The sequence below is a fragment of the Sporosarcina sp. Y1004 genome, from assembly GCF_057669665.1.
Genome location: NZ_JBYHFQ010000007.1, coordinates 1 through 115343, shown reverse-complemented (window position 1 = coordinate 115343; position 115343 = coordinate 1). Strand labels below are relative to the sequence as shown.

The 115343-nt window shown below is 39.2% G+C and carries 104 protein-coding genes, 3 pseudogenes and 1 riboswitch (1 of these 108 running past the window's edge); of the genes and pseudogenes, 91 read left to right on the top strand and 16 right to left on the bottom strand.

Annotated features, from left to right (window positions below; translation table 11 throughout):
* Nucleotides 1–1399, top strand: partial view of an ATP-dependent Clp protease ATP-binding subunit gene (locus AC25Y6_RS07360; protein ID WP_488142519.1) — the 3' portion only. Its footprint begins 728 nt before the window's first position; the window shows 1399 of its 2127 coding nt (coding positions 729–2127); its start codon lies beyond the left edge, outside the window; it ends in the stop codon at nt 1397–1399.
* Between the two features lie 233 nt (nt 1400–1632).
* Here AC25Y6_RS07360 and AC25Y6_RS07355 read toward each other — a convergent pair whose 3' ends face one another.
* The 4 genes from AC25Y6_RS07355 to AC25Y6_RS07340 form a co-directional block, all read right to left on the bottom strand.
* Nucleotides 1633–2463, bottom strand: a complete 831-nt coding sequence (locus AC25Y6_RS07355; RefSeq protein WP_482102966.1) for a DUF2935 domain-containing protein — start codon at nt 2461–2463, stop codon at nt 1633–1635.
* Nucleotides 2464–2767: 304 nt separating this feature from the next.
* Nucleotides 2768–4198: an MFS transporter gene (locus AC25Y6_RS07350; protein ID WP_488142518.1), complete on the bottom strand. Its 1431-nt coding sequence runs from the start codon at nt 4196–4198 to the stop codon at nt 2768–2770.
* A gap of 340 nt (nt 4199–4538) precedes the next feature.
* Nucleotides 4539–5528, bottom strand: a complete 990-nt coding sequence (gene speB / locus AC25Y6_RS07345; RefSeq protein WP_482102918.1) for an agmatinase — start codon at nt 5526–5528, stop codon at nt 4539–4541.
* 129 nt (nt 5529–5657) lie between these two features.
* On the bottom strand, nt 5658–7019 hold the full coding sequence (locus AC25Y6_RS07340; RefSeq protein WP_488142517.1) for a sigma-54 interaction domain-containing protein: 1362 nt from the start codon (nt 7017–7019) through the stop codon (nt 5658–5660).
* A gap of 420 nt (nt 7020–7439) precedes the next feature.
* Here AC25Y6_RS07340 and AC25Y6_RS07335 point away from each other — a divergent pair, with 420 nt between their 5' ends.
* The 28 genes and pseudogenes from AC25Y6_RS07335 to AC25Y6_RS07200 all read left to right on the top strand — a co-directional run bounded on the left by AC25Y6_RS07335 (nt 7440) and on the right by AC25Y6_RS07200 (nt 39142).
* Nucleotides 7440–8078 carry a 2OG-Fe(II) oxygenase gene (locus AC25Y6_RS07335; protein WP_488142516.1) on the top strand — a complete coding sequence of 213 codons (639 nt, stop codon included), beginning with the start codon at nt 7440–7442 and terminating at the stop codon, nt 8076–8078.
* A gap of 357 nt (nt 8079–8435) precedes the next feature.
* Nucleotides 8436–9041, top strand: a complete 606-nt coding sequence (locus AC25Y6_RS07330) for a YcdB/YcdC domain-containing protein (RefSeq protein ID WP_488142562.1) — start codon at nt 8436–8438, stop codon at nt 9039–9041.
* A gap of 201 nt (nt 9042–9242) precedes the next feature.
* Nucleotides 9243–9875 (top strand): DUF3885 domain-containing protein, encoded by a 633-nt coding sequence (locus AC25Y6_RS07325; protein WP_488142515.1) that lies wholly within the window; start codon nt 9243–9245, stop codon nt 9873–9875.
* A gap of 158 nt (nt 9876–10033) precedes the next feature.
* On the top strand, nt 10034–10186 hold the full coding sequence (fbpA, locus tag AC25Y6_RS07320; RefSeq protein WP_482102923.1) for a Fur-regulated basic protein FbpA: 153 nt from the start codon (nt 10034–10036) through the stop codon (nt 10184–10186).
* A gap of 281 nt (nt 10187–10467) precedes the next feature.
* Nucleotides 10468–11445 (top strand): 2-hydroxyacid dehydrogenase, encoded by a 978-nt coding sequence (locus AC25Y6_RS07315; protein ID WP_488142514.1) that lies wholly within the window; start codon nt 10468–10470, stop codon nt 11443–11445.
* A gap of 166 nt (nt 11446–11611) precedes the next feature.
* Entirely contained in the window at nt 11612–11986 is a 375-nt protein-coding gene (locus AC25Y6_RS07310; protein ID WP_488142513.1) for a DinB family protein, read from the top strand.
* Between the two features lie 235 nt (nt 11987–12221).
* Nucleotides 12222–13658 carry a DHA2 family efflux MFS transporter permease subunit gene (locus AC25Y6_RS07305; protein ID WP_488142512.1) on the top strand — a complete coding sequence of 479 codons (1437 nt, stop codon included), beginning with the start codon at nt 12222–12224 and terminating at the stop codon, nt 13656–13658.
* A gap of 403 nt (nt 13659–14061) precedes the next feature.
* On the top strand, nt 14062–15411 hold the full coding sequence (locus AC25Y6_RS07300) for a cytochrome ubiquinol oxidase subunit I (protein WP_488142511.1): 1350 nt from the start codon (nt 14062–14064) through the stop codon (nt 15409–15411).
* Complete coding sequence (locus AC25Y6_RS07295) at nt 15408–16430, top strand: cytochrome d ubiquinol oxidase subunit II (RefSeq protein ID WP_488142510.1); 1023 nt, start codon at nt 15408–15410, stop codon at nt 16428–16430. Before AC25Y6_RS07300 ends, AC25Y6_RS07295 begins: the two co-directional genes overlap by 4 nt.
* A 5-nt stretch (nt 16431–16435) precedes the next feature.
* Nucleotides 16436–16546 carry a cytochrome bd oxidase small subunit CydS family protein gene (gene cydS / locus AC25Y6_RS07290; protein ID WP_488140281.1) on the top strand — a complete coding sequence of 37 codons (111 nt, stop codon included), beginning with the start codon at nt 16436–16438 and terminating at the stop codon, nt 16544–16546.
* Nucleotides 16547–16637: 91 nt separating this feature from the next.
* Nucleotides 16638–18368 (top strand): thiol reductant ABC exporter subunit CydD, encoded by a 1731-nt coding sequence (cydD, locus tag AC25Y6_RS07285; RefSeq protein WP_488142509.1) that lies wholly within the window; start codon nt 16638–16640, stop codon nt 18366–18368.
* Nucleotides 18365–20092 carry a thiol reductant ABC exporter subunit CydC gene (gene cydC / locus AC25Y6_RS07280; RefSeq protein ID WP_488142508.1) on the top strand — a complete coding sequence of 576 codons (1728 nt, stop codon included), beginning with the start codon at nt 18365–18367 and terminating at the stop codon, nt 20090–20092. Before cydD ends, cydC begins: the two co-directional genes overlap by 4 nt.
* A 133-nt stretch (nt 20093–20225) precedes the next feature.
* Nucleotides 20226–20468, top strand: a complete 243-nt coding sequence (locus AC25Y6_RS07275) for a hypothetical protein (RefSeq protein ID WP_482104583.1) — start codon at nt 20226–20228, stop codon at nt 20466–20468.
* Between the two features lie 1057 nt (nt 20469–21525).
* A complete protein-coding gene (locus tag AC25Y6_RS07270) occupies nt 21526–22320 on the top strand; it encodes an ABC transporter ATP-binding protein (protein ID WP_488142507.1) in 795 nt (264 codons plus the stop codon).
* Between the two features lie 54 nt (nt 22321–22374).
* Nucleotides 22375–23430: a FecCD family ABC transporter permease gene (locus AC25Y6_RS07265; protein ID WP_488142506.1), complete on the top strand. Its 1056-nt coding sequence runs from the start codon at nt 22375–22377 to the stop codon at nt 23428–23430.
* Entirely contained in the window at nt 23427–24464 is a 1038-nt protein-coding gene (locus AC25Y6_RS07260; RefSeq protein WP_488142505.1) for a FecCD family ABC transporter permease, read from the top strand. Before AC25Y6_RS07265 ends, AC25Y6_RS07260 begins: the two co-directional genes overlap by 4 nt.
* Nucleotides 24465–24563: 99 nt before the next feature.
* Nucleotides 24564–25547, top strand: coding sequence for an iron-hydroxamate ABC transporter substrate-binding protein (locus AC25Y6_RS07255; RefSeq protein ID WP_488142504.1), 984 nt, complete (start codon nt 24564–24566; stop codon nt 25545–25547).
* A gap of 97 nt (nt 25548–25644) precedes the next feature.
* On the top strand, nt 25645–26625 hold the full coding sequence (locus AC25Y6_RS07250; RefSeq protein ID WP_488142503.1) for an iron-hydroxamate ABC transporter substrate-binding protein: 981 nt from the start codon (nt 25645–25647) through the stop codon (nt 26623–26625).
* A 20-nt stretch (nt 26626–26645) separates the two neighbouring features.
* Complete coding sequence (locus AC25Y6_RS07245; protein ID WP_488142502.1) at nt 26646–27704, top strand: NAD(P)/FAD-dependent oxidoreductase; 1059 nt, start codon at nt 26646–26648, stop codon at nt 27702–27704.
* A gap of 234 nt (nt 27705–27938) precedes the next feature.
* A complete protein-coding gene (locus AC25Y6_RS07240) occupies nt 27939–29243 on the top strand; it encodes an alkaline phosphatase (RefSeq protein WP_488142501.1) in 1305 nt (434 codons plus the stop codon).
* A gap of 522 nt (nt 29244–29765) precedes the next feature.
* Entirely contained in the window at nt 29766–31745 is a 1980-nt protein-coding gene (locus AC25Y6_RS07235; protein ID WP_488142500.1) for a sigma-54-dependent Fis family transcriptional regulator, read from the top strand.
* Nucleotides 31746–32125: 380 nt separating this feature from the next.
* Entirely contained in the window at nt 32126–33478 is a 1353-nt protein-coding gene (lpdA, locus tag AC25Y6_RS07230; RefSeq protein WP_488142499.1) for a dihydrolipoyl dehydrogenase, read from the top strand.
* Nucleotides 33479–33497: 19 nt separating this feature from the next.
* Nucleotides 33498–34451 (top strand): thiamine pyrophosphate-dependent dehydrogenase E1 component subunit alpha, encoded by a 954-nt coding sequence (locus tag AC25Y6_RS07225; protein ID WP_488142561.1) that lies wholly within the window; start codon nt 33498–33500, stop codon nt 34449–34451.
* 17 nt (nt 34452–34468) lie between these two features.
* Entirely contained in the window at nt 34469–35524 is a 1056-nt protein-coding gene (locus AC25Y6_RS07220) for an alpha-ketoacid dehydrogenase subunit beta (RefSeq protein ID WP_488142498.1), read from the top strand.
* A gap of 15 nt (nt 35525–35539) precedes the next feature.
* Entirely contained in the window at nt 35540–36796 is a 1257-nt protein-coding gene (locus tag AC25Y6_RS07215; RefSeq protein WP_488142497.1) for a dihydrolipoamide acetyltransferase family protein, read from the top strand.
* A 251-nt stretch (nt 36797–37047) separates the two neighbouring features.
* Nucleotides 37048–37269 (top strand): annotated as a pseudogene (locus AC25Y6_RS07210) (aldehyde dehydrogenase family protein); the annotation flags it as partial.
* A gap of 567 nt (nt 37270–37836) precedes the next feature.
* Nucleotides 37837–38892 (top strand): SEC-C metal-binding domain-containing protein, encoded by a 1056-nt coding sequence (locus tag AC25Y6_RS07205; protein WP_488142496.1) that lies wholly within the window; start codon nt 37837–37839, stop codon nt 38890–38892.
* 67 nt (nt 38893–38959) lie between these two features.
* A complete protein-coding gene (locus AC25Y6_RS07200) occupies nt 38960–39142 on the top strand; it encodes a hypothetical protein (RefSeq protein WP_488142495.1) in 183 nt (60 codons plus the stop codon).
* Nucleotides 39143–39303: 161 nt separating this feature from the next.
* Here AC25Y6_RS07200 and AC25Y6_RS07195 read toward each other — a convergent pair whose 3' ends face one another.
* Nucleotides 39304–40110 (bottom strand): IclR family transcriptional regulator domain-containing protein, encoded by an 807-nt coding sequence (locus tag AC25Y6_RS07195; protein WP_488142494.1) that lies wholly within the window; start codon nt 40108–40110, stop codon nt 39304–39306.
* Between the two features lie 208 nt (nt 40111–40318).
* Between AC25Y6_RS07195 and AC25Y6_RS07190 the strand changes: the two genes are divergently transcribed.
* The 14 genes from AC25Y6_RS07190 (at nt 40319) to psiE (ending at nt 54490) form a co-directional block, all read left to right on the top strand.
* Nucleotides 40319–41086, top strand: a complete 768-nt coding sequence (locus tag AC25Y6_RS07190) for a dioxygenase family protein (RefSeq protein ID WP_482104553.1) — start codon at nt 40319–40321, stop codon at nt 41084–41086.
* 137 nt (nt 41087–41223) lie between these two features.
* A complete protein-coding gene (locus AC25Y6_RS07185) occupies nt 41224–42066 on the top strand; it encodes an alpha/beta fold hydrolase (protein ID WP_482104552.1) in 843 nt (280 codons plus the stop codon).
* Nucleotides 42067–42080: 14 nt separating this feature from the next.
* Complete coding sequence (locus tag AC25Y6_RS07180) at nt 42081–42803, top strand: carboxymuconolactone decarboxylase family protein (protein ID WP_488142493.1); 723 nt, start codon at nt 42081–42083, stop codon at nt 42801–42803.
* A gap of 12 nt (nt 42804–42815) precedes the next feature.
* Nucleotides 42816–43502, top strand: coding sequence for a CoA transferase subunit A (locus AC25Y6_RS07175; RefSeq protein ID WP_488142492.1), 687 nt, complete (start codon nt 42816–42818; stop codon nt 43500–43502).
* Nucleotides 43499–44140 carry a 3-oxoacid CoA-transferase subunit B gene (locus AC25Y6_RS07170; protein WP_482102004.1) on the top strand — a complete coding sequence of 214 codons (642 nt, stop codon included), beginning with the start codon at nt 43499–43501 and terminating at the stop codon, nt 44138–44140. The genes AC25Y6_RS07175 and AC25Y6_RS07170 overlap by 4 nt, the downstream gene beginning before the upstream one ends.
* Before the next feature lie 21 nt (nt 44141–44161).
* On the top strand, nt 44162–45277 hold the full coding sequence (locus AC25Y6_RS07165; RefSeq protein ID WP_488142491.1) for a muconate cycloisomerase family protein: 1116 nt from the start codon (nt 44162–44164) through the stop codon (nt 45275–45277).
* A gap of 21 nt (nt 45278–45298) precedes the next feature.
* Nucleotides 45299–46492, top strand: a complete 1194-nt coding sequence (locus AC25Y6_RS07160; protein ID WP_488142490.1) for a thiolase family protein — start codon at nt 45299–45301, stop codon at nt 46490–46492.
* Nucleotides 46493–46967: 475 nt separating this feature from the next.
* Complete coding sequence (locus AC25Y6_RS07155; protein ID WP_488142489.1) at nt 46968–48569, top strand: ATP-binding protein; 1602 nt, start codon at nt 46968–46970, stop codon at nt 48567–48569.
* A gap of 18 nt (nt 48570–48587) precedes the next feature.
* A complete protein-coding gene (locus AC25Y6_RS07150) occupies nt 48588–49262 on the top strand; it encodes a response regulator (RefSeq protein WP_488142488.1) in 675 nt (224 codons plus the stop codon).
* A 140-nt stretch (nt 49263–49402) separates the two neighbouring features.
* A complete protein-coding gene (locus tag AC25Y6_RS07145) occupies nt 49403–50374 on the top strand; it encodes a tripartite tricarboxylate transporter substrate binding protein (protein ID WP_488142487.1) in 972 nt (323 codons plus the stop codon).
* Nucleotides 50375–50554: 180 nt separating this feature from the next.
* On the top strand, nt 50555–50713 hold the full coding sequence (locus tag AC25Y6_RS07140; RefSeq protein ID WP_482104546.1) for a hypothetical protein: 159 nt from the start codon (nt 50555–50557) through the stop codon (nt 50711–50713).
* A 145-nt stretch (nt 50714–50858) separates the two neighbouring features.
* Nucleotides 50859–51983, top strand: a complete 1125-nt coding sequence (locus tag AC25Y6_RS07135) for an AbrB family transcriptional regulator (RefSeq protein ID WP_482104545.1) — start codon at nt 50859–50861, stop codon at nt 51981–51983.
* 340 nt (nt 51984–52323) lie between these two features.
* Nucleotides 52324–53631: a CitMHS family transporter gene (locus tag AC25Y6_RS07130; RefSeq protein ID WP_482104544.1), complete on the top strand. Its 1308-nt coding sequence runs from the start codon at nt 52324–52326 to the stop codon at nt 53629–53631.
* Between the two features lie 406 nt (nt 53632–54037).
* Nucleotides 54038–54490, top strand: a complete 453-nt coding sequence (gene psiE / locus AC25Y6_RS07125) for a phosphate-starvation-inducible protein PsiE (protein WP_488142486.1) — start codon at nt 54038–54040, stop codon at nt 54488–54490.
* Nucleotides 54491–54655: 165 nt separating this feature from the next.
* Here psiE and AC25Y6_RS07120 read toward each other — a convergent pair whose 3' ends face one another.
* Nucleotides 54656–56476 (bottom strand): helix-turn-helix domain-containing protein, encoded by a 1821-nt coding sequence (locus AC25Y6_RS07120; RefSeq protein WP_488142485.1) that lies wholly within the window; start codon nt 56474–56476, stop codon nt 54656–54658.
* A gap of 555 nt (nt 56477–57031) precedes the next feature.
* On the opposite strand from AC25Y6_RS07120, the gene AC25Y6_RS07115 reads away from it, so the two are divergent.
* The 8 genes from AC25Y6_RS07115 (at nt 57032) to AC25Y6_RS07080 (ending at nt 64327) form a co-directional block, all read left to right on the top strand.
* Entirely contained in the window at nt 57032–58243 is a 1212-nt protein-coding gene (locus tag AC25Y6_RS07115) for an acyl-CoA dehydrogenase family protein (protein WP_482104541.1), read from the top strand.
* A gap of 57 nt (nt 58244–58300) precedes the next feature.
* Entirely contained in the window at nt 58301–59275 is a 975-nt protein-coding gene (locus tag AC25Y6_RS07110; RefSeq protein ID WP_482104540.1) for a catechol 2,3-dioxygenase, read from the top strand.
* 180 nt (nt 59276–59455) lie between these two features.
* Nucleotides 59456–60280 carry an alpha/beta fold hydrolase gene (locus AC25Y6_RS07105; protein WP_488142484.1) on the top strand — a complete coding sequence of 275 codons (825 nt, stop codon included), beginning with the start codon at nt 59456–59458 and terminating at the stop codon, nt 60278–60280.
* Nucleotides 60281–60352: 72 nt separating this feature from the next.
* A complete protein-coding gene (locus AC25Y6_RS07100) occupies nt 60353–60826 on the top strand; it encodes a flavin reductase family protein (protein ID WP_482104538.1) in 474 nt (157 codons plus the stop codon).
* 12 nt (nt 60827–60838) lie between these two features.
* Nucleotides 60839–61630, top strand: coding sequence for a 2-keto-4-pentenoate hydratase (locus tag AC25Y6_RS07095; RefSeq protein ID WP_488142483.1), 792 nt, complete (start codon nt 60839–60841; stop codon nt 61628–61630).
* Nucleotides 61627–62508 (top strand): acetaldehyde dehydrogenase (acetylating), encoded by an 882-nt coding sequence (locus AC25Y6_RS07090; protein WP_488142482.1) that lies wholly within the window; start codon nt 61627–61629, stop codon nt 62506–62508. Before AC25Y6_RS07095 ends, AC25Y6_RS07090 begins: the two co-directional genes overlap by 4 nt.
* A gap of 12 nt (nt 62509–62520) precedes the next feature.
* Nucleotides 62521–63528, top strand: coding sequence for a 4-hydroxy-2-oxovalerate aldolase (gene dmpG / locus AC25Y6_RS07085; protein ID WP_488142481.1), 1008 nt, complete (start codon nt 62521–62523; stop codon nt 63526–63528).
* A gap of 16 nt (nt 63529–63544) precedes the next feature.
* Nucleotides 63545–64327 (top strand): adenylyltransferase/cytidyltransferase family protein, encoded by a 783-nt coding sequence (locus AC25Y6_RS07080; RefSeq protein WP_488142480.1) that lies wholly within the window; start codon nt 63545–63547, stop codon nt 64325–64327.
* A 284-nt stretch (nt 64328–64611) separates the two neighbouring features.
* Here the strand turns inward: AC25Y6_RS07080 and AC25Y6_RS07075 are convergent, their stop codons facing one another.
* A complete protein-coding gene (locus AC25Y6_RS07075) occupies nt 64612–65388 on the bottom strand; it encodes a 3-hydroxybutyrate dehydrogenase (protein ID WP_488142479.1) in 777 nt (258 codons plus the stop codon).
* A gap of 273 nt (nt 65389–65661) precedes the next feature.
* Here AC25Y6_RS07075 and AC25Y6_RS07070 point away from each other — a divergent pair, with 273 nt between their 5' ends.
* The 4 genes from AC25Y6_RS07070 (at nt 65662) to AC25Y6_RS07055 (ending at nt 70445) form a co-directional block, all read left to right on the top strand.
* Nucleotides 65662–66156: a 3-hydroxyacyl-CoA dehydrogenase family protein gene (locus AC25Y6_RS07070; RefSeq protein WP_488142478.1), complete on the top strand. Its 495-nt coding sequence runs from the start codon at nt 65662–65664 to the stop codon at nt 66154–66156.
* Nucleotides 66157–66252: 96 nt separating this feature from the next.
* Nucleotides 66253–67677: a sigma-54 interaction domain-containing protein gene (locus tag AC25Y6_RS07065; protein ID WP_488142477.1), complete on the top strand. Its 1425-nt coding sequence runs from the start codon at nt 66253–66255 to the stop codon at nt 67675–67677.
* A gap of 560 nt (nt 67678–68237) precedes the next feature.
* Nucleotides 68238–69623 (top strand): GntP family permease, encoded by a 1386-nt coding sequence (locus tag AC25Y6_RS07060; RefSeq protein WP_488142476.1) that lies wholly within the window; start codon nt 68238–68240, stop codon nt 69621–69623.
* A gap of 501 nt (nt 69624–70124) precedes the next feature.
* Nucleotides 70125–70445, top strand: coding sequence for a DUF7986 domain-containing protein (locus AC25Y6_RS07055; protein WP_488142560.1), 321 nt, complete (start codon nt 70125–70127; stop codon nt 70443–70445).
* A 147-nt stretch (nt 70446–70592) separates the two neighbouring features.
* On the opposite strand, the gene AC25Y6_RS07050 is transcribed toward AC25Y6_RS07055, so the two are convergent.
* Nucleotides 70593–70898 carry a monooxygenase gene (locus AC25Y6_RS07050; RefSeq protein ID WP_482101992.1) on the bottom strand — a complete coding sequence of 102 codons (306 nt, stop codon included), beginning with the start codon at nt 70896–70898 and terminating at the stop codon, nt 70593–70595.
* A gap of 169 nt (nt 70899–71067) precedes the next feature.
* Here AC25Y6_RS07050 and AC25Y6_RS07045 point away from each other — a divergent pair, with 169 nt between their 5' ends.
* From AC25Y6_RS07045 to AC25Y6_RS07030, 4 genes are all read left to right on the top strand, one after another.
* Nucleotides 71068–72078: an AbaSI family restriction endonuclease gene (locus tag AC25Y6_RS07045; RefSeq protein ID WP_488142475.1), complete on the top strand. Its 1011-nt coding sequence runs from the start codon at nt 71068–71070 to the stop codon at nt 72076–72078.
* 166 nt (nt 72079–72244) lie between these two features.
* Nucleotides 72245–73228, top strand: a complete 984-nt coding sequence (locus AC25Y6_RS07040) for an MBL fold metallo-hydrolase (protein ID WP_488142474.1) — start codon at nt 72245–72247, stop codon at nt 73226–73228.
* Nucleotides 73229–73294: 66 nt separating this feature from the next.
* Nucleotides 73295–73678, top strand: coding sequence for a hotdog family protein (locus AC25Y6_RS07035; protein WP_482104530.1), 384 nt, complete (start codon nt 73295–73297; stop codon nt 73676–73678).
* A 22-nt stretch (nt 73679–73700) separates the two neighbouring features.
* Complete coding sequence (locus AC25Y6_RS07030) at nt 73701–74207, top strand: GNAT family N-acetyltransferase (protein WP_488142473.1); 507 nt, start codon at nt 73701–73703, stop codon at nt 74205–74207.
* A gap of 18 nt (nt 74208–74225) precedes the next feature.
* Here the strand turns inward: AC25Y6_RS07030 and AC25Y6_RS07025 are convergent, their stop codons facing one another.
* Nucleotides 74226–74807, bottom strand: coding sequence for a protein-L-isoaspartate(D-aspartate) O-methyltransferase (locus AC25Y6_RS07025; protein ID WP_488142472.1), 582 nt, complete (start codon nt 74805–74807; stop codon nt 74226–74228).
* 182 nt (nt 74808–74989) lie between these two features.
* On the bottom strand, nt 74990–75361 hold the full coding sequence (locus AC25Y6_RS07020; protein ID WP_482104527.1) for a VOC family protein: 372 nt from the start codon (nt 75359–75361) through the stop codon (nt 74990–74992).
* A 242-nt stretch (nt 75362–75603) separates the two neighbouring features.
* On the opposite strand from AC25Y6_RS07020, the gene AC25Y6_RS07015 reads away from it, so the two are divergent.
* The 12 genes from AC25Y6_RS07015 to AC25Y6_RS06960 all read left to right on the top strand — a co-directional run bounded on the left by AC25Y6_RS07015 (nt 75604) and on the right by AC25Y6_RS06960 (nt 90784).
* A complete protein-coding gene (locus AC25Y6_RS07015; RefSeq protein WP_488142471.1) occupies nt 75604–76410 on the top strand; it encodes a SurA N-terminal domain-containing protein in 807 nt (268 codons plus the stop codon).
* A gap of 164 nt (nt 76411–76574) precedes the next feature.
* Complete coding sequence (locus AC25Y6_RS07010) at nt 76575–78113, top strand: DEAD/DEAH box helicase (RefSeq protein ID WP_482104525.1); 1539 nt, start codon at nt 76575–76577, stop codon at nt 78111–78113.
* A gap of 26 nt (nt 78114–78139) precedes the next feature.
* Nucleotides 78140–78922 carry a YqhG family protein gene (locus AC25Y6_RS07005; protein ID WP_488140246.1) on the top strand — a complete coding sequence of 261 codons (783 nt, stop codon included), beginning with the start codon at nt 78140–78142 and terminating at the stop codon, nt 78920–78922.
* Between the two features lie 73 nt (nt 78923–78995).
* The gene (locus AC25Y6_RS07000) at nt 78996–79517 is read left to right on the top strand and encodes a hypothetical protein (RefSeq protein WP_488142470.1); all 522 of its coding nucleotides are present in this window, start codon (nt 78996–78998) and stop codon (nt 79515–79517) included.
* Between the two features lie 335 nt (nt 79518–79852).
* A complete protein-coding gene (locus AC25Y6_RS06995; protein WP_488142469.1) occupies nt 79853–81409 on the top strand; it encodes an ABC-F family ATP-binding cassette domain-containing protein in 1557 nt (518 codons plus the stop codon).
* 432 nt (nt 81410–81841) lie between these two features.
* Nucleotides 81842–83107 carry an allantoate amidohydrolase gene (locus AC25Y6_RS06990; RefSeq protein ID WP_488142468.1) on the top strand — a complete coding sequence of 422 codons (1266 nt, stop codon included), beginning with the start codon at nt 81842–81844 and terminating at the stop codon, nt 83105–83107.
* A 47-nt stretch (nt 83108–83154) separates the two neighbouring features.
* A complete protein-coding gene (gene hydA / locus AC25Y6_RS06985; RefSeq protein ID WP_488142467.1) occupies nt 83155–84558 on the top strand; it encodes a dihydropyrimidinase in 1404 nt (467 codons plus the stop codon).
* Between the two features lie 10 nt (nt 84559–84568).
* Nucleotides 84569–85930, top strand: coding sequence for an NAD(P)-dependent oxidoreductase (locus AC25Y6_RS06980; protein ID WP_488142559.1), 1362 nt, complete (start codon nt 84569–84571; stop codon nt 85928–85930).
* Nucleotides 85931–85942: 12 nt separating this feature from the next.
* Nucleotides 85943–87205 (top strand): NAD-dependent dihydropyrimidine dehydrogenase subunit PreA, encoded by a 1263-nt coding sequence (gene preA / locus AC25Y6_RS06975; protein ID WP_488142466.1) that lies wholly within the window; start codon nt 85943–85945, stop codon nt 87203–87205.
* Nucleotides 87206–87477: 272 nt separating this feature from the next.
* Nucleotides 87478–88935, top strand: coding sequence for an NCS1 family transporter (locus AC25Y6_RS06970; protein ID WP_488142465.1), 1458 nt, complete (start codon nt 87478–87480; stop codon nt 88933–88935).
* Nucleotides 88936–88952: 17 nt separating this feature from the next.
* Nucleotides 88953–89159, top strand: coding sequence for a hypothetical protein (locus tag AC25Y6_RS06965; RefSeq protein ID WP_488142464.1), 207 nt, complete (start codon nt 88953–88955; stop codon nt 89157–89159).
* A gap of 335 nt (nt 89160–89494) precedes the next feature.
* Nucleotides 89495–90784 carry an MFS transporter gene (locus AC25Y6_RS06960; protein ID WP_488142463.1) on the top strand — a complete coding sequence of 430 codons (1290 nt, stop codon included), beginning with the start codon at nt 89495–89497 and terminating at the stop codon, nt 90782–90784.
* 84 nt (nt 90785–90868) lie between these two features.
* Here AC25Y6_RS06960 and AC25Y6_RS06955 read toward each other — a convergent pair whose 3' ends face one another.
* Nucleotides 90869–91468 carry a hypothetical protein gene (locus tag AC25Y6_RS06955; protein ID WP_488142462.1) on the bottom strand — a complete coding sequence of 200 codons (600 nt, stop codon included), beginning with the start codon at nt 91466–91468 and terminating at the stop codon, nt 90869–90871.
* A gap of 184 nt (nt 91469–91652) precedes the next feature.
* On the opposite strand from AC25Y6_RS06955, the gene AC25Y6_RS06950 reads away from it, so the two are divergent.
* Nucleotides 91653–93083: a DEAD/DEAH box helicase gene (locus tag AC25Y6_RS06950; RefSeq protein WP_488142461.1), complete on the top strand. Its 1431-nt coding sequence runs from the start codon at nt 91653–91655 to the stop codon at nt 93081–93083.
* Between the two features lie 267 nt (nt 93084–93350).
* On the opposite strand, the gene AC25Y6_RS06945 is transcribed toward AC25Y6_RS06950, so the two are convergent.
* From AC25Y6_RS06945 to phaQ, 3 genes are all read right to left on the bottom strand, one after another.
* Nucleotides 93351–93755 (bottom strand): MaoC family dehydratase, encoded by a 405-nt coding sequence (locus AC25Y6_RS06945; RefSeq protein WP_488142460.1) that lies wholly within the window; start codon nt 93753–93755, stop codon nt 93351–93353.
* 59 nt (nt 93756–93814) lie between these two features.
* The gene (locus AC25Y6_RS06940) at nt 93815–94357 is read right to left on the bottom strand and encodes a hypothetical protein (protein WP_482104513.1); all 543 of its coding nucleotides are present in this window, start codon (nt 94355–94357) and stop codon (nt 93815–93817) included.
* Between the two features lie 82 nt (nt 94358–94439).
* Nucleotides 94440–94850, bottom strand: coding sequence for a poly-beta-hydroxybutyrate-responsive repressor (phaQ, locus tag AC25Y6_RS06935; RefSeq protein ID WP_482101972.1), 411 nt, complete (start codon nt 94848–94850; stop codon nt 94440–94442).
* A 745-nt stretch (nt 94851–95595) separates the two neighbouring features.
* On the opposite strand from phaQ, the gene AC25Y6_RS06930 reads away from it, so the two are divergent.
* From AC25Y6_RS06930 to AC25Y6_RS06890, 9 genes are all read left to right on the top strand, one after another.
* Complete coding sequence (locus AC25Y6_RS06930) at nt 95596–96036, top strand: polyhydroxyalkanoate biosynthesis repressor PhaR (RefSeq protein WP_482101971.1); 441 nt, start codon at nt 95596–95598, stop codon at nt 96034–96036.
* 58 nt (nt 96037–96094) lie between these two features.
* Nucleotides 96095–96877 carry a 3-oxoacyl-[acyl-carrier-protein] reductase gene (gene fabG, locus AC25Y6_RS06925; RefSeq protein WP_482101970.1) on the top strand — a complete coding sequence of 261 codons (783 nt, stop codon included), beginning with the start codon at nt 96095–96097 and terminating at the stop codon, nt 96875–96877.
* A gap of 82 nt (nt 96878–96959) precedes the next feature.
* Nucleotides 96960–98051 (top strand): class III poly(R)-hydroxyalkanoic acid synthase subunit PhaC, encoded by a 1092-nt coding sequence (gene phaC, locus AC25Y6_RS06920; protein ID WP_482101969.1) that lies wholly within the window; start codon nt 96960–96962, stop codon nt 98049–98051.
* A gap of 178 nt (nt 98052–98229) precedes the next feature.
* Nucleotides 98230–98337, top strand: a riboswitch (SAM riboswitch).
* 72 nt (nt 98338–98409) lie between these two features.
* Complete coding sequence (locus tag AC25Y6_RS06915; RefSeq protein ID WP_488142558.1) at nt 98410–100257, top strand: bifunctional homocysteine S-methyltransferase/methylenetetrahydrofolate reductase; 1848 nt, start codon at nt 98410–98412, stop codon at nt 100255–100257.
* Nucleotides 100250–103687 carry a methionine synthase gene (gene metH / locus AC25Y6_RS06910; RefSeq protein WP_488142459.1) on the top strand — a complete coding sequence of 1146 codons (3438 nt, stop codon included), beginning with the start codon at nt 100250–100252 and terminating at the stop codon, nt 103685–103687. The genes AC25Y6_RS06915 and metH overlap by 8 nt, the downstream gene beginning before the upstream one ends.
* Nucleotides 103688–103906: 219 nt before the next feature.
* Nucleotides 103907–105514: a spore germination protein gene (locus AC25Y6_RS06905; protein ID WP_488142557.1), complete on the top strand. Its 1608-nt coding sequence runs from the start codon at nt 103907–103909 to the stop codon at nt 105512–105514.
* Nucleotides 105515–105529: 15 nt separating this feature from the next.
* The gene (locus AC25Y6_RS06900; protein ID WP_488142458.1) at nt 105530–106717 is read left to right on the top strand and encodes a Ger(x)C family spore germination protein; all 1188 of its coding nucleotides are present in this window, start codon (nt 105530–105532) and stop codon (nt 106715–106717) included.
* 6 nt (nt 106718–106723) lie between these two features.
* Nucleotides 106724–106957 (top strand): hypothetical protein, encoded by a 234-nt coding sequence (locus tag AC25Y6_RS06895; RefSeq protein WP_488140226.1) that lies wholly within the window; start codon nt 106724–106726, stop codon nt 106955–106957.
* A 26-nt stretch (nt 106958–106983) separates the two neighbouring features.
* Nucleotides 106984–108096, top strand: a complete 1113-nt coding sequence (locus tag AC25Y6_RS06890; RefSeq protein WP_488142457.1) for a GerAB/ArcD/ProY family transporter — start codon at nt 106984–106986, stop codon at nt 108094–108096.
* Between the two features lie 139 nt (nt 108097–108235).
* On the opposite strand, the gene AC25Y6_RS06885 is transcribed toward AC25Y6_RS06890, so the two are convergent.
* Nucleotides 108236–108457 carry a small, acid-soluble spore protein tlp gene (locus AC25Y6_RS06885; RefSeq protein ID WP_488142456.1) on the bottom strand — a complete coding sequence of 74 codons (222 nt, stop codon included), beginning with the start codon at nt 108455–108457 and terminating at the stop codon, nt 108236–108238.
* A gap of 370 nt (nt 108458–108827) precedes the next feature.
* Here AC25Y6_RS06885 and yhfH point away from each other — a divergent pair, with 370 nt between their 5' ends.
* The gene (yhfH, locus tag AC25Y6_RS06880; protein WP_488142455.1) at nt 108828–108947 is read left to right on the top strand and encodes a protein YhfH; all 120 of its coding nucleotides are present in this window, start codon (nt 108828–108830) and stop codon (nt 108945–108947) included.
* Between the two features lie 147 nt (nt 108948–109094).
* Here yhfH and AC25Y6_RS06875 read toward each other — a convergent pair whose 3' ends face one another.
* Nucleotides 109095–109754, bottom strand: a complete 660-nt coding sequence (locus AC25Y6_RS06875) for a ribonuclease H family protein (protein ID WP_488142556.1) — start codon at nt 109752–109754, stop codon at nt 109095–109097.
* A gap of 506 nt (nt 109755–110260) precedes the next feature.
* Between AC25Y6_RS06875 and AC25Y6_RS06870 the strand changes: the two genes are divergently transcribed.
* The 9 genes and pseudogenes from AC25Y6_RS06870 to AC25Y6_RS06830 all read left to right on the top strand — a co-directional run.
* Nucleotides 110261–111031 carry a formate/nitrite transporter family protein gene (locus AC25Y6_RS06870; RefSeq protein WP_488142454.1) on the top strand — a complete coding sequence of 257 codons (771 nt, stop codon included), beginning with the start codon at nt 110261–110263 and terminating at the stop codon, nt 111029–111031.
* 196 nt (nt 111032–111227) lie between these two features.
* Nucleotides 111228–111452 (top strand): hypothetical protein, encoded by a 225-nt coding sequence (locus AC25Y6_RS06865; RefSeq protein ID WP_488142555.1) that lies wholly within the window; start codon nt 111228–111230, stop codon nt 111450–111452.
* A 267-nt stretch (nt 111453–111719) separates the two neighbouring features.
* The gene (locus AC25Y6_RS06860) at nt 111720–112154 is read left to right on the top strand and encodes a YugN family protein (protein WP_482101961.1); all 435 of its coding nucleotides are present in this window, start codon (nt 111720–111722) and stop codon (nt 112152–112154) included.
* Nucleotides 112155–112626: 472 nt separating this feature from the next.
* A complete protein-coding gene (gene paaA, locus AC25Y6_RS06855; protein ID WP_488142453.1) occupies nt 112627–113574 on the top strand; it encodes a 1,2-phenylacetyl-CoA epoxidase subunit PaaA in 948 nt (315 codons plus the stop codon).
* A gap of 17 nt (nt 113575–113591) precedes the next feature.
* Nucleotides 113592–113690, top strand: a pseudogene (locus AC25Y6_RS06850) (1,2-phenylacetyl-CoA epoxidase subunit PaaB); the annotation flags it as partial.
* Nucleotides 113691–113707: 17 nt separating this feature from the next.
* Nucleotides 113708–114208, top strand: a complete 501-nt coding sequence (paaD, locus tag AC25Y6_RS06845) for a 1,2-phenylacetyl-CoA epoxidase subunit PaaD (protein ID WP_488142452.1) — start codon at nt 113708–113710, stop codon at nt 114206–114208.
* A gap of 16 nt (nt 114209–114224) precedes the next feature.
* Nucleotides 114225–114525, top strand: a pseudogene (locus AC25Y6_RS06840) (EthD family reductase).
* Nucleotides 114525–114872, top strand: coding sequence for an enoyl-CoA hydratase/isomerase family protein (locus AC25Y6_RS06835; protein WP_488142451.1), 348 nt, complete (start codon nt 114525–114527; stop codon nt 114870–114872). Before AC25Y6_RS06840 ends, AC25Y6_RS06835 begins: the two are co-directional and overlap by 1 nt.
* Before the next feature lie 51 nt (nt 114873–114923).
* The coding region (locus AC25Y6_RS06830; RefSeq protein WP_488142554.1) for an aldehyde dehydrogenase family protein at nt 114924–115343 on the top strand (420 nt) is incomplete at its 3' end.

Here is a 115343-nt window from a genome sequence, read left to right as displayed (position 1 = left end):
AGATGCCGCACTTGAACGTCGGTTCCAACCGATTATCGTCAAGGAACCATCGGCAGAAGATACGATTAAAATCTTAAGTGGAATAAAAGGACGTTACGAAAACTTCCATGAAGTACACTATACAGATGAAGCGATTCAAGCATTTGTCACCTTATCACAACGTTATATTCAAGACCGCTTTTTACCGGACAAAGCGATTGATTTGATGGATGAAGTCGGGTCACGTTTAAACCTTGCACACGTCATCCCTAATTCGGATTCAGATTCACTTGGAGTGCGTCTGGGCGAAATCATTCAAGAAAAAGAACAAGCAGCAGAATTGGAAGACTATGAAAAAGCGGCAAATTTACGTTATGAAGAAATTCAATTACGTAAACAATTGGAAGAAGCGAAACAAAATGGGGAAGCTAAAAAAATAGAAGTTTCTGTTGCAGATATTGAGTTAATTGTCGAAGAGAAAACAGGAATTCCTGTGACAAAACTACAAGCGGCAGAACAGGTGAAAATGAAAGGTCTTCAGGAAAATCTCAATAAAAAAGTCATAGGTCAAGAAGAAGCGGTTGATAAAATTGCAAAAGCAATCCGTCGTAGCCGTGCGGGACTTAAATCGAAAAACCGTCCCATTGGCTCCTTCTTATTTGTCGGTCCAACGGGTGTTGGTAAAACAGAAATCACAAAAGTCCTAGCAGAAGAATTATTTGGTTCACGTGACACGTTAATCCGTCTCGATATGAGTGAATATATGGAGAAACATGCGGTGTCTAAAATTATTGGCTCCCCTCCAGGTTATGTTGGGCATGAAGACGCTGGCCAATTAACAGAACAAATACGCCGGAATCCGTATTCAATTTTACTCCTTGACGAAATTGAAAAAGCGCATCCAGACGTTCAAAATATGTTCCTTCAGATTATGGAGGATGGTCGATTAACAGATTCACATGGTCGGACAGTCAGTTTCAAAGATACGGTTATTATTATGACAAGTAACGCTGGAACAGGCGACAAAAAAGTGAGCGTCGGTTTCAATAAAACGGTACACGAATCCGTTACGATGCTAGAAATGTTAGGCGATTATTTCAAACCTGAATTTCTCAATCGTTTCGATGCAATTGTTTCATTTAACGAATTAACAGAGGAAAATCTACTTGAAATCGTGGAATTAATGCTTGTTGATTTACAAGTAACAATCGAAGAAAATAATATTGATATCACGATTTCCCAAGAAGTAAAACAAGCATTGGTCAAACTAGGCTACGATAAACGATTCGGAGCTCGACCACTTCGCAGAGTCATTCAAGATAAAATCGAGGATCCATTGACAGATATTATTTTGGAAGAGCATGTTGAAAAAGTCCGTGTCGATCTCGTGGAGGAAGAAATTGTCGTCAACATAGTGTAACTATATTTAATGAAAAACTGTCAACCGAACGAATTTGGTTGACAGTTTTTTTGTTTAAGATAAATTACTCAACTATTCGACTAAGGAAGGAATAACTTAGTATGCCATTAATTGCTGGCTATTCATTGGAACGATAACTACCCCCACCTATACAGAAGTCATCGGTGGGGGTAGTTGAATTGAAGTCGATTGTTAGATTGTGTAACAAGCATTATTTAATACATAGTAAGGCGTTAAGCTTGTTGTGTCGTAAGATGCTCATCGAATGCATCAATAATTTGAAGGAAGTGATCCGCTTCACGGTATACATGGTCGGCGAGAAGGGCGGGTATATTGCTTTTTATTTTGCAGGCTTCAATTAAATCACGTGCTGTTTTTTTGAAATCGCGTAACGATACGACAGAAACACGATTTTGGTCTAAAAATTGTTCTAAAAGTGGTTGTGTTTCTGACTGAGGGCGCATGTGATCTAAATCCTGTGCTTGGTAAAGAAGTTGGTCGAAATCATGACTGAACCCTCGTGCTTGATCGACAAGTTTTCTTTCCGAAGGATCTAGCAGGTGTCCGATGAATTTTGAATGATCCGCCATTATTTTTAAGAAAAACACATTCTCTTTAATAATTGCCTCTGGTAAAGGTTTCAGCTTACCTTCGTTTAATTCCTTCAATCGTTTAGCGAAATAGGCAGCTTCTCGGCTCGTATGGTCAACAAGTAAAGGGAAATTGTTGGAGATAATTTGGCAACTTAATATCAATCCAAGTACTTTTCGTTTATAAGCCCAAATAGAAGCTGCCGCTTGGTAGACTTGAATGTTTAGTTGTCTAATGACATCAGGATCTGTTGTTTCATTGTAATCGCTGATCTGCTCTTCGATGCGTTCAAACAGTACAATGTATTGCTTTGCTTCTTGAATGAGTTGTGTATCACTTGCATTAAATCCAAGACTTAAAAAGAAAGCATGTTCTTTCATAATCCGTGACCAAAATCGAATCTCATCCAATGATTGCGTTACAAATGTCGGAATCGGCCATTCACTCCCCTTATAGTTATCACCATAATCAATGTATTCGAGATCAGTTGAAATGATGCAGTTTGGCTACTTGAAAAGTTTGACACGTGTTATAACTGACTAACAGTTGGCTTCAATACAGTAAGTGTAGGTAACTATTTTTATATATTTATACACTGAAAGCTACCCGAAATTACATCTCCGGGCATTTAATCACAACAGAATTAACGAAAAGAGTGTGGCTAGAAGTGACGAAGTCACATCTAGCCACACTCTAACCTTAGTAAATTCGTCGTGATTAATCCGCCGAAAGCGGGCTGAAAGTAGTCCAGTGAAAAGAGAGATTTTCAAGCCTACCTCAATTCAGAACAGATATTTCTTTAGTCTCAACTTTCTCCGCTGCAAGCTTGGTTACCTTTTTTCCCTCGTTGTGCGGAATTGTTAACATTATAGAGATTAAGGATGGGATAGCAAAAGCCATATTTACCATGGTCCCGGCAGCTGCTGCTAACTCTATGCTTCCGGTGAGCAAGATTGCACCATAAACTGCTGTTGAAATCGCTATACCAAATGAAAAGCCCAGTGAGCTGGACATTTTATAAATACCTGAAGCAACCCCAACTTTATCTTCTGGGATATTTACCACAGCGGTTTCAATAGAAGGCGTTGCGTACAATCCAAGCCCTATACCTGAAAGCATGAAACCGAGGAAGACGGTGATGATGTAAGCTAAGTCAGGCAAAAATGTTAACGCTGTTAAACTGATTCCAAGGGGAGTAATGATTGCTGCTGCAATCATTGGTTTTCTTGCGCCCACTTTTTGCATCATTTTCTCACCCACGCGAATCATTATGAGCACAGCAACTAAATTACCAATCGTTAGTAAACCTGTTTGAAAGGCTGTAAATCCTCGTGCTAATTGCACATACGTATTCGCAACCACAACTGTTCCGGCAATTCCATTTTGTAAAAAGTTAGAGGTGACAGCTCCTGTATATGCTTTAGACTTGAATAAAGAAAACTCAATGAACTTACTCTTTTTCTTTATTTCAACTAAAAAGAATAGGGCGGTTCCAATTAACGTTGCAACTATTAAAGTGATTGTAAGTGGACTCGTCCAACCAAACTCATGCCCACGTGTAATTGTTAAATTCAATGCAAGCATTACGAAAATGAAAATGAGTAAACCCGTATAATCAAATTTCGATTTGATAGACTGGACAGCCTTGCTTTCTGGTATATCTTTTAGTAAGTACATCGCTAGTAAAGAGATAACAATTGAAAGGACAAAAATCCATCTCCATCCCATATACGTTGCAATGGCTCCACCTACTAAAGCACAAGCGCCGGCTCCACCCCATGAACCGAATGACCAATAACTAAGTGCACGCTGCCTGTCTGCTCCATCAAAGTAGGCTTTAACTAAAGCAATGGTTGCCGGCATAATACATGCTGCAGAAATACCTTGGATGATTCGCCCAGCGATTAAAAGTGGAGCATCTTGTGCTAGAACAAGGCACAAAGAGCCAATAACACTTAAACTTAATCCTAAAAAAGTCAGTTTTTTACGGCCTGCTCTATCTGAGATACCGCCAGCCGCAACAATAAACATACCTGAAAATAAGGAGGTTATACTAATAGCGATATTTAGAGTTCCGAGTGATATACCTAAATCTGCTTGAATTGCTGGAATAATGTTTACCATTGACTGAGCAAACAACCAAAACGTAAGAACGGCTAGCACGATACCAAAAATCAATTTGTTTGAACCTCTATTAGTTGCTTCCATAGTGAACCTCCTCTAATTTTGTATACGTCTTTTTCTGTGTTTGCTAGGGAAAGCGCTTCCAATTCTTATAATGAAGAAATGGTTAAATTCTATGTTTACCCACACGTTTCTTTTAGGCTTTGCTTTTAGGGCTAAGGTCTCTCCTAACTTTTTGGTTTATTGAATCGAGTTGTTAGTTGAGATAAGTATAGTTGGAAATATCCAGGTATTAGGGACGAAAACGAATGTGAAAAAGGTTGACATAGGCAAGGAGATTCTACTTTTGTTTCAAAATCTATGAGTCGATATAACATTATAGAGGAAGGTGCGAACACTCTCCTCTACATGATCAAATTTACATTTACTTATTTGCGTGCATAGCCGAAACTAGCTCCGGACTATTTTCTTGTTCTTTTAAAATGAAACTGATGAAATCTAGAATGAGTCTTGCTCCTACTTGACTGGTAATTCCAGTTGGATCATATGGAGGAGAGACTTCGACTAAATCAAAACCGATGACATTTCCTCTTTTTGCAATACCTTCTAACAATTCATTCACTTCATCATAGTACAATCCTCCGGGAGAAGGAGTGCCTGTTCCGGGTGCCAACGATGGGTCTAATCCGTCGATATCAATTGTTACATAATAATTATCGCCTTCAGGAATTAGGTCTAGTACAGATTCAATGCTCATTTTTCTCATTTCGCGTGGAGATAAAATCACACTGCCATATTCCCGAGCGGCATCTACATCTTCTTTTTTACTACTACTAATTCCACGGATTCCGAATTGGAACATTTTGTCGACGTAGTCCATTTCCGCTAGACGACGGAGAGTGCTACCATGTCCGTATCTTTGTCCCGAGCGATGATCTGCCCAATCCAAATGTGCATCTATTTGAATGACGTGGAACGACCCAATGGAATCCAACGCTCTACCTACAGGAATGGTAATAGAATGGTCTCCACCCATTACGACTGGAATTGCTCCTTTGGAAACAATCTTTCTAATAGATTCTTCAACATTGTCGAAGCTCTGTTCCAAATCACCATGTACGATATCTACATCTCCGCAATCGACTACTTTATAGTCGGGACCTAAGTACATAATATCTTTTTCAATATCATAGGCACCTTCTAATCCGAAACTATATAATGTAGAACCTTCTCGCATTCCACGTGGACCCATTCTAGTTCCTGATTTCCATTGTGTTCCCATATCGTAGGGAACACCGATAACCGCCACATCTGCGTCTAGTTCATCCAGACTTGTACAAATCGGGTATTTCCCAAACGAGCAAATACCTGTAAACGGTAGGTTAAGAAATTGTTTTTCATTTTGATTATTCATCATAGTTCCTCCTCGTGTTCTATAGTATTTTCAAGAAAGAGGGCTATGAAAGCGCTTGTTTCTTGATGCTATACAGTATTGCAAGTTCCATGCCAACACCAAGAGAGTGGGTTCTGCGAGTCGGCCTAGTCAACTCTGACTAAGCTGGCTCGCTATATATTGATTGATTTTTCGATTGGCGGTAGATTGACTAATTCCTAATTTTTTAGCCAACTTAGTGCTGCTTGGGTACCTTTCATACATCCGATTAATATAATCTCCTTCAATCATTCCGATATATTGATCTAACGTCATATCCTCTTGTTGTGCAGAAGCAATGCCAACTTGGTCGACATCAACAATCCTGTCATTTGAAGTAATTAAAATACGTTCTATGAAATTTCGTAGTTCCCTAATGTTACCCGGCCATTCCTGTTTACTTAGCCAAGAGATCATCGTTGTAGAAAGCTCTTTTTGTAGGCTGTGCTTTTCATTGAATTCATGTAACAGTTCTGATGTGAGTATATTTATTTCATCTCTTCGTTCACGCAAAGGTGGAATAGCAATCTTGATGACGTTAATGCGATAATATAAGTCTTCCCTAAATCGTTTTTCCTCAATAAGTTGTTGTAAATCTTGGTTCGTTGCACAGATGATTCGACAGTTTAGATGAATGATTAAATTTCCACCTACCCGTTGTACAGTACGATTTTGAAGTACAGACAAAAGCTTAACTTGGAGATTAAGAGGTAGCTCAGAAATCTCATCAAGTAATATTGTGCCTTTCCCAGCAGCTTCAAAATAACCTTTTTTTCCACCTTTTCTTGCGCCAGTAAAAGCGCCTTCTTCATAGCCAAATAACTCTGATTCAATTAAGGATTCGGGAATGGCACCACAGTTTACTTCAATAAAAGGCTCGGTTTTCCGATTGGATGTTTGATGGATTTTCTGTGCTATGTAGTTTTTTCCAACTCCTGATTCTCCTTGAAGTAAAACGGAAACGTCTAGGTTAGACACCTTTTCGACAATGCTGAAAACATGCCTCATTTTACCGGAGTCACTGTGGGAAAGGGGGGACTGTGAATCTTTTATCTTTTCAATTTCTCTTTCATATAAAACCATTCTTTTAGCAACTTCGTCATTTGTCTTTTTTAGATAATCAAGTTCAGTAATGTCTCTTGAGAAACTAATGGCTCCTTGTAATTGCTGTAGATCATCAAAAATCGGATAAGCGGAGACTACTATTTTTCTTCCCATTGACGTTTCTTGTACCATCGTTTCAACTCTTTTTGTTTTCAGTACTTTTCCCGTAATTGAGGGAGATAAGATCCCTTGTTTTTCTAGCGCAAAGACATTTTGATTTATAATATCTTTAGCATCAATTCCGAAGAAGTTTTTAAAGCTCTCACTTGAAAAAGTAATGGTACCAGCTGCATCGGTTACAAAGATTTCATCGAAAGAATATTTAATAATACTTTCTAAAATCAGGTGGTTTTGTTGTAGTGGAGCCATTCATATTCCCCCTAGTCAATTATGATTACATACTACTCTGAATTGACTAACTATTCAACAAGAATGTAATGGTAGATATGAAAACACTGTTTCATATCTAGGGAAGGTTAGTATGACAAAACACTGGAAATACATCACTGGATTCTCAGTGTTTTTGTTGTTCAATAAGTTCACTGGAGAGGTGCTTAAATGTGAGAATAGCAGTCAAAGAGTTATGGACACAGCCTTATATAAAGCTATTTTTATAAATTTGCGATATGCTAAAATTGTGTGATAAAATAAAGTGTTCGGAGTAGAAGGCATTAAAACACACTCTTGAATATTCAGTACATTAATCGAAAGAAGACCATTAACACGAATAATCATTACTAATAAACGCACTCGTTTTGAAAATCAAATTGTATAAGGGGTCGTTTGAAGATGATTACGGAGAATAAGGAACAATCGATATTTGGTCACGAGGGAAGTAAAATAATAACAGACAGAGAGATTGACATCATCACTAGAATAGAAGAGCCATTGATAGTGATTTTAGGCAATGTATTAAGTAACGAAGAATGCGATGAACTAATCAGATTGTCAAAGGACAAACTGCAACGTTCAAAAATCGGGTCAACACATGACGTAAATGAACTGAGAACCAGTAGTAGTATGTTTTTTCAAGAAAGTGAAAATGAAATTGTAGCTAAGGTTGAAAAAAGAGTCTCTACTATTATGAATATACCTATTGAACACGGAGAAGGTATGCAAATTCTTCAGTATACGCCTGGTCAAGAATATAAAGCGCATCATGATTTTTTTTCATCAACAAGTCAAGCGGCAAAAAACAATAGAATTAGTACGCTCATTATGTACTTAAATGATGTAGAACAAGGTGGAGAAACTACCTTTCCTAAACTGAATCTTTCAGTAACGCCAAAAAAGGGTATGGCAGTTTACTTTGAGTATTTCTATAGTGATGAAGATTTAAACGAGTTAACTTTACATGCTGGAGCACCAGTTATATCTGGTGAAAAGTGGGTTGCAACGCAATGGATGAGGAAACAAAAAATAAGGTGAAAAAGTGAACGGTACGAGTTTCTAACACGATTTTGAATTGTGTTAGAATCTCGTACCGTTTTTATTCCAATTTTGGGAACTTATCAATCTCCTAGTACGTATTAAACATAAGAGATGTTTTAATGAATAGGGAGGTGGATTGTTTGCTTCGAGAAGAATTTAAAAAACGGGCAATGGGGATAGTTGACATACCTACTCATTTTCAACTTGTGATAATATCTCACTTACTCCAACCTCAAGTGAGGTGGTAAGGAAAGAGTTAACTAATGAAGAAATCATAGGGGTCACGGAACGAATGGAAGTAATTCGTGAAGTGGATATGCAGAATGAAACCGGTATTGTCTGGCGAGATCGGAACTGGGAGATGAAAGACAGGATTTATCAATAAACGGATTTTTCATTAGACATACAGAAGATACGGTTAAAGCCTTCATTTCCAAGGAAACAGGCATTGTTAAAAGCTTTATGTGGTTTAATAAAAGACAAGGCGAACTACGACTTAGCCGTGAAGAATGTTTTCAAAAATGCATTGAGTTTTTACAAATGGTAGTTCCAGATTACTATCCCTATATGCAACTGATTGTCCGTGAAGATGAAGATGAAGAAGATCTGGCTTCATCAAGGGAAACATTTACAATTTCTATGCATAACGGTCATGGTATACATATCGAGAGTAGCAGGTTCCTGGTTTCCGTCAGTCGCTCTACAGGGCTCATCGATCATTACAATGGACCGAGTTTTGACTTGGAACAGCTAAAATCAATCCCATCTGAAGCGGCTATATCTAAAGCAAAAGCGCGTGAACTATTTTTAAGCCAATTGGATTTCGAGTTAGCCTGGAAACCCGATTACGATAGCGAAACGGAGTCGTATATTCTAGTTTATCAAGCGTGCCACCGGAATTCCGAAAAAAAGATTCGGTATATTGATGCAGTAACTGGGGAACTTATACTGGCTAAGTAGGTGTATCCGTAGTGTTGACATCGGGGAAAAAGAGTACGGACCCAAGCGCCGAAGGATGTAAAATGGGCATTTATTCTAATTGTATAAGTTGAACTAATATTTCTATATAATCCTCTAGCGCCAAGCGTTGTTGACGGGATTCTTTATCTCTACATATATAATATGTAATAAAGATTACCCATAAGGATAGGAGCAGTGAGTATGGGGTTAACTAAATTTATGAAAACTAATTTTCCGAACTTAGCCCTGACTCCACCTTTGTTTTACAATTGTGATGTTGGTATCCGGTTTGAACTAGGGGTGGACTGGAAGAGCAAGGAAGAAAGTGTTTATCTTCAGGGCGTATATGAAAGAGCTGTAACTTTATTTAGAGCTTTACATAAAGAAGATGACGAAATTATTATCGCCGTATATGTAAATGACTTTGGAGGTAAATGGGCACTCCGTGGAAAATTGAACATTTTCTCACGGTATATACGGGATAAGTCTGTTTTATGTAAATTGCAGCATGAGGTAATCCCTTATATAATTCCTGAAGACAATGAAGACGGCAAATATAAAACACATCGTTTTAGTCTGAAATGTAAAACCTCGGAAATTAATTACGTCTCTCTGTTAAAGGCTATCTGTAATATAGATATGGGAATTAAGCCTAGAGTTAAGGATAGAGTCTACTTTTTAAATATAAAAAATGAAACCATTTTCCATGTGTATGATGACAGAGGCTGTGATTTGGTGGCGACGTCTCCTGTATCAATTCGTGAAATTTATACAGAATACAATGATTGGATATTAGATTATGACAGGAAGGAAATTGATAAAGTATTTAGTTGAGTCAAATTCATCATAGAAGGTTTTGTATTAGAATCTGCACCTGGCGTTCCAATCAACGGAACTCATCCATATTCCTATTTTCACAAAGTAACATGTTTAAAAAATAGTATTTTGTGGTATAGATTACGTGGATTCAACGTCAAGGAGGTAATATCAGCATGAGAATGATAGAGGAAACACAGATGGACCAGAAAAGAGAAGAAATCATCCAGAGACTAGTGGAAAAAGGTGTTTTCAAATTATATGATAAACAATTATATGAACTTCCGCTTTATGCACTTATGAAAGCATATATAATACGCACTGAATGAAAGCAAACCGGCTGGATCGATTCCAATAGCCGGTTTTTTTGTATAGCGTGATTGTCAATTTCATAATAATAGAATGAAGACCGGATAAATTGGTGCATGTCATGTTTTTTGTTTATTCAGGTGTGTCAGTTGATTGTCATTGTGTCTGCCACAGTAGTACCTCATTGTTAAGTCCTCTAAAAAGTGTTTTTTCAATAAACATAATCCTATTTTAAGTGCTAGTATTTGTAAAATATGCCACACTAGAGTTAGAAGATAATGATTAGTAGGAGGAATGTAAAATGAAACCAAAAGTTTATTCAACATATTCTATACCTGAACATGTGAAAGATTTTATGGCTGAGTATTGTGATATTCGACAATGGCAGGGCGATGGGCGAACTCCGAGAGATATTCTGTTAAAGGAAATTGCTGATGTTGAAGGATTATATACTGGAGGTAGCAGTATGGTAGGGAGGATTGATGAGGAGCTGCTGAATCACGCCCCTCATTTAAAAGTCATTAGTAATGTATCCGTAGGTTACAATAATTTTGATGTAGAAGCTATGAATAAACGAAATATAATTGGAACCAATACGCCTCATGTTTTGGATGAGACGGTTGCAGATTTAGCATTTGGCCTTATTTTATCAACTGCTAGACGTATCACTGAATTGGATCGATTCGTCAAAGATGGAAGCTGGAAACCGACGACAAATTATCGCGAAATCTATGGAAAAGATGTACATAGTACCACTTTAGGTATCATTGGAATGGGGCGAATCGGAGAAGCGATTGCGAGAAGAGCAAAATTCGGATTTAATATGGATGTCCTTTATAATAATCGGAACAGAAAACCAGAAGCTGAAGAGAAGTATGGCGCGGAGTATTGTAATTTGACGTCACTTTTAACACGTGCCGATTATATCGTGTTGGTGACACCCCTTACGCCTGAAACTTTCCAAATCATTGGTGAAGAGGAATTTAAATTGATGAAGAAATCAGCATTTTTTATAAATGTATCTCGCGGTCAGACCGTTGATGAACAAGCGCTTATTCATGCTTTGCAAAACGGAGTTATTCATGGAGCCGGATTGGATGTTTTCGAAAAAGAGCCCGTGGATCCACATAACCCATTACTTCAAATGTCGAATGTCGTGACAATCCCTCACATAGGATCTGCTACTGCGAGAACAGAAGAGGCAATGGCGATGCGAGCTGCAGAAAATTTAATAGCTGTTTTAATGGGGAAGGAACCCATAGACCCTGTCGGAAGATAAATTTTACGTACCCTATTAAAGAAATCAATGGAACCATGTTCTAACACAATTCCGAATTGCTTTAGATACTTGTTCCATTTTTAAAAAATAATCCTTTTAGCTGGAGGAGAACGCTAAGACAGCGATATAGCAATACAAAGATCATTAAAAAGGGAGAGGATTTATCTTGGAACAAACCATTTTTAAGCATATGGCAACAGTGCGAGGAATAACCGAGCAAACGATGAAGATAATGCCGGAAGAAATTTCGGATTTGATGCCAAAAGGTTTTAACAACACTATTCGTTGGAACTTTGGGCACATTGCATTTGTACAGGAAAAGCTTGTCTTTGGACTTTTAGGTGAAGAGATGAACATTCCGAAAGATTATGAGAAACTTTTTGGCGCTGGAACGAAACCCGCAGAATGGAAAGAAGCGCCGCCATCATTTACAGAGATTGCCGAAGTTTTAGCGAAACAAAAAACAAAAATTCAGGATTTTCTTCAAGGACGCTTACTTGAAAAGTTGCCAACTAGGTATTACGTTTTACACAGTTGGTGAGGTGTTTTTGTTTAGCTTTTACCACGAAGCCTTACACATTGAGACGATTAAGCGAATACATCAATCTATCCCCTCCAAATAAATCGCCAATAGACAGCGGAAAATGGTAAACTGTTTAAGCAATCATGAGTTTTGAGTTCATAGCAAAGAAGAATTAGCAATTGAGGCGGTTAATCATTCAAAGCAGAATGGAATAAAACAAGGTTGATTTAGTTTTTAATTGGAGGAATATTTTATGTCAACAAATGCACAGCAACAAAATCAAGTTATTAAGTCAACCCCCATTTTGCTATCATTTTTAATTGCTGGGTTTATTGGATTATTTAGTGAAACAGCTCTCAATATGGCACTCGGGGGTTTAATGAAGGAATTTGATGTACCTCCTCCCACCGTTCAATGGCTAACAACGGGTTATCTATTGACCTTAGCGATATTAATTCCTATTTCAGCTCTTTTAATTCAATGGTTTAGTACACGACAATTGTTTATTGCGTCATTGGTATTTTCTATTATTGGAACGATTGTTGCGGGAGCGGCCCCAGTTTTCAGTGTCTTGATTGTAGGGCGTGTGATTCAAGCAATCGGGACGGGTATATTAATACCGCTTATGTTTAATACGATATTGCTGATTTTCCCAATCCATAAAAGGGGAACAATCATGGGTCTAATGGGATTGGTCATGATGGTTGCACCAGCGATTGGGCCAGCACTATCAGGTTTAATCATTGAAAATTTAAGCTGGAATTGGATTTTTTGGGTCACTCTTCCGTTTCTAGCGCTTGCACTACTCGCTGGAATTATTTATATGCAAAATGTTTCTACGCTTACGAAACCTGAAATTGATATTTCATCGATTATTTTATCGACCATTGGTTTTGGAGGCATTGTTTATGGTTTTAGTGCCGCGGGAGATAAAGGGTGGGGAAGTTCCATCGTTGTTGCGACCATTGTGATTGGTATTATAGCGCTTATTTTATTCTCCATTAGACAACTTACAATGAAGACGCCGATGCTAGACCTGCGTGCATTTAAATATCCGATGTTTACTCTGGGTGTCTTGAGTGTCTTTGTTACTTTCATGGTCATTTTGTCTTCAATGATTCTCTTACCTTTATACTTGCAGACGGGCCTTGGGTTAGCTGCGGTTACGGCGGGACTTGTCCTGTTACCGGGGGGGATTATAAATGGAATCATGTCTCCGATAACGGGTCGCCTTTTTGATAAATACGGACCAAGGGGACTCGTTACACCTGGATTTATTATTATGGTAATTATGTTGTGGAGCTTGTCGAACCTAACGACAACAACGTCTATATTACTTGTCATTTTCTTGCATTCATTTTTATTTATAGGTGTTTCTTTGGTAATGATGCCAGCTCAAACAAATGGACTGAACCAACTTCCAAGAGACCTATATCCAGATGGAACTGCTTTGATGAACACATTGCAACAAGTATCGGGTGCAATTGGTACGGCCGTTGCAATTACAATTATGTCAGCTTCACAGACCAACTATTTGAATAAATTAGCAGATCCAGCTAGCTCGTTGGCAATTAGTGAATCTTTAACCGCGGGAGTTCAAACTGCTTTTGTTTTCGGATTGATACTTGCAATTGTGGGGCTGATTATGTCATTCTTTATTAAATCATCACGCGATCTAAAAGATCTATAGAATTGATTATACAAGATGGGTTTTTGGGGAAAGAAGGAAGACGTACTCTAGGTGCTGAAAATTAAACAATCAACCGAATTTCGGACTCTTTGAAAAAAGACCCGAGATTCGGTTTTTTTATATTTAATTACAGTGAGGGTTAACAGTTAGTTGGTTCAGCTAATGATCATTTTACTTCTATATTATCTAACTCAAAATGGCTCTGCCTCCATACACTTAAAAACGTCAGGAAAGATCGCGTTCACATTATCGTCGTTACTGTCACAAGATATACACCTACTAGCATTCAATTGCAGTTAAAATTAGATTACAACATGAAAATGTATTATCGTTACTCAAGTTTTATAATATATACAAAGCAGAGCTTGTGAAAAGATATTGAGTAAAAGGAGGCGGATTGAAATTGTTATTTGATGATCCAGTATTTGGTAGTCGTGTACTAACACTACTTACCCTTTCATTTCACATTATTTACGCAACGATAGGGGTAGGGGTTCCACTCCTGATTATGATTGCACATTGGGTGGGTATTAAGAAAAAAGACGATCATTATATCTTGATGGCTAAACGTTGGGCTCGCGGGTTTGCTGTCACTGTTGCTGTAGGTGTTGTAACCGGAACAGCGATTGGATTACAACTTTCATTACTCTGGCCAAACTTCATGGAACTGGCAGGAAATATTATAGCACTGCCTCTATTTTTAGAAGTATTTGCCTTCTTCTTTGAAGCCATCTTTTTAGGGATTTATGCATACACGGGAGATCGATTTAAAGATAAACGTAAACACTTTATGCTTCTCATTCCCGTTGTTCTTGGTGCGGCCGCTTCAGGGCTATTTATTACCATAGTAAATGCATTTATGAATACTCCACAAGGTTTTGATATTGTGAACGGGCAACTGGTAAATCCAAATCCAATTGCAGCAATGTTTACCCCGTCGATGCCGACGAAAGTGTCCCATGTTCTTGCAACGTCGTATATGACAGCTGCATTTATGCTGGCAGCCATAGCGGCTTACAAATTGATAAAAGGTTCAACACATGTTTATCATAAAAAAGCACTTTATTTGACCATGAAAATAGGACTTGTGTTTTCCATTGCGGCAGCTTTAATCGGTGATTTTTCAGGTAAATATTTAGCAGAGTACCAACCAGAAAAATTAGCTGCAGCCGAATGGCATTTTGACACGGAAGAAGGCGCACCACTCCTAATGTATGGAGTTTTGGATGATGAAGGAAAAGTGAAATATGAGCTCAAGATACCCTATGGACTCAGTATCTTAGCACATGGAAATCCGAATTCAGAAGTAATCGGATTAGACCAATTTCCTAAGGAAGAAACGCCACCACTTATTATCCATTACTTTTTCGATTTAATGGTTACGATTGGGGGATTCATGGTAGTTCTTTCTCTTGTCTATTGGATAGGGATCAAACGGGCATGGTCATTCGTAAAATCTAAATGGTATCGTTGGCTCATTGTTCTTGGAGGTCCTCTTTCCTTCCTTGCAATTGAAGCTGGCTGGTGGATGGCTGAAGTTGGTCGACAACCATGGATTCTACGTGGAATAATGACAATCGAAGAAGCAGCTACGTCTAGTGATTATGTTGGATTAATGGTAATTCTCTTTGGGATATTGTATTTGTTTTTAGGAATTGGAACCATTGTCGTACTTCGTCGGATGTTTAAAAATAATCCAGTTGAGCTAGAACTTGAACAACAAGAAGCTGCACAAGGCGGTGAAACAACATGAGTTTAGAAATAATAGGGATTTCAGTACTTTGGACATTTCTATTTGGTTATGTCATCTTGGGATCAATTGATTTTGGGGCAGGATTTTTTAATGCTTTCAGTATAATCACTGGGAAACAACATGTGGTTTCAAAAATTATCCAGCGATACCTATCTCCAGTTTGGGAGGTTACGAATGTGTTTTTCGTATTCTTCTTTGTTGGGATTGTTGGATTTTTCCCGAAAACAGCTTTCTATTATGGAACGGTCCTTCTTGTTCCAGCGAGTATTGCGTTAATCTTAATGATTATTCGTGGTTCGTATTATGCATTTGAACTGTACGGATCAAAAGGACATAAAGGATATGCCTTCATGTATGGAATTGCAGGCGTATTGGTCCCGGCAGCATTATCCATAGTTCTTACCATTTCTGAAGGTGGATTTATTTCCATGATTGATGGTAATCCTGTTTTAGACTACGGAGCATTGTTTACGAGTCCTTTAACCTGGTCTATTGTCGTTTTATCGATCGTTGCAGTCCTTTATATCTCGGCTGTTTTCCTTACCTGGTATTCAAATAAAGCAGAAGATACAGGAGCAACAAACCTAATGTGCAAATATGCAATGCTCTGGGCTTTCCCTTTAATCATTGCTGCAGTAGGTATCATTTACGAATTAAGTTCTCACAATCCGGACCATTTTGAACGTATTTTAGATTTATGGTGGATGTTTGGATTATCGTTCCTATTATGGATTGGGACAGTATGGCTTACGTGGAAGCGAAAAAACTATGGATTGGCGGTTGGCCTATTAGTAGGGCAGTTTGCTCTAGCCTTTTATGCATATGGAATTTCCCTTTATCCATACTTGCTGTATCCATATTTAACGATTCACGAAGGTTTTACAAATGATGCAATGGCCATTTCACTAATTGTGGTGTTCATTTTAGGATTGATATTGCTAGTACCTTCAATATACCTATTATTAAAACTCTTCTTATTTGATAAAGATTATGTCAAAGGAACGAAGAAAAAGGAGTGAGATGAATGCTAAATGACTTTCTAATCTTTGGCGCTCCATTTATCGTAATTTTCGCGGCGATCGTAGTTGTGTTCTGGGCTGCTCCAAAAGATGGATCTGTTACAAAAGAAAAATAAAGTTAAAGGTTTAGTAGTAGTGGATTCTGATTTCCAGTTTGTCTACTTAGAAACTTCTCTAAATCAGCTCATTTTTCAGGAGGTATAAGCAATGGTTGGACTTAAAGAATTAGCATTAGAACAGAAAAAAAAGCTGGTTCTCTTGGTCATTTTTGCTGTCACAACAAGTGTTGCAATTGTAGGACAGGGTTATTTATTAGTCTCTGTTGTGGATCGTATCTTTTTAAAAGATGCAACATTCTCTGATGTTATACCACTATTGATAGGATTGTTCTTCGCGTTTTTCGCAAGAACAATCCTTCAGTATTTGAGTGGGAGAACTGGAGTGAAAATGGCTACACATGTTAAAGGGAATCTTCGGAAAAACCTTTTAAATAAATTCTCTAATAGTACAGCGCAATCATCACTTCAAGGACAGTCTGGTAAAAAGGTAAGTGTAATGATGGATACTGTGGATGAAATTGATAGTTACTTTAGCGATTATATTCCTCAAGTAATACAAGCTACTATCATTCCACTAATCATTTTAGTGGTCATCTTTACACAACATATTTCCACTGGACTAATTATTATGATTACCGCACCCTTCATTCCGATTTTTATGATGATTATCGGTTTTAAAACAAAGGACAAATCCGAAGAACAATTGGATAAAATGGCTGCTTTTTCGGGAGGGTTTCTCGATACGTTACAGGGATTGACAACCCTTAAATTACTTGGACGTTCCAAAGAACAAAAAGAAACGATTCGAAAAAGTAGTATTGATTTTCGTGATGCTACGATGGAAGTACTTAAAATTGCATTTCAAAATTCGTTAGTATTGGAATTCATTTCGATGCTGAGTATGGGGATCATTGCCCTAGAACTTGCTCTTCGTTTAATCGTTTTTCAGGATTTAGCTTTTTTAACCGCATTTTTTATGTTGGTATTGGCTCCAGAGTTTTACACAAAACTGAAAGACTTAGGCAGTGCTTTTCATACGGGTAGGGGAAGTATGGGGGCTGCTAAAAAGCTAGCTGATGAACTAAATGAAACAGAGAAACCTGTTTTATGGGGAGCGGAAAGCTTGGAAAGAGTAGTACCACTGACAATTGAATTGCGTGGTGCAGGATTTACTTATGGAGAAGATGCATTTACATTAAAAAACATTCAGCTAGAAATTGTTCCAAATGAACAAGTAGCCATTGTCGGTAAAACAGGTGCGGGGAAATCAACCCTATTAAATGTGATTGCTGGACTTGTTTCAGTTTCAGAGGGAGAAATGCTTATTAATGGGAAACCAAGGTCAAACTTTAAAGAGAAAGATTGGTTTGATCGATTAAGTTATATTTCACAAAACCCTTATTTGTTTTCGGGAACAATTGCGGAAAATATTGCGCTAGGCGGACGTTTGGATGCGACTCGAGTAGAAATCGTACAAGCTGCTGAAAAGGCTGGAATTTCCGAGTTGGTGGCTTCACTTGAACAGGGCTATGATACACCTATTGGTGAAGGAGGAAGAGACCTTTCAGGTGGAGAAAAACAACGAATTGCCATCGCTAGAGCCTTCCTAAAAAATCCATCTGTCATTCTGTTTGATGAGCCGACAACTGGACTCGACCTTCAAACTGAGAAGATTTTGCAAGCTTCTATTAAGGAACTTTCTAAAGCTTCAGCTGTCATTACAGTGGCACACAGACTTCATACGATTAAAAATGCCGACAAGATTATTTTCTTGGAAAACGGAGAACTCTTGGCCACTGGCACACATGAGGAACTGCTTGAATCGGTGGACATGTATCGTAATATGGTGTCTGTTCAACAAGGAGGGATGGCAAATTGAATAACTTAGGATTTGTTATCAAGATATTACTCGTAGAAAAAAAGGATATTTTCTATTCTATTATCTGCGGGTTTATATCTGGGATAACAGCTGTTAGTTTATTTGCATCCAGTGGGTATTTGATCTCCAAGGCGGCTTTGACACCGTCAATTTATACGTTAATGATCATCGTTGTGTCTGTTAAGATTTTAGGAATAATATCAGCATTAAGTCGCTACGGAGAACGTTATTTTTCTCATCGAGGGACATTTACGATGTTAAGTAATATGCGTGTTTCCTTTTACGAGCGGTTAGAACCATTAGCACCAACGATATTCCGCAAATATCGAAGTGGAGATCTTCTTGCTAGAGTCGTGGGTGATGTGGAGGCATTACAAAATTTCTTTTTGCGCGTGTTTTACCCACCGGTTGTTTTACTATTAGTATTTTTATGTACAATCTTTTTTACAGGGCTGTTTTCGTTAGAAGTAGCTTTGGTCATATTCATCGGTCTTCTACTAACTACCTTTGTCGTTCCATCAATTTTTGCATTAACGCAACGAAAAGTGGATCGACTGGTGAGACAAAGACGCGGAGAATTGTCTACCAAAGTGACAGAATTTCTTTATGGCTTTCGTGATTTAAAAATACACCAGCAACTAAAAGAAAAAGAAGGCGAACTGCATCAATCTGTACATGCCTACTTAGATGAACAAGAACGTGAAAGTATTCATAACTTGTTCAGCCAGGCTGCTAACAAATTTCTATCGCTCCTCATATCATTGGTTGTTCTAGGTGTTGGCGCATATTTAGTGGCAGATGGTCAACTAAATGGGATTTACCTTGCGATGTTTGTCATGGTTTCATTGACAGTATTTGAGAATACAACTTCCATGGCAGCTTTCCCAAGTTATTTAGAAGAGAGTCGGCAAGCTGCGTCAAGACTTACCGCAGTTGTTGGTAAAGACTTTGTTCAAGAGAAACCACAAGAAGTTTTTGAAAATCGTTCTATTCAAGGGGTTCCTTCGATTGAAGTGAAGGATGTAACTTTTGCTTTTCCAGATGAAACACGTAATACGTTAACAAATGTAACTACAACATTTCCAGCTGGTTCGAAAACAGCCATAGTCGGTCCAAGTGGTTCTGGAAAATCAACGTTATTGCAGTTGCTTTTAAAATTTTATAATGTAGACCAAGGTCAAATTCGTTTTAACAATGATTCGATTGCTCATTTATCACAAGAGTCCATTTGGGAAAATACAAATGTAGTCTTACAAGAAAATCATTTTTTCTATGGAACCATACGAGATAACTTACTGCTTGCCAGTGATGGATTAAGTGACACAGAAATGGAAGACATGTTGGAACAGGTGAAGCTTGGACACTTTTCTTTAGATGATAAAGTCTTAGAAAAAGGAGAGAATCTTTCGGGTGGAGAAAAACAGCGTCTCGCAATTTCCCGAGCTCTGCTCATAAAATCACCTTTATGGCTATTAGATGAGCCAACCTCATCCATTGATGCATTAACTGAGGCACATATCATGGGCTATTTATTTGAAAAAGCAAAAGAGGATACTGTTATTGTCGTTAGCCATCGCTTAACAGGATTAGAGAAGATGGATCAAATCATTGTGATGGACCATGGAACCATAGTCGAGGCTGGAACATTCGAAGAATTGATGGATAAAAAAGGTTACTTCTATGAAATGAAACAAATTGAACAGAGCGTGTTTCTAGTCAACTAAACTTGGCATATTCCAGGTATCATTATTTAGAAATATACTTATTATGACTTAATTTCTAGCGGAGTTCCTTTAGAATTTACTAAAATGGACGTCAGGTATATAGTTAAATAAACAAGACAGTGGGGGTTTTAGTATGTTCAACAATTTTTCCGACAAAGTAAAAGGTGCTGTTAACAAAGCCAAAGATAAAGTCGATACAGCAATGGATAGTGACAAGGTTGACAAGTATAAAGGGCAAGCGCAGGATAAACTTGGTGAAGTGAAAGACAAGATCGGTGCTGCAATGGATAGTGACAAAGTTGACAAGTATAAAGGGCAGGCACGAGATAAGATTGGCGAGTTGAAAGATAAGCTAACTAATAAAAAATCATTATGAGTGCAGTGAATTTTGAAATAAAATTTCCATTTCGCAACATGGCAAAAACAGGTGAAGCTTTTTCATCATAAAATAATCAAACCAAGTAAGATGTGGGGGTAGACTCCCGCCGACACCATCACACATAAGATTTGATATGGAAAAATTATATATTAAATAAGGATATCCTTGCCGATACGGCATAGATATCCTTGTTTTTATTAGAAAAAACACAACACGCTTGTCAAGTGACTAAAAATAACCACTAAGTAACTTGATAACACACTGCGCGCTACGTGTATAGTTGCTTTGAAACGCTTTGAATTGAACAAACTTCTATACCATTATCGAGATGTCTTAATCAGCAGGGATGCGACTTCGTCGCATCCCTGCTGATTTTTTCGGTAATCTAATAGTGTTTGTTCATCCGTCGCTCTCCAAAGGCAGAATTGCAAAAAGTGCCGAAGCTTTTTGGGACGAAAGAATAGATTGGAACTCATATAGAGATAAGCTTCCAAAGATACAATTTTGGCAGCTCAATCCTTCTACTATCGCCTCTCTACATTCTTTCTAGGGAAGAGTCACTTTCTTCTAAAGCATCACATAATCTTTCCTAAAGTATGCTTTGTACAACGTGCTAGAGTGCCCGAAATTTCATCTTCGGGCACTTACAAACTCTATAGAAAGCCATCTATTCTTTTCTCTCAAAGAAACTGCATTTTTCACTTGAAGATTGTAGGTACGCGGCAGGCAATTAATCACAACAAGATAACCGAAAAAGGTGTGGCAAGAAGTGACGGAGTCACTTCTTGCCATACTCCCCCCTCGGTATAACAGTCGTAATTAATTCGCCGAGTGCGGACGGGAAATACTCCAGTTAAAATGGCGATGAAAGATTGTCCAGTAAAAAAATCTCACTTTAACTCCAGCAAACTGTTGACAGTCTTCTAAAAAGAACCTAGTATATAAATGAGATTGATAATCGTTATCAGTTAAAAGTAGATACTAAGAAATATAATAGAAGGAACGAAACCTTAATCAATCGATACGATTATTAGTAGGAGAGGAAGTACAGTACATGTCAGCGATTACAGTAAATCAAGTTGCGATTGGTTACTCAAACACACTAATAATAGATGATTTAAGTGTCTCTATTCCTGAAAAAAAGATAACTACGATTATTGGGCCCAATGGTTGTGGGAAATCTACATTATTAAAAGCTATATCGCGCGTGCTGAAAACAAAAAGCGGTGGCGTCTATCTTGACGGACGTGCAATCCATCAGTTAGAAACGAGAGAAGTTGCTAAGAAGATGGCGATTTTGCCGCAATCGGCGAATGCACCAGGTGGGCTTACTGTATTTGAATTGGTTTCCTACGGCCGTTTCCCACATCAAAATGGATTCGGTTCATTAAAAAAAGAAGATCATGAGTATATTTATTGGGCAATTGAAGTAACCGGGTTAAATGAGTTTAAGGATCGACCTGTTGAAGCATTATCAGGCGGACAAAGGCAACGCGTGTGGATTGCGATGGCGCTTGCGCAGGACACTGAAATTTTAATTCTCGACGAGCCAACTACATATTTAGATTTAGCACATCAACTGGATATTCTACTTCTCTTACAGCGACTTAATAAGGAGGAAGGTCGGACGATTGTCATGGTGCTTCACGATTTGAACCATGCATCCCGTTTTTCTGATTATCTGATTGCCATGAAAGATGGCACATTGATGAAGGAGGGGACACCAGAAGAAGTGATGACTTGCTCTAATTTACAGCTAGTATTTAACATAGACGCTAGGATTACAACTTGTCCATTTAGTGAAAATCCAATTTGTCTATCGTATCAATTGTGTCAGAAGGAACGGTAACCTTTTTTCTCAATAAGGTATACCGTTTGGAAGTTTGTTGTGGGGAGGAAATGTATGTCTACTTCAGCGGAGGCTTCTGCCGAGATAGAAAAATTAATAGAAATCAAGAAACACTCACATCCCGTTGTGGCGGTAGTTGTTTTGTGCGGAGGTATTGTTGCATTACTAATTGCGATTGGCCTTTCCATTTCATTTGGAGCTGCGGACATAAAATTAGCGACTGTTTGGACGGCTGTGTTTCAATTTAACCCTGATTTAACACAGCATCAAATTATCCGAGAAATACGTCTGCCGCGCGTTCTTGGTGCAGCAATCGTTGGATCATGTTTTGCTGTAGCTGGTGCACTAATGCAGGGGATGACTCGAAATCCACTAGCGGATTCCGGTCTTTTGGGCCTGAATGCCGGTGCTGCATTTATGCTCGCACTCTGTTTTGCTTTTGCACCCGGCCTGCCATATCTGTACTTAATCATGTTTTCCTTTTTAGGTGCTGGTGTAGGAGTTGGAATCGTGTACGGAGTCGGTTCGATGTCACGAGGCGGGTTGACTCCGATGCGACTTGTCCTTGCTGGAGCTGCAGTAAGTGCTTTGTTTGGAGCACTCAGCGAAGGCGTTGCACTTTATTTTCGTATTGGGCAAGATTTAGCCTTTTGGTATGCTGGCGGTGTATCGGGTACGAAATGGGTTCATCTTCAAATCATGTCCCCATGGATTATCGTTGCGATGATCGGTGCACTGATTCTTTCACGTTCAATCACACTCTTAAGTCTTGGAGAAGAAGTGGCGATTGGGCTAGGTCAACGAACAAAGACCATTAAACTTGCTGGGATGATTATCGTGCTAATTCTAGCTGGAATTGCTGTTTCTGTAGTAGGAGCCGTTGGTTTTGTTGGTTTAATCGTTCCTCATCTTACTCGTTTTCTAGTTGGTCATGATTATCGTTGGATTATTCCTTGTTCCATTGTGCTTGGTGGTCTTTTAGTTGTTTTAGCTGATCTCGGAGCACGAATGATTAATCCTCCATATGAAACCCCAATTGGCGCATTGATTGCTTTAATTGGAGTACCATTCTTCCTGTATCTTGCACGAAAAGGAGGAAAAGAACTATGAACGAAAAGATTAATAAGGCGAATAATCAAGAAAGGGCCAATACTAAAAATCATATAATCATCGGTGTTCTTGGACTGCTCATTGTTGTTGCGTTCATGATTAGCATGAATACGGGATTTATAAGATTGACACCGCTTGAAGTGATTCGAACGCTATTTGGATTCGGAACGGATAAACAACACCTAATTCTATTTGAGTTTCGATTACCCCGTATAGTTATTGCGGTATTGGTAGGGATGGGGCTGGCGGTATCGGGCTGTGTGTTACAAGGGATATCGCGCAATGCTTTGGCCGATCCAGGCATATTAGGAATCAACGCAGGTGCAGGCCTAGCTGTCATGTTATTTATATCTTTTTATCCATCAACTACTGCAACACCTGTCTTTATACTACCTGTCTTAGCGTTTTTAGGTGCAGGCATAACAGCAGTGATCATTTATTCGTTAGCCTATAAACGACATGAGGGAATTTCACCTATGCGGTTACTGCTCACGGGTGTGGCAGTTGCAGCGGGTATTAGTTCGGTCATGATTGTTTTAACACTACGCTTAGATCCAGAGAATTATCAATTTGTTGCTACTTGGTTGGCGGGCAGTATCTGGGGGTCAAATTGGAAGTTTGTATTGGCTCTGTTGCCATGGATCCTCGTTTTAATTCCATTTGTATTTATGAAAGCACGTGTATTGAACGTGCTGAATTTAGGGGACTTAACAGCTACTGGCTTAGGTGCATCGATTGAGAAGGAGCGGCGTATATTACTGGCTGCAGCAGTCGGCTTAGCGGGAGCTAGCGTGTCAGTTAGTGGTGGTATCGGTTTTGTAGGGCTGATTGGTCCTCACTTGGCCCGTCAACTAGTTGGATCTAGACATCAATATTTAATCCCAGCTTCAGCATTAACTGGGGGGTTGTTGGTCCTTGTTGCGGATACGCTTGGTCGCTTTATACTGCAGCCATCAGAAATTCCAGCTGGGATTGTCGTCGCTGTGATTGGGGCGCCGTACTTCCTTTACCTCCTATCGCGCTTGAAAGATTGATATAACCGAGCCATCATCTGTAATAAAATTTATGAAGTTCTTGTACCCTTTAGGATTATTATTTTTTTGACAAAAAACGAATAATAGGAGAATGAATGGATGTTAACTAATAAAAAAAGAACTGTAATCATGTCTAGTTTTTTAGTACTATCACTGTCTTTGGCAGGGTGTGGCGATGCTAGTGAAAATGGTGTAAAAACCAAAGATAACGAAACAGAACAGGTAACTGAAGAACTTTCATCGGAACGTATACTAACAGATGCAATGGGGCATGAAGTGACGATTCCTGCAAAACCTGAGCGTATTATTGCTTCTTATTTAGAAGATAATTTAGTAGCACTCGGAATAACGCCTCTTGCGCAGTGGACAGTGAATGACGGCGCATCGATTCAAAATTATTTACAAGATTATTTAAAAGACGTACCGACAATTCCGCATGACCTTCCATTTGAAGTCGTGACCAGCTTTTCACCGGATTTACTCGTTATGAGTTCTGCCGAAGCTGTGGAAGGGGGAAAATACGAGCAGTATTCAAAAATTGCGCCTACATATGTGCTTGAAGTAGAGAATAACAGTGATTGGCGCGATAAACTATTAAAAGTAGGCGAGATTTTCGAGAAAACGGATGAGGCAAAACAGGTATTAGAAGAATATGAAAAAAAAGCAACGGATTCAAAAGAAATCATACAGGACTCAATTGGTAAGGAATCAGCTGCTGCCATTTGGCTCGTAAATAATACATTCTTTATAGTTAGCGATAATGTATCCAGTGGAGCTGTTTTATACGGTGATCTTGGACTTTCAACTCCAAATGTAGTCAAAGAAATTTCAAGCAGCGCTACAGGAAATTGGTCGGAGATTTCCTTGGAACGATTAGCTGAATTAGATGCAGATCATATCTTCTTGATCAATAGTGATAAAGGAAATGGCGCAGAAATGTTACAGGATCCAGTATGGAAAAACATACCCGCGGTGAAAAATGACCATATTTATGAATATGACGCTGAGACTAGCTGGTTATATTCAGGACCAATCGCTAATACTCAAATTATTGATGGCGTTGTGGAATCGCTTACTAAATAAAATTCGTTTAGAGGAGAATATAATCATCTAGTTGAATAAATTTTTTTAATTTATCATTGAGAATGAAAATCGTTATCAACAAAGGGGGATGTGAGAAATGCTTCAACAATTAAATGAAATCATGAGAATCACATTATCACTGTGCCTCATTTTGATACTGGGTGCATGCTCTGCTGGAAGTGCCGAACAAGATAAATCGACAGAGAAGGAAATAGAAGAAACAGATGCAGAGCAACAAATCGTGGAGAATCGGACGTTTGACACAGTTAAAGGACCGATTGAAATCCCTGAAAAACCATTACGAATTGTGACTGACTTTTATGGTGGAGAGTTGCTTTCTGTCGGAGGGAATGTAGTAGGTGTCGAGCCAACTGCCTTCGACAATCCATTCATCAAGGATTTACTAAAGGATGCTGTCGAGATTGGTCAGCCGGTAAATGTTGAAAAAGTGTTGGAGCTGGAACCGGATTTAATTGTTGTTATGTATGATGAAAATTACGAACAACTTTCAGAAATTGCACCAACAATTCATATTCCATATGGAACGGCAACTAATATTCAAGAAACGATCAAATTATTTGGAGATATTACGGGTAATCATGAGGAAGCAGAGAACTTCATCACCAAATTTGATCAGAAAGCAAAAGAGGGAAGAGAAAAACTTTCAACGATCATAGATGCGGATGCAACATTTGGTATTTATGAATTAACGGATAAAGGTGAACTATGGATCTTTGGAGATAATGCAGGACGCGGGGGACAAGCCCTATATAATGCGTTAGAACTTAACATGCCACATAAAAATAAAAATGAAGAACAAACACTTCAGCTGTCAATGGAAGTATTACCTGAGTACGCTGCAGACTATATGTTTTTGACGACTTATGATCCTGAGAAAAAAGGAGAGGCCTTAAATAACTTGAAGGACTCGTCTATTTGGCAAGGATTGGACGCAATGAAGAATAATCAAGTGTTTTACAATGATTTTGATACGTATTACCGATATGATCCGATCGCAATTTATGAGCAAATTGATTTGTTTGTAGACATGCTCATTGAACGAAGTAATAAATACTAACTATAAAAGGAGCTTTGATGATGAATTCAGAACAGCTGTATGATGTAACGATTATTGGCGGTGGCCCAGCAGGACTTTATTCCGCTTTTTACAGTGGTTTACGGGAAATGAAAACAAAAATCATCGAATTCCAACCTTATTTAGGCGGAAAAGTGCATGTCTATCCGGAAAAAATGATTTGGGATATAGGAGGGCTTACACCTGTTTCAGGTGAACGTCTAATTGAACAAGTCGTTCAGCAAGGACTGACTTTTGAGCCAGAGCTAGTATTAGGTGAAAAAGTGACGTCGATTAACAAAGATGACAAAGGCAACTTTGTTATTCAGACATCTACGAACCAAAAGCATTTATCTAAAACCGTCATTTTAGCTGTTGGTGGGGGAATCTTGAAACCAACAAAATTGGAAATTGAAGGTGCTGAACGTTTTGAGGTTTCAAATTTGCATTATACAGTAAAATCACTTGCACGTTTTAAAGGGAAAACCGTATTGATATCGGGAGGCGGCAATGCTGCCGTTGACTGGGCGAATGAATTGGAACCGATTGCGAAAAAAGTTTACTTAACTTATCGTAAAGACATGTTGAAAGGGCATGAGGCAGAAGTATCGCGGCTATTTAATAGTTCTGTCGAGTGCTTATTGAATACATCGATCCAAAAACTCATTGCAGCAAGTGACCATGAAACCATTGAAAAGGTAGAGTTAGTTAGTGGAGAAGATGGCAATAAGATTCAGTTGTCTGTTGATGAAGTGATTATTAATCATGGCTATGATCGTGATAAAGACTTGACCTCATCGAGTGGATTAACTATTGAAATGGCAGATGAATACAGTGTTTCAGGTAATCCTATGAGTGAAACATCAGTTTCAGGACTATATGCAGCGGGAGATATATTGAATCACGAAGGAAAGCTTCATTTAATCGCAGGGGCGTTTCAAGATGCGGCAAATGCAGTGAATAAAGCGAAGCAATATATTAATCCAGATGCGTATGGACAGGGAATGGTCTCTTCGCATAATGACATTTTTAAAGCTAAAAACCGTGAATTAGTGAAGCATTTGTATACAGTGAAAATCTAACTTATCGTGCATCCACTAGTTAACGTCATTTTATCGTTCCCTATATAGCAATACAAACGATCAGCCATCTGCGTGAATGGCTGATTTTTTGTTTTAACTTTGTTCATAGATTACACCTAAAGTTTAGCTAGTTCAATACAATGAAGATTAACACTATAGACACACTAGCTTAATACCACGTTAACAAACCAGAGATAAAGTTAAACTGTAAGATACTTCGAAGGAGGAGTTTAATTGAAGAAAACGTTGAAGAAAAAGATGATGATCATTGCGATTGCTGGGAGTTTTACTGTAGGAAGTTTTGCGGGAATCACATCACTGCAACCCGCTGAAGCAAAAATTCCAGAATCGAATAAAAAAGTAGAGAACATCATTTTTATGATTCCAGATGGATACTCCAGTTCGTATGCGACAAATTATCGATTGTATAAAGGGGAAGAATCGGTAATGGATCCACATCTCGTTGGTATGCACAGGACATATTCCGCAAACTCGGCAGTGACAGATTCTGCCGCGGCTGGAACTGCAATGGCAACCGGAGCGAAAACGAACAATGGGGTAATTAGCATGGATCCGGCTGGCAATAAACTCGAAACGATTTTACAAGCTGCTGAAAAGAGCGGGAAATCTTCGGGATTGGTCGCAACTTCAACGATTACTCATGCCACACCTGCAGTGTTTGGTTCACATGTTGAAACACGCGCCAATGAAAAAGACATTGCACCACAACTCCTTCAAAGTGATGTTGATGTTATTCTAGGCGGGGGTAAAAAATATTTTAGTGATGATTTATTAAATAAAGCAAAACAAGATGGTTATAAAATTGTGTCCGAGAAGCAATCCTTAACGAATGTAAAGAAAACGAATAAATTAATCGGTCTTTTTGCGGAGGATAGTTTATCCCCCGAATTGGACCGTGAGACGACTGATGAGCCAAGCTTGCAAGAAATGACATCAGCAGCTATCGACGTTTTAAGTAATGATAAAGATGGTTTCTTTTTAATGGTTGAAGGTAGTCAAATCGATTGGGCTGGTCATGATAATGATGCAGCATGGGCGATGAAAGACACTGAAGCGTTTGAAAATGCAGTAGAAGCTGCACTGGATTTTGCGAAAAAAGATAAGAAAACGTTAGTCGTCATCGCAGGTGACCATGACACTGGTGGTATGTCTGTCGGCGGTTACGGAGGATCAGATGTCAATTTGGAAATCCTTAAAGATGTGACAGCAACAGGCGATTTCATGGCATCACAATTAAATGAAGAAAAAAGTAATATTAAAGAAATCGTATTGGAATATACGGGCATGACATTATCAGAAACTGAAATTAAACAAATCAAACAAGCAAGCAATCCAGCATTCCAGATTAACTCAATCATTTCCAAGCATGCACTAGTTGGTTGGTCGCACACTGGACATACTGGCACAGATATCCCTGTTTACGCTTACGGCCCACAAGCCCATAAATTTGCAGGACTAATCGAAAATACAGATTTCCCAAAACTGATGGCTGAAGCAATGAAAATACCATTTAAATAAGCTCTGATATAACCGCTTATATAATGAGACACAGGACCGTTCCTCTATACAAAGAGGTGCGGTCGCTTTTTTATTTCGGGGTCAGCTAGTATATATTAATACAAATATGAATAAAAATCTGTTCTTAATCAGTTAACCGAGTAATCAAATAACTATTAGTTTTCTAAGCTGTGAGTTGATATAATAGGAGGTATAATCAATACATAAGGACTTCGAGGTAAGGGGGGTATCAGATGAAGAACAGATGAATCCTGCATAGTGGATTTTTTGATTGAGAATAAACAAAAACGCCGTAAACCCATTCGACTATATGTCGATAGGTTTACGGTGTTTTTTAGTGTTGAAGTAATTGTACAGAGGGGTGGGGATTGATTTGGCAACTGTGACCAAGTCAATTTAGACAAAATTCCAAAGCAAAAAAGACGAAAGAGTATGATATTCTTTTATGGTATAATAATCAGAATAGTCACAGTAGTAAATGCGCGAAAGAATAGAAATAAAAATAGTCTTGGAGGGGTAATGATGAATCAGATACTTAGAAGAGCTATCGGTAAATCTCAAGATTTTAACCTTACGACTAAATTTGCATGGAAACGTTATCAGGAAATGGGGCAGTATGCTGAGGGAGGCATGCGAACTGAAATTTTTGATTCATGGACGAGTTCTAAGAAACTGGGTGTCAATCCTTTTCAAAATAAGATTGATGAAATTATCGACCGGAACGATTTGAACAATCGTCTCGAGAGAAACGAACAGTTACTGTCGTTCGCTTCCCCTAAAATAGAAAGTTTGACTGATCTCCTAAATGACTCTAAAACGATGCTTTCGATTACGGATAAACAAGGTACGATCTTATATTCGAAAGGTGAAAAAAACACAATGAAAAAGGCGGAGATATTAAATATTTTCGATGGAGGAACTTGGAGTGAAAAGTCTGCGGGAACAAATGCAGTTGGGGTAGCTCTGAAAACGAAACAGTCTGCCCAAGTATTTTTTTCGGAGCACTTTTGCGAAAAAAATCATGAATGGTATTGCGCAGCTTCCCCTATTTTGGCTCCCTTTACAAATGAACTTCTAGGAATCGTTAATATCGCAGGGTCCAATAATCAGGTGCATCAGCACACGGTCGGGCTTGTTATTTCAGAAGCGCAAAATATTGCCCATTCCATTGTTCGACACTTTTACGAACATACATTGCGTGATAACTTGTATTTGACTACAGCGCTGGAGGGTGTGGAAGATGCTGTCGTTGTAGTGGATGGCGGTAAAAATATTGTGAGAAAAAATGCGACAGCCCAGACGCTTTTAAGTTTATGTGGGATGCAATCCGTGAATAGCCTTTCTGGATTAGAAAAACTCGTGGACTGCGTCTTGCAAAGTGGACAAAAAATTACTAGAGAAGAAGTGAGTGACAATGAGGGAAAAAGGAATTTCCTTTGCTCCATATATCCCGTCACCTTTCAAGATGAGCACTTGGGAGCCGTCATTTATTTGAAGGAAAGTTCAACATCATACTCTCTGAAGATGAAAACCCCCAACACGAAAAACATACCGAAGTCGACATCTACACGTTATGCGTTTGAAGACATGGTCGGATCTTCTCCGGAGTTTTTAGACGTAGTGAAGAAGGCACGGAAAGCATCCATCATCGAGTCCACCCTTTTTCTATCGGGGGAAACAGGTACGGGAAAAGAAGTTTTTGCGCAGGCGATCCATCAGGCCAGTGATCGAAGCGGTAAACCTTTTGTAGCCATCAACTGCGGTGCAATACCGCATGGTTTATTTGAAAGTGAATTATCTGGTTATGAATCAGGTGCTTTCACCGGTGCCAAATCAAAAGGGAGTCCCGGGAAATTTGAAATGGCAAATGGAGGAACGATTTTTCTTGATGAAATCGGGGATATGCCATTAGATTTACAAGTCCATCTGCTCCGTATATTAGAAGAGCGCGTCGTCACACGAATAGGCGGGGACAAAGCGATACCGATTGATGTACGAGTTATCGCGGCTACGCACAAAGATTTAACGGAAGCCGTCGCAAAGGGCGAATTCCGCAATGATTTATTGTATCGATTACGCGTAATCCAATTACGAATTCCAGCTTTGCGCGAAAGAATTGCTGACATTCCTACATTGGCCAATAATTTCATAAAAAAAATGAGTGGTCAGTTCGGCAAATATGACACTTTCATACATCCCGAAACAATGAAATGCCTGACAGACTACACATGGCTGGGAAACATAAGAGAATTAAAAAATGTCATCCAACAAGCACTTTTTAATATGGAAGGAGATTGTTTATATCCCAACGATTTACCTCCAGAACTACTAGAAAAAACTGTCTATCCAATAGAGACAGAAAAAGAGCAGTTGATCGAAGCGATGAAAGCAGAAAATGGAAACGTCACTAGCGCGGCAAAAACACTTGGTGTTTCCCGTGCTACCATGTACCGAAAAATCAAACAGTATCAGCTGACCGATGGACAATGGATGGATAAATAGTAAAGCGATTTTATTTCACGAAAGCCCCAAACAGAAACCTTCTCACCAGAGAGGATTTCAAGTTGGGGCTTTTGTTATGCGGTGAGACAATGAGACACTTATTGTCTCATTGGAACAGTGAAATCTTGCATGAAACAAAACAAATAAATCTATCTTGCTGTCAAATCAACATTCTGACTAATTAAAAAGTTTGGCATGCATCTTGCATTATCTATTCATGTATCAAAGTACAGCTTCCAGCAATAGGGATAGGGAAGATCATTATTGCCTTAGCAAAGGAAGTGAGAGGGGATTTATTCAGACGGATGTTGGTAAGCCAATGGATTTGGAACAAAGAATTAAAATAGTGTGACAAGAAGGAAGCAAGGTGATGAAAACATATGAAGAACTTTGATGTTATCGTAATCGGTGCAGGACCTGGCGGCTATGTGTCCGCTATTCGTGCCGCTCAACAAGGAAAAACAGTCGCAATCGTCGAGAAAGAAAAGATTGGCGGAGCCTGTCTGAATGTCGGTTGCATTCCATCTAAAACGCTACTGAAACATAGTGAGATGGTTGAGGAAATTAAGCGGGCAAATGAGTGGGGAATTAATACCGGAGAACTATCCATTGATTTTCCGAAACTTATGCAGCGGAAGGATCAAGTGGTCAAAACGTTGGCTACTGGTGTGGATTATTTACTGAAGAAAAAAGATATCACGTTGTTTCAGGGAACAGCTTCAATAACTAAAGAATTGGTCGTTTCAATCGGTGATGAAAAAATTAAGGGGCAAGATATTTTATTGGCAACAGGGAGCACGCCTTTCGTCCCGCCCATACAAGGGTTGGATCAGGTCGACTACATGACGACGGATTCATTCTTTGACTTGAAAGAACTACCGGAATCTCTAGTCATTATTGGGGGCGGTGTCATTTCGGTAGAACTGGCTTTTGCGATGGCTCCGTTAGGAACAAAGGTGACAATTATCGAAGTTGCCACTGACATCCTGTTAACCGAAGATCTTGATGCACGAAAAATCATTAAAGATCAGTTGAGAAAGAAAAACATTGAGACCATCACAAACGCCGAAATACAAGAAGTGAAGAAAGGCAAGATAGTCATAGCGAATCGAGAAATAGCATATAACAAGCTGTTGGTTGCAACCGGAAGAAAACCGAATGCGGAGGCGGCTCAGGAGCTGGACCTTCAAATGGATGAGGCTGATCAGTTCGTTGCAGTCAATGAGTTTTATGAAACGAGTCAAAAACACGTGTATGCGATAGGCGACTTGATTGGAGGCTATCAATTGGCCCACGCAGCGAGCGCGGAAGGACTCATTGCAGTACAAGCAATGAGTGGAATGACGCCTAAACCACTGGATCAGACGGAAATTCCCAGATGCGTATATACACATCCGGAAATCGCATCTTTTGGATTAAACGAAGAACAGGCGAAGGACGCAGGCTATGACGTGAAAGTAACTAAATCTCTCCTAGCCGGAAACGGTAAAGCCATTGCCATGGGCGAAACGGAAGGTTTTGTGAAAATTATCTCCGATACGAAATACCAGGAGATGTTAGGGGCTGTTATCGTCGGAACCGGTGCAACCGAATTGATTGGCGAACTATTGGCTGTCAAACACTCGGAAGGAACGATGAATGAGTTGGCTAGTTTAGTACAAGCGCATCCGTCTGTGGCCGAAGCCATCGGGGAAAGCGCAAATGCGTTATTCCAACAAGCCATTCACATGTAGACATCATAAAGAGGAGGAATTGATTATGAATCAGAAAGAAGCACTTTGGGCTTATCAAAAAATGAATGAGATTCGTTTTTTTGAAGATGAAGTACACCGCACTTTCGGTAAAGGGTTAATACCGGGATTTGTCCATCTGTACGCAGGTGAAGAGGCTGTTGCAACCGGGGTTATGGCTTTATTGGATGATGAAGATTATATCACAAGTACGCACCGCGGTCATGGACATGCCATTGCAAAAGGTTGCGATATCAAAGGGATGATGGCTGAAATTATGGGCAAAAAGGATGGACTGGGCGGCGGAAAAGGCGGTTCCATGCACGTTGCCGATGTTGGTAAAGGGATGCTTGGGGCCAACGGGATTGTTGGCGGTGGTTTCGGTATCGCTGCCGGTGCGGCACTTACCATTAAGACGTTGGGACGGGACAATGTAGCGGTTTGTTTCTTTGGAGATGGTGCGTCAAACGAGGGCACATTCCATGAGGGATTGAATCTTGCTTCCATTTTAAAATTACCTGTAATTTTTGTTTGTGAAAACAATCAATTTGGTGAAGGGACACCATTCAGATATGCGAGCGCTTCTGAAACGGTTGCCGAAAGAGCTCCCGCCTATAATATGCCAGGTATACGTGTGGATGGCATGGATATTGAAGCGGTATATAACGCGACAAAAGATGCCATAGAAAGAGCTAAGTCAGGTCAAGGCCCTACGTTGATTGAATGTGATACGTACCGTCAATATGGCCATTTTGAAGGAGATGAACAAAAATACAAAACAGATGAGGATCCAAATCGGGAGCGTGATCCGATTCCGGAGTTCCGTGAAAAAGCGATTGCCAATGGCTGGATGACTGCAGAACAAGCGGATGAGATTGAAGCGGGGGCTGAACAAACCATACAAGAGGCGGCTGCTTTTGCGGAAGCAAGCCCATTACCGGATGAATCCACACTGTATACGGACATATTTGCATAAGAAAAGGAGGAATTTCAATGGCTAAAAGAAAAGTTACGTTTATGACTGCAATTAACGAAGCAATGGCTCAAGCGATGCGAAAAGACGAAACAGTTATTTTAATCGGGACGGACGTTGCCGGCGGTGCTGAAGTAGATCACTTAGTTCAAGATGATGGTCGCCATGATGATGCGTTTGGTGGTGTTTTCGGATTATCTAAAGGCTTGGTGACTGAATTTGGACGGGAACGTGTGATTGATACACCTATCGCAGAGCATGGATATTTCAGTGCCGCGGTTGGTGCAGCTGCAACAGGTCTGCGTCCTATTTCTGAATTGATGTTTAACGACTTTATCGGATTTGCTTTGGATCCGATTTTAAACCAAGGCGCGAAGATGCGCTATATGTTTGGCGGGAAAGCGAAAATCCCTCTTACCGTCCGGACGGTGCATGGCGCTGGAGCGGGTGCGGCTGCACAACATTCCCAAACGTTATATGGAATGTTCGGGTCCATTCCAGGCGTGAAAGTAGTTGTCCCGTCCAATCCGTACGATGCAAAAGGTTTGATGTTGGCGGCGATTGAAGAAGATAATGTCGTCGTCTTCTCGGAAGATAAGATGCTTTATGGTATGAAAGGCGATGTGCCAGAAGGGTATTACACCGTTGAAATCGGTAAAGCCAATGTGACGAGAGAAGGGTCAGAACTGACAATCGTTGCAATTGGAAAAATGGTTCATGTGGCTCATGAAGTTGCCGAAACATTGGAGAAAGATGACATTTCAGTTGAGGTGATTGATCTAAGAACGATATCACCATGGGATCAAGAAACCGTTCTGAAATCCGTGGAAAAAACCGGAAGGCTCATCATCATTGATGAATCGAATCCTCATAACAATACTGCTACGGATATAGCTGCAGTCGTTGCGGATAAAGCATTTGATTATCTGGATGGGCCGATTAAAACTGTATGTGCTCCAAATACACCGGTTCCATTTGCGGCTAACTTGGAAAAAGCCTATATTCCAGATGCGAAAAAAGTGTTGAAAGTAGCGGCAGAATTAATCGAGGACTTGAAAAAGGTTCCAACAATTTAGGGGGTGAATGAGACAATGAGTGAAACGATTGTAATGCCTAAATTAGGGATGACGATGACAGAGGGCACAATTATGGAATGGTATAAAGAGGTTGGGGATCCCGTTGAAAAAGGCGAAGCTATTGTAACGATCAGTTCAGAAAAGCTAAACCAAGATATTGAAGCACCAATAGATGGCGTATTGTTGACCAAGCATGGTGAAGTTGAAGATGAACTAAGCGTAGGCGCTGCCATCGGTGTGATTGGAGTGGAAGGGGAGACTGCTTTCACGGGTGATCAGGAAGCTAATCAACCTGTTGCCATTAAGACTATTGTTTCTGAAAAGCCGGCTAAGATTGCTAGTACAGCGGTAGTGGACAGCACAGAAAGAAAGACTACGACAAGTGAACGGATTTTTATTACTCCATTAGCTAAAAAAATAGCTCAGGGTGAGAATGTCGACATTGGTTCAATTACGGGGACAGGCGGTAACGGCCGAATTACAAAATTGGATATACAACGTGCCGTGGCAAAGGGGCTGAATTACAAATCAGGTACTCCATCAGAAAGTACAACCCAAGCTGTACCAGCTGATTTGACAAGAGTCGGCGAAGGGCTTTCCCCGATGCGAAAAGCGATTGCACGCAATATGCGGGGGAGTTTGGCGCAAACAGCCCAATTAACGCTACATCGAAAAGCTAATGCAGATAACTTAATCGATTTCCAGAGAGTTGTAAGGAAAGAAATAGAGACGAATGATTTAGATATTAAACTTACAGTGACAGTATTGATTGCTAAGGCAACTGTCCTGGCTCTACAAGAGTTGAAGAAAATGAATTCCATCTATCATGATGGTCAATTGACGGAGTTTGATGAGGTCCATCTAGGAATCGCAACGTCATTGGAAGACGGTTTGTTGGTTCCCGTTATTAAGGATGCGCATCAAAAAACAATTGGTAGTCTAGCAAAAGAAATTAAAGAAGTAACAGGGAAAGCTAGAAATGGAGAAGTTGGCGGGGATTTGCTTTCCGGCTCGACATTCACCATCACTAATCTAGGAGCCAGCGGAATCGAATACTTTACGCCAATTTTAAATGCACCTGAAACTGGTATATTAGGTATTGGATCCTTCCAGGATGAATTGGTCTTAACGGACGAGGAGAAAGTGAAATTGGTCAGGAAAATTCCACTTAGCTTAACATTTGACCATCAAATTGTAGATGGTGCAACAGCCGCAAAGTTCTTGGAAATCCTGGTCAGCTACATTGAATCACCTTATTTGTTAGTACTCTAATATGGATATATCATCAATCCCCCTATCGTGAATTGATAGGGGGATTTTAGGCATGGCTGAGTGACGATGGACGAAGGAAGCTACGATGGATTAGCGGAGGAAAAGTCACCAGTACAATTTAACCAAATAGTCACCGCAAAGCGCACTTTCCTCGTCATGGGAGAAGCGCATTTTTAACTAATTCTCACCCTAATTTCCAGAATTGTATCAAAAAAATCTAGTTGTATTATTGTTTATTGCCTCTTTGTAATGGACTTGCTACAAGTATCTGGACAGAAAATATAAAAACGGGACATTACGTCGCGAAAAAGGTATAAGCAGGAATAGTCTAGATCAACGACTTCGGTATCGAGATCGGAACGATGCCGTTCGGTGGCTACTAACAATCCGGTATTGGTCGAGAAATGGGAGAAGAGTACGGCTTGGCGAACTATACAGAAGTGAAAAGTGTATTTGTGAATATTAAACAATAATATTATTATGTGTAAGACAGCATATCAAGCAATACAATTTAAATATATCATGAGAACCCCCAGCTAAATTATTAGACTCGGCTGGGGGGTATATTAAAAACTGGAATGTAATTGAGATATGGATATAGAAAAAATGGTGAAGTTACCTGTAGTAAATACGAGTATTTCTTGATTAAAACCTACTACTAAAACATATAGACAAACGTAAAAAAACACCTCATGTGTACTAACAGTTTAGAAAAGAACTAAACACAATAAAGCGGGGATGTTTTTTGAGAATTGAAAATATCAATTTAGATTTCAACGGAATGGACGGAAATGAGAAGTTGGATAAGAAATTCACAATCGACGGAATTCACTTAAATAGGATATTTAACTAGACAATGATAGATACCCTTTGGAAGAAATGCAGAAAAATTATTAGGGTTCAGCAATCATTTGTAAGTTTTTAAAACAAACAAAACAAACAAGAATGCTAACTTAATGCAGAAAGTACCAAATAGATAATATTTTCTCACATTTCAATTTTTATTTTTGATACAATAGAATAAAAAGGGTGTGTGCCAAATGGTTGGTCGTAACGATCCCTGCCTATGCGGTAGTGGGAAAAAATATAAAAAATGTTGTGCGTTGAAAAATGAACTTTCCAGTGGGGATCTTATCGAAGAAGAGCTTGATCGGATATTAATCACTTTCTTTTCGACCGAACTGGACGACCGAGCGAATAATGTGGAGTTAGAACGGTATGAAAGAAAGTGGATGAGCAAACTTGGAGGTAGGATGGAACCTAGAAAAATCAAGCAATCGGTTATTGAATATTTTCTGTTCGTGATCCGGCGTGATTTGTGGAATAGGTACTTGGTTAAAGTGCTAAACAGTCCGATTCGTTCTGTGACACGTTTGCTGATTGAGTCATGGGAAAAACCATTTGTGCTTTTTGGAAAAGTGATAGACACCCAAGAGGACCATTACCTTGTGGATGAAGTACTTGGGCAGCAGACTTATCGCATTGCACTTACGAATGATATGAAAGTTGAAAAGGATCTACTTGTATTCGGAGTTGTGCTACCAGATAATAGAATGCATGAAAATGGGATCCTAATCTTAGACGGAATGACGTTTATTTATGATAGGAATGGAAGTTTTGCGCAAAGTATTGGATCGATGGCGGAAACGAGCGAAGCCGATAACAGTTACGAATTCTTTAAAATGCATATGCTCGATATTTACAAAGCAATTATAGACCGGGAAGTTTCTAACATGGATGATATTGTGGAGAACGAAATGTTTCCAGAACAGCAGGAAGTAATGGTCATTCTTGTGAGCGAATTAAAACGTCACAATGTACCGAATGAATTCCATGAATTTATCAAACTAATTGCCATTACATACCTGTTAAAAGAGAAGGTGGTTTTTAGGAAGCCTGAAATTATTGCGGCGGCGGTTTTTAAAACTGCTTATGACCATGGAGCGCTTGGAGATACATTTTATACGCAGGCAGATATTGCAAAAATGTTCGATGTTTCCGTCGGTTCAATGAAAAAGCATGCGGAAGCACTTTCCGATGTCTTTGCGGAGCTGTCTGAGAGTATGAATGATCATGGAAACACTTCTGCTACTTAGCCATTTCCAATCTTCAAGCTTCTAAGAGGTAACCGGGAATGATGCACCTAATTTGTTCCTGAAATGGATGGTTGAAAGGGATTCAGCTGAAAAAGTAATTGAATCTGAGACGCTACTTGAAGGAGTCAATGCGAATCCATTTGTTATCCACCTTATGGATGAGGATGTACCGAAGCTGCCGTTCCCAACACGAGATTCTATACTCCCGGGATCGATGGAGGAAGCACAGTATATATGGATGTTGTTGTGAAGAATTCTTTTTAAATGTAAAGTGGATTGGTTAAATAAAATATAAAACACGCTATGTAACCGGGTGTCTGGTTACATAGCGTGTTATTGATTTTAAAATAATGACTTTTAGTCGGAAATACTCTAATGATGCCGTGCGTTTTTGTACAAATATGAGCCGAATTATAAGTTGGACGAACCATTTGTTGCGTTGATGGCAACGCTGATTTTTTCAGCACTTATTTGCAGTAATGGTAAAAATTTTTCTAACTGTACTTCTTGTGTAACTCTTCCTGCATGTGCCGAACAATTAATGGCTGCGATTACTTTGCCATTTGCGTTTCTAATTGGAACAGCAATCGAGCGTAGCCCTTCTTCCAATTGTTGGTCGACCCCACCCCAACCATTTTTATAAACATCTTCTAATATCTCCAATAATTGTTGTTTATTAATTATCGTTTTGTTTGTATACTTATCCAATTCGATTTCCTCTAGATATTCATTCAACTCATCTTTTGGTAAGTTCGCAAGAAGGACGTGACCCATGGATGTCGCATATGCCGGTAACCGAGACCCAACATCCAAGTTTATAGACATAATTCTTTTCGTTGACACACGGGCAACGTAAATAATATGGGTTCCATCTAATATAGAAACAGAGCAAGATTCGCCAGTTAGATTTACAAAGTCTCTCATAAATGGATGCGCAATACTCCAAATGTTATTGGAGGAGAGATATGCATAACCTAGCGAAAGTGTGCGCGCTGTTAGGGAAAACACATTATTATTAGATTCCGCGAAACCCAGATGCTCAAGAGTAAGCAGAATTCTACGTGCTGTAGGTCTACTGAGTCCCGTTATTTTTGAAACGTCACTAATTGTAAGTGATTGGTTGTTCTGTGAAAAAGCCTGTATTACCTGCAATCCTCTATCGAGTGATTGAATGTAGTTACCAGATTGTTTGAACACCTCTAATTCTTCTGTTGACAAACATAATACCCCCTATGTTATGATGTAGTTGTACGAATGAAGAAACACTGTACGTCTAGCGTACAACTTTAGTGGCTGTTCTGCAAGTCCTAAAATGCGATATTGTTTTTTTGTCTCAAGATGAAGGCGTTTACATATCCATTTTAAATCAGTCGTATTATAATCGGTGTAATGAGAAAGACTAACAAAACCTGAGGAGGAAATAAAAATGACAGAAGTATCTAAAAAAAATCCACGAGTATTAGGCGCATATGAAGGTTTCGTTAAACATTTAAAAAACTTTTTAGATGAGCAGCAATTTAATCATGAGGAATATACGAATTTCGTAAAATGGGCAGATCGCCTCGGTAAAAGCGGAGAAATCCCACTATTTCTAGACGTTTTCGTAGAGACGCATGTGTTAGAGGCTAAATACAAGAATTCACCAGGAACTGAGCCTTCCCTATTAGGACCTTACTATGAAGAAGACTCACCAATGCTTGAAGGTTCAAGTGTTGTTATTCCACAAAGAGATGATGAGCCGGGAGATAAACTAACATTTACTGGAAATGTCAGTTCTGTTAATGGACCTATTGGAAGAACAAAGGTAGAGTGGTGGCAAGATGATGCAGATGGATTATATTCAAACTATGATTCAACTGCGCCAGACTTTAACTTGAGAGGGCAATTTTACACGGATGACAATGGGGACTTCGAGGTCAAGGCAATTGTTCCAATCCCTTACCAAATTCCGACGAATGGCCCAACTGGTGAATTTACATTCGCTGCAGGTTACCATGCATACCGTCCGGCACATATCCATATCAAATTCGAACACGAAGGATTTGAAACATTGATCACGCAAGTGTTCTTTGAAGGGGACGAATGGTTGGAAACAGATGTTGCCGGCGGTGTCCGTTCAACACTTACAACAAAACTGATTGATAAAGGCGACCACAAAGAAGCTGCTTTAAACTTTGTAATGCGAACTGAATAAGTTACTAATTCTATAGCTGTCAAGGAAATCTTGACAGCTATTTTATTAGACTTTTACGATAAATCTGGTATGATTAATAACATATATGTACGCAATGCATAACTTTGTACGCATTACGTACAAAAGGAGAGGTTTAGATGATGGAGTTTTACACTGTGAACATTAATGGAAAAGAAATTCAATTAGCTGATTACCCTGGAGAAAAAGGAACGATTATTGCCATTCATGGGTTAACGGGTACGCACAAAAACATGCATTATTATGCAGAAAAGTTTAAAGGCGCGTATCGATTTATAGCAGTGGATTTACGGGGCCGTGGAAATAGTGATGAAATGGATACAGAACCATCAATCTTTAAGCATGCCGAAGATATTTTAGGTTTGATCAAAGAGCTAAAAATCGACAATCCGATTTTAATGGGTTATTCCATGGGCGCTTTTATAGCAGCGATTGTCGCAAGTAAATTAAAATCTACAAGAGCAGTGGTTTTACTAGATGGAGCTGCGAAAGCATCTGAACATCAAAGAGGTATTGTTCAACCTTCTTTAGGCAGACTAAGTAGAGAGTATACGTCGAAAGAACATTACGTAGAGGAAATTCAAAAAATCTACACAAACTTAGGCGTTGTTTGGAATGATGTGTTACAAAGTACCGTTGAATACGAAGTAGGACCTGTCGACGACCACTGGGAGAACAAATCAGAAGAAGCCCGTATTGTTGCTGACTTTGATAGCTTTTATACGTTCGATCCAAAAGAGATTTGTTCACAGATTGAATGTCCAGTATTACTCGTTTATGCAGAAGGTAATATCGGTTCCATGCCGCCCCTGTTTTATTTAACAGACTATGAACAAACTCAGCAATACACGAAAAATATTGAAACGGTTATATCCGATTGTAATCATTACACGATGGTATTTGAAAATCGTGAAGACATCAATGGTCCTATAGAGGGCTTCCTCAACAAACTAGAGAAATAACTGGAGGTATATCGATGAGTAAAGGATTGGCTTATTTTCAACAAGTATACGACGAAGTGCCCGGATGGGTTCAGAAAATGCATGATTATAGCCCGGTAGTACTTGATCATTACACAGGTTTACGCGGTGAAATCATGCAGGATGGTGCGCTATCACGTAAGGAGAAAGATGTATTATTAGCTAGTATGAATGCTGCGAGATTGTATCCACGTTCTATGGGTTACCATACGAAAGGGGCCATCGATTTTGGTTCAACAATCCCTGAGTTGGTTGAATACTTTTTAGTTTCTTACCTATATGGAGGTAGTGATGCTTTAAAAGTGTCACTCGAGGCCCTTTCTTATGCCCTCGACTTAAAAGGACTTACAGTTGAGCAACCAGCAAAAGATCCTGAAACGATTGAAGAAATTTTCCAAACGATGGTTACTTGGTTAGGTGATGAAGACACTAGTTTCTTACTCGATTCTCTTAACGTTATTCAAAGAAACGACCCGAAGGAAATAGAACAAAAACTTCTTGGTGACGGACATGTTTCGACACGTATGAAGCATTTGAATATGGTTGGTAATTATATTACACAGTTGAGAGGCGAAGAGGCAGTCGTGTGGATGGATAAAGCACGAGAAGTTGGCGCCTCTGAAGCAGACTTGGCGGATGTCGGCTACATTTGTATTTTAACGGCTGGTATTCCGTCGTGGTTTGAAATTAGTGATTCATTAAAACTAGCGAAGCAATAAGGGGTGGAATAGATGTCGAAAATTATGGATAATATTCAGGATGCGCTTTCCGTTGTGGAAAGTGGAGATACCGTTTTAGTAGGTGGTTTCGGATTAATAGGAGCACCTCTTTCATTAATAGATGGCTTGACTGAAAAAGATGTTAAAGATCTTACGATTGTGAGTAATAACCTTGGTGAGTCAGGCAAAGGGCTTGGTATTTTATTGAATCAAGACAAGATTAAAAAAGGAATCGGCTCTTATTTTACAAGTAACCGAGATGTGGGTGACAAATACCAAAAAGGGGAGATTGAACTGGAATTACTCCCCCAAGGTACATTAGCAGAGTCTTTACGTGCTGGTGGAGCTGGTCTTGGTGGTTATTATACGACGACTGGCGTTGGAACTGATCTTGCAAAAGGAAAAGAAGAACGCGAAATTGATGGCGTGCAGTATATTCTTGAAAAGGCTATCCGCGCGGACGTAGCACTTATTCGCGCACATAAAGCGGATACTTTAGGGAACCTAGTTTATTATAAAACAGCACGTAATTTTAACCCACTTATGGCAACAGCTGCAAAAAAAGTAATTGTAGAAGTAGATGAAATTGTAGAACTTGGCGAGTTAAACCCAGAAGAAATCGTGACGCCTTTTCTTTACGTCGACGTAATCATCAAAGCACAACAAGTGTTAACGAAGGATGGAGTGGTTAGTAAATGACTACACAAATGAGTAAAGCGGATATGCAACATTTTATCGCAAAGCGAGTAGCACAGGAGCTAGAAGGGCCATGTGTTGTCAACTTAGGCATCGGAATCCCTACGCTAGTAGCAGAGTACATGGAAGCAGAAGATATTTATTTGCATACAGAAAACGGCTTGCTTGGTGTAACGGATGTTGCAGAGGAAGATGTGGATCCGAATCTCGTGAATGCTGGGAAGTTACCCGTCGGAGAAGCGATAGGCGCTTCCTATTTTAACAGTTCGGATTCGTTTGCCATGATTCGTGGTGGCCATGTGGATGTCGCGATTTTAGGTGCACTTCAAGTCGACCAAACCGGGATTATTGCGAACTGGGCTGTCCCTGGTAAGAATATTATGGGTGTCGGTGGCGCAATGGATTTATTGGTTGGGGCGAAAAAGGTATTTGTGACGATGAGCCATACTTCTAAAGATGGTAGTAGCAAACTGGTAAAAGAATGTACTTATCCGATTACTTCGACAAGAAGTGTTGATATGATTTTCACTGAACTAGCCGTGTTTGAAGTCATCAATAAACAATTAAAGCTGGTAGAACTCATGCCGGGTGTGACAATTGAAGATCTAAAAGAGAATACAGAAGCCGATTTCATCGAGTAAAATATAGAAAGTTGGTTCACAATGAAAATACGTTCTTTTGCTGTTTACATTCTAGATTTACCGACAATACGACCACATCAATTGGCCATGCATACGATTGTTTCACAAACGATAGTCGTCGGCTGTGCTACTGATGAAGAAGGACGTGAAGGCTGGTCCGAAGTGGCAACAATCGGAGGGGCTTCTTACGGGGAGTCGACGCCAGAAGCGATTAAAGCTAATATTGACACGTATATTGCGCCATTAGTGATTGGGAAGAATCCCATTCACTTCGACAAAATTATGCATGAAGTATCGCAACAAGTGCGAGGCAATAATTTCGCTAAAACAGTTGTAGAAGCAGCGATTATTGATTTGGCAGCAAGAAGTAAAGGAATTCCCGCATTTGAATTATTCGGGGGTCAAATTCATACCTCATTGCCCATCGCTTGGACACTTGCTAGTGGGAATACAGAACAAGATATTGAAGAAGCGAAGGAATTTTTACATCAAAAACGCCATAATATTTTCAAATTGAAAATTGGAAAAGGCGATCCTTTTAAAAATGTGGAGCATGTTCGTCAAATTAAACAAGCCATTGGAGACGAAGCACGTATCACTGTCGATGTCAATCAGGCATGGGACGAAGATACGGCGAATTATTGCATCGCAGCTTTAGAAGATGGCGGTGTTTCAATGGTAGAACAGCCACTACCAACGTGGAATTATGAAGGTATGTCGAGATTGACTGCTAAATTTAAAGTACCCATTATGGCAGATGAAGCAGCAAATAGCATTCAAGATGTGTTCCAAATATCGAAGCACCGCGCAGGTAATTGTATTGCATTGAAACCTTGTAAAGCAGGTGGATTAACGCAAACGAAGAAAGTTGCGGGAATTGCGGAAGCAGCGGGAATTGGCTTGTATGGTGGAACGATGATTGAGTCGAGCCTTGGTACAGCAATTTGCGCCCAATTATACGCTACTATTCCAGAAATGAAATTCGGTACGGAGATATTTGGTCCTTTATTGTTCAAAGACAATATTACAGTGAATGACATTCAATATGAAAACTTTGAAGTCATTATTCCTACAGGCCCAGGATTTGGTATGGAAATCGATAAAGAAAAAGTGAAACATTATGCGAGAAGCCTTTAAGTAAATTCGGGAGATGATGACATGAAAAATGTAGTAATCGTGGATGCAGTGCGTACAGCTATCGGTAAACTTGGAGGTAGTATCGGCAATGAAACAGTGGACTTCCTCGCTTCCCATGCGATTGAAGAGCTAATTCGTCGAACAGAGTTAGATAAAAGCGCTGTTGGAGAAGTCATTTTAGGGCAAGCAAAACAAAGTTCGGATGCATCGAACTTAGCAAGAGTCGCGATGTTACGTGCTGGCATACCTGTTGAAGTACCAGGCTATACACTTCACCGACAATGCGGTTCTGGTGTACAAGCCGTCAACTCTGCTGCGCAACAAATTCAAACAGGGTTAAGTGACATGATTATTGCCGGTGGAGCGGAATCGATGAGTACTGCTCCGTACTATGTAAATAGTGTGCGATTTGGAACGAAATCAGGAGATGTTTCGTTAAAAGACCCGAATACCGCAAGTCAACCAGGATCTCAGCCAAAAGAAATCTATGGCGATTTAAATATGGGGATTACAGCAGAAAACATCGCAGAGAAATATAACATTTCTAGAGAAGCACAAGATGAATTTGCGTTAAGCAGTCAAGAAAAAACAAAAAATGCAATCGAAAAAGGCCATTTTGAAAAGGAAATTACCCCTTATCCGGTGAAAACCCGCAAAGGCATCATCGAGTTTAAAGTCGACGAGCATCCAAGAGAAACAACTTTGGAAAAGCTAGCCCTTCTTAAACCGGTATTCAAAGAAGGCGGAACAGTTACTGCAGGAAACGCGAGTGGACGTAATGATGGCGCAGCTGCGTTGTTAGTCATGTCCGAAGACGAAGCGTTGAAGCGGGGATACCAACCGAAAGCACGAATCATCGCGCAAGCATCTGCTGGATGTGCACCTGAACTGATGGGCATGGGACCTGTTAATGCAACGTTGAAAGCATTGAAGCAAACCAACTTGTCGATGGCAGATTTGGATGTAGTGGAATTGAACGAAGCCTTTGCTGCCCAAGCTATTGCATGTGTGAATGAGTTGGGACTGGATTACAGCAAAGTGAATCCAAACGGCGGAGCCATTGCAATGGGTCATCCAATTGGCGCGACGGGTGCGATTTTACTGACTAAATTAGTACATGAGCTTGAAAGAACGGGCAAGAAATATGGAGTTGTCACTCTTTGTATCGCAGGCGGAATGGGAATTGCTACAATCGTTGAAAACTTGCGCGTTTGATTTGTGAATTGAAAAAGTGTGGAGTCGCTTTGTGCGGCTCTTAACACTATGAAATCATTTTACACAAATTATACACAAGAATGGATGGACTCACCTCGACGTGAAGCGTATTTTTTAGCTTACATGAGGGATACGATATGAATTCCAGAGATTGCCGGAAGAGTTGGCTATTCTGACCTAGACTATTTCAATAATAAATTTAAAAAGAGTATGGATTTCTCTCAAAAAGAATTCCGTAAATCTGTAGTATAAAAATCATAGGGTTACAAATGAAGGCAGAATATCATTGAGATGTTTTGTCTTTTTACTGTTCCCAGTGTTAATGTGAAATGCTAGTGTAAGGGATAATCGTGAATGATTGTATTGTCTGTTGATCACATAGGCACCTCATTATGAGAGGACGGTGTACGCTATAAATTAGTATGAGAAAATGCTATGATTAAAATGACAGTAATTTAAGAAAAGAGTTAAGACAATGAAAAAACTGAAAAAAATCTCGCTACAAACAAAAATATTAGGGCTAATTAGTACGTTAATCCTTTTACTCATCATTCTTCTCGCAAGCATATTTGCTTACTTGCAATCCGTTGATACAAGGAATCAAGTAAAACAATTAGCTTTGCAATCGGCTAAGACGATTTCTCTCATGCCGGAGCTAAGGGATGCTATTGAAAAAGAGGAAGTAGAAGCCCATTTTCGACCAGTTGCTGAGCAAGTAAAAGATCAGGTGCATGCGGCAAATATTATCATTGAAAATCGTGAGGGAATCATATATTCGCACGTAAATCCAAGCCTAGTTGGTCAGGAGAGTTTAGACCATACAAATTATCATGCGTTAATTTTTGGAGGTTCTAACACTTTTGAGGTGGAACGAGAGCAAGGTTCGGTTTTAGTTGGGAAGGCTCCTATTATTGCGGATTACGGGGCATATACTCGGGTGATTGGAACAGTATCTGTCGAGTTTTTGGAAAGGGATATTTATCAAAGTATATATAATCGAATTAAAACCATTATCATTGCATCATTGATTGTTTTACTTTTAGGAATCATTGGCGGCATTTTTCTAACAAGAAGCATTAGAAAAGATACTTTGGGACTGGAACCGCATGAAATTTCTTCATTGTTCAGGGAAAGGAGTGCAATTCTTTTATCCGTCAAGGAAGGCATTATGGCTATTGATGAAAATGGATTAGTAACTTTAATTAATCATTCCGCAAAGTCCATGTTGAATCTTCAGGAAGAAGATATTATAGGTCAGCATATCCATCATGTCCTCCAAAATATTAGAATAAATGAAGTTTTACAGACAGGAAAAGCGATTCATAATGTTGAGGTCTTGATTAACGAAAAAGTTTTCATCTTCAATTTAATCCCTATCATTGAAAATGAATATGTTGTAAGTGTTGTTACTAGTTTCCGGGATAAAACAGAATTAAAAAAGCTTATGAATACTATATCAGAGGTTCGTGATTATTCAGAGGGACTTCGTTCGCAAACGCATGAGTATGCCAATAAATTATATTTGTTATCAGGATTATTACAATTAGAACGATATCAGGATGCATTTGAATTTATCCAAAAAGAATCTACCATTCATCAGCATCGAAATCGGATATTATTTAACCAAATTCATGATGCAAATGTCCAAGCTATTCTTTTAGGCAAACTTGGAAAGGCATCAGAGAAGAAGATTATCCTTGAAATTGATGCTGATAGTTATGTGGATTCCTTGCCAAGTCACATAGGGGTAACAGATGTCGTTATTATTATCGGAAATCTTATCGATAATGCATTTGATGCAGTCGCACATCTGAAAGAGAAAAAAGTGACTTTTTCAATTACTGGACTTGGAAACGATATTATTATGGAGGTAACAGATAACGGAATAGGGATTCCGGAGGATTTGTTAGATACATTGTTTTCTTCAGGATACTCCTCTAAGGGTGAAGACAGAGGGTATGGCCTATTCAATGTGAAACGCATTGTAGATTCGTTAGGTGGAACAATTGAAGTGAGTATTGAACGAAATGAAAGGTCTATTTTCACAGTTTATCTTCCAAAAAAGGTTTCGGAATAGAGTAAGGAGTAGAACAAAATGATAAAGGTTGTAATAGCGGAGGACGATTTTAGAATTGCACAAGTACAAGAACAGTTTTTACAAAAGGTAACGGGTGTAACATTGGTTGGGAAGGCGCTAAATGCAAAAGAAACAATGGAAATTCTAGGTGAAAATGAAGTGGATTTACTTCTACTAGATGTCTATATGCCTGACGAACTTGGTACAGATTTATTACCGAAAATTAGAGAGTGTTATCCGGCAATCGATATTATCATGGTGACTGCCGCAACTGAAAGAGCGATGCTTGATAGGGCTATCAAATATGGTGTGTGTAACTATTTATTAAAGCCAGTAACAATGGAGAAATTTGTTGAAACGATTGAAAACTATAAAAAGAAGAAAGAATTACTTGGTAATCGAGAAGAAGTGGATCAAACACTGATTGATCGATTCTTTGGAACCTCTACTCAGACAACTATCAGCCAAAAAGATCTCCCTACAGGTGTTGATCGTCATACTTTAAAGAAAGTGAAAGAAGTGGTGGAAGAACTTAGGGGTGTTTCCATTGAAGAAATGGGTGAAAAGTTGGGGGTTTCTCGAACAACTGCAAGAAGGTACTTAGAGTATCTTGTTTTGATAGGTGACTGCACGGCTAAACATGAATATGGAATTGTAGGAAGACCTCAGCGAAAATATTATTTTGTAGATTAACAAAAAGACTGAACTTCATTCAGTAAAAGTCTCCCGGCGCCTGTTGCAGGTTCAATTGGAGAGTTTCTCGAACAAAATTGATGAAAAACGGGAAGTAAATACGCCAATGCGTATTAGATTAAATGAACGAGGTATGAACAATGAGGAAAAAAATAATTGTTGCTTTTGTATTTTTCACCATACTTATCAGCGGATGTTCTCGAGAAAAGGATCAGGAAGCAATTATAGATGAAGTAACGATTATTGCCCCAAGCTCTATTGGTGGAGGCTGGGACATAACAGCGCGGGCGGTACAGGATGTTTTAAAGAGTGAGAACTTATTTGACGGGGATATTCGTGTGCTTAATAAAATAGGAGCAGGTGGAGAGCTAGGTTGGAAATTTACCAAAGAGGAAAAAGATCATGTTTTAGCTATCAATTCCAGCCTGCTTATTACCAATCATTTATTAGGTCAAAGTCAAATAACCTATAAAGATTTCACACCAATTGCTACTTTGGCTACGGAATGGGAAGTTGTGATTGTTTCGAAGGATTCACCTATAAGTAGTGCAAAAAGCCTGATGTATAAACTGAAAGAAACACCTCATGCTTATAAGATTGGTGTCTCTCCAAGACTGGGGAATGACGATCAGCTCTCTTTTGTATTAGCAGGCAAAAAAGTTGGGCTGCATCCTGAAGAACTTGGCTTTTTTGTTTACGAAAACAGTGCTCAAGTAGTGGAGGCATTATTAAAAAAACAAATAGATGTTGCAACAATGACTTTAGCGGAGGCTAAAAAATATTATGATTTAAATCAAGTGAAACTGCTCGTTATCTCTTCCGATGAAAGGTTAAAAGAGATACCTGAAATTCCTACGTGGTCAGAAGAAGGAATTGATTTGGTTTTCCAGCATTGGCGCGGTATTATGGGACCGCCGAATATGACGAAGGATGAAATTCAATACTGGGATACGATGCTTGAAAAAATGGTGAGAACAGAAGAATGGGAACAAATACTAAAGAAGTATATGTGGAAAGGTTTTTATAAGAATAGTAATGAAACCTCTAAATTTCTTGAAGAACAAGTGAAAATGTATGAAACATTAATGAAGGTTCATGGAGATGAAAAGTAGCGCTTGAACACTATAAACAAAATAGTTTAAAAGGTTTCAATGAATTAATTTTTCGTAATATATACTTCCTGCTTTAATAGCTTTATGATTATGGAAAAAGTATACGACAACAACTGTGGATCAAATCTCACTGCTAGTCTACATCGTTACTTTTTAATACACTGATGGGGGAACGGATATATGTGGATTATAACTGTTTATACGGATGAAGGTAGTATTAAAATGTATGAATTCGAAGATGAGCAAGAGGCAAGAGAATTAACTCGAAAAATAAAAGGTAGAAAAATTCTTTCCAATGTTGTCTATTTTAACGATCATTTCTTCGACGCTGCTAGTTAATAGGGACTCTATAATGACGAGGTTGACTCGGAGATTTAAGTGTTAACACCTCCCCCGTTTCATACGAAGGATTAAGAGTGATGACACGACCGGGATCAGCCTCGTTTTGTTCATTTGTAAATGAGTAGTGTAAATGGAGGACATCATGACTTTTACATCAATCACAAAGTTACTTACTAGAAAAAAACCAAGACAACTTCAATTTATAGAAGCTTTATTATGCGGAATAGCAGGTGGGGGTTTATTCACGCTACTAAATTTACCATTGTCATGGATGTTAGGACCATTAACTGCAGTTTTGATGTGGAAGCTCCTCTCAAAACGAGATTTATATTGGCCAGTCAGTTTTAGAAATGGAGGGCAGATGTTATTAGGCTATAGTATGGGCTTATCGTTTACGATTGAAAGTGCTAGACAGATTGTATATCAATTGCCATCAATGACGATTATTACTGTGTTAATGGTGGTTTTCGGACTAGGAATTGCTTTTTTTGTTTCAAGGCTAACCGGCATTAACATACAGAGTGCTGTAATGGGGACGACACCAGGTGGTTTATCCCAAATGGTCGTATTGAGCGAAGAGATTAAGGGAGCGGATTCGACAATAGTTACATTGATGCAAACGATAAGGATGTTAACCGTTATTTTCATTGTACCGACATTATCGATTCATGCATTCTCAAGTGCTGGAACACAAAAGGGTAAACCTACAATCGATACAGTTGCGCAAATCGAATACGGGAGTATTTTTCAGGTTATTACGGTTCTTGCGATTGTTCTAGTCGTCACTGCATGTGCAGTCAACTTCAAATTTCCAACTCCGTGGATTATAGGGCCCTTACTTTCATCGGCTATTTTAATGGTAAGTGGCTTTGAAACACCTCAACTTCCTCCAATTCTTATCGTACTTGCACAACTTTGCTTAGGGATACACTTTGGCCTTGGAATAAAATTAAATATGTTGAAAAACTCGAGAAAGCTACTGCTGTTCTCGTTTATTTGCGGATTATTAATTGTCGGTTTTGCTCTCGTTTTAGCTTATGGCTTACATATGATATATCCGATTACAATGACAACTGCATTTTTATGTATAGCTCCAGGCGGCTTACCGGAAATGGGTGTTACAGCTCATGCGGTTCATGCAGATGTATCTATGGTCGCCGCTTATCAGTTGTTTCGTGTTTTTTTCATATTGTTCATCGTGCCTATTTTTTTGAGATATCTATTTGGAAGACAGGACATTCTCGGGAAATCGGTAAAATCATTATAAATCATTTTGTCGCTTGTCAAATTGGCGTTATCAGGATTAATATCCACCGTAGCGGGTTCAATGGGTTCTTTATTTCAATTTATTTAGTGGCCCTTATCCACAACATAAATTAGTAGAAAAACGCTTGGATTTAACCAAGCGTTTTTCTATGCGGACTAATTCATTATCAGATTATGGACTAAATGAACAAAATAGCTATTAAGAATTTAAATAACAATACTTTGTAAACGTTTACATAGGCATATTACTATTCTATATTAATAGATAATATCCAAAATCTTAAATTGTTTGTCATATTTGATAGACGACTTTTGTGGAAATGCAATATAGGAGGAATAGTATGTTAGCATTTTTAGGTTTTTCAATGATCGTCGTATTTATATTTTTAATCATTACAAAGCGAATGTCCGCGTTGGTTGCGTTAGTTGCGATACCTATTTTGTTCGCATTACTAGGGGGATTTGGACCTGGCATCGGTGAAATGATGTTAGAGGGAATCAAGCAAGTTGCACCGACTGGTGTAATGTTAATGTTCGCTATACTTTATTTTGGAGTGATGATTGATGCGGGCTTATTTGATCCGCTTGTTTCAAAAATTTTATCGATTGTTAAGGGAGATCCACTAAAAATTGTTTTAGGTACGGCTATCCTTTCGATGGCAGTAGCACTTGATGGTGATGGAACGACTACTTATATGATTACGGTATCAGCAATGCTTCCGCTTTATAAGCGTATTGGAATGAATCCGCTCATATTAACATGTATTGCGATGCTTTCATTTGGTATCATGAATATGACACCTTGGGGTGGACCGACGGCAAGAGCGGTAGCTGCACTACAGCTTGATGTGTCAGATGTGTTTATACCTCTTATCCCTGTTATGATTGCGGGAATTATGTGGGTTTTATTTACGGCGTTTATTCTTGGGAAAAGAGAGCGCAATAGATTGGGAGTTGTCGAGATTCAATACTCAAAGGATGAGATGCTTGCTATAAGTCAACTAGCTGCAACTACAACAGTAGAAGACATTAAGCGTCCGAAATTGTTATGGTTTAATCTTGCTTTAACAATTACTCTGATTGTTTGTTTAGTAACCTCTGTATTACCGTTATCTACGTTATTCATGATTGCCTTTGTCATTGCGCTTATGGTTAACTATCCGAATTTAGATGATCAGAAAGAAAGAATATCTAATCATGCAGGAAATGTACTTGCAGTTGTTGGGTTAGTTTTTGCTTCAGGTGTTTTTACAGGGATTTTATCTGGAACAGAAATGGTTGATGCGATGGCCAACAGCTTAGTTGCTGTAATTCCAGAATCTTTAGGTTCGTATTTTGCGGTCATTACAGCTGTAACAAGTATTCCGTTTACTTATTTTATGGCAAATGACCCCTACTATTTTGGAGTATTGCCAATCTTGGCTGAAACTGCGGCAACTTATGGTGTGGATCCAGTAGAGATTGCGCGTGCGTCTATACTAGGTCAACCAGTTCATGCGATGAGCCCTTTAATTGCTTCCGCTTACTTACTTGTTGGTATGGCCGGAGTAGATTTTGGAGACCACCAAAAGTTTATTATTAAGTGGGCATTAGGTTCATGTTTTGTCATGATTATTGCAGCAATTGTCTTTGGAGTTATTACTTTCTAATATCGACCAAGTCTAATTGAATTGCTAATATATATATAATACAAAAAATCACCTCATCTTTCTTGCTGAAGGTGATTTTTTGTGTGTTGATATTGAGCATCAAAAATACGGGCATCAAGTGGTCGTGCCAATTTGGTGTTAGGGGAGTAGGGGTTCACGCATATAAAAATGTATGGTGAAAGCATCTTCCCTAATTGTTTGCGAAAGTGCAATGAGAGGGAAGTGATCTACGCTGTTGGACATTACGGATATACAAAGATTTTTCCATTGTGCCGAAATTAGTGAAATTTACAGAAACTTTAGAATTTATATCGTTATCCTTTGGTAGTATTAGAGGGTGGGTTATATAAATTGTTCGCTGAATTTATTCACGTTAATTTGTATGATACTTCAAACAAGTCGGAGGATGATTTATATAGTTAAGTGGAAAAAAGTGCTCAACTTTGTTTTTCAAATTATCCCCAAAACACTCCAAGTCGTATTGAATATTTCCCTCGTTTTCCTGGCGATAATCTTGTCATTTTTATTAATTAAGGAATTAATCATTTTCTGCCATTTGTTGTTTCATAAAGAAACGAATGATTATAAGGTATTCCTAGCCAACATACTTATATTCTTTTTATATTTTGAGTTTATCACGATGATTGTAAAATATTTTAAAGAGGATTATCATTTTCCAATGAGGTATTTTATTTACATCGGGATTACTGCCATGGTAAGACTCATAATTGTTGACCACAATGAAGCACTAGATACTTTGCTGTATTCGCTTGTTATCTTAGTGCTAATCATCGGATACTTCATTATGAATATAACGCCGCATGATCGACCGGAAAGTGAGTGGATTTTCAAAAAGTAAGTGCTGTTGCAAGTGACAGCCTTTAATAAATTGCCTGGGAAGAAAGCCACAGGTTGGGGAGTATTCATGACACGTTCCACATATGCTCACACTAGTTCAGGAGTTATTTGCTAATTGCTAAATGAAAAAGCCTTGCCACGTTAATAAGTGACAAGACCGTTTAGTTTATATAGAAATTGTGCCCTTTGATTTTAAAATATTAATAGCTAAGTAAATAGAAAATAAAGCTTGTGTATCCGTCAAATCATGATTTAAGATTTCGCTAATTTTAGTGAGTCGATAGCGTAAACCACTAATCGACATCGACATTTTCTTTGCTGTATTGTTAATGCTACTGCCATTATCTATATAAGTGTAAAGCGTCTTGATTAAATCGAAGTCTGTATCTATCGCTAGCAGTTTGCCAATATGCTGATTTACAAAGCGCTCAATTAGCACTTCATCTTGTATTTGGAACAATACACTTTCAATACCGAGTTCTTTAAAATAAGAGATATTTGACTGTTCGTTTATGGCACGTAGGGCAGCTAACGTTTCATTATATAGCACTGAGATATCCATGAACTTTGAAATCACTGTACTTACGCCTACGGAGAATCTATATTTAGAAAATCGCCGCGAGCAATGTTTTAATAATTGATTGATGAATTTTGATTGAGCTATATTCAAATCTTCAAAAGAAGGGTATTCAATTAGAACAATAACTTTATCAAGCTTATGTGAAACGATTGAATTAATATTGCGCTCATTTAAATACAAGTTGATATGTCGAATTAACTCTTCATTAAATACAATTTCGTTTTCGGTTTCCTTCACATTACGGTCGAATGTGAGCATCCAGTAGGTAGTAGAGGAGTTGAAACCCAAATAATAAGAGATTTTATACATTTCATCTTCTGTTAAACGACGCTCTAAAATATCATTTAAAAAACTCCGTTTAATATTCTGCTCTGTATTTATTTTAATATTTTCATTCAGTAAGATAATTGATGATGTCAATCCTGCTTTTTCTATGATCATATAGTCAAGGTCGTTAGGTTCATCTTGTCCGGTATATAGAAATGAGCAATAGCCTTTTATTTGCTGTTCATAGAAAATGGGCGTGCGTAATAATGAGAGTTCATCTGAATAGCGCTTAAAAGTAGTTTGTTTTGATATGAACTTCCGTAAATCAAGCGGTTTATCAAGATGACCTGCTTGAACAAGAATTTGATGGTTTTCATCTTCGATAAAGGTTGTTAAACCCGTTGTTTCATATAAAATGTCGACAACCTTTTGAATCCCTTGTTTTGATAGTAATTCCTCAATTAAACGCTGGTGGATATCATTGGCTTTATTTAAATGGTCGCGTTCGGCTTTTAGCTGCTCTGTAATTTCATCCAGTTCTTTAATGATACTAGTCCCTTGATAATACCCTAACTCACTCGTAATTTCGTCTCCCCACTTATCAATAGGCATAGAAATGCTTTTACAATGTTCGTGCCCCATAGCACGACATTCTATTTCTTTCACCAGGATAGGTTGTTGTAAGACTGTTGATAAGTATCCACTAACATAGCCGCATAATGTATGACAAACCGGTTCGGTGCCCAAATCGTGTGTTTTTAAATGTTGCTCTGCTTCAAATGTATTAATCCATAGTACTTCAGCAAATTCGAGCTGTTCCTCATCGGTACGCATTTCTAAAATTTCTACTTTATCTAGATAACCATGTAACCTGTGAAAATCAGGACCGGCTTTTACTAAATCCCAAACACTATCTGACTCAAATAGCTTTGCTTTTCCCGCATCACTCACACCGCAATGCCAGCCATATCGTGTTAATAGTCCTTTTGTTCGCTCCTCGCCAATTACTGAAACAAGCTCTTTTTTTAATGCAGTTCTAGCATCAATAGGTATCGAAATCACGCGTTCATACAATTCTTTTACAACAGTCTCTCTTGGGAAGTCAAACGCATCCTTCAAGTGCAACGGATAAGGAATCATGGTCATTCACTCCTGCCTCAGATTTTTGACCTTCTATTTCAAAATGCTTTACTAGAATTTAGTGAACTGCTAATTACTTTTTTATAATATTTAATGCTGATAGATGGCGGATCAATAAGAGGATGGAATCTCAGTTTTAATACTAATAAAATAGCCATAGTTTCATAAATAACTAGTATTTTCGAAAGAGTATTTAAACGTTTTACACTAAAATTAATAAATATAGCTTCTTTCCGCTTCTATATAAAACTAATTTAGATATCACTCTATTTTTAGTTGCAATATTTAGAAAGTAAGCGGTTGCATCATTTGTGACTTTACCAACATATCACAATATAAAGGAAAATGTAAAATGGATTCATCAGAAAACCCATTCAATACAGTCTATTTGAATATTAACAAGAATTGATTAGTACATAAAGTTCGAATAGACAATAAACTTCCGTACTTTTGATAGCTATATTAAAGAATATACAGCGAATATAATAATAACTAGATAGACAGAGTCATTTACGAAAATGATTGCGCTTACAACAAACAAAAGGAGGAATTAAATTGTCAATTAGTACTTTAGAGGTTCAGCGAAAAACAGCTAACAGAGAAGAGTTGCTTCAAAAAGCCAAAGAGGTTGGAGAGTTAGCTGAAAAGCATGCATTACAAGCAGATAATGATGCACAATTGCCAGATGTCGTCATTGAAAAAATAAAAGAAGTTGGATTTCAAAATCTTCATAGACCAAAAGAATATGGTGGTCAAGAATTAGACTTTCATACCTTTGGCGATATCATTCGAACAGTAGCCAACTATAATGTTTCGGCTGCATGGATAACTTATTTCTCCATTATTCATGATACTTGGCCAGCATTTTTACCAAAAGAAAGCCGAGACGAATTATACGAAAGTAAAGCTTTACTAGCTGATGTTTTTGCACCAGTTGGAAAAGTTACAGATGACCCTGATGGAGAAGGCTATCGAATCAGTGGTCAATGGAATTTCTGTAGTGGCGTATTGTGGAGTGATTGGATTGGCCTAGGTGCTGTTCATAAAATGAGAGATGGCGAGGAGCCGGAGCTTGGCTTGTATATCGTCCATAAAAAAGATACAGAAATCATTAAAAACTGGGATCCGATCGGATTACGTGGGACAGGCAGTAATGCAGTTAAAGTAGATGATTTATATGTCCCTGCAGATAAAATTTTCCTAGTAAAGAGAGTAGTTGAAGGTGCCACTGCACCGGATGGAAACTACGAAGAGGACTACCAACTTTTCAATGTTCCTTATCTCACATACTTCTTATCTGGATTTTCACAAATTGCAATTGGTGGTTTGGAACGCCTCGTCCGCGACTTTAAAGAAAAGACAGAGGGACGCGTTCGTATTTATAACAATAATGCAAGCGAAAAAGACGGAGGCAGCGCCCAGCGTACACTTGGAGAAATTACCATACAGTTAACGGCCTTAAAAGCTGTAGCTAAGCAATACATGGATCAATTAACTTATTATCAAGAAAATGGTATTCGGACGTTAGAAGAAGAAGATCGTGCACAGCTGTTCGCGATGCGTGCGTATGTTGCAAAAGGATCAACTGAAGCGGCAACCCGAATTTTAACAATACTTGGTGGCAATTCAATCTACAAAGATCAGCATTCAGAAAGATTTGTTCGTGACATACTTGCAGTTGCTGCACATCCATCACATCTGTATGAAGACGCAATGGTAGGGTATGGGAAATCGATTCTAGGATTAAACGGACATCCCTTCTGGTGAACTAGTTATCATATTAAATAAAAAATATAAAAAATAAACTTATTGGAGGAAAATAAAATGACAAAAGAAAATATTTTTGATATTGCACATCTTGCACATGTTGAGCTTTATAGCCCTAAATTAGAGGAGTCTGTTGAATTTTTTAGAGAAATGTTGGGGATGAGTGAGATAGCTCGTCAAGGTAAATCCGTTTATATGCGTGCCTATGAGGATCATTACCATAATACATTAATTCTCACGGAAAATCATGAGGCTGGTTTAGGTCACCTTTCTCTAAGAGCTACATCTCCTCAAGCACTTGAGCGCCGTGTAGCACAGATTGAAAAAATGGGCTACGGCATTGGTTGGATTGATGGAGATGTCGGTCATGGTCGTGCCTATCAGTTCAACTCACCAGATGGTCATTTGATGGAAGTTTTCTGGGATGTTGAATATTATCAAGCAGCTGATGATCAGAAAACGCCATTATTAAATCGTCCGCAAAAACGTCCGAACCGCGGTGTTCCTGTCCGTCGTATCGACCACATTAATTTATTTGCAAGTGAAACAAATAAAAATGTGGAGTTTTTAGAGGAAGCACTTGGATTCAAAGTTCGCGAACGTGTTTTAGCTGATGATAATACGGATGTTGCTGCTTGGTTAAGCGTTAGTAACTTGGTTCATGATATTGCTATTACGGGAGATCAATCAGGAGAACGGGGGCGTCTACACCACCTTTGCTACTGGTATGGCTATCCACAACATTTATCCGATGTTTCAGACCTACTATTGGATAACGGATACGAAATTGAAGTCAGTCCAATTAAACATGGTGTGACTCAGGCAATGTGTATGTATGTTATCGAACCAGGTGGAAACCGTATCGAACTATTTGGTGATTCGGGCTATCTAATCCTTGACCCGGATTGGAAAACAATCGAATGGAATGTTAAAGATATTGATAAGGCTATTCTATGGCATGGCACTAAATTACCTCAGGAGTTTCTCATATATGGAACACCGGTAAAAAGCAAAGAGACTGTGAAAAATTAACGATTTTACAGCAATTAGCAGTATAAATTGAACCTATCGAATTAGTTAATGGAAATCAATACATTTTGCCAACAAGAAAGAGGAGGGACGAGTTGCGTTCCTCTTTCCTACTTTTTTTTAGTAGTTATCAGCTCAAACGTTGTGTATAAAGCCTTGTAAAAGGTAATAGGAGGGTTTTACTTGGAAATTAGTTCAAAACATATGAATGTCAATGGCATTAACACGCATTACCATGAAGAAGGTTCAGAAAACAAAGAAACAATGATATTAATACATGGATCTGGTCCCGGTGTGTCAGCATTTGCAAACTGGAGACTCGTTATTCCACGTTTAAGTGAATCACTACATGTATTTGCACCGGACATCGTTGGGTTTGGCGACACAGATAAAGTTTCTAAAGATGACTACAAACTTGATCTATGGGTAGACCATCTGATTGGTTTTATAGAAGCAGTATCAGATGAGCCTGTATATTTAGTAGGAAATTCATTCGGAGGAGCACTGTCCCTTCATGTAGCACATAGAAGACCCGATTTAGTCAAAAAGTTAATTTTAATGGGTAGCGGTGGGGTAAAGCATAAAGTATCCTACGGTTTAGATCGCGTTTGGGGGTATGAGCCTAGCTTTGAATCGATGCAAGAATTAATTCAACTGTTCTCCTATGATGAAAACGCAGCAAAAAATGAGGAACTTGTCCGTTTACGTTACGAAGCCAGTATTAAACCTGAGACCAAAGAAGCTTTTGCAGCGATGTTCTTTGATTCACGACAAGAAAGATTGGATGAAATTGCATTGTCGGACGAAGAAATTAAAAATATTCAGACAGAAACTTTATTATTCCATGGCTTAAATGACCGAGTTATCCCATTTGAAGAAACGAGTTATAAATTTATCCAGCTACTACCACATGCAGAACTACATTTATTTAATGAGTGTGGTCACTGGACACAAATTGAAAAAACAGAACCGTTTATTGAACACATCCTGGCTTTTCTTAAAAACTGAAACTAGAGTAAGCACAGAGACGGTTCTCGTGCTTACTTTAGCTTAATATTACAATTTAAAGGAGAATTTAAAATGGACGATTTATTATTCAGAAAAGCGATGGGTAAATTTGCAACGGGTGTAACGGTATTAACCACAATTCATGAAGGGGACATACATGGAATGACAGCGAATGCCTTTATGTCTGTTTCGCTAGATCCGAAATTAGTTGTGATTTCCGTTGGAAAGAATGCGCGATTTTTAGATAAAGTAACACAGTCAAAACGATTTGCAGTCAATATTTTAGCTGAAGATCAGCAACAGGTTTCACAGCATTTTGCTGGAAAGCCTCAAGGAGAAGTGCAGTTTGCAACTTTAGATGGTCTACCTGTATTAGATGGTGCAATTGCACAAATAACGTGTGAAGTCGCATCTGTATATGAAGAAGGGGACCATACACTATTTATCGGGAGAGTAACTGATCTTAAGCTAGAAGAAAAAAATCCTCTCCTCTTCTTTGGTGGGCAATACAGCGAAGTAAAAGCACTAGAAACAAATAAATTATAAGTAGGTGAGTTCATGGAAATTCAGGCGATAGCACAAAAGCTACTAAATGCAGAGTTGTCTAAACAGCCCATTGCCCCTTTAACTGAAATAGAACCAAATATTACTGCTGATGATGCCTACAGCATTCAACTGCATCAAATAGGGCGAAAAGTTAGCGAAGGAGCCGTCGTAAAAGGCTTAAAAATTGGTTTAACGAGCAAAGTAATGCAAGAAATGTTAAATGTGCATACACCAGATTACGGATTCATTTTAGATACGATGGTTTTTGATGAACATTTGGCTGTTGATACAGAACAATTCATACAGCCAAAAGTAGAATTTGAAATTGCCTTTGTCTTTAGGGAAGCTCTAAAAGGGCCGAATGTGACGATACAAGATGTGATTGAAGCTACGGACTATGTCGTACCGTCAATTGAAATCATTGATAGTCGAATAGAAGATTGGCGCATTAAGTTTGAAGACACAGTTGCAGATAATGGATCATCAGCTGGCGCGGTATTAGGTGCACGAAAGACGCTATTACCGAATGTTGATATCGCTAAAATAGGCATGACGGTATATAAAAATGATGAATGCATCGACAAAGCGACCAGTGATGCGGTACTAGGAAACCCTTTAAATGCGGTAGTCTGGTTAGCAAATGAAGTGAGTCGTTATGACATTAGCATTCAACCAGGCATGTTTGTCCTGTCAGGAGCATTATCCAAAGCGTTACCATTTACAAATGGTGACCACTTTAAGGCAGATTTCGGTGAGTTAGGCGAAGTAAGCATTTCATTTCAAGCGGCAGAGGTGAAAGTATGAACAAATTAAAAGTAGGAATAATTGGTTCAGGGAACATTGGAACGGATTTAATGTATAAAATTGAACGCTGCGATTCACTCGAAATGAGTGTCATGGTAGGGATTGATCCAGATTCTGAAGGGCTAAAACGCGCGAAAGATGCAGGTTATACAGTTATTTCTACTGGTATTGATGGGTTAATGGAGCGTTTAGATTTAGTCGATATCGTGTTTGATGCGACGAGTGCATATGCACATAAAGCGCATAGTGATTTACTAACGTCAGCTGGAAAGAAAGTAATTGATTTAACGCCTGCAGCAATCGGTCCTTTCACTGTACCACCTGTTAATCTGAAAGCGAATTTCGCATCGTCAAATGTCAACATGGTTACGTGTGGTGGACAAGCAACGATTCCAATTGTCTATGCAATTAGTCGAATTGCACCTGTGGCGTATGCGGAAATTGTGGCAACGGTTGCTAGTAAAAGCGCCGGTCCAGGTACACGTGCCAATATTGACGAGTTTACACATACAACAGCACGTGCAATTGAAGAAGTGGGTGGAGCTGATAAAGGAAAAGCGATTATTATTTTGAATCCTGCAGAGCCACCAGTTATTATGCGTGACACAGTAAATGCATTGATCAAAGATGCGGATTTCGATGAAGCAGAAGTTATTGCTTCTATTAAGAAAATGGTAATAGAAGTTCAAGAGTATGTACCAGGCTATCGTTTACGAGGGGCACCACAATTTGATGGGCAGCGTGTAACGGTCTTTATAGAAGTTGAAGGTGCGGGCGATTTCTTCCCTGCCTATTCAGGTAACTTGGATATTATGACTGCCGCTTCTGCTAAAGTAGCCAATGAAATGGCAAAAGAATTAGCGGCGACTAACGCGTAAGGAGAGGGACAAATGGAAAAAAGATCATTTGAAATATTAGATGTAACACTTCGTGATGGAAGCCATTCGATGTCTCATTCTTTTACTCCGCAACAAGTGCTTGAAACAGCAAGAGGGTTAGATGAAGCAGGCATTCGCTATTTTGAAGTATCTCATGGAGACGGCCTTGGCGGATCATCTTTACAGTACGGTTTGTCTGCACATGACGAGTTAAAGTTAATCGAAATTGCAGCAGATGCTTGTAAGCAAGCGGAAGTCTCTGTGCTGTTAATTCCTGGAATAGGTGTGAAGGGCGATTTGCAAGATGCCGTAAAAGCAGGTGCGAAAATGGTCCGTGTCGCAACGCATGTTACAGAGGCAGACGTTGCCGCTCAGCATATTGCATTAGGGCGTGAGTTAGGACTAAAAACAGTTGGTTTTCTGATGATGTCTCATATGGCGTCAGTAGAGAAAATTGTAGAACAAGCAAAACTCTTCGAAAGCTATGGTGCGGAGATCATTTATGTAACTGATTCTGCAGGATATATGTTACCTCAGGATGTTACTGATCGTATTTCAGCAGTTAAGCAATCGGTCGGCTGCGAAGTCGGTTTCCACGGGCACAATAATTTAGGAATGGCTATGGCGAATACAATTGCAGCAGTTGAAGCGGGTGCTACATATATCGATGGCAGTTTACGTGCTTTAGGCGCTGGAAGTGGGAACACACAAACAGAGGTGATGGTTGCCGTTCTAGATCGTCTCGGGTACCAAACAGGCATTGATTTTTATAAAATCATGGATGTCGCAAATGATGTTGTTGCAAAATATATGCCAAGACCACAAGAAATAACAGGTTCAAGCTTAATCATGGGCTATTCTGGTGTGTATTCAAGTTTCCTCTTGCATACACAGGTTGCCTCCAAACGATTTGGTGTTGACGAACGGGGTATTTTGGTTGAATTAGGTCGCATGAAGGCGGTTGGTGGTCAAGAGGATTTAATCTATGATGTTGCCCAGAGGTTAGCGGTTCAAATTTAATGTGGGAGGGCTTTTTATGCAAACAATTCATTTAACAAGTCAAACGATTAAACAATGGCAAAATCAATTTCAACAGCAAGTGCTTGCAATTGGCTTTTTTGACGGTTTGCATAAAGGCCACTTATCCGTCATTCAAGAAGCTAAACGATTGGCAGAGATTAATAGGGTTCCAGCAGCAGTAATGAGCTTTTTTCCACATCCGAAAACGGTTATAAGCAATCTGCCAAATTCGTTTCAGTATTTAATGCCGCTTGCAGATAAACAAGCAGTACTTGAGGAGCTTGGTATTGATACATTGTTTTTAGTTCATTTTGATCAAGACATCGCAAGCCTTTCATCAGCTGATTTCGTACAAAGCTTTTTGATAGGATTAAATGCGATGCATGTTGTGTGTGGGGTTGACTTTCACTATGGAGCCCGAGGCAGTGGGTGTGCACAGACACTTGAAAAACAAGGAGAAGGACATTTTAAAGTGTCAGCACTAGAGTTGATGGAATATGATGGGGAAAAGATTAGTTCAACACGTATTCGTCAAGCTTTGGAAAAAGGGAATATTCCCATACTCCGGAAATTGCTAGGCAAATTCTATTCAGTGAATTGGTGCCCCGAAAATGGACTATACCCATTTTACTCATTACCAGCACCTGGCCAATATGAAGTGAATTTACATTATAACGACGAAATCGTTTCATGTAATGCTCAAGTGTTAAATGAAAAAGAAGCAAAGTTTACACATGACTTCAATCGATGGGGTCAATCTATTAAGGTAGAGTGGGTTAGAGCAATAGGAACGTTTTAGCTTATGCTTTCAACAGTTGCTAAACGCTTCAACTCCTATGAAAACAGAATGAGTCATCGTCCTTCTATTTGAGCATATGAAGGATGTAGAAAGAATCTGTTTTATCAGTAACAAAAAACGCACATTACTGTGCGTTTCAGACTGTAGACAAACTCCGGAAATTATGGTGTTTGCCTATAGTCTTTTTTCTTTTACAATTGTAGCACTACTAGAAATCCTGAAAAATGAACGAGGTCCCTTCATTAAAAGGTGCAATATACTCCATTATCCAGCGACAAAGATTATTATTGTGCAGTATAACCGCCATCAAGTACAACCGCTTGACCGGTAACGCCTCGTGCTTTTTCACTTGCCAAGAAGATTGCATAATCAGCAATTTCACTTACATCTAGCAAACGATTTTGTGGAACGAGCGGATAGATTACTTCCTCTAACACGCGTTCCAGTGGTACCTTCCTCGTTTTTGCTAAGTCTTCAAGTTGGCCACGAACGAGCGGTGTGTCCACATAACCTGGGCAAAGGGCATTGACTGTTATTCCCGACGAAGCGCTTTCTAAGGCCGCAACCTTTGTAAGACCAATGACCCCGTGCTTTGCACTGTTGTACGCAGCCTTGTTAGCAAAGCCGATTAAGCCATTTATGGATGCAATATTAATAATTCTGCCGAATTTTTGTTCTTTCATAATTGGCAAAACGTGCTTTATTGAAATAAATGGTGCAGTCAACATTATTTTAATCATAAGTTCGAATTTTTCTGTTGGAAATTCCTCAATTGGTGAAACATGTTGTAAGCCGGCATTGTTAATAAATATATCGATACGACCAAATTTTTGTTTCGTTTGTTCAATAAGTTGGACGATTTCATCCTCACTTGTAACGTCTGCTTTCACACCAATCACATCAAATCCTTCGTTTCGAAGGGCAAGTGAAGATTCTTCGACTGCACTTTGATTGACATCAGACAACACAACTTTCGCACCGTTTTCCGCAAAGATCCTGCCAATCTCAAAGCCAATCCCTCTTGCAGAACCGGTAATGATTGCTACTTTATCTTTAACCATCCTACACACCTCCATTAAAATATGTAATGGTTATGTCATCGTGTTTAAGTAAGTAAGGGAATCTATTGCTGTTTCACAAATAACCTTTGGGGAAGGTGGTGAATTTTGTTTAGGGGAATTTTATACATCACAATTGTATCATACTTTTGAAAATAAAAAAGGTGGTTATTCTGTTTCCTTGAATGATGTAAGTGAACAATCTTTAGTAAAAGCAAAGAAAATGCTCCTGGATAATTTAGCATTGCATGTCGAACAAGAGGATTAGTTGAAATCGTGAGGCATCAACAAACTAAAGATGAGGTAGTAAAGAAAACACTCGAACTTATGTATAGCATTGATAAAGAACCTATTGTTCTAAAGAGGGATGTTACGGGATTTATTGCCAATCGTTTACAAACAGCGTTAATGCGGGAAGCTTTCTATCTATTAAATGAAGGAGTGGCTAGCGCCGAAGATATTGATACGGCGATTACAGCGGGTCCAGGTTTCCGCTGGGCATTTACCGGTCCGCTCGAAATTGCAGATTTTGGTGGACTTGATACGTGGCAGCGCGTTTTTGATAATGTTGCACCTGAGTTGGCGGAAAGCAAGGAAGCCCCTGTCATTATACGACAGCAAGTGAAGAAAAATAAATTAGGCACAAAATCAGGTGAAGGGATTTATGCATATGAAGAAGCAGACGTTTTTCGGAAATTACGTGAACGAGATTGCCAATTTATTCAACTTAGGAAAGTGAAGAGGGAAAATAAAAGCAAAAAAAGAGATTAGTTTCAGTGAGAATGATTGGTATTGGGTTACTTCGGCCATTTCTCTGCAATCAAAATCATCTCTTTAGCTAAAGCTAGACGGTTTTCGTATGTTATAATGAAGGTATATAACAGAGGGAAAGTAAGGAGAATGGGAATGGGAATGGGCGACGATGATAAGACTGTTATTATTGATTCCCATGACGAAATTTTGTTCAGGGACATTATAGAATATGCCTATGACGGAATAGTTGCGGTCGATAAAGAAGGATATATCCAAATGCTTAGTCGTCCTTATGCAGATTTTCTTGGTGTAGATCAAGAAAGTTCAATCGGGAAACATGTGACAGAGGTAATTGAAAATACACGCATGCATATCGTAGCGGAGACAGGGAAGCAAGAGACGGCTGAGCTTCAGAAAGTCAATAATAATTATATGATAGCCAGTCGCTCACCGATCCTTAAACAAGGAAAGGTAATTGGGGTAGTTGGAAAGATACTTTTCAAAAATGTTAGCCAGTTCACCTCTCTTTCTAAACGAATCCAATCTATTGAAAACGAACTCAAAGTGTATAAGGGTGTGTTTCGTGAAGGAAACAAAGCCACTTATATGTTTGATCATTTGATTGGGAATAGCACAGCTTTTAAGGACGTGAAAGACCAGGCAAGAAAAATGGCGAAAAGCGATTCCAATGTCTTAATCCTAGGGCAAAGCGGGACTGGGAAGGAATTATTTGCACACTCCATTCATAATGAAAGTCGCCGTGCGATGGGCGTGTTTGTCAAAGTGAACTGCGCAGCCATCCCGTCCGAACTTCTCGAATCCGAACTTTTTGGATATGAAGGGGGCTCGTTTACTGGTGCTAAAAGGGGTGGGAAAACAGGGAAATTTGAAGCAGCTAATGGCGGAACGATTTTTCTTGATGAAATAGGAGAACTCCCACTTCATATGCAAGTAAAACTATTGCGTGTTTTACAAGAAAAAGAAGTGGAACGTATTGGTGCCACTGGTACAATTCCGATAGATGTACGAGTGATTGCTGCGACTAATCGTAATCTTGAAGAAATGGTCGCAATAAGGGAATTCCGGCTCGATCTATATTATCGTTTAAAAGTAATGGAAATAAATGTGCCTTCATTAAAAGGACGGATTGAAGACATTGAAATTCTTGTTACTTATTTTCTTGAAAAATATCGAAACATTATGAAATTACCTGTACTAGGCATCAGTCATCAAGCTTTACACATTTTGCGCGGCTATTCGTGGCCGGGAAACGTTCGTGAACTGGAAAATACAATTGAGCGCGCTGTGAATATGGTAGACAAAGAAGACGTTATTGAATCAAAACATTTACCTGATGCTATTACAGCCAATCATAAGACGACTTCTATTCGGCCTTTGGCTAAGGTTCTAGATGAGGCAGAACGGAATGCAATTATGGAGTGTTTACGCCAAGTGAATGGAAATAAAACCGAAACGGCCAAAAAACTCGGGATTAGCCGTACTGCGCTCTATGAAAAATTAAATAAATATGGCTTATAACGCGGTTACTCTCATTGCCAAGCAGTGGGAGTTTTTTGTTTTCAAAATTCCTCATAAAATTATAAAGTGTACGATTTTCCGTACGATTTTTCCGTGAAAAACAGGTGGCTGTACGGAAATCCTAACAACAATGTGAATGCTTTGAGATTTATTGTCCGGAAAAATTAACACTTTATAAATGTTTTGTGTATTTTCTACTTACTCTCCTACTAATCGTGCTTGTTTAAATGAGTTTTTTCATAAACTGCAGTCTTTTCTAGGAAATATTCAATTTTTTACTGTAATTTCTGGATTTCTTTATAATTGGCATGATAATTGCATGTTGTTTAGATGAGTGGTTTATGTCATTTGTTATAAGTGTTAAAATAAGTTGGGAAAATGAGAATGGAAACAGTACATTATTCATTGTAAACGTTCTCATCAAAAGTTTATGGGGAAAATCATCTAGTCTGACTTGGGGAAGGGAGACTAGATGAAATTGATTGCGAAATATATCGTTAATGAGGCTATAGTTTAGCTTGCTAGATATGTTTCAGACAGTAAAGAAGGGGTGTCATACATTGTTCATTGAAATTTTTGCTATTATTCTAGCACTTGGATTATTAATCTTTTTAGCATACCGGGGATATCCAGTGATCATCATCGCCCCGATTGTAACCTTGCTTGCCGTTGTTATATCTGGCGGCCACTTGCTGCCAAGCTATACAGAGGTTTTTATGCCTTATGCTGCAAACTATATTAAAGCGTTTTTCCCAATCTTTTTATTGGGAGCAGTGTTTGGAAAAGTAATGGAAATGAGTGGTGCAGCCGCATCTATCGCTCGAACGATTGTTAAAACTTTAGGTTCAAAGCGAGCAATTCTAGCTGTTGTATTAGCTTGTTCCGTACTGACATATGGAGGAATTTCATTATTCGTAGTTGCATTTGCGGTTTATCCATTTGCTTCTGCCATATTTAAAGAATCTGATATTCCGAAGCGACTTATTCCCGGAACCATTGCACTTGGAGCTTTTACTTATACAATGGATGCTTTACCTGGAACACCACAAATTCAAAATATTATCCCGACAAACTATTTTGGAACAGATACATATGCTGCCCCAATGGTTGGGATCATCGGTGGAATTATGATCTTCATCGGCGGAATGCTTTGGTTAGAACATCGACGGAAGCAAGCGCAAGCAAATGGAGAGGGCTATGGGGAAAATCATATTAATGAGCCAGAGAATAATGAACATCAAAACTTACCAAACTTTTGGATGTCAATTGTACCACTCGTGATTGTAATAGCGCTTAATTTTACATTTAGTCGTACTGCCATGTCAGTGAAGCATTGGTATGATGCCACAATGTTAAATGAGACATTTAATATTGCCGATGTTAGCACAATCTCATCCTCATGGTCATTAATTGCAGCACTTACGATAGGGACTCTGGTTGCAATGCTCTTAAATATCAAAAGAATTAAATTAAAACTTGCGAGCGGATTGACAGCTGCCGCGGCGGGGGCGTTATTGGCAATTTTCAATACAGCATCTGAGGTCGGTTTTGGAAATGTCATCAAAACACTACCTGGATTTGCGAGCATTCAAAATTGGGTGTTCAACGCAAGTAACAACCCACTCATATCAGAAGCTATTGCTGTTAACGTACTTTCAGGGGTCACAGGTTCCGCATCCGGTGGATTATCAATTGTATTAGAAGTTATGGGAAGCCAATACTTACAAATGGCACAAAATTTAGGGATTAGTCCTGAACTCCTACACCGAATTGCATCAATGGCATCCGGTGGAATGGATACACTTCCACACAATGGAGCTGTCATCACATTACTTGCAATTACGGGACTAACGCATCGTCAATCTTATAAAGATATTTTCATCATCACCATTTTAAAAACAGTTACAGTATTTATACTCGCTTTTACCATTTCGATATTCTTTTAACCTATGCGGAAAATGATTACAGCTTGTGGAAGTTGATTTTAGGTACCTATTCAGTGAATACAAATCAATTGTATAATAATACAAAATATATGCGATGCTTGCATTAGTGTATTCCATGTCAAAAAAGAAATAATCCACCCTTGAGTTTCTCTGCACTCAGGTGGATTTTTTCATCTAGTGACACTGACCGCCATACGGGAATCTGCCTATTATAAGTACGGCACCGATGCTACAACATCGTTGCGGTCTTTTTAATATATCCTATTGCTACCGTATTTATAACAAACCCTTAATTTACTGCCAATCTATCAGAATTAGATTTCCGTTTGGTCTAGGGACTTATTCACTGAGTTCTTGAGACAAAAAATCATACTTGCATAAAGAAAAGAGGAGGGTAATCTTCAGAGTGCTAGATAAAATATATAATGTGTGCGCTAATTGTAGAGCATCCGATAGGGTTTTTTTGTTTGAGCTTTTATAGATAAATTCTATTTTTAGGGGATCATTGAACTAAAGGATGTATTAAGGAACGCAAAGACTGTTCAGATTATAGACAGGGGGCTAAGTGAAAGTTTAAATGAAAATATTTTAATCTACACACGACCCATCCATCTTGATGAATTCAGTATGACATCGGGAGTGGGTTTTGTTTTTTTAAGAAATCACAAACAATACTTAATTCAAAGAAGCCGGAAAATGATGAAGAAAATAAATTGCGGAGATGCGTCGGTGAACCGATTCATTGCATTTTTCAAGCTGAACCGAATGAATGGGCTACCAATGATGTTTGGATTATTAGACTGGAAGTTTGATTTAAGGTGAAGAATCAATTTCGATTAGATTCTTCATCTTTTTTAGTGGAAACAGAGCAACAACAGATGAACGTGGAGAGATAATCGTTGGTAACATAAATTTCAGATGCCTGCGCAAGAAACCATCGTGATTGTTCGTTACGCAGGCACTGATCACTTATTCCAATGGGCCGTGATTGATTGTTGTCAATGCATCATTTGTTTCGAAAATCTTTCCATTGACATTTGTAATGCCAAAGCCATTCAATCGTTTTGTATGTTTGGTTAAATAATTTTCGGCATCTGCTTTGCTTTCAAATAAATAGATACCGCCGGCTTCCTTGGTTTCCTCATTCTCCGTCCAAATCTTCCAGATGAATCCTTTTTCTTCGTTAATACTATTTGCCAAATCTTTAAACGCGCCAACCATCTCTGCGCCAAAAGGTCCTTCTTGATAGAAATCGACTTGTAATACATACGCCATTGAGAAACCTCCTTTTAATTGTTGGGGATAAATTTAGTATAGACGAATCGCGCCCATTTATAAATGTTACTGCATTAAAGTAATTACCATTGATCTAATATATGGTGTTAAACTAATCTAACTTCTAGTGTTAGTCATTACTATAAATAGTCGAAAGTAGGAAGTTATCTTGGATAAGTATCAATTCATAAAAAAACAATTATCAAAAACAAATAAAAAGAATGATGAGAATTATGTTGTTTCTCGTATTTGGCATTTAATAAATAATGTGGATGTAAAAATGATTACGCAGCAGTATATTCTTCGGGATTTGATTACTAAGAGTTATGCACTCGCGGATATCTATTTTCCCCAATTTGATATTATTGTAGAAATCGATGAGCCTTATCATCAGACAGGAGAAATGTTGATAAGGGATAAGATACGTCAGAATGATATTGTACAAGCTTTGGATTGTGAAGTGTTCCGAGTTACTGTATCGAATAATATAGTAGAAGTTAATATGCAAGTAGATTCTATTGTATCAAAGATTCATAGGTTGATTGCGGAAGACGGATTTTCACCTTGGGATCTTCAAGCGGAATATAATCCAATTACTTATATACGAAAAGGCTTTATAGATGCCAATGATCATCCTGTATTTAAAACGGTAAGTGATTGCTGTAATTGTTTTGGTGCTGGTTATAATGGACTTCAACATAGTGGAGCACGTCATAAGTATCAAAGTGAGATTGACATTAAAGGGTTAAAGTTTTATCCGAACGGGGACTGGAATAATCAGTTGGAAGCGGATGACGAGCATTTTACAGAGTTTAACTTTGACCCGGTGAAAAACCAAGAATATTTAGAAAAACGACTTCACAAACTGCGCCATCAATTAGCACTATTTGCACATGTGAAAAGTGAGTCGGGTGGTTTCGAGTACGTGTTTAAAGGATTGTATCGATTAGACGTAGAAGAAACGCAGAGAATAGGGAAATTATTTTACAAACGAGTTTCAAAAATAATGCCGACCTATTTTCCGGATAATGTAGAAACACCAGCTGTACTTGCAAAGGCTTTTAATGAAGAAAGAGAAATAGCTCGATTTTATGATGAAACGGTCCGAGCGTTATTTCAGAAAAAGTATCCTGCGTATCAAATAATTAGTAGTGAGGAGTTAGTCTACAAAAATCATTGAAGAATTCAATGGAAGCCCTTCATGCCACATTAAAATAGCTCAATAGTTCCTTATTTTAAATTAAGAAATCCGGAACTATATATCAACTATTCTTTCAATTTGGTATGATGTGTATGATTGACTATTCTAACACTTTTCCAGTCGATGAATGTAAGGAGGAGCAGCTGTGAAACAATCCGACATTATCTTTATTGAAAGAAGATTTCCAAGTGCAAATATGATCCTTATCAAGGATAAACTACCAATCCTTATTGATAGTGGTTTTGGAAGTGATGTGAATGAAACTGAGCGATTGATTAAAAAAACAGGTGTATCACCGGAAGAATTGCATCTTATTGTAAACACGCACTATCATAGTGACCATGTGGGTGGCAATTTTCATTTTCAAAAAAAATATGGCGTAACGATTGCCGCGCATAAATGGGAAGCCGATTTAATTAATGTTGCTGACCCTGAAGCTTGCAGTGCGGAATGGTTAGACCAGCCTGTGGAACCTTATCAGGTAGATCGAAAGCTGTCAGATAACGATGAAATTGATACAGGGAGCAGAATCTTAAAGGTCCTCCACACACCTGGGCATACTTTGGGACATATTTCTTTATATGACCCTGAAGAGGAGATATTGATAGCAGGAGATCTTTTTCATCAAAAAGATATTGGCTGGTTAAATATCTTTCGGGAGGGTGTTGCATCGATCCACCGGTCTATGGAGAGTTTGGAACGGTTGTCTAAGATCCCGGTTCGACAGGCATATTCTGGACATGGATCTCAAATAGACGATCCTCAAGCTGCCATTGATGCAGCAAGAAAACGGTTTGATAAGTGGCTCGGCGCGCCTGAAAAAGTTTCATGGCATGCCTGCAAACGGATTTTCTCGTTCACTTTAATTATAAAAGACGGATTGGCTGAAGAGGAGCTCGAAAACTACCTGCTGCAATGCGGTTGGTTTCAGGATTTTGCACGTCACGCTTTCCGTGCCCAACCAAAAGAGTTCGTGGGAATTCTGCTGGATGAGATGCTTCGTTCCGGCGCGGCTGAATGGCAGGATGGAAGATTGATGGCTTCCGCTCCATATCAGGCACCCGATAAGGAATGGATGAACCAGAACATCAAGTTGAAGAATTGGGGATTATCAAAACTTCTTACGTAACTGATAGTGAATTGGAACGAAGTCATGCTTTGGAACTATATAAAAGGACAAAAGGGAGGAATGGAGTTGCTTTTACAAGTAGGGGATATCATTTCATTTGAACGGACGTTCACAAAAGAGGACGTGGAATTATTTACGAAGGTTTCCCGTGATGAAGGAGATCACCATCTAACTCCGGAAGAACAAGGAAGACTCGTTGTTCAGGGTTTATTGACAGCAACTTTGCCGACAAAAGTGGGTGGGGACCATAATGTTTTAGCCCGCAAGATGAATTTCGAGTTTCTGAGACCGGTGTTTACGGAAGATACCATCATCTGTGACGTGGAAATTGAACAATACGAAAAACAGGAAAACAACCGAATCGCCATCACGGCTTCCTTCAGCTGCAAGAATCAAGAGAATAAGGTAGTTTTGACAGGGGGATTTGCAGGAGTCATCCTTACTTCGTAAGTTACTCAAGTGGAAATGAGGAATGGATATGCGATTGGTTAGACCTTCCATTGAATGGGAAAACGAGCATGAAGCTTATATGAATGAATGGGATGAACCTCGGATGACTCCTAGTAGTTTCAATCTCACAGGCTACGAGAGCTATGAAGCTTATTTGGAAGCTCTGCAGATCCGGGAGACTGGGGACGGGAAATGGATGCCTAGCACGAATTATTTCTTAGTGAATGAAAATAACAGAGTCCTTGCAATGGTTGATATACGGCACGAGCTGACAGGTTATCTGCAGAATGTCGGTGGACATATCGGGTATGGAGTGCGGCCTGCAGCACGAAGAAAAGGACATGCGACAAGGATTCTTGCTGAGGCATTAAAGAAATGTGATGAGTTGGGAATCCGTCGAGTACTGGTAACTTGTAATTATGATAATATTGGATCTGCTAAGACAATTGTAAAGAATGGTGGAGTTGAGGACAAAAGCTTTATTGAAGATGACGGAACGGTAGTTCGACGGTTTTGGATAGAGAGGTAATTGCATAAATGCTGTAACTTACTCATATTTCCCTTTCAGTGGAACAAACCTCACTTCATCCAAAACTGTCGTCTGGATTCCTCCATCTTTGTCTTTTTCCAAAAGCAAGAGTTCCTGTAGGAGGGGTGTTCCTACGGGGATGATCATTTTTCCTTCGACAGCAAGTTGATCTATTAACTCGCGTGGCACTTGGGCAGCAGCGGCGGTCACCATAATTCGATCATAAGGAGCGTGCTCGTCCCACCCAGTGCTACCGTCATCTAGCTTAAAATGGACGTTGGTGAAATCAGCTTTCTTCAATCTATCTTTTGCTTGTTCATGTAAGGCAGCAATCCGTTCAATTGTATAAACGGAGTTCGAGAAAGCAGCGAGTAGGGCGGTCTGGTAGCCGGATCCCGTTCCAATTTCGAGCACTTTTGAATGAGACTGCAAATCGAGAGCCAATGTCATTTCGAGTACAAGGGAAGGCTGGGAAATCGTTTGTTCATGACCGATTGGGATAGCCTCATCCATATAAGCGAATTCCTTGAGCGCATCCATGAAAAAACCGCGGTCTAGTTTTTGGAAGTAATTAATGATATCTTGTTTTTGATTGGCCATTGTTCATGCTCCTTCGTATAAATGATTAATCTATGCACGTTAATCATTGCCGACAATGGGGGTTTGTAAACTACATAAGAAAAGTGGTAGTTACTGGTGTTTTTGCTTTTTCTGCGAATCCCCCTAAAACAAAACGACCCACCGTGGTCCGCATTGTAAAGAGGCGTGGTGGGTACTGCTATCTATCTGTGTTGGTCTACAAGAATGGGATTACCATCTGGATCTTCAATTGTAAAACTCGCAGGCCCTGAACTTGATTCATCTGCTTCAGTCAGCATTTCAATTCCTTTTGCTTTAAGTTGTTTTTGAAGATCCCGAATGTCCGTAAACGAATCGAGATTGTTGGCATCTTGGTTCCAGCCTGGATTAAAGGTCAGAATATTTTGATCAAACATTCCTTGGAACAGTCCAATTACGCTACTATCATTCTTCAAAATAAGCCAATTTTGGGTAATATCCCCGCCCGAGACTTGGAATCCTAGGTTTTCGTAAAATGATTTTGATTTATGAATGTCTTTTACACTTAGACTTACAGAGAATGCACCTAGTTTCATTTTCCTTCCCCCTACCTAGTAATTGTGGATAATTAATAATTCGAACAAACTCAGTATAATTGATAACATTAAAATAAACAACATTTACCAAATGTAGTAATCCATCAGTTAGTTACTATACATCTAGGTGACAATTTAGTGTCATGGAGGGATATCGGTTTATCTTTCGACCACTTCTCGTGTAAGATGCTATTTAAGCTTTAATAATTAAGAAGCGAAAGATTTGAAAGGGGTTCAACGATATGAAGTACAAAAAAGTCCTACTTCCATTTATAGCAGGTGCTCTTGCAATTAGTTTAGCTGCCTGCGGTGAAGAAGATAAAGCAGCAAAAGAAGAAACGCCTAAAGAAGAAACAAAACAAGAAGCACCTAAAGAACAAGAAGCAACTAAAGAACAACAAGAAGCAACTAAAGAACAAGAAGAAGCTGCGGAAGAGATGCAAGCGAAACTAGCTGAACAGCAAGTTGATAAGAAAACGATTGTGGCTGTTGTAAATGAAGAAGAACTGACAGGTGAGGACTATAATACAGCATTGACGGCAATCCAAGGGCAAATGCAACAAATGGGACAAGACCCGTCAAGCAAAGAAGCCGCTGAACAAGTAAAAGCGCAAGTTCTTGAGTCACTTGTGAACCAGACATTGATTCTTCAAAAAGCGCAAGAAGCAAAATTAAAAGCATCTACATCCGAAATTGACAAAGAGTATTCAGTTTTTGAAAAGCAATTTGGTGGTAAAAAAGAAATGGAGAAAGCCCTCAAAGCACAAAGCATGGATGTAGAAACATTGAAAGCTCAAATCGCTGAATCCATTATATTTGACAAGTACCTGGAAAAAGTAGCTCCAGCTGGAAAAGTGTCAGAAAAGGAAATTAAAGAATACTATGATCAAGCTGCAGCCACTTCAAAAGAAGCTGGACAAGAGATGCCACCGCTTGAAGAAGTGAGTCAGGAAATCGAAGGAATGATTAATCAAGAACAACAGCAAAAACTGCTTGTTGCTCATGTTGAAGAACTAAAAGCAGCTGCCGATATTGAATTAAAATTGTAAAAGAATTACGTGTGAGACATGAAATGCTTGACCTTCAAGGTTAAGTGTTTCATGTCTTTTTTGTTTTTATAAAAATAAGTGGCATCCATTTCACTTGCAATTCCATTATCATAGGAACTTCAATTTTGGACAACCTACGAACAAAGAAAATAAGGATTGAGGTGATGGAAATGATTTTGGAAAAGTCATCTGCGTGGAAAGAAGGATTTATTGAACGTTTGGAAAATCGGGAAACGTGGGACAACTGGAAATTGTATAAAATGAGTTATGAGATCGCAAAAACGAATTTGATCACTGATTTTCATGGACTTCAATCCCCTAACTATTTGCCCAATCTCACGCCACTTACGCATCAATTGGAAGCGGCGGAAACGGTCATTGAAAGGATGAATGGAAAAGCGATTCTTGCGGATGAAGTGGGGCTCGGTAAAACCATTGAAGCGGGTTTGATCCTGAAAGAATATTTAATAAGAGGTCTCGTGAAGAAAGCGCTAATTTTGGTTCCAGCATCACTTGTCGGTCAGTGGATTGAAGAATTGAATCAAAAATTTCATATTCCCGCCATGCAGTATAAAAAAAATTACGACATGACCCATCTGACAATTGTCGTCATGAGTATGGATATGGCAAAAAGAAGTCCGCACAAAGAAACCATCTATGATCAAGATTTTGATTTGATTATAATTGATGAAGCGCATAAATTAAAAAACCATAAAACGAAAAACTACGAGTTCGCGCAGAATTTAAAGAAAAAGTTTTGTTTGTTATTAACTGCCACACCAATTCAGAATGATGTTTTTGAACTGTTTTACCTCATATCATTATTAAAACCAGGGCATCTAGGTAATTATGAGACGTTTCAATCAGCGTTTTCCGCAAGCAAACACAATGTAGAACACGATGAATATTTAAAAAAACTGGTCAATCAAGTGATGGTGAGAAATAGGAGACAGGATACGGGAATCGAATGGACAAACCGTCATGTTCAAATCATACCCATCGATTTTACGACAGAAGAAAAAGAAGTCTACAACCTGATTTCAGAACTGAAAAATGTTTCCCCTGATTTTTCGGATGCTTTCTCCATGCTTACTCTACAAAGAGAAATGTGCAGCAGTAAGGAAGCTACAGCTTTAACCTTAACTAAAATGCTTGAAAAATGCACTCGACCGGAAGATATTTCTTATCTGGAAAGCATTATTCAAAAATTAATGGCACTGGAAATGAACTCAAAAGCGGAAAAGGCTTATGAAATTATTTCAGAGGCAGATGGTAAGGTTATACTCTTTACCGAATATCGCGGTAGTCAAACCTATTTGCAGTGGTATTTACAATCAAAAGGAATCACTAGCGTCCCATTTAACGGAAAGTTCAGCAAGAGTAAACGAGAATGGATGAAACAACTCTTTAAGGAAAAAGCGCAAGTACTGATTGCGACGGAATCGGGTAGTGAAGGGATAAATCTGCAGTTTTGTCACCATGTCATAAACTATGATTTACCTTGGAACCCCATGAAGTTGGAGCAACGAATTGGACGTGTCCATCGGTTGGGGCAAGAGCATGACGTGCATATTTACAATTTAGCCATTCAAAATACAATTGAAGACCATATATTGGACCTGCTTTACGTTAAAATTGGGGTCTTTGAAAAAGTGGTGGGTGAGTTAGATGATATTTTAACTCCTTTCAAAAAGACCATTTGAAATGAAGGCAGAGAGGGAGGAAGGACATGTATCCACAACAAATTCACGGGTATTTGCGACAATTTTTTAGAGAAAACAATTGTCAAATAGTAAGCGACCATGATCACTACATCAGCGTACAATTAACAATTGAAATGGATAAAAAAATTATGAACCGTCCATTTTACTGGAAATACCTAGAAAGTACGGATGGCGTACCAGATCCAGCACGACTAACATTTATTACTGATAGAAATAAAGTTGTTGAAGATGTAAATGGGGAAGTCATCCACTTCGGCTCCCCTCGACTCAATCAATTGTTCCAAGCAACGAAAGAGCTGGGCTCGTTTGTGCAGATGTATGAAAAGGTATCAGAGAATGATGAAGCGCAAACCATATTAACACCATGGTTAGGGGTTAATTATAAAGTATCGTATTACAGTGATCAAACGAAAGAGATTCTTTATTCGTTAGGCATTAACTTAATGACAGGTATCCTTAAAGAAGGTTTTCAGGAATCGTTAAGTGAAGTGGAATTGGATTCAAGCATGTCAGGAAATACATTTAATTTACCGTACATTATAAAGCCGATTCGTGCCCTGGAGCGGTTGGATGCGGTAATTGAAAATGCCATCCAAACAGATGATCACACATGGGCTGAAGAAGCAAAAATGAGATGGCAAAAGGATAGAGAAGTCTTGGAATACTTCTATGAAGGGATAGAAAACAAACCGGATTGTTACGAGACAGAGAAAGAAGCTATGGATCAACAATACGAAGCGAGAATAAAAGTTGAAATTATCAATGGTGGATTATTTTATTTGAAATGAATTTGTAGTAAAATGATGAAGGAAATAAAGGTGGTTCCTGACCTGATAGATAATGTTTTTTGGAGGACTTCATGTGTATGATCCAACAATTTTTGAAAACTTGAAAGTGGCATTTGAAAATCATGTGTATGATTTAGATAATATAGATCAAAAAATAACAATCACAAACCGGGTAGATCGAATGGATTTTTCCGTGCTTGCAAGAGATTTCGCTATTCAATTCACACTAGTCAATCAACCGGCCGTAACAGTGGAGATTGTATTAAAAGCATCAGTAAAAGATTTAGCAGGTGAGATATTAGAACTCCCCGGGGAAAAACTTGGTTGTTCCTTGTCTCTACGATTTAACAAACGCGTACAACATGTATCCTTAGAGTGTAAACAGATTGAGCATGCGCTAAAGACTATTTGGGAAACTGAAATCCAGGTAACTCAAACATTGAGTTTCGTGTTTGAACAAGAAACGGCAAGTTACCTGGACAGTATTGAAGTGAAATTCAAGTCTAAAATGAATGAGGACCATATGGGCGATATTGCAGATTTTTTAAAACATGTTTTGACGTCGTTGGAAGTATTGAACCGTATCTCAGGATAATGTGGAACACCAGCGCATTTGTAAGGAAACGAAGCTAGACTCCCTATAGAGTAGATGATATTGACATGGATGCTTCAAGAGAATGATTTGTCCAATCCGTTATATTTTTACAAAAGTAATATCTGGAAAAATATATGTTTCGGATTTCCAAGTACAGTGTAAAAATCAATCGTGAAATTGTTTCTCTTTCATGGTTATTTATTGTGCCGTTATTCCTATAAACCCTTTCCTCATCGGTGAAATCCCTATATAATGGAGAGAATTCGGCATTTCTTAGTTGAAGAAAGTGTTGGAAAGGTAGAACCATACTTAGTGAAAGAAAAGGTGTAATACATATGAGTTTATTGACTGTAACAAATTTAAGCCATGGCTTCGGGGATCGTGCCATTTTTGAAGACGTCTCTTTTCGTCTATTGCAAGGAGAACATATTGGGTTGATTGGTGCAAATGGTGAAGGGAAGTCCACATTCATGAATATCATCACGCGCAAGCTGGAGCCTGATGCGGGAACGGTGAGTTGGGCGAAACGGGTGCGTGTCGGTTATTTGGATCAGCACGTCGCGTTGAAACAGGGTTTGAGCATCCGCGATGTACTGCGAACCGCCTTTCAATATCTTTATGATCAAGAAACGGAAATGAACGCGCTCTTTACCAAAATGGGCGAGGTCGATGCGGATGAACTGGAAGCGCTTCTGGAAACGACAGGTGAAATACAGGAAGAGCTGTCACACAATGATTTCTACATAATTGATTCTAAAGTGGAAGAAGTGGCGAATGGACTCGGACTGGATGAATTCGGTCTGGATACGGGCGTTCATGATTTGAGCGGGGGGCAGCGGACGAAGGTTCTTCTCGGCAAGTTGTTGCTGGAAAAACCGGACATCCTTCTTTTAGATGAGCCGACAAACTATTTAGACATAGAGCATATCGATTGGCTTCGCAGTTATTTACAGAACTACGCGAATGCGTTCATTTTGATATCCCATGATCTTCCATTTTTGAATAGTGTTATTCAGCTGATTTACCATATGGAAAACCAACAGATCACCCGGTATTCGGGCGATTATGATGAGTTTTTACGTGTGCATGAGATGAAGAAACAGCAAGTGGAATCCGCCTTTAAGAAACAACAGAAGGAAATTGCACATCTCAAGGACTTTGTGGCCCGTAACAAGGCGAATGCGGCGACAAGTAGAATGGCAATGTCGCGCCAGAAGAAATTGGACAAAATGGATGTCATCGAATTGGACGCGGAAAAGCCGAAGCCGCAATTTAGCTTCAAACTAGCACGGACGCCTGGAAGGTTCCTGTTTGAAACAAAGGAACTCGTCATTGGATATGAGGAACCATTGTCGCAGGAACTGAATCTAACGATGGAACGTGGGCAGAAAATTGCTTTGTCCGGTGCAAATGGGATTGGGAAAACAACGTTATTAAAAAGTATTCTTGGAGAAATCCCTGCACTTTCAGGTTTTGTTGAACGTGGAGAGCATTTGGAAATTGGGTATTTTGAACAGGAAGCAAAAGCAGAAAACAACAATACATGCTTGGAAGAGGTATGGGCGGAATTCCCACATTTCACACAATATGAAGTTCGTTCGGCGTTGGCTCGATGCGGATTGACAACGAAACACATTGAAAGCAAGGTGAAAGTGTTAAGCGGCGGAGAGCGTGCGAAAGTACGACTTTGTAAATTAATTAATCGGGAGACGAATTTGCTAGTCCTCGATGAACCGACAAATCACCTTGACCATGAAGCGAAAGAGGAATTGAGACGCGCCCTGAAGGAATACAAAGGTAGCATCCTTCTTATTTCCCACGAACCTGAATTTTATGAGGGCGTTGTGACAGACGTTTGGAATGGTGAAAATTGGACGACCAAAATGTTTTAATGATTCGCTTACTTCTCACGGAGTGAACGTTCCCTGTCAAGTTGATAGGGTAAATAATAAAAGTGATTTAAACGGCTTGAGCCCTGTATTCTTAAGGGCTTAAGCCGTTTTTTCGTTTCTGAAAGTCCACTATTATTTATCATAGTATTACTTACATAATGGACTACTACAAACTTCTTTACCCATAGGCACACCTGTCGGTAAGAAACCTCATACATCTACTAAAGTGAGTGGGAATCCATTCATAACTTCCTTCTATTACGCATATTTATTGATGTGTTATCACATTTGCTATTAAAAAGGCCATATACATATTGCCTGGTTGGTGGCGTCCATATCTTATAGCAATTTCTTTAATCTACCAAATGCCTTCTATTTTATCATTTTCATAAACAACCACTTTTTAATAACTATGAAAGAGAGGACTTGCATATGTATAAATGTAATAGTAATCGATTGCAGGGGTTAATAGAACAGTTCAGTCAATTTGGCGCAACTGCCAATGGGGGCGTAACTCGTTTGTCCCTTTCAAAAGAGGATGTATTAGCAAGAGACTATTTTTGTGAAATTTGCATTGAGTTAGGCATGGATATTCAAGTAGATGATATGGCAAATATCTATGCGATTCTACCAGGAAAAAAAGAATGCCCGCCAATCGTAATGGGATCACATTTAGATTCAGTTGAAAAAGGTGGCAAGTTTGATGGTGTCTTAGGTATTTTAACAGCAATAGAGGCGATACGAACGTTAAAGGAAAACGACATTGTGCTCGAGGCTCCATTAATGCTTGTGAATTTTACGAATGAAGAAGGTGCGCGCTTCGATCCGGCGATGATGAGTTCCGGTGTCATTGCTTCAAAATTCGATAAAGAAAAAATGCTACAGTCTTTTGATAAAAATGGCATTACTTTTCAAGAAGCATTACAGGCAAGTGGTTACGCGGGAGAGACAGGAAATCGCTTAACAGAAGCCCTTGCCTATATTGAACTGCATATTGAACAAGGACCGGTATTGGCAGCAAAGCAATGTGAAATTGGTGTGGTCGAAGGCGTTTTAGGCATGGTGTGCTATGAAATTACCGTAACAGGTGAATCAAATCACGCCGGAACAACGCCGATGTCTATGCGTAAAGATCCGATGATTGTAGCGTCTCGTATAATTTCGTCTTTGCATGAGCAGCTGGGAAAAATCGACGAAGCGCTTGTGTTCACATTTGGGCGTATGCACGTAGCACCTAATATCCATACAGTCATTCCGAACGAAGTAGTGTTTACCCTAGATTCGCGTCATCAAAATCCAGCAGTGATACGCCAAGTGGAGAATCTATTGACAGGCTTAGTTTCAGAGGAAAATGGTTGCCAAATTCGCTCGGTCAAGCTATGGGGGCGAGAGACGGTATTTTTTGATGCAGCAATTTGCAATGAAGTGGAAAAATCATCTCATGACTTTGGTTATTCCTCCCATCGAATGTTCAGCGGTGCGGGACACGATGCACAATATATCGCGAGCTTTATCCCTTCGGCAATGATCTTTGTTCCAAGTATCAAGGGGAAAAGTCATTGTGAGGAGGAAGAAACGACAATTGAAGACTGTGCAAAAGGGGCAGACGTGTTACTGGAAACCGTGTTGACACTACAAAAGAAGTTTAGCATGGGGGAAAATCAGCCTATCCGGCATGGTGATGGCCCAGAATATTAACAGATGATGATAAATTTCACATTCATTAATTGAAAGGTGAGGGTAGTGTGAAAAAAGTGATTACAGGTGGACTCATTGTGACAGCAACAGATATGTATGAGGCAGATATATTAATAGAGAATGGGAAAATTGTGCAAATCGGAAAAAATTTATCATCTGATGAAGCGGAAGTTGTAGATGCAACGGGAAAATACGTGATGCCTGGGGGAATTGATCCGCATACGCATTTGGACATGCCGTTCAACAATACGGTGACAGACGATGATTGGAAGTCAGGTACAATCGCGGCTGCATTCGGTGGGACGACGACTATTTTGGACTTTTGCTTATCTGCGGGTGAAGAAAAACTTGCGACGGCTGTGGAGAAGTGGCATGGAAAAGCAAAGGGGAAATCAGCCATTGACTACGGTTTCCATTTAATGGTTGGTGAATTAACGCCCGAAACAGAGGCCGAATTACCTTTGATACTAGAGCAGGAAGGGATAACGTCTGTCAAGGTGTTCATGGCATACGCGAAAGAATTCCAGGCTTCAGACCGTACGCTGTTCAAAGCCTTTAAAATCGCAAAAGACATGGGCGCAGTTGTCATGGTGCACTGTGAAAATGGCTCGGTCATCGACGAATTAGTAGAGGAGGCGAAGAAAGCTGGACAGACTGCGCCAATTTATCATGCACTGACACGTCCCGCAGAATTAGAGGGTGAGGCGACGAAACGAGCCATTGAACTAGCGCATATCGCAGGAGCCAAGCTTTATGTTGTACATGTGACGTGTAAAGAGGCACTAGATGAAATTATCGCAGCGCGTGAAAAGGGCTATGACGTCTACGGGGAAACATGTCCACCTTATTTAACGCTCGATCAGTCAGCGTTAGCACAGCCAGGCTTTGAGGGAGCAAAATATGTTTGGTCACCACCACTTCGCCCGAAATATCATCAAGAGCATTTGTGGAATGCTTTAAAAGCCAAACAACTGCAAACAATTGGCTCGGACCAATGTTCATTTAGCTTTAACGGGAAGAAGCAATTAGGGTTAAACGACTTTTCTAAAATTCCAAATGGTGGACCGTTTATCGAAGATCGTTTCAGCATTTTGTTTTCTGAAGGTGTGGCGAAAGGACGAATTTCCATCAATGACTTTGTCGATATGATTTCGACAAGTGCCGCAAAAATTTTCGGCTTATATCCACGAAAAGGAACGATTGCTATTGGTTCTGACGCGGATATCGTCATTTTTGATCCGACAGTAAAACGTGAAATTTCGGCGAACACTCACCATATGAATGTCGACTACAACCCATATGAGGGCTGGGAAGTGACAGGAGAGCCTATCAGTGTACTTGTGCGTGGTGAATACGTCATTAAAAACAAACGATTTGTAGGAGCATTCGGCAGTGGCCAATATATTAAGCGTGCACTTCAGCCGACGACTGCACAAACAATCAACAAGTAAACATCAATCCATGAGGGGGAATATTTCAGTGAGTTCGCAACTCGAACGAAATTTTGTGGAAATGAATAGCAGGATGACTAAAAATGAAGCACTAGAAGAAGCTAATCGCTGTCTGTACTGCTATGACGCACCTTGCATTACAGCTTGTCCGACAAGTATTCAAATTCCGAATTTCATTAAAAAAATTGCTTCTAATAATATGAAAGGTTCAGCTATGACGATTATGGAGGCCAATCCGGTTGGTGCAAGTTGTGCGCGAGTATGTCCGACCGAGGAATTATGTGAAGGGGCATGTGTGTTAAATTCCTCAACAAAGCCTATTAAAATCGGGCACTTGCAACGTTATGCAACAGATTGGGCGATGGAATCAGACGTCGAGCTATTTGAGAAAGGTCAAAAAAATGGACAAAAGGTAGCAATTGTTGGCGCTGGTCCAGCTGGCTTATCGGCAGCGCGTGAGCTTAGTCGCTTCGGCTACAGTGTCACAATATTTGAAGCAGAAGCAAAGGCGGGCGGTTTGGGCAGCTACGGCATCGTGTCATTTCGGTTACCGAATGATGTCGTGGATTGGGAAGTGGCGCAAGTTGCAAAGCTTGGTGTGGACATTAAAACAAACACAACAGTAGGCGTGGATATTGCTGCTGAGGAAATTTTAGCGCAATTTGACAGCGTTATTTTAGCGGTTGGTATGGGGGCCGTGCCTAATCTCGGCATTAAAGGTGAGGAACTAGATGGCGTTCATGATGCTATTGACTTTATAAAGTACACGAAAATGGGCGCACTGACAGAAGACTTAGTCGGTAAACGTGTTGCGGTTATTGGTGCTGGTAATACAGCCATCGATGGTGCAACCTGTGCTGTGCGACTAGGTGCGGAGCAAGTGGACATTCTTTATAGAAGAACAGAAAAAGAGATGACTGCCTACCAATTTGAATATGAATTTGCCAAGCAAGATGGCATTGGATTTAAATGGCTGACAGCGCCGCAACAAATTATCGGTGATAAGGCAGGGAAAGTAGTTGGACTTGAATGTGTCAAGATGAAGCTTGGAGTGGCGGATGCAGACGGCAGGCAACGACCTGAAGTCATTAAAGGATCTGAGTTTGTTATAGAGGTGGACGCGGTCATTAAAGCAATTGGACAAACGCGCTTTGTCTCGCTCATTGAAACTTTTGGATTGCAGCATACGAACGGAGTAGTAGATATTGACGAAACAACTATGCAAACATCGAATGACAAAGTGTTTGCCTGTGGAGATGTCGTGTTCGGCAATGGTCAAGGGGAAGCAATGGTGGTAACAGCTGCGCAGCAAGGTAAAGATGCTGCTTACATCATTCATGAGCGTTTAAGAAAACCGAGCGAGATCGCATAGGGGGAATGTAGCATGGCAGACTTACGAATTGACTTTGCGGGGATTAAATCACCGAATCCATTTTGGTTAGCATCGGCACCACCAACTAATTCGGGCTATCAAGTGCAACGTGCATTTGAAGCGGGCTGGGGTGGCGCAGTTTGGAAAACATTGGGCGAACCAATTTTAAATGTTTCATCGCGCTTTGCGGCTGTCAGCTTTAACGGACAGAGAGTAGCGGGCTTTAATAATATTGAGCTCATTACGGATCGTCCGTTAGAGGTTAATCTACAGGAAATTCTTGAAACGAAAAAGAGGTTTCCTAATCATGCCATAATCGCTTCATTAATGGTAGAGCCACAGCAGGAAAAATGGCATGAGATTGTCAAAAAAGTAGAAGCTGTGGGGGTTGATGGTCTTGAGCTTAATTTTGGTTGTCCACATGGAATGGCAGAACGAGGAATGGGGTCTGCCTCTGGTCAAGTCCCTGAATTGGTTGAAAAGCAAACGCACTGGGTGAAGGAAGTTGCACGTACACCAGTTATCGTCAAGCTAACGCCAAATATTACGGATATTACGATGACGGCAGAAGCGGCAGTGCGTGGCGGAGCAGATGCCGTTAGTATGATTAATACAATTAACAGCTTAGCAGGTGTCGATTTAGATTCATGGAATACGGTGCCGCATGTTGGTGGAAAGGGGTCACATGGCGGATATTGTGGGCCTGCTGTCAAGCCAATTGCACTAAATATGGTCGCAGAATGTGCGCGAAATCCTTTCGTTAATGTACCAATTTCAGGCATTGGTGGGATTTCAAACTGGCAGGATGCTGCGGAATTTATGCTGATGGGTGCAACAGGCGTACAAGTTTGTACAGCAGCAATGCACCACGGATTTAGCATTGTCGAAGATATGATTGACGGACTTAATAATTATCTGGATGACAAAGGAATTGCCTCGGTCATGGGTATAGTCGGTCAGTCGGTCCAACGTTATTCTGACTGGGGTGACTTAGATTTAAACTACAAAGTTGTTGCAGAAATTAATAATGATGTTTGTATTAATTGCAATAAATGCCATATTGCGTGTGAAGATACGTCACATCAATGTATTGACCTGTACACAGAGAGTGGTCGTCCGATGCTCAAGGTACGTGAACAAGATTGTGTAGGCTGTAATTTATGTGCGATTGTGTGCCCAGTAGACGGTGCAATTTCGATGGTCGAAAGAAAGTCCTCTATTACGCCAATGACTTGGAACGAACGTCAATCACTTATTAGCAATTTTGCAAGATGAAGAAAGTAGGGTGGATTACCGAGGGTCTCATCTAGGATACTAATCCCAGGAGTATAAAAAGAGGTCAATAGTTTGTTTAAAGATAAGAAAGTAAACACTTTTAGACTTGGGGCAGTGTCTAGACTCCAGGCGCAAGCCGCTCGGGTCATAAGCAATCCAGCTATGTGGCAAAGACCGCCACGTCGCTGAATCGACTTATGCCTGTCGCGTCTTAAACAGCGCCTTCCGCTTTTCTTTGTTAACTGGAAATCTAATATAAGGGAGAGGCATGAATGGCGAATGGTGGGAATTATTTAAAATCACCAGATTTACTTCCAGTGACACATCAAAAAAGAAATATCGGGACGTTTGGTTTTTCAGTGATTTGGGTAGGAATGGCCATCGTTTTAGCCGCCTTTGCAATTGGCGGAACAGGTATAATGAGTTTGTCATTGCCGATGGTAATTTTAGCGACAATGATAGGTTCCGTATTAATCGGCGTATTTATGACGTTAATTGGTGATATTGGTATTGAACATGGCTTGTCCTTCCCGGTTTATATGCGTGCCCCATTCGGTACAATTGGCACGCATTTACCATCGCTCGTTCGTGGGGTGACGGCTGCTTGTTGGTTCGGGATTAACACCTATTTTGGCGCAATGGCCATCAATGGGATTTTGAATTTATTATTCGGCTTTAATAATTGGTTTTTATGTTTCCTTGTTTTTGCGGCATTACAGTTATTTAACACATCGCTCGGCATTAAATCCATTGAGCGCTTTGCGGATTTTGCGGCGCCGATTATTATTTTAATATCGTGCTGGATGTACATTACGCTTGCCGATCACGCAACGGCTTCAGGGAAAGACGTGTGGACTTGGGTGGAATCGCCGACGACAGGGATGGCAGCTTTTACAGCATTCATGGTCTTGATTATGGCGAACATGGGATTCTGGGCAACGTTAGCAGCTGATATGCCATCACTATCACGTTTCTTTAAAGCGCCAAAAAATGAACGCAATTGGTTCAAGCGCAATAAAACACAGTTAGTAGGCTCTTTAATCGTAATGCCGATTACGAATACATTTATCGTAGCCATAGGTGCAGTGTGTTATATGGCCGTGGCATCTGCTGATCCGATAAATGCCTTGCAGCAAAGTGCAAGTGGATTTGTGTTAGGAATTTTATTGCTGATGATTGTGTTAGCGCAATGGTCGACAAATACATCTGCAAACGTTATTCCTGCGGCAACGATTTTCTCGAACATTGGTGGACCAAAAGTGCCGTTCTGGGTCGGGGTTATTGTCACAGGGGTTATTGGGACTTTGGCACAACCTTGGAGCTTATTTGACGTCTTAGTGAATGCGCTATTAATCATTGGCGGTATTTTAACAGCAATAGTGGGGATATTATTCGCCGATTATTATTTAATCCGTAAACGTCGTGTGAACGTAAAAGATCTGTACGAGTTAGACGGTCAATATAAATATATGAATGGCTTTAACTTAGCGGGGTTAATCGCTTGGGTGATTGGTGGTGTCATAGCGAATATCTTCCTAACGTATTCTTCTTTAGTGGGCTTTATCGTGGGGGCACTTGTGTATTATGTCTTGGCGAAATATTGGTGGTTCAAAAAGTACCCGCAAGCCGAACTAGACGATCCTAGTGACGCCAAGTATTTAGGTATTACAGTTGGTCACGATTGGGACGATATCGCCGTGCAAAAAATCGAAGAAAAAAGTGCTAAATAGAAAAGCGAGGTATGTGTATGTCGGATCATTTACTAAGCAAGGATGAAATGAAACAAGTAGATGACTATTTAGACAGGGGCTTTAAAGTCCATTATGTGTATGAAAATTTAAGCGGGATGTTTGTCGAGTTTGAAAGACAGGAAGAAGAAGTCTGTTTGCAGATTCTTACCGCCGAAGCGCGTAAATATCTTTCCTCAAAGCTGCAAGAACAAACGTTGTTGTAAGAAGATTTATCAGTTTAATAAGAAGTGGTGAAAACTCTATTCTATTACAAATTAGAATAGAGTTTTAATGTTGTACTTTTGTCTTTATTAGCAAGGGTTTGAACTATTTAAAAGTATCAATTTTGCAAGAAGTGCAGAGGTTTATTTGTAGGGGAAATCAAGTGTTAGATTCAGTTTTGAAGAATATATGCCTGAACTGTAAATAGGTAATTTGTTAGACAAGTTCCTAACGGGTGTTGGGAGTGTTAAAATATAGGCACGGATAGTATGTTAGTTGACAAGCCTTAAGTTTGGTCGTAATGATTTCTTTGAGTTGGAAGGGGAGGCATTTCCAAATGAGAAAAAAAGACTCGTTAAAGCTAGCAAACTATGTAAAATCAATTGAAGCACAACAAAAGCTCTATAAGCGGTCATTAATCGTTGTCGTGATGTCTCAAATTTTTGGTGGGGCAGGACTTGCAGCTGGTATTACAGTGGGCGCACTCATTGCCAGGGATATGTTAGGCACCGCAAGCTTTGCGGGATTGCCGGCTGCCTTGTTTACGCTTGGTTCAGCGCTTGCTGCATTCTTAGTGGGCAGAATTTCACAGCGATTCGGTCGTCGATACGGATTGTCACTCGGGTTCATCACAGGTGGGATCGGGGCAATGGGTGTCATCCTCGCTACAACAATTGACAATGTGTTATTATTGTTCATTTCGTTGTTCATCTATGGAGCAGGAACATCAACGAATTTACAGGCGCGTTATGCAGGAACAGACTTGGCAAGTGATAAGCAACGTGGGACCGCCATTAGTATCGCAATGGTTTCAACGACTATTGGTGCAGTGGCAGGTCCGAATTTAGTGACACCGATGGGGAACTTTGCAATGACGCTAGGTATACCAGCTTTAGCAGGGCCATTTATATTAGCAGCGGCTGCGTACTGGGTAGCTGGAATAACATTGTTTCTCTATTTGCGGCCTGATCCATTTTTGGTTGCAAGAGCAATTGCTGTAATGCAGGAAAAACAAATTATATCAAACAGCGCAGAAGTAAATAAAACACGACAAAGTGAAATAAACAGAATCGGTATTTTTGTCGGCACAATGGTTCTCGTCTTGTCTCATCTCGTTATGGTTGCGATTATGACAATGACACCCATTCATATGCAAAATCATGGGTCTGGACTGACAGTCGTTGGAATGGTGATTAGTCTACATATTGCCGCGATGTATTTGCCGTCGCTTGGTACAGGTCTATTAGTCGATAAAGCTGGCCGTACGGTTATGGTCATTGCTTCGGGTGTCACGTTATCAATTGCAGGCTTAATAGCAGCCTTTGCTCCTGGCGATTCCCTCGTCTGGTTGACGATTGCATTGATAGTGCTTGGCCTTGGTTGGAATTTTGGCTTAATCAGTGGAACAGCGATCATCATCGATTCTACGGATATGAACACACGTGCAAAAACACAAGGTTCTGTTGATGTATGGGTTGCTTTAGTTGGAACAGCAGGAAGTATAGTGTCAGGAATTATTGTAGCCAACTCAAGCTATGCCGTTTTAGGCTTGCTTGGTATGTATCTCGCATTGTTGTTAATCCCACTTATTGTTTGGAAACGGTTTAAAGATAGACAAGAATTATAGTGAATGGAGAAGATTTCGTTTGTCTAACCTATGTTTGAAGTTGAATGGTACCTTAACTTAATAATAAATAGCAGCTATATTCATTCATCCATTTCCTTCTTCTTTAAATCTTGAATTTCCTCTTTCAACGGTTTCCTGTCTATTTTTCATTTCTATTTGATATTGCTCTTCTACATCACTTGTCGCGGGAATAAAAGGTTCATCATTGTAGTCGGTACGTTTACCATATCGCAGCATTTCATAAATGATCATTCCGTTATTGGGCTTCCCATTTACGGTTATCATGGGAATAATGTCAAATAGTAAATAATAGAAGGCATAGAAAACAAACCGATCCCAAAAAGTTTTGTATTCCTGCAGCATTCCGTTAGCTAGAAGGGCATTGATTGTGACAGCAAGTACGAGGTTGAATATAATCGGACTTGCATAAATACATATATATGCTAATTTACTTTTCTTTTTTAACGAGTCGTAGGAAAACCAACTATACACATGATAATATTTGCGTACGTCGAAAACGCCTAACTTGAAAATCCGAGGGCCAGATCCAATCGTCAGTCTTGGGTTCTTAACCCTGAAAATAGCGCTAACGATAAGGTAACCGAGTTCCCTTAAAAATATAACAACCGGTAAGATTATAAATCCTGATATAATTAGGGACACTAAATCTGCAAGTCCAAACATATTTCTATTTCCCTCCTATTAAACAAACCACATCTTGTAAAATACCCATTGAAGAGGAAATCGAATCCTTTAACTAGTGAATTTGAATTTAGCTACATCATTTCGTGATGTGGTCGGTGGAAATCAGTGGATAAGGACAAACGAATAATAAGGTAAAGTCAAATCATAAAAAGAGGTTATTAACTTGAATGAAATTAGTTTTGAAGATTTTAACTTAAGTGATGAAATAAAAAGAGCACTGACACTATTAAAATACGAAGCCCCCACAGAGGTTCAAAGTGAAGTGATACCAAAAGCATTGAAAAGTCAGGATCTCGTTGTGAAGTCTCAAACGGGTAGTGGCAAGACAGCTTCTTTTGGAATTCCACTTTGTGAAATGATTGAATGGGAAGGAGAAAACCCGCAGGCATTAGTTCTGACACCTACTCGCGAACTTGCTGTTCAAGTTCGCGAGGATTTAGCAGATATCGGACGATTTAAAAGAATTAAATCTTTGGCAGTTTACGGCAAAGATTCATTTACAAGACAGGCTGAAGAGCTAGAACAAACAACACATATCGTCGTCGGTACACCTGGGCGTGTGTTGGATCATATTAATAGAGACACATTAATCTTAAATGATTTAAACTATCTCATTATAGACGAAGCCGATGAGATGCTTTCCATGGGTTTTATCAAATTGGTAGAAACCATATTGAATAGGCTCCCTTCAAATAGAGTAACGATGGTGTTTTCCGCTACATTGCCTAAGGGTGTTGAAAATCTTTGCCATAAATATATGGAAAATCCTAAAACCATTCAAATTGCTTCTGCAGGAACTACAACTAGCACGATTGAACATCATGTTATAGAAGTGAAAGAAGCGGGGAAAATAGCATTGCTTAAAAACGTTACACTTGTTGAAAATCCTGCTAGCTGTATAATCTTTTGCAAAACTAAAAAACATGTCGATGCGGTGTTTGCAGAACTAGAGAAATCCAACTATTCTTGTGAAAAAATACATGGTGGAGTTGTACAAGAAAATCGATTTTCAGTGATGCAAGGCTTCAAAATGGGGAATTTCCGTTATCTTGTGGCGACTGACGTAGCTGCAAGGGGAATCGATGTAGATAATATAACACTTGTGATCAACTACGATGTCCCTTTGGAAAAAGAGAGCTATGTTCACCGAACAGGCAGAACCGGTCGTGCGGGTAAGAAAGGTAAAGCGATTACCTTTGCAACTCCTAATGAAGGTAAACTCCTAACAGTAATTGAACAATATATTGGCTTTGAGATACCACGAATGTTAGTTCCGAAACAACGTGAAGTAGCACCAAGAAAAAATGCTTTATCGTCGAATCACGCAAATCAAAAAACGGTACCAAAAAACAAAAGCATCACGAAACTTCATTTTAGCGGTGGAAAAAAGAAGAAACTTCGAGCTGTGGATTTCGTAGGAACGATCGCGAAAATACCTGGAGTAACAGCGGATGATATTGGTATTATCAGCATTCAGGATAGTTTGACGTATGTCGATATTCATAATGGAAAAGGCTCAATTGTCTTGTTGGCAATGGAAGAGTTAACTATCAAAGGGAAGAAGCTTAAAGTGAGTAAGGCGAAGAATACTTGAAGGTCATGGGGAAAACCTAAAAACTTTCAGGGTAATCAAAATATAGTTAACTAATGGACACTAAACAATCTTCCAAATACATGTAGCAAAACGCGCTTACCAAATAAAAATAGAACGTAAAACATACTTTGGCCAGTATGTTTTACGTTCTACTATCTCTTAGTATTGCTTCGAACCAATAGCTTCAAGTCGAAAAAGTGAGGGAGATTGAACTGCCAGGACGCCATGTTCCTTGAATGGCGTCCTTTTGTTCGACAAAATAGCATATCACTTCATAACGATAGCTTCACCATCAATGACAATTTCATCATGTTGGTTTTTTACAATTGTACGAAGTCTGATAATATTTTTTGCATCTCTCTTCTCTAACACTTCAACTTCTGCATTGACAGTATCACCAATTTTAACGGGAGCTTTGAATTGAAGATTTTGTGATAAGTAAATGGTGTCTGGACCCGGTAATTTCATCGCTAGCACGGATGAAATAAATCCAGCCGTTAAAATGCCGTGCGCGATGCGTTCTTTGAAGACTGTCTTTTTCGCATATTCATCATCAATATGCAAAGGATTGAAGTCTCCTGTAATTCCGGCAAATTGGTAAATATCAGATTCAGAAATGGTTTTGGAGAAGTTTGCCTTATCACCGATTTTTAATTCATCATAGGTTGGCATTACCTAACTCCTCCTAGTAAACCTGAATTTCAGTTGCAGGTAGTTCAAATTTTTGGATATTAAATAGATGGTAGGAGTCCTTTTTGCGATTCTTTTATTTGCTCAGTTAATTTCTCAACTGTTTTCAATGCTTCAGAACGCACTTGTTGTTGTTGCTTCAATGCTTCTTTCACATTAGATTCCAACTGGTCTTGAGATTTCGAAACAAAGTCCAACATGATCTTGCTAGGGTTCCAAGAAAGAGCTTGAACCGAATTGTTAATCTCCTCAATTTGGTTTATCCAAGTGGAAACAGGTGATCCGACTTGATTTATCTCAATCGTTTTTAAAGTATTTTGCAAACTTTCTTTTACTTCTGCAGTTATCTTATTAGCCTCTTCTTCTAGCTTGCTCAGTGTTCCGCGTGTAGAATTTAACACTTCTTTTTGACTATCGATTGCCTGTAATGACTTTTCATCAATTTCAGTTTGGAATCCTTGAAGTGTTTTAAAACTATTCAACCAGCCATTCCAGATAGAATCGATAGCATTAGGTGATTGTACCTCGTTAAGTGAATTTACCGCAACAAGTGAATTTTGAGCTTCTGTTAATTTCTTCGTCATAAATAATTCCCCCTTTTTAGTATAAACGTGAAACATAGAACCCTATATGGTTGCATGCAACGAATGTGCATTGGACCCTCTTTTAATTCTCCTTATCTGTGTCTTTCGAAGGCGACATGAAAGGAGTGAAAAATGGATTGTATAAAGTGAAAAACTGATCTAGCATTTTTTGGTAATGCCCAAGCGAACCTGCCCAAACCTCTAAATATTGCTCACCGGCTGCTGTAATCGAATAAATACGTTTTGCTGGTCCACCGGATGTCGTATCCCAAACTGATGTGACCATCTCATCTTTTTCAAGTTGTCGTAGAATCCGATAAAGGTTCCCTTGATCAACTGAATCGAACCCGAATTGCGTAATCTTTTGCATCAATTCATAGCCATGTGAATTCCAATCGCGTAGATGTAATAGCATGATTGGAATTAGGAAGTTTTTTGGAGTTCCTAAATTGGTAGTTTTGTCATTCTTGGATGTCCCCTGATTTGAATCCACCGTTTATCACCTCCAATCACAGTAAATGTCTATAGATGTAATTTACACCTATATGTTTATTTTGTCAAACATGAATATTGGAAAAATATAAAATCGAGTACGTAAAGAATGTTACATCTGTTGAATTAAACGTTTACTAATATAAAACGTTGGTGAGTAGGGATTGAAGAATGCAATTTCCACTGTACTATTTCCGGCCCGCTTTCGGCGAATTAATCACGACACTTTAACGGAGGGATAAGTCTGTTGTAATTAATCGTCTGTCGCATTCCTCCAATATTCTAGTGAAAATACAGTTGCTCTGAAAGAAACAAGTAGATTAGCTTCTATATAGAGCGGAAGTGCTCGAAAATAATTTAGAAGTCGTTAAGTCCAAAGTGATCCAAAAAAGCTTATACACGTAGTGCCCAGTGTATGATTAAGATATTCACTGGTTATTTCTGGTTTATTGTATAGAAGTAAAAAAATCTCAACTAAATTATTGTCTTACGCATATGTATGAGCCAACACTCATACATTGGTAAAGTCGTCAAGAAGTGAAACGGAGCTTAACTTTCATTTTGTAAGAACGTGATAAAACCCTATCTTATCGCGTTATATGTCGAATTGTGTTGAATAACCGAGTAGAAGTGAGAATAGATAGCCCTTTCTGATTATTCATTTAAAAATCGTCAATCAGTATAATTATGTACAGGGGGTCAGTTGGTACTTGCTGAGCTTATTACTTAAAAGGAGATGAAGTTTATTGTCACAAACATTGCCACTAGATCCGTTTAAAATGTGGAAAAACATTTACGAACAAACAGAGGCGAACTGGAACGAAGCAATCCAAGAATCGTTGAAGAAGGAATCTTTCTCTGAAGGAATGGGAGAGACCCTAAACTACTACCTGCAATTTCAGGAGTATTCAAATGAGGCGACTGAGTCTTATTTGAAACAAATGAATATGCCTACGCGAGCAGAACTTGCGGATGTTGCATCTCTCGTCATTAATTTAGAAGGCAAAGTTGACAATCTTGAAGATAAATTCGAAGAAGAATTAGGTAAATTAGATGCGACAAAAGAAATTAGTCAGTTAAGAAGGTCTGTCCTAAACTTGGAGAGAAAACTGGATAAAGTTCTTGAGGTGCTTGAAGGTATAGAGAAAGAAAAAACGGTGGTCGCACCGAAAGAGTTGAAAAAGTAATAGTAGATTTGTTCAATTTAAGGGGTAAAAAATAGAGTGATGGGAAGTGTGTGGGAATATGACTATACAAATAAACGAAGTAACTGAAAAAAGTACGATTGGCAAACCACTTGCGGGGAAAGTGGTAGTAGTAACTGGGGGTTCACGCGGAATTGGTGCTACAATCGCTAAAGTATTAGCTGAAAATGGTGCATCTGTTGCGATTAATTACCAATCTAGAATTGATAGTGCAGAAGCAGTTGTAAAGGAAATTGAAGAACAAGGTGGAATTTCTTGTGCAATTCAGTCTGACGTATCTAAAGCGGACGATGTAAAGAATTTCATGGCTGAAGTTATCAATCGTTTTGGGAAGATTGACATTCTCGTGAATAATGCAGGTATTACAAGAGACCGTACATTCCGTAAACTTTCTAATGAGGAATGGAATGAGGTAATCAATGTCAATCTAAACAGTGTTTTCTATACAACATCGGAAGTAATTAATCATATGCTGGAGCAAAAGTCTGGACGAATCATTAACATAAGCTCAATCATCGGACAGGCTGGCGGATTCGGTCAATCAAACTATGCGGCATCAAAAGCGGGATTGATTGGTTTAACGAAATCACTGGCATTAGAAACAGCTAGAAGTGGAATTACTGTCAATGCTGTTTGTCCTGGATTTATCGAAACGGAAATGGTTGGAGAAATGCCTGAAAATGTAAAAGAGGGTATTATTGCAAAAATTCCAATGCAACGTTTGGGCCAAACGGAAGAAATTGCAGAAGCTGTATTGTTCCTTACACAGGCTAAGTATATTACGGGGCAAACAATCAATGTGAATGGCGGATTATACATGTAATAACCTACCATTTTTTACTTGTGGAAAGGGTCTTCTGCAAGGAAGCCCTTATAAATGATTGAATTTTGATAGGAGGAAAAAAATGGGTTATTCTAGTATAAAAGATGCTGACAAATGGATGGATACAATGCCTGATGATTTGAAGGTAGGTTTTGAACGAATTCAACGGATGACGTCGGTACTGACAAATGAGCCTGAACCAAAAGTCGGTCAAACACCTAAAGAAGTTATCTGGACAAAGAATAAAGCGAAACTATATCGCTATCAATCAACAGTCAAGAAAACGAATAGCGTCCCTATATTAATGGTTTATGCATTGATCAATAAACCTTATATATTGGATTTAACACCTGGCAATAGTCTAATCGAACATCTTACAAACAAAGGCCACGACGTTTATTTACTGGATTGGGGTACTGCGGGTTATGAAGATCGATATATGAAATTAGATGATTATATCTTAGATTATATTCCGCGCGCTGTTAAGAAAGTATTGAAAACGTCGGATGCCAAGGAAATCAGTTTGCTTGGTTATTGTATGGGTGGGACGATGACTTCTATTTTTACGGCACTACATCCTACACTGCCAATTCGTAATTTAATCTTCATGACGAGCCCATTTGATTTTTCGGATGCAGGTTTATATACGAGCTGGTTAGACAAACGTCATTTTAACTTGAATAAACTAGTTGACACACTTGGTTTGATTCCTCATGATATGATTGATTTTGGCAACAAGCTGTTAAATCCGATAGCCAATTTTTATGGTCCTTATATCAGTCTGGCGGATCGCGCGGATAATGAGGAATTCGTTAACAATTGGAAGTTGATGCAGAAATGGCTGAATGACGGAATTCCGTTTCCAGGTGAAGCCTATAGGCAATGGATTGGTGAGTTTTATCAAGAGAATAAATTAATTAATGATGAACTCTATATTAGAGGACAGAAAGTGGAGTTAAGCAAAATTACGGCAAATGTATTAAATATTGCCGGAAAGCATGATGTCATCGCTTCTCCTAACCAAGTAGAACCACTAAACGCTAAAATCTCAAGTAGAGATAAGACTTTCCATCTGACGGATACTGGTCATGTCTCAGTGGTTGCTGGTAGAAGAGCCATTAACAATACGTTTCCGTTGATTGAAGAATGGTTAACAAAACACTCTATACAATAATATAATACGAGTAAAAGCTGCTAACATGATTATATTATTGTGTTAGCAGCTTTTATTTTTTCGAAATCTGAAAAATAAAAATAATAAGGAAAAGAATATTCGCATTTTACGAAAAAGTCCTTGACTGATACGAGTTATAACGATAGGATAATCATAGTTAGTAAAACTGAATATTAAATTCTTATCGAGAGAAGTCGAGGGACTGGCCCAATGACGCTTCAGCAACCAGCCATAATATGGTCAGGTGCTAATTCCAGCAGGAGAGAAATGTCCTGAGAGATGAAGAAGAACGAATTTTAAATCGTTAAGTCTTCTTTTCATGGAAGGCTTTTTTTGTATTAAAGGGGGATTGGGTGGAATGGGCTTACTGGAAGAACTGCAGACAAAGATATTAATTGCGGATGGGGCTATGGGGACGCTGCTCTATTCATATGGGATTGAGTACTGTAACGAAGAACTGAATCTACAGAAACCGGAGATTGTGGAGAAAATTCACTTAGATTATATTACGGCTGGGTCAGATATTATTCAGACCAACACATATGGAGCCAATCTTCTTAAGCTGGAGCGTTATGGTTTAGAAAATCAAGTAAAAGAAATTAATGAAGCAGCAATTCAAATTGCAAAAAGAGCTGCTGCACCAGGCGGACAGTTTGTACTTGGTACGATAGGCGGTATCCGTGGGATTCGTAAAAGTGATGCGACGGTTGAAGAAATAATAAAAATGATTGATCAGCAAGCCAATCACTTATTGGCAGGGGATCCGGACGGTTTACTCCTAGAAACCTATTATGATTTTGAAGAACTTGTTGCTACTGTTAAGCATTTACGCAAACTAACAAATACGCCAATTATTGCCCAAGTATCAATGCATGATCCAGGCATTTTGCAAAATGGAATGCAACTTAACGAAGCGTTTCATCAGCTTGAAGCACTGGGTGCGGACATAGTAGGAGTCAATTGCCGATTGGGGCCACATCATACGATTCAAGCTTTCGAACAAGTAACACTTCCTGAAAAAGCATTTCTTTCCGCTTCTCCAAACGCAAGTTTAATGGATGTTGAGGATGGACGGATTGTCTACGAATCAGAAGCTGATTATTTCGGGAGAGCTGCATTGCGACTCCGGGAAGAGGGCGTGCGCTTAATTGGTGGATGCTGTGGAACGACGACAAAGCACATTGAGGCTGCGAAAAAATACATTGGAAATCTAGCGCCCATCTCGGAAAAAATAGTGACTCCAAGAAAGCCGATTGTAATTCGAGAGGCAGAACCGCAAAAAACAAAGCCGCTTCATGTGAAAGTGAAGACAGAAAGAACAATAATTGTGGAGTTGGATACGCCACGTCATTTAGATATAACTGGATTCATTGAAGGTGCTAAGGCGTTAAACGAAGCAGGCATAGACTCTCTCACTATGGCTGATAATTCATTAGCCTCTCCGCGCATTAGCAATTTGGCGATGGGTTCGATGTTGAAACTGGAGCACCAGATTAGCCCGCTTGTTCATATTACATGTCGGGACCGCAATCTAATCGGGCTCCAATCTCACTTAATGGGACTGGATGCACTTGGATTGCATGAAGTATTGGCGATAACCGGTGATCCTACGAAAATAGGCGATTTCCCAGGAGCTTCAAGTGTATATGATGTGTCAAGTATGGAATTCATTCAACTAATTAAACAGTTGAATGAGGGCATTTCATTCTCAGGTAAACCTCTTCGCAAGAAAGCGAATTTCTCTGTTGCTGCAGCGTTTAATCCGAATGTCCGTGTACTGGATCGTGCAGTAAAACGCTTGGAGAAGAAGATTGAATCAGGCGCAGATTATTTTATCTCACAACCTGTATTTACAAAAGAAAAAATCATAGAAATTTACGAGCAGACAAAGCATTTACCTACACCCATTTTCATCGGTATTATGCCACTCACTAGCATCAGAAGTTCGGAATTTCTGCATAACGAGGTACCTGGAATTAAGCTCTCAGAAGATGCACTTGAAAGAATGCGTGCGTGTGGAGATGACAAAAACAGGGCGACTGCAGAAGGTATTCAAATAGCGAAGGAACTCATAGATACAGCGGCAGAATTATTTAATGGAATTTACATTATCACGCCTTTCCTCAGATATGATACGTCACTTGAATTGATTCATTATATTAAAGAAATAGATGCACAGAAAGAGAGAGATCACAGTTATGTCTAAGAGTTTACTTGAGAAAGAACTTCAAAAAAGGATATTAATTATTGATGGTGCAATGGGAACGATGATTCAAAATGCGGACCTTTCTCCGGAAGAATTCGGCGGGGAAGAATATGATGGATGTAATGAATATTTAAATATCGTAAATCCAGAAGTTATTGAAAACATACACCGTGGATATTTAGAAGCAGGTGCTGATATTATTTCTACGAATACGTTTGGTGGCACGCCAGTTGTATTGAATGATTATAATTTAGGAGACCAAGCGCATGAGATTAACTATCGTGCAGCCCAATTTGCAAAAAAATGTACTGCAGAATTCTCGACAAATGAATGGCCTCGATTTGTAGCAGGAGCAATTGGACCGACGACAAAAACACTTTCTGTAACAGGTGGCATTACATTTGATGAGCTGAAACATGACTTTTATATCCAAGCGAAGGCATTGATTGACGGTGGAAGTGACTTGATATTGCTAGAAACAAGTCAAGATATGCTGAACGTAAAGGCTGCTACACTTGGTATTAAAGAGGCGTTTGAAGTGACTGGAATAGAACTTCCCATCATGATTTCAGGAACAATTGAACCAATGGGTACGACGCTAGCCGGACAAAGCATAGAAGCTTTCTATATTTCCATTGAGCATGTGAAACCACTTTCTGTAGGCTTAAACTGTGCAACGGGTCCTGAATTCATGCGAGATCATATCCGTTCACTATCAGAGATATCTGACGGCTATGTCAGTTGTTATCCCAATGCAGGATTACCCGATGAAGAAGGACATTACCATGAGTCACCAGAATCACTTTCTCAAAAGCTAAGAGGCTTTGCAGAAAAGGGTTGGTTAAACTTGGTAGGTGGATGTTGTGGAACGACTCCTGCTCATATTAAAGCTTTGCGAGAAGCTGTAAAAGATTTGGCTCCACGTAAACCGGTGGATGAAAGTCATGGTCACGTTATAGCTGGAATTGAGCCGCTACAATATGATGAATCGATGCGTCCTTTATTAATCGGAGAACGTACAAATGTCATTGGTTCCCGGAAATTTAAACGACTTATTATAGAAGGAAAGTTTGAAGAAGCATCTGAAATTGCACGCGCTCAAGTAAAAAGTGGGGCACATGTCATTGACATTTGTCTTGCGAACCCGGATCGCGATGAGTTGGAGGACATGGCACAATTCATGAAGGAAGTTGTGAAAAAAGTGAAGGTCCCTCTCGTTATTGACTCAACTGACGAAAAGGTGATTGAAGAAGCGTTAAAGTATTCACAAGGTAAAACAATTATTAATTCCATCAACCTAGAAGACGGAGAAGAACGATTTGATGCCGTGATGCCTCTTGTGAAAAAGTATGGTGCAGCTGTAGTAGTAGGGACGATCGATGAAATTGGAATGGGCGTTACACGCGAACGAAAGCTTGCAATCGCAGAGCGTTCATATGATTTACTTGTGAATAAGTGGGGGTTAGCGCCGGAAGATATTATTTTCGATCCGCTCGTATTCCCAGTAGGAACAGGGGATCAACAATATATTGGTGCTGCAGTAGAGTCAATAGAAGGTATTCGTTTGATAAAAGAAAAAATGCCCAGATGTTTAACGACACTAGGTGTAAGTAATGTATCGTTTGGACTTCCGCCGGTTGGACGTGAAGTATTGAATGCCGTTTATTTATACCACTGTACACAAGCAGGTCTTGATTATGCGATTGTGAATACTGAGAAACTAGAACGATTTGCTTCTATTCCTGATCAGGAAATTGCTATGGCGAACGAGCTTTTATTCACAACAACGGATCAAACACTCGCTGATTTCACAGATTTTTACCGTGGTAAGAAAAAAGAAAAAACAGAAGATGATATTCCTAAAACGGTTCCTGATCGTCTGGCTTATTATATTATTGAAGGAACAAAAGAAGGGCTTATCCCTGACTTGGAAGCAGCCCTTCAAATGTATGATACCCCGCTTGATATTATCAACGGACCACTGATGAAAGGGATGGCCGAGGTAGGTCGGTTGTTCAATGAAAATAAGCTCATTGTTGCTGAAGTACTTCAAAGTGCAGGCGTTATGAAAGCTTCAGTAGGCTACTTAGAAGGTTTCATGGAGAAAAAAGAAGATGATTCTGGTAAGGGGAAAATCGTACTTGCCACTGTCAAAGGCGACGTTCATGATATTGGGAAAAACTTGGTTGAGATCATACTGAGTAACAACGGCTACAAAGTGATCGATGTCGGTATTAAGGTGACACCCGCTACACTGATTGAAGTCATTCGTAAAGAAAAGCCAGATATGATAGGTTTGTCTGGCTTACTCGTTAAATCCGCACATCAAATGGTTATTACAGCGCAAGATTTCAAAGAAGCGGGTATCGATGTACCGATACTAGTAGGTGGAGCAGCGCTGTCTCGTCGTTTCACGGAAACGAAGATTTCAGCTGAATATGATGGGCCCGTGTTATATGCAAAAGATGCGATGCAAGGACTTGACCTAGCGAATCGATTACAAAATGAGGAAGATAAAGAGCTTTTGTTAGAGGAACTTGTTATTTCAGCAGAGAAGCGTATTATATCCGAGGCAACTCGTGCATCTAAACAGGCGGTTGCTGTTTTGGAGAGGCCTGTGAAAACGGTTCGAGAAGATGTACAAGTTTACATACCGAAAGATCTTCGTCGTCATGTGATGAAAGATTATTCAGTTGCTCACCTTCATCCTTATGTAAATATGCGCACATTGATTGGCCATCATTTGGGTCTAAAAGGATATAATGATAAATTAATCGAACGAGGAGATGAGCGTGCAAGTGGGCTCCACGAACTAGTAACTGGCTACTTACGATCGGATCTATTAAAACCTCGGGGCATGTATCAATTTTTCCCTGCGCAATCAGATGGAGATGATGTAATTATTTATGATCCTGCAGACGCTAAAACAGAGATCGAACGCTTCACATTCCCACGCCAATCTGCAGAACCTTTCCTATGTCTAGCAGATTACTTAAGAACAGTGGATAGTGGGGAGATGGACTATGTTGCGTTCATGCAAGTTACGGCAGGTCATGGCGTGCGTGCGGAAGCGACTAGACTAAAAGAACAAGGAAAGTTCTTAGAAAGCCATGCATTCCAGGCGACTGCCCTTGAACTAGCAGAAGGGTATGCTGAACGGATTCACCAAGAAATTCGAGATCAGTGGGGTTTTTCAGATGCAACGGACTTTACAATGCGAGATCGTTTCGCTGCCAAATACCAAGGGCAACGTTTCTCCTTCGGTTATCCGGCTTGTCCAAATCTAGATGATCAAGCTAAGCTATTTGGTTTGATAAAACCCGAGGATATTGGCGTAGAACTAACAGAAGAATTCATGATGGAACCGGAAGCTTCGGTTTCAGCAATGGTATTCGCTCATCCAGATGCTAGATATTTTGTAGTTAATTAATCAGAAATAAAAATACACCACTTTCAGATCTCCATTCTGAAAGTGGTGTATTTTTTTGGAAACAGGACCGGCTATTGGCATCAAGGCATAACAAACGTATGGAAAATAGTGAAATAGCCCATGCTGAATACTATAAAAGGGGCATGTCTCGGCGAATATTGTGACTTACAGTAAATAGATTTAGTTGTATTCATGACTAGTAAACGAGGGAGAGAGCGTATGCGGTTTTTTAAAAAGAAAAAAACAAATAAATCAAATACTGCGGAGCCCTCACCAAATAAAACGGTGGATTCAACTCAAACAGATGGTTTGAAAGCTAGTCTTCAAGAAAATTTACAAATCATAAAAGATATGCTTGGTAAGAGTACGGATATTGTCTTTCGGGAAATTCGAATTGGGAAAGAAGGAAGCATAAACGCGGGCATTATATACACAGATGGGTTAACTAATACAACTTCGTTACAAGAATTTATTTTAGAAAAGCTTATGTTGGATAGTAAAGAGATTGAATTAAAGGAAAATTTGGCAACCGGACAAAGTATGATTAGCATTCTAAAAGATTTTTTAGTAACAGTAGGAGAAATTAAAGATTTTACAACTTTTGAAGTGCTTTATGGCGGTCTTTTGTCGGGGGACACAATCATACTAATCGATGGCCATGCACAAGGGTTGGTCATTTCAAATAAGTTTTGGATTGAGCGTGGGGTAACGGAACCTGTGGCACAAACTGTAGTAAGAGGTCCTCGCGAAGGATTTTCCGAAAATTTACGTGTAAACACGGCCTTGGTTCGTCGGAAACTTAAAGATCCCAACCTTTGGATGGAGTCCAAGGTGATTGGAACACGGACGAAAACGAATGTTGCAATAATGTACATAAACGGTGTTGTAGATGAAAAAATAGTGAAAGAAGTCCATTCGCGTTTAGATAATATAGATATTGACGGAATTCTTGATAGTGGAAATATCGAAGAATTAATTGAGGATGCGCCGTTTTCACCTTTTCCCACTATTTACAATACGGAACGTCCAGATGCAGTAGCAGCTGCATTATTAGAAGGAAGAATAGCCATCTTGGTAGATGGAACGCCTTTTGTACTGATTGTTCCAGCATTGTTCATACAATTTTTTCAGGCTACTGAGGATTATTATCAACGTGCGGATATTGCGAGTTTTATTCGACTCCTTCGTTTTGTTGCTTTTGGCATTTCTATGCTGGCACCGGCGTTGTTTATAGCAATCACAACTTTTCATCAGGCCATGCTACCGCCTGCACTGCTAATTAGTTTAGCGGCCCAACGAGAAGGAGTTCCATTTCCCGCATTTTTTGAAGCATTGCTAATGGAATTGACCTTTGAAATTTTACGTGAAGCGGGCGTAAGAATGCCTCGATCGATTGGATCTGCCATGTCCATTGTAGGTGCATTCGTCATAGGAACGGCAGCTGTCGAAGCTGGTGTAATTTCTGCTGCAATGGTAATCATTGTTTCAATAACTGCAATCGCAAGCTTCGTTTCTCCCACTTATGATATAGCGATTGCTGTACGTTTACTGCGTTTTGCTTTTATGGGATTAGCTGCTTCCTTCGGGTTATTTGGAATAATGGTGGGCTTAATTGCCCTTGTACTGCATTTATGTAGTTTGCGTTCTTTTGGCATCCCCTACATGTCTCCATTGGGTCCATTTAATATTTCCGATCAAAAGGACACATTTATTCGATTACCTAGATGGAAAATGATTACCCGACCTCGCTTAATCAATCGACAAAATTTAGTTAGACAACAAAATTCAACCTCTGCAAAACCAACGCCGCCAAAAAATGAGGAGTAAGAAGGAGTTTTAACGATGAAAAAACATATTTTCGTGCTTCTAATTCTTAGCCTTATCCTCGCGGGGTGTTGGGACAGGAGTGAATTAAATGAGATTGCGATTGCATCAGCACTCGGAATCGATAAAGTAGATGATAAATTCAGGGTTACAGCTCAAGTAGTTGTACCGTCAGAAGTAGCCATGAAACAAAGTTCCGGTCGTTCAACGGTAACTTTGTTCCAAGCAGACGGTGAAACAGTATACGAAGCTTTACGAAAAATGACAATTGACTTGCCCCGAAAAATATATCCCGGACACCTTCGGATGCTTGTGGTTGGTGAAGAATTAGCGAAAGAAGGTGTAGGTGAAACCTTGGATATACTGTCAAGGGATTGGGAATTCCGATCAGACTTCTATATTGTTGTTGCGAAGGATAGGACTGCTGCAGAAATACTAAATGTCACTACAACCATGGAAAACATACCTGCAAATAGAATGTATAATACGCTTAAAACGTCTGAGGAAAACTGGGCGGCGACGAAAGGGGTTACATTAGATGAGTTTTTAGAGGATCTAATCAGTAAAGGAAAGCATGCAGTTTTAACGGGAATCCAGGTGTTTGGAGACCAAGAAATAGGTTCAAGTAAACAGAACGCTGAATCGATTACGCCTGCTGCCCGAATTCTATATGATGATTTAGCAGTCTTTAAAAATGATAAACTAATCGGATGGTTAACTGAAAACGAGAGTAAGGGGTATAACGATATTACCAACTCCGTTAAATCAACAGTAACATCTGTATCTTGCCCTCAAGGAGGGAAAGCTTCTATAGAGGTTATGCGGTTTAAAACTGAAATGAAAGGTACTGTGAAAAAAGGGGAGCCTCAAGTGGGGATTACGATTCAGGTAGAGGGAAATGTAGGTGCAGTAGAGTGTCAAATCAATCTGACAGAAACAAAATCAATCGCTGCGTTAGAAAAAAGTTATGAAGGACAATTGAAGGAAACCATTAATCAGACAATTGAAACGGCTCAAAAACAATATAAAGTAGATATTTTTGGATTTGGGACAGCCATTCATCGATCAAATCCAAAAACATGGAAAAAGATTAAAAATCAGTGGGATGAAAAATTTACGGACCTGGTCGTGAACGTCGACGTTGATTTGAAGTTACGCCGTACGGGTACGACAAGAAATTCATTCTTAAATCATGTAAAGGATTAACGAAGTATGATGAAAATTGTTGGAATCCTGTTGATAGTTGCTGTTATCTTACGTATTGAAGTTCCTTCTCTTATACAAAAGAAATATAAAAAAGAATTAGTTGTCTTTTTACTCTTCCTTTTTATTGGTGCAAGTTTAGGGGTTTTCCAAGCATTAGGAAAACCCATTCCAAATCCACTGGACTTAGTAACTTTCATTCTTAAACCGTTAAATGATACACTCTTTCGTCAGGCGAATTAGAGAGGTCTGTGAGGTGAAGATATGATATGATGCAAAATGAAAAAATTAATTCTAAACAGTTTTTAGTGCTAGTCATCTTTTTTTCCATCGGTACGAGCATCGTAGAAGTTCCATCTGTTTTAGCTGGAAAAACGAACCAAGATGCTTGGATTACGGCTATAATTGGTACGGGTATCGGGTTATTGGTTATATGGTTTTTCACCACTATAGCACTTTGGTTTCCTCACCTCACTTATGTTCAAATCAATGAAAAGGTATATGGGAAATGGATCGGTAAAGCCGTTTCAGTTTTAATTGTAATCATGTCACTTATTTATACTTCAACTCTTTTATCTCAATCAGGGAATTTTTTGAACACCCAAATTATGCCGAAAACGCCGATGTCTGCCCTCAGTATTCTGATGGTTGGCATTTTGATAATGGGCGTATATCTTGGGATAGAGACCATCGCCCGTTCTGCGGAAATCTTTGGTGCCATTTTCTTTATCGCCTTTATCATCTTTACGGTTTTAATTGTACCCGACATCCAGCTTGACAATATAAAGCCTGTATTTGAGACAGAACCTAAAACGATGATTGAATCCTCCTTTCTGATTGTCTTGTTGTCCTCAGGAAATGCGATTGTTTTATTAATGATTTTCCCTGCATTTGTAAGTAAGGTGAAACAAGCAAAAAAATCCTTTCTCATTGGAAATTTAATTGGCGGACTTATCATCATTGTCATTACATTTTTGAGTATTTCGGTATTAGGAGCAGAAAAAGTGGCGGATGAAATTTATCCAAGCTATGAATTGGCCAAAAGAATAAATATCGGAAATTTCATAGAGCGACTTGAAGTGTTAATGGCTTTACTATGGATAACCTCACTCTATTTTAAGGCAATCCTTTATTTTTACGCTACTGTTTTAGCAATTGCACAAATCTTAAATTTAAAAGATTATCGACCTTTAGTAATGCCACTCGGTTTAATTGCCACCGTTCTTTCTCTCGTGGTTTATCCTGATATTGTCTATAAACAAGAGTGGGATAACACTACGGGGAAATCGCTATCATTGGTCGTTGGAATTATATTTCCTCTTTTGTTGGCTATCGTTTACGGAATACGAAGGAAAAGTTTGAAGAAAGAAATTGAAAAATAACAGGGCATGAAAGGATGACATTTGTAACCGAAGCAGAAATGATGTCGGGTATATATTGAAAAAACAAGCCCATTCAATGATGAAATAATTGAATGGACTCGTTTTTACTGATTATCAATACCTCGAATCAGCAGTGCTGTTATAGATAACCGTTAATTCTTGATTTGTCTTCTTCGATTACTTCATTTTGTAGGCCTTCAATGCTTTCCTTGCGTCGCGCATTTTTTTCCTGGATTGTAGCGAGTTCTTTCCCTTCGGCGAATTCCATAGCGGCTTCTGCAGCTTCTAGGTTACTGATTGTTTTCTTTAACCTGTCTTCATTGTCGGCTGAATCGTTCGGTTTGGGATTGACTTTGGACAATCGACTTCCTCCTTCTTTATAGAAACCTTCATGAGATAGCGTTCCCAAATCGACAAAAACTATTTGTAAAATTTAGTTGTCTCTTTATTTTGAAAGTGTGTGTGAAAGGCAGGAGAGGTGAGTTTTTTTCCTGGCGAATAGAAGTAAAACGATTGAAAGGAGAAACAAACTAGATAGTTAACAGAAGAGTTATTTTTTCAGTCCTAAAAACAATCCCTGTTCGTCGCCTTATATTGCCTTTCATCCTCTAATAAGACGTTTTGTCAGAAAGTGAAGACAAAAATAAACCCCTGTTATATAGTAGTAAATAATAAAACTAACTGTTTCACAACACGGTTAGTACAACAATAAAAAATGGAGGAGATCTATTATGGAGAAAATCAAAAGTAATACTGAAAAGCAGTGTACAGAATGTGGAAATGAAATCGTTGAGATGCATGAATCAGTACTCTATGAATGTGAGCGTTGCATCGGCAAGCATGAACATTAATTAAACACTCTATTTCCAGGAAATATGGAAATAGAGTGTTTTTTTGACTTCAAATGAATGAATCTGTGTTAGGGATTAGTGTAATAAATTTATGGAAAACCGATTGCTTATCTAAAATTTTCGTTAAGTCAATGACCGAAAATAGACCTATCCTGTAACCTCACTTGTCGCTGTAATAGAGACTCCATTTAGCGCCTGTGTCGCCAGTCGATCGGCTTCTGAATTCAATTTTCGTTGCACCAGTTCGTACTCTGGCTGGATACCAAGGTCTTTCATCTTCTGCTCAATACGGTCTGCCCAGCCCGACAGAACCTTTTCGAGTGCCGGCCATTCTCCAGTCAGTTGGTTGATGACTACTTGTGAGTCACCGATGAACCGAACCGGTAGATGATGGACATTTAACAGTTCTAGCTCTTGCAGGCATAAGTGGAGTGCGGCATATTCAGCTTCGTTATTCGACATGAGTTCGGCGGAAGGAGCATTACGACGGAGCCTGTATGATTTTCCACTTTGTTCATAATAAATGACACAGCCCATACCTGAACTGCTCGTTGTCCGATCGAAGCCTCCATCGAAATAGACCTTAACGTTATGGGGTTCAGTTTCGATTCCTTTCAAATAGCCCTTCATCTCTTTCACCGTCCACATGCTGTCAAACCGGTCAATGAATACTACGCTTTTGGCTCGCCCAATTCGCTCAATGTCTTCTGCAAATAGCATTGCTTGTGCTGCCGGCATTTCTTCAGAACGAAAAATTTTTTCCGCACCTTTAGGTGTTCTGTAAATCCATTCGATTAAAATATTAATGGTCATTCCTCCTACCTCAGTACTTCTATATATTTATTTCTTAAATACAATAAAAGTCTACCCCATGCAGGTGATATTTATGGGTATTTATCACGAATCTAATCGTAATTTTTCAGCCAACAATTTAATGGGATTGCAAAAGAGATGTATTTGACATTTATCCTAACACAGGGTAGGAAATACTCCTTAATAGATGGACCTAATCTATTCTTCCTTATTATACGAATGAAGGACACTGGTATACAATAAGAGTGGGAACTGTATTCGTTTTGTTATTAATAAAGGAATCCTACTAGTAATAATTCCAACAGCTTGTCACAGATGTAGCGGAGATATTAAGTATTCAAGAGGTGAGAAATCGAGGGATGTGAATACAATCGTAGTCGATTAAGGGGCTAGTTAGATAGCAGTTTATTCACGACAGGCAATGTGAGTTACAAAATTAAGTCCTAAGAGATTGTTAGATATCCATCGTTTGGGGTTAGGATATACGGGAGGGAATTGAAATGAAATCAACAATCGCTGTTTTAGGTGATACAGCCGTATCAAAAGTAAGTCAATTACATACGAGCAAAAGTAGATATTTAACTATGACAATGTTGGCTGGAGTATTTGTTGGATTTGGAATCATTTTGATTTTTACAATCGGTGGGTTACTAGCGCCAGTAGATTTTCCAGGAACGAAAATTATTATGGGAGTTTCATTTGGAATCGCATTAAGCTTGGTTTTAATGGCGGGAGCCGACCTGTTTACAAGTAATAACATGATAATGACCATTGGCACTTTGACCAAAAAAACAACTTGGACTGAAACAATACAAGTGTGGATATTTAGCTATATAGGCAACTTCGCTGGCTCAATTCTCATTGCTGCACTATTTTTCTATTCAGGCTTGGCCACCGATAGTACGGCCCACTTTATTAATATGGCAGCGAGTGACAAAATGAGCTTACCTTTCATGGAGTTACTCGTTCGCGGTATTCTTTGTAATATACTTGTCTGTTTGGCTGTGTGGTGCGCATATAAATTAAAAGATGAAACCGCAAAACTGATAGTCATTTTTTGGTGCTTATTTGCCTTTATCACTTCAGGTTTCGAACATAGTGTAGCAAACATGACCTTGTTATCTATTTCGTTGATGATACCTCATCCTGAAACGGTTTCGTTGGTAGGGTTGGCGGCAAACTTAGTACCCGTGTCAATAGGAAATGTAATCGGTGGAGCTTTGTTCATAGGAGCCGCATACTGGTACGGGAATTCGAAGAATAGTGCTTAATATAGAAAAAGCATGCACGTTTGAACGATTGGCAAATATCTTTACAGTCGATTTTTGAAAAAATCCTTTGAAAGTATAATAATATTTTTCCCTATACATTCGAATAGGTATATGTGGGTATTGAAAGTGGGAGAATGAATATCAAATATGAATGAAAGGGTTCCGGTACATGTTCAAGGAGATGGTGTTACAGGAGATGACTAACTTGAAAGAATTCAAAGTGACATACTTTTTTTGCGAAGAGCATTACATCAGAAGATTTATCCATATGGAGTCCCAAGAAAAAGCAGAAAAATTAATTCAAAGCGAACGAGATCAATATATTACATTCCAAGATAGTAGAGGAATATATCATGAGTTAAATACGACAGATGTTAGAGTTATTCAACTGGCTGAGTATCACAGGACCGAAAAGAACTAAATAGAATAGACTGCATGTAGAACACTTAACACAGAAGTACTATTCAGATTTCCTAATTGAGCAATGCCTTTCCCAATGAAGAATAGGGGAGAGACATTGCTCTTTAAATAAATTAATTGACTAGAATCATTCTTATCGGTAAAAATCAAAATAAGCATTTAGAAAGAATTGAAAGGCATCCAAATGTTTACATTGTAGCCATTAACGTATTTTTCCTTCATATCATGTGAATGCTGTTACAAGAACGAAGTAGAAGGAGGAAAAAATATGTTGAAATTACAAACTGAGCTTGAGGGGCAAAGTGCCTCTTTTGGGCTTGTAAACGAATGTGTACGGGAGCTTGGTTACCATTTGGGCGGGAACTGGGATTACCATAAAGGTAGTTTTGACTACATTTTATGTAGCGAAGGCGGTGAAACCATCTATATCCGAATTCCATTTGTTGTTACGCAAGGCGAACTTGATCAATTTGATGCTTCTATCAAGTTCGAAACACCTTACGTAATCAAACATGTCGTCCATGTCGGTCTAGATAGCGATGGAAGTTCATTACTAGATGCTACTGGGTTTAGTCAATTTCAGGAACCGATTGATAAAGACGGGAAAATCATCAATAAAAACAGATGGATTCATGCAGGCGAAGTAGCTGTGAGTGACCTGTTAAATTGTCTGTATGAACAGGAGCACCTCAAGTCTAGTTAATGGTAGCTGTAATTTCATCCTTTGGCAATCTGCACTACGCAGAAAATAACTAGATTCTATTTTTAGGATTATATGCACGATATCTTAAATTAACAATAAGAAGAGTTGTCTTTAGTCGAAAGAAGACTTAAAGACAGCTCTTTTTATTGTCCTGACTAAATGTATACATAGCCACTGTGACTAAATTTATGTCTTAATGTTTACAACTTTCAGTAATTAATATTGACTTATGAACTGAAGGCTATTAATCTATATTTATTACTCTAAGGCAGAGTGTCGTTTGAAATCAATTTCATTATAGAATTGATAAAAATTTAAGCGGTAGATAGTGATTTTGTGGAAATTCAATGTAGGAAATGTATGCGGATATAAAGGGCCTTTATGTGATTAGACATAACGGGCACGAATATATACGTTACTGTTTTGTTATATAAAGTGACTAAAACACATACCTTACAGGAGGGGGTTAGAGATGATGGAAATGTATAGTTTGGAAGAAAAACATGCCCATTTCATGCGAAGAATTGAAGCAGGAGATAAAATCGAAGCAGACGATTGGATGCCCGAAGAATATCGTGAAACATTGATTAAATTGATATCGATGCATGGAATGAGCGAAATTATGGGGGCTCTCCCTGAGAAAGAATGGGTACCAAAAGCTCCGTCCCTATCACGAAAATTAGGCATTATGGCAAAGGTGCAGGACGAAATGGGACATGGTCAGTTGCTTCTCCGAGTTACGGAAGACTTACTCAAGCCATATGACAAGAATCGTGGAGATTTAATGCAGGATTTATTCAATGGAGATTTGAAATTCCATAATGTATTTCACATGAAAACAACTACCTGGGCAGATGCCGGAATTATCGGTTGGCTTGTTGACGGAGCAGCAATCATTACTCAAACAAATATGCTTAGGGCTTCTTATGGACCTTATGGCAGAGCATTACAGCGTATTTGCGCAGAGGAAGTGTTTCACGCACAGCATGGTGAATCGATTATTATGGCACTTGCGGAAGGTACAGATTATCAGAAAGCTATAATTCAGGATTCACTCAATTATTGGTGGGAATCGCTGTTAATGTTCTTTGGACCCGCGAGCAAAGAAACAACGGGTTCATCTAAACAAGATTTGACTATAAAATACAAAATTCGGACGAAAACAAATGAGGAGTTTAGGCAAAACTTTTTTGATAAATATATCCCTCGAATTTTATCCCTCGGTTTGATAATTCCGGATGAGTCAATACACTACGATGCAAATAGTAAAATATGGACGTATAAGCAACCAGACTGGAATGAATTCAAGAAAATCATTCGAAATGAAGGCCCTCGGTCAAAGGAACGACTGAATTTACGCCGTACTTCTTATGAGAATAATGCATGGGTACGTGATGCATTAAGTGCAGTCGTTGAATAATGGAAGGAGTCAGTAAAATGAATGATGAAAAAACGTTTTATCAAGAATATGAAGTTTTTAGCATGCGAACACCGAACTCAGCATTTCATTACCAATTTAGTTTACTGGCTCCAAATAGAAAGAGGTGAATAGTATGACTGCTTCTATTAATCTTTCAACCCAACAAGTTTTTGAAGTACTAATGAATGTTAAAGACCCGGAAATTGATTCAGTGAGTATTATTGATCTTGGTATGGTAAGTGAAGTTACTATTGAAGGGGGAAACGTTAGAATCTCTCTATTACCGACTTTTTTAGGATGTCCAGCGTTAGAATTTATTAAGACAAATACGGTAAATGCTGTAAAGGAACTGCCGGGAGTGGAGAGTGTTGAAGTCGAATTCGTTTTTCATCCACCGTGGACTTCAGACCGCATAACGGAACAAGGACATGTGAATTTGCGGAAGTTTGGAATCGCCCCTCCGCCCCTCTATTTCGAGGAAGATGGTTCATGGCATGTGAATTGCGCATATTGTGGTTCTGAATATGTAACGATAGAAAACATTTTTGGACCGACAGCTTGCAGAAGTATATTGTACTGCAAAAGCTGTAAAAACGTATTTGAGGCAATGAAACCGGTATCGACATTAATGTAAAATGATGAGAAGAAAAATGGCTAAGCTATTCCCATTATACAACCACCCTGAAAACAAAGAGGATTTTGATGAACATTATTTTAATGCACTCACCGCTAACGGCAAAAATTCGTGGACTACGTGAAATGAAAGTTACAAAAATAACGGGGCTACCAATGGAAGGAGAATATAAATACTACCTCACTTGTGAAATGATGTATGACGATTTTGAAGCATTACAACAAGGATTACGCTCTCCAGAAGGGAAAGCATCTGGCAAAGACTTTATGGAATTTGCGGGAGATCTAGTAACATTAATGATTGGTGAAGGTGAGTAATGAACAGTTTTGAATTCATTGAATCTACATTAAGGGGAAGTATTGTGGAGGTTGAATTAAATCGCCCGCGCCAGTTAAATTCAATGAATCGAAAAATGGTTAATGAGCTAGTCATTGCTATGGGAAAGTTTGACCGAAATGATAGTGTCCGCGTCATCGTGTTGACTGGAAAAGGACGCGCATTTTCGGCAGGAGCTTACATTGATGAAATGACTAATGACAATCCAATTAGTCTGGAACTAATGCATGAAGCACAAGGGCAGCGGTTAGGTGGATTAACGAACAATCACCGTGAAGGTGTTGCGGCATTTATGGGAAAACATAAACCTGTTTTCACAGGGCTATAGGAGGAAAAACCATTGACGACAATTTCAGAAGGAAAAATAGAGCAAGAATCAATGAAACGTGACTTTTACAAACTTTTCATTAACGGTGAACAAGTCGAAAGTAGCAATGGCGAACGCACAAAAATTTACAATCCTGCGACGGGTGAACTTCTTGCGGAAGTAGCAAAAGCAACACAAGAAGATGCTGAAAGAGCTGTTCAAGCTGCCAGAGATTCATTTGATAATGGAAAATGGAAAATAACGCCTTCAGGACGTCGTGCACGTGTACTCAACAAAATTGCAGCAATTATGGGCTCACGCTTTAATGAGCTTGTGGAACTTGAAATTTTGAATACAGGTAAATCACTTGCAGCTGCTAAAGGGCAGATTTCACAAGCAATTGAAGACTTTGAATTTTACGCGGGTGCAATTGTTGGCCACGGTGGATCTGTAAACAACGTACCTGGTCAATTCCATAACTACACAGAAAAA

What these genes read in the sequence shown, in the direction of transcription:
- AC25Y6_RS07090 (WP_488142482.1), top strand. Translation starts at nt 61,627, where the DNA reads ATGAACAAATTAAAAGTAGGAATAATTGGTTCAGGGAACATTGGAACG.
- AC25Y6_RS06900 (WP_488142458.1), top strand. Translation starts at nt 105,530, where the DNA reads ATGAAAAAACATATTTTCGTGCTTCTAATTCTTAGCCTTATCCTCGCG.
- AC25Y6_RS07095 (WP_488142483.1), top strand. Translation starts at nt 60,839, where the DNA reads ATGGAAATTCAGGCGATAGCACAAAAGCTACTAAATGCAGAGTTGTCT.
- AC25Y6_RS06960 (WP_488142463.1), top strand. Translation starts at nt 89,495, where the DNA reads ATGAGAAAAAAAGACTCGTTAAAGCTAGCAAACTATGTAAAATCAATT.
- AC25Y6_RS07175 (WP_488142492.1), top strand. Translation starts at nt 42,816, where the DNA reads ATGTCGAAAATTATGGATAATATTCAGGATGCGCTTTCCGTTGTGGAA.
- AC25Y6_RS06980 (WP_488142559.1), top strand. Translation starts at nt 84,569, where the DNA reads ATGAGGGGGAATATTTCAGTGAGTTCGCAACTCGAACGAAATTTTGTG.
- AC25Y6_RS06865 (WP_488142555.1), top strand. Translation starts at nt 111,228, where the DNA reads ATGACTAACTTGAAAGAATTCAAAGTGACATACTTTTTTTGCGAAGAG.
- AC25Y6_RS06955 (WP_488142462.1), bottom strand. Translation starts at nt 91,468, where the DNA reads ATGTTTGGACTTGCAGATTTAGTGTCCCTAATTATATCAGGATTTATA.
- fabG (WP_482101970.1), top strand. Translation starts at nt 96,095, where the DNA reads ATGACTATACAAATAAACGAAGTAACTGAAAAAAGTACGATTGGCAAA.
- AC25Y6_RS07270 (WP_488142507.1), top strand. Translation starts at nt 21,526, where the DNA reads ATGTCAGCGATTACAGTAAATCAAGTTGCGATTGGTTACTCAAACACA.
- dmpG (WP_488142481.1), top strand. Translation starts at nt 62,521, where the DNA reads ATGGAAAAAAGATCATTTGAAATATTAGATGTAACACTTCGTGATGGA.
- AC25Y6_RS07325 (WP_488142515.1), top strand. Translation starts at nt 9,243, where the DNA reads ATGGGGTTAACTAAATTTATGAAAACTAATTTTCCGAACTTAGCCCTG.
- AC25Y6_RS07075 (WP_488142479.1), bottom strand. Translation starts at nt 65,388, where the DNA reads ATGGTTAAAGATAAAGTAGCAATCATTACCGGTTCTGCAAGAGGGATT.
- lpdA (WP_488142499.1), top strand. Translation starts at nt 32,126, where the DNA reads ATGAAGAACTTTGATGTTATCGTAATCGGTGCAGGACCTGGCGGCTAT.
- AC25Y6_RS07120 (WP_488142485.1), bottom strand. Translation starts at nt 56,476, where the DNA reads ATGATTCCTTATCCGTTGCACTTGAAGGATGCGTTTGACTTCCCAAGA.
- AC25Y6_RS06890 (WP_488142457.1), top strand. Translation starts at nt 106,984, where the DNA reads ATGATGCAAAATGAAAAAATTAATTCTAAACAGTTTTTAGTGCTAGTC.
- AC25Y6_RS07245 (WP_488142502.1), top strand. Translation starts at nt 26,646, where the DNA reads ATGAATTCAGAACAGCTGTATGATGTAACGATTATTGGCGGTGGCCCA.
- AC25Y6_RS07140 (WP_482104546.1), top strand. Translation starts at nt 50,555, where the DNA reads ATGTGGATTATAACTGTTTATACGGATGAAGGTAGTATTAAAATGTAT.
- AC25Y6_RS06990 (WP_488142468.1), top strand. Translation starts at nt 81,842, where the DNA reads ATGTATAAATGTAATAGTAATCGATTGCAGGGGTTAATAGAACAGTTC.
- AC25Y6_RS07205 (WP_488142496.1), top strand. Translation starts at nt 37,837, where the DNA reads ATGGTTGGTCGTAACGATCCCTGCCTATGCGGTAGTGGGAAAAAATAT.
- AC25Y6_RS07215 (WP_488142497.1), top strand. Translation starts at nt 35,540, where the DNA reads ATGAGTGAAACGATTGTAATGCCTAAATTAGGGATGACGATGACAGAG.
- AC25Y6_RS07150 (WP_488142488.1), top strand. Translation starts at nt 48,588, where the DNA reads ATGATAAAGGTTGTAATAGCGGAGGACGATTTTAGAATTGCACAAGTA.
- AC25Y6_RS07250 (WP_488142503.1), top strand. Translation starts at nt 25,645, where the DNA reads ATGCTTCAACAATTAAATGAAATCATGAGAATCACATTATCACTGTGC.
- AC25Y6_RS07260 (WP_488142505.1), top strand. Translation starts at nt 23,427, where the DNA reads ATGAACGAAAAGATTAATAAGGCGAATAATCAAGAAAGGGCCAATACT.
- cydD (WP_488142509.1), top strand. Translation starts at nt 16,638, where the DNA reads ATGGTTGGACTTAAAGAATTAGCATTAGAACAGAAAAAAAAGCTGGTT.
- AC25Y6_RS06835 (WP_488142451.1), top strand. Translation starts at nt 114,525, where the DNA reads ATGAACAGTTTTGAATTCATTGAATCTACATTAAGGGGAAGTATTGTG.
- AC25Y6_RS07015 (WP_488142471.1), top strand. Translation starts at nt 75,604, where the DNA reads ATGAAGTACAAAAAAGTCCTACTTCCATTTATAGCAGGTGCTCTTGCA.
- AC25Y6_RS07200 (WP_488142495.1), top strand. Translation starts at nt 38,960, where the DNA reads ATGGTTGAAAGGGATTCAGCTGAAAAAGTAATTGAATCTGAGACGCTA.
- preA (WP_488142466.1), top strand. Translation starts at nt 85,943, where the DNA reads ATGGCAGACTTACGAATTGACTTTGCGGGGATTAAATCACCGAATCCA.
- phaC (WP_482101969.1), top strand. Translation starts at nt 96,960, where the DNA reads ATGGGTTATTCTAGTATAAAAGATGCTGACAAATGGATGGATACAATG.
- AC25Y6_RS07165 (WP_488142491.1), top strand. Translation starts at nt 44,162, where the DNA reads ATGAAAATACGTTCTTTTGCTGTTTACATTCTAGATTTACCGACAATA.
- paaD (WP_488142452.1), top strand. Translation starts at nt 113,708, where the DNA reads ATGACTGCTTCTATTAATCTTTCAACCCAACAAGTTTTTGAAGTACTA.
- AC25Y6_RS07135 (WP_482104545.1), top strand. Translation starts at nt 50,859, where the DNA reads ATGACTTTTACATCAATCACAAAGTTACTTACTAGAAAAAAACCAAGA.
- AC25Y6_RS07050 (WP_482101992.1), bottom strand. Translation starts at nt 70,898, where the DNA reads ATGGCGTATGTATTACAAGTCGATTTCTATCAAGAAGGACCTTTTGGC.
- AC25Y6_RS07185 (WP_482104552.1), top strand. Translation starts at nt 41,224, where the DNA reads ATGATGGAGTTTTACACTGTGAACATTAATGGAAAAGAAATTCAATTA.
- AC25Y6_RS07315 (WP_488142514.1), top strand. Translation starts at nt 10,468, where the DNA reads ATGAAACCAAAAGTTTATTCAACATATTCTATACCTGAACATGTGAAA.
- AC25Y6_RS06905 (WP_488142557.1), top strand. Translation starts at nt 103,907, where the DNA reads ATGCGGTTTTTTAAAAAGAAAAAAACAAATAAATCAAATACTGCGGAG.
- AC25Y6_RS06965 (WP_488142464.1), top strand. Translation starts at nt 88,953, where the DNA reads ATGTCGGATCATTTACTAAGCAAGGATGAAATGAAACAAGTAGATGAC.
- AC25Y6_RS07180 (WP_488142493.1), top strand. Translation starts at nt 42,081, where the DNA reads ATGAGTAAAGGATTGGCTTATTTTCAACAAGTATACGACGAAGTGCCC.
- AC25Y6_RS07130 (WP_482104544.1), top strand. Translation starts at nt 52,324, where the DNA reads ATGTTAGCATTTTTAGGTTTTTCAATGATCGTCGTATTTATATTTTTA.
- AC25Y6_RS06970 (WP_488142465.1), top strand. Translation starts at nt 87,478, where the DNA reads ATGGCGAATGGTGGGAATTATTTAAAATCACCAGATTTACTTCCAGTG.
- AC25Y6_RS07220 (WP_488142498.1), top strand. Translation starts at nt 34,469, where the DNA reads ATGGCTAAAAGAAAAGTTACGTTTATGACTGCAATTAACGAAGCAATG.
- cydS (WP_488140281.1), top strand. Translation starts at nt 16,436, where the DNA reads ATGCTAAATGACTTTCTAATCTTTGGCGCTCCATTTATCGTAATTTTC.
- AC25Y6_RS07335 (WP_488142516.1), top strand. Translation starts at nt 7,440, where the DNA reads ATGATTACGGAGAATAAGGAACAATCGATATTTGGTCACGAGGGAAGT.
- AC25Y6_RS06945 (WP_488142460.1), bottom strand. Translation starts at nt 93,755, where the DNA reads ATGCCAACCTATGATGAATTAAAAATCGGTGATAAGGCAAACTTCTCC.
- AC25Y6_RS06860 (WP_482101961.1), top strand. Translation starts at nt 111,720, where the DNA reads ATGTTGAAATTACAAACTGAGCTTGAGGGGCAAAGTGCCTCTTTTGGG.
- AC25Y6_RS07100 (WP_482104538.1), top strand. Translation starts at nt 60,353, where the DNA reads ATGGACGATTTATTATTCAGAAAAGCGATGGGTAAATTTGCAACGGGT.
- AC25Y6_RS07305 (WP_488142512.1), top strand. Translation starts at nt 12,222, where the DNA reads ATGTCAACAAATGCACAGCAACAAAATCAAGTTATTAAGTCAACCCCC.
- AC25Y6_RS07020 (WP_482104527.1), bottom strand. Translation starts at nt 75,361, where the DNA reads ATGAAACTAGGTGCATTCTCTGTAAGTCTAAGTGTAAAAGACATTCAT.
- yhfH (WP_488142455.1), top strand. Translation starts at nt 108,828, where the DNA reads ATGGAGAAAATCAAAAGTAATACTGAAAAGCAGTGTACAGAATGTGGA.
- AC25Y6_RS07265 (WP_488142506.1), top strand. Translation starts at nt 22,375, where the DNA reads ATGTCTACTTCAGCGGAGGCTTCTGCCGAGATAGAAAAATTAATAGAA.
- AC25Y6_RS07160 (WP_488142490.1), top strand. Translation starts at nt 45,299, where the DNA reads ATGAAAAATGTAGTAATCGTGGATGCAGTGCGTACAGCTATCGGTAAA.
- AC25Y6_RS07005 (WP_488140246.1), top strand. Translation starts at nt 78,140, where the DNA reads ATGTATCCACAACAAATTCACGGGTATTTGCGACAATTTTTTAGAGAA.
- AC25Y6_RS07295 (WP_488142510.1), top strand. Translation starts at nt 15,408, where the DNA reads ATGAGTTTAGAAATAATAGGGATTTCAGTACTTTGGACATTTCTATTT.
- AC25Y6_RS06895 (WP_488140226.1), top strand. Translation starts at nt 106,724, where the DNA reads ATGATGAAAATTGTTGGAATCCTGTTGATAGTTGCTGTTATCTTACGT.
- AC25Y6_RS07155 (WP_488142489.1), top strand. Translation starts at nt 46,968, where the DNA reads ATGAAAAAACTGAAAAAAATCTCGCTACAAACAAAAATATTAGGGCTA.
- AC25Y6_RS07065 (WP_488142477.1), top strand. Translation starts at nt 66,253, where the DNA reads ATGAAGGTATATAACAGAGGGAAAGTAAGGAGAATGGGAATGGGAATG.
- metH (WP_488142459.1), top strand. Translation starts at nt 100,250, where the DNA reads ATGTCTAAGAGTTTACTTGAGAAAGAACTTCAAAAAAGGATATTAATT.
- AC25Y6_RS06940 (WP_482104513.1), bottom strand. Translation starts at nt 94,357, where the DNA reads ATGACGAAGAAATTAACAGAAGCTCAAAATTCACTTGTTGCGGTAAAT.
- AC25Y6_RS07025 (WP_488142472.1), bottom strand. Translation starts at nt 74,807, where the DNA reads ATGGCCAATCAAAAACAAGATATCATTAATTACTTCCAAAAACTAGAC.
- AC25Y6_RS07340 (WP_488142517.1), bottom strand. Translation starts at nt 7,019, where the DNA reads ATGGCTCCACTACAACAAAACCACCTGATTTTAGAAAGTATTATTAAA.
- AC25Y6_RS07235 (WP_488142500.1), top strand. Translation starts at nt 29,766, where the DNA reads ATGAATCAGATACTTAGAAGAGCTATCGGTAAATCTCAAGATTTTAAC.
- psiE (WP_488142486.1), top strand. Translation starts at nt 54,038, where the DNA reads ATGATTTATATAGTTAAGTGGAAAAAAGTGCTCAACTTTGTTTTTCAA.
- AC25Y6_RS07110 (WP_482104540.1), top strand. Translation starts at nt 58,301, where the DNA reads ATGACAAAAGAAAATATTTTTGATATTGCACATCTTGCACATGTTGAG.
- AC25Y6_RS06995 (WP_488142469.1), top strand. Translation starts at nt 79,853, where the DNA reads ATGAGTTTATTGACTGTAACAAATTTAAGCCATGGCTTCGGGGATCGT.
- AC25Y6_RS07350 (WP_488142518.1), bottom strand. Translation starts at nt 4,198, where the DNA reads ATGGAAGCAACTAATAGAGGTTCAAACAAATTGATTTTTGGTATCGTG.
- AC25Y6_RS07030 (WP_488142473.1), top strand. Translation starts at nt 73,701, where the DNA reads ATGGATATGCGATTGGTTAGACCTTCCATTGAATGGGAAAACGAGCAT.
- AC25Y6_RS07190 (WP_482104553.1), top strand. Translation starts at nt 40,319, where the DNA reads ATGACAGAAGTATCTAAAAAAAATCCACGAGTATTAGGCGCATATGAA.
- AC25Y6_RS07275 (WP_482104583.1), top strand. Translation starts at nt 20,226, where the DNA reads ATGTTCAACAATTTTTCCGACAAAGTAAAAGGTGCTGTTAACAAAGCC.
- AC25Y6_RS07170 (WP_482102004.1), top strand. Translation starts at nt 43,499, where the DNA reads ATGACTACACAAATGAGTAAAGCGGATATGCAACATTTTATCGCAAAG.
- AC25Y6_RS07010 (WP_482104525.1), top strand. Translation starts at nt 76,575, where the DNA reads ATGGAAATGATTTTGGAAAAGTCATCTGCGTGGAAAGAAGGATTTATT.
- AC25Y6_RS06870 (WP_488142454.1), top strand. Translation starts at nt 110,261, where the DNA reads ATGAAATCAACAATCGCTGTTTTAGGTGATACAGCCGTATCAAAAGTA.
- AC25Y6_RS07080 (WP_488142480.1), top strand. Translation starts at nt 63,545, where the DNA reads ATGCAAACAATTCATTTAACAAGTCAAACGATTAAACAATGGCAAAAT.
- speB (WP_482102918.1), bottom strand. Translation starts at nt 5,528, where the DNA reads ATGAATAATCAAAATGAAAAACAATTTCTTAACCTACCGTTTACAGGT.
- AC25Y6_RS06915 (WP_488142558.1), top strand. Translation starts at nt 98,410, where the DNA reads ATGGGCTTACTGGAAGAACTGCAGACAAAGATATTAATTGCGGATGGG.
- paaA (WP_488142453.1), top strand. Translation starts at nt 112,627, where the DNA reads ATGATGGAAATGTATAGTTTGGAAGAAAAACATGCCCATTTCATGCGA.
- fbpA (WP_482102923.1), top strand. Translation starts at nt 10,034, where the DNA reads ATGAGAATGATAGAGGAAACACAGATGGACCAGAAAAGAGAAGAAATC.
- AC25Y6_RS07255 (WP_488142504.1), top strand. Translation starts at nt 24,564, where the DNA reads ATGTTAACTAATAAAAAAAGAACTGTAATCATGTCTAGTTTTTTAGTA.
- AC25Y6_RS07145 (WP_488142487.1), top strand. Translation starts at nt 49,403, where the DNA reads ATGAGGAAAAAAATAATTGTTGCTTTTGTATTTTTCACCATACTTATC.